We start from the raw sequence: 115,343 nt of genomic DNA, 5'->3' as shown, positions 1-115,343 counted from the left end.
TTGTGCCGGTGATCGGCGCGCTGCTGATGAGCCTGACGGACTTCGATCTGTATGCGCTGAGCGATTGGCGCAATCTGCGATTCATCGGCTTGCACAACTATGCGACGTTGTTGCAGGACCCGCTGTTCTGGAAATCGTTGTGGAATACGTTGTATTTCGTCGTGCTCGGCGTACCGCTGTCGATCGGCGCGTCGCTGGGTGCGGCGTTGTTGGTCAATTCCAAGCTGGGACGATTCCGCAGTTTCTTTCGCACCGTCTACTTCGCACCGGTCGTCACCACGCTGGTGGCCGTGGCGGTCGTGTGGCGCTACATCTTTCACACCCGCTATGGATTCTTGAACTACGGCCTGAGCGGTCTGGGCATCGATCCGATCGACTGGATGGGCGATCCGCACTGGGCCATGCCGGCGATCGTCATCCTGGCGGTGTGGAAGAACTTTGGTTACAACATGATCATCCTGCTGGCGGCGCTGCAGAACATTCCCGAGGATCTTTACGAGGCGGCGCGCATCGACGGGGCGTCTGGCTGGCAAGTGTTTCGTCACATCACGATCCCGGGCATCGCGCCGGTGCTGTTGCTGGTCAGCATCCTCACCATGACTGGGTATTTCCAGCTGTTCGCCGAGCCCTATGTGATGACCGAAGGCGGGCCGTTGCAGAGTACGCTGAGCGTGCTCTACTTCATGTACGAAGAGGGCTTCAAGTGGTGGAGCCTGGGTCGCGCCTCGGCCGTCGCGTTCCTGTTGTTCGTGCTGATGTTCCTGGTGACGGCGTTTCAGTTGCGCCTCGGGCGGCAGCGAGGCGATCGATGAAGCGCAGGGGGCCGGCCGTCGTCGTCAATCTGCTGCTCATCATCGGTGCGGTGCTGACGGCATTTCCGCTGTTGTGGATGCTCTCGGTCTCGTTCATGCCAACGGGCGCCGCGAGCAGCTATCCGCCACCGTTGCTGCCGGCAGAGCCGACGTTGGACAACTATCGACAGCTGTTCGCCAACCACAATGCCGGTCGCTACATGTTGAACAGCGCGATCGTCGCGAGCCTGGCGACGGTGATCGCACTGGTGCTCAACACGATGGCGGGCTACGCGTTCGCCAAGCTCAGATTCAAAGGCCGCGAGCGCATTTTTCAGACGCTGCTCGGCGCGCTGGTGATTCCGGCGCAGGTCACGATGATTCCGCTGTTTGCGTTGGTGAAGGAGATGGGGCTGATCAGCACGTACGGCGGCGTGATCGTGCCGTCGCTTGCCAGCGTGTTCGGCATCTTCCTCATCCGCCAATATGCGTTGTCGCTGCCCGATGAGTTGCTCGAGGCGGCGAGAATCGATGGCGCGAGCGAAGGGAAAATCTTCTGGTCGCTGGTCGTGCCGCTACTGCAGCCGATCCTGGTGACGCTCGCGATTCTCACCTTCCTCGCGACGTGGAATGACTTCATGTGGCCGCTGATCGTGCTGACCGATCAGAAGCTGCACACACTGCCGGTCGCGCTGGCCGGGCTGTCTCGCGAACACGTGCAGGACAACGAATTGATGATGGCGGGCGCGGTGATCACGGTCTTGCCGGTGCTCGCGCTGTTCCTGGCGCTGCAGCGGTACTACATCGCCGGCATCCTGGCGGGGAGCGTGAAGGGATGAAGGCGCTGCGCTGGGCGTTGCTGCTGTTGTTGCCGGTGCTCGTACGGGCTGCGGAGCAGGCCCCACAGCTGCAGATCCGTCATCTCGACGAGATGGAAAACGCGGCCGAGTGGAAATCATTGGCGTCCGACGGCGTCGACGCCTCCGTGCACAACGCGAAAGGTGTCCAGGGCAACGCGCTGGTGTTGGAGTTCAATCTCAACAACACCGCCGGCTATGCCGCCGCGACGCGCAAATTGCCGGTCGATCTCCCCGAAGACTATGAGATCTCGTTCTGGATGCGCGGCGAGGCAGGGCGCAACCATTTCGAGATGAAGTTCGTCGATGCGTCGGGCGATAACGTCTGGTGGTTTCGGCGCCCGAACTTTCAAGTGAGCGGCGAGTGGCAGCAGATCCGCATCAAACGACGCCAGATCGAGTTCGCCTGGGGACCCACGAACGATCGCACGCTCAAATCGTTTGCTGGATTGGAGTTCGTCGTCGCCGCCGGCCAGGACGGTGGCCAGGGCAGCTTGTGGTTCGATCGGCTGGCGATCAAGCCTTTGCAGAAACCTTCGCAAGTCGCCAAGCCCACCGTCACCGCCTCATCCCAAGAAGGCAGTAACGGCGCCGCGCGGGTTCTTGACGGGCAGGCGCGTACGGCCTGGCAAAGCGACGCGAGCGGCAACGATCAAACGTTACAGCTCGATCTGCAGGCAGTGCAGGAATTCGGCGGCCTGGAGATCGATTGGTTGACGCAGCTGTACGCGCAGCGGTACACCATTGAGCTGTCGAGCGACGGCAAGGCCTGGCACAAGGTCCGCAGCATCGAAGCTGGTAACGGCGGTCGTGACTCGCACTTGCTGCCCGAATCGGAAGCCAGATTCATTCGCCTGACCATGCCGAAGCCCGGCCGTGCGGTCGGCATCTCCGAGCTGCACGTACGCGATCTGCAATTCGGCGCCTCGCCGAATGCGTTCATCGAGTCCCTGGCGAAGGATGCACGACGCGGCTGCTATCCGCGGGCATATTCGAACGAGCAAACGTATTGGACCATCATCGGTGTCGACGGCGATACCGAAGAGAGCATGCTGTCGGAGGACGGCGCGCTCGAGGTGCGCAAGGGCAGCTTCTCCATCGAGCCGTTTGTCCGCGTGCGCGACAAGTGGCTCACCTGGGCGGACATGTCGATTCGGCATTCACTGGCGGATAACTATCTGCCCATTCCGTCGGTGGAATGGAAACACTCCGATGTCATGGTGACGACGACCGCCTATAGCGTCGGTGAGCCGGGCAAGGGGCGCACCGAGGCGCTGTACACGGTTCGCAATCCGACCAAGAGCCGTCGGCAGTACACGCTGGCATTGGCGGTGCGGCCATTTCAAGTGAATCCTCCGGCGCAGTTCCTAAATACGCCAGGTGGCGTCAGCCCCATCGAAGAGCTGGCGTTCGAAGACGGCGCGGTGAGCGTCGATAACGTCGCAAGTGTGTTCCCACGAACACCGCCTAAATCATTCCGTGCGGTGACGTTGGCGGCGGACACGCCGTGCGAATGGCTTGCGGCTCCCAGTGGTCCGACGAAGATCACCGATGAGAGCGGTTTCGCGTCGGGCGCGTTGCTCTACACGCTCGATCTGGCGGCGGGGGAGAGCCAGCAAATCATTCTGGACCTGCCGCAGCACGCGGGCGCGCCGCGAGGCGAGGGCAGCATCGGCGCTCGGCAGCAGCAGCTTGCGACGAGCTCTCAATCGCCGATGACCAAGACAGAGGTCGAGCAGCAGTGGCGCGACAAGTTGAATCGTGTCGAGCTAGTGCTGCCGGACGCGGATCAGAAACTGTACGACACGCTGCGGACCGCGCTCGCTCACGTGCTCATCAACCGAGATGGTCCGGCCATCCAGCCCGGCTCGCGCTCGTACGAGCGCTCCTGGATCCGCGATGGCGCGATGACGTCCGAAATGCTCCTGCGCATGGGCCATGAGGAGGTCGCGAAGGAATTCCTCGCCTGGTACGCACCTTATCAATTCGCGAACGGCAAGGTGCCGTGCTGCGTCGATCGTCGCGGCGCCGATCCGGTGCCGGAGAACGACAGCGGCGGCGAATTCCTGTTCCTGATCGATGAGATCTACCGCTACACGGGCGACGAGCAACTGCTGCGCTCCATGTGGCCCGCGGTGGTCAAAGCGGTCGAGTACATGGACAAGCTGCGTCTCTCGGAGCGAACGCCAGAGAACCAGAAGGGCGATCGCGCCGCGTTTTACGGGCTGATGCCCGCGTCCATCAGTCACGAGGGTTACTCGGCCAAGCCCATGCACTCGTACTGGGACAACTTCTGGGCCCTGGGCGGCTACGAGGCGTCGATCCGCATTGCCCGGACGCTGAAAGAAAAGAAACAGATGTATGCATTCATCGAGTCGCGCGATCAGTTCCGCTCGGATCTGTATCGCTCGCTCAACATCGCCATGCGCACCCACAAGATCGACTATCTGCCGGGCGCGGCGGAGCTGGGCGATTTCGACGCGACCTCGACGACGATTGCCCTGGCGCCGGTGGGCGAGACCCAGATGCTGCCGCCGAACGAGCTGCACGCCACTTTCGAGCGCTACTGGAAACACTTCGTCGAGCGCAAAACCGATACCACCTGGGACGCCTACACGCCGTACGAATGGCGCAACCTGGGCGCATTCATTCGCCTGCGTTGGCGCGATCGGGGCCAGGATCTGATCGAGTTTTTCATGAACGACCGGCGCCCCAGCGAATGGAATCAGTGGGCCGAAGTCGTCGGCCGTGAGCCCCGCAAGAGCCGCTTCATCGGCGACATGCCGCACGGCTGGGTCGCCTCCGACTACGGGCGCTCGCTGCTGGATATGTTTGCGTACGAGCGCCAGGCGGATGAGACATTGGTGCTGATGGCCGGGATCCCGGAAGCCTGGACCAGGAAGGAAGGTTTCGCGGTGCGTAACCTGCGCACCCCGTTCGGCCCGCTCAGCTACTCGTTGAAGATCGAGGACGGCAAGGGCACGCTGCACATCGAGCCGCTGAAGCAAATGCCGGTCGGCGGCATCGCGGTTTCATGGCCCGGCGAGGCGCCGCCCAAGAATCATTCGATTCAAAAGGGCTTCGGCCGCTGGCTGGGCACCGACCTGCGCGTCAACGAGCTGCCGTTCACCATCGTCTTCCCACGATGAGGAAGCTACTCCGACAGCGCCGCGCCGTTGCTGGCGATCACCTTCGAGTAGAAGTGCGCGCTGCTCTTGAGCGTGCGTTTCAACGTCTCGTAATTCATGTGCACGATGCCGAAGCGCTTGGAGAAGCCAAAGGCCCATTCGAAGTTGTCGAACAGCGACCAGGCAAAATAGCCGCGGATGTCCGCCCCGCGCTGCATCGCTGTGTGGACGGCGGTGATGTGCTTGCGCAAGTAGTCGACACGCAAGGGATCTTCCAGCACCGGCCCTTCAACTTGCGGCGGATCGAAGAAACAAGCGCCGTTCTCGGTGATGTAGACCGGCGGATTGCCGTACTTGTCCTTGATCCACAGCAACGTGTCGACGAGGCCTTGGGGATACACTTCCCAGCCGGTCTCCATGTGCGTGTGCTGTTTTTGTTTCACCGTCGTGGACTTCAACGGCCACGCAGTGGGATCGGAGCGCACCACGGCGCGGGTGTAGTAGTTCACGCCGATGTAATCGAGCGGCTGCTTGATCAATCTGAGATCGGCGGCGGGCCATTGGGGCCAGGCGTCGCCGAACACTTCGTGCAACTCTTCGGGATACGAGCCGAGCAGGGCAGGCTCGAGATAGTGCCGGTTCATATACGCTTCAGCGCGCCGCGTCGCTGCGCAGTCCGCGTCGGATTGCGACGCTGGATATTTGGGCTCGATGTTCACGACCAAGCCGATCTTGTTGCGCCCCGTCGCACGGTAAGCCTGTACCGCTGCGCCATGCGCCATCATGAGATGATGCGCGGCCCGCGGCGCTTCGAAGATGTTGCGATGACCCGGCGCCAACACCCCGTGCATGTAGCCGCCATCAGCCACCACCCACGGCTCGTTCAACGTGGTCCAGTAGTTGACCCGATCGTCGAGCCGTCGAAACATCACGTCGGCGTACTCGGCGAACCAGTGCGGAATATCGCGATTCAGCCAGCCTCCGCGATCGTCCAGTGCCGCCGGCAGGTCCCAATGAAACAATGTCACCATGGGTTGAATGCCGCGCGACAGGAGTCTGTCGACCAGGCGCTCGTAGAAATCCAGGCCGGCGGCGTTGATGCGACCGACGCCGTCGGGCAGGACGCGGCCCCAGGCGATGCTGAAGCGATACGAGTTCAAGCCCAGCGAGTGCATCAGATCGACGTCGCTTTCCCAACGGCGATAGTGATCGCAGGTAACATCGCCGGTGTCGCCGTCCTGCACACGCCCGGGCGTGTGCGAGAAGCGGTGCCACACACTCGGTCCCGCGCCGTCGGCGAGCGGCGAGCCTTCGATCTGGTACGCCGAGGTGGCGCAGCCCCAAAGAAAGTCCTTGGGAAAGAGAATGGGAGCGGGTTTGATCATCGCACTAGCTTAAAGGAGCGCGGGCGAGCGTGGCAGCGGTAAAACTAAAAGCCGTACGTAAGGTTTACAGCAACGGCCATGTCGGCGTCGACAGCGCCTCGTTCGATATCGCCGATGGCGAGCTGCTCGTGCTGGTCGGCCCCTCCGGCTGCGGCAAAAGCACGCTGCTGCGGCTGATTGCCGGGCTGGAAGAGGCGACCGCCGGCAGCATCCATATCGGCGATGTCGATGTGACGAATCTCGAGCCGCGCGATCGGGACATCGCCATGGTCTTTCAGAGCTATGCCCTTTATCCGCACATGACCGTGCGCGAGAACCTCGGATTCGGCTTGAAGCTGCGCGGCCATTCGGATGCCGAGGTCGCGGAGCGGGTCAAGGATGCGGCCGACCGGCTCGAGCTGGAAACCATGCTCGATCGCTTGCCCAAACAGTTGTCCGGCGGCCAGCGGCAGCGCGTTGCGCTCGGGCGTGCGTTGGTGCGCCATCCAAAAGTATTTCTCTTGGACGAGCCGCTGTCGAATCTGGATGCGAAGTTGCGCTCGGCGATGCGGACTGAAATTGCGCGGTTGCACCGCTCGTTGCAGACGACGATGGTCTATGTGACGCACGATCAGGTCGAAGCCATGACGCTCGGCCAACGCATCGTGGTGCTGGATCGAGGCATCGTGCAGCAGATCGACACGCCGATGAATATTTACGAGCGGCCAGTGAATCTGTTCGTCGCCGGCTTCCTCGGCAATCCCGCGATGAATTTCTTTCGTGGGTCGCTAAATAGCGCCGGAAACGTATTGAATGGTGAGGGCGCGGAGCTCGCCGTTCCTCCCGGGCTGCCGGCGGGGAAGACCATCGTCGTTGGCATTCGGCCCGAGGATTTGCAACGAATCGACGGCGCGAGCCCGCCAGGGAATATTCGCTTGGCCGTGTTGGTGGATCTAATCGAGACCGTGGGCAACGAAGCGTTCATTCACGCGAGCGTCGGCGCGTGGCGAATCATCGTTAGATCGTCGCCATATCACCTGCCACCGCTCGGCTCGACGATCACCTTGCAGGTGATGCCGGAACGCCTGCATTTCTTCGACGCCGAAAGCGGTCAGAGGATTGCGCCAACCAGTTGAGCTCGAATTGCGCCAATCAGCTGGCTCGAGCACGTTCAGCCGCCGCCGGCGCCCGGAGGCATCGAGTCGCGCATCTTCGAGCTGGGGAAAGGTGGGGGTCTCGGGAAGTTCGCAACCACGGTGACTGTACCGCCGCCGCCATTCGAGCAAGCCGTTGCACGTTCGCAGTACCGATGACGACACGCGTTGCAGCTCGCAGCGCGTTAGCGCGCAGCGAGCGACACCGCAAGTGCCGCAACCACTGACCAAATCGTGCGGCAACCATCGAGGACTCTACAGCGACAGTGAAGACGCTCGCGAGTTTCCCGAGACCCCCACCTACGCCCCAGCTCTGCCGACGGGCTGCGCGCAACGCGAAGCGAATGCGCGAAGCTCCGCCGTTAGGCAGCCAACGAGATAGCGCTATAACCCGGGAACCGGAAACCCCTTGCACAGCTCCCGCACTTCTTCGTGAATGGCGCGAAGCGCTGCTTCATCCCGCGGAGAACGAAGCGCCTTCACCATCCACGCCGCGACTTGTTTCATCTGCGGCTCCTTCATCCCTCGCGTCGTCAGCGCCGGCGTCCCCAACCGAATGCCACTAGGCTTCAGCGGCGGACGCGGGTCGTCCGGTATCACTTGTTTGTTCACCGTGAGCCCCGCGAGATCGAGCGCTGTTTCCGCGACGCGGCCATCGATGTCGAAAGACTGCAGCGTGTTGATGACGATCAGATGATTCTCCGTGCCCCCGGTGATGAGCGTGCAGCCGTGACTGACCAGCTCTTCGGCCAACACGCGAGCGTTCCTCACCACCTGCGCCGCATAAGCCTTGAACGCGGGCTCAGCAGCGAGCTTCAACGTCACAGCGATGCCCGCAACGGCATTCATGTGCGGGCCACCCTGCATGCCAGGGAACACCGCCGAGTCGATCTTCTGCGCAAGCGATGCGTTGCTCAGAATCATTCCTCCCCGTGGGCCTCGTAGCGACTTGTGCGTCGTCGTCGTGACGATATCGAAACCAGCGTCGAGCGGATTCGCCAGAGCGCCGCCGGCAATCAAGCCGCCGACGTGCGATACGTCCGCCATACACAACGCACCCACGGCATCCCCAATCGCCCGGAAGCGCGAGTAGTCGATCTCACGCGGATAAGATGAGTGACCGCAGAGCACGATCTTCGGCTTCACCTGGCGTGCCGTCTCGAGCACGGCGTCGTAGTCGATGTGGCCATCGGCCCCAACCGTTTTATAACGAACGAAATTGAAAATGCGCCCCATGCAGGACACGGGAGCACCGTGTGTGAGGTGGCCGCCGTGCGAAAGATCCATCGCCAGCACAGTGTCTCCTGGCGTGAGGCAGGCAAAATAAACCGCTTGGTTCATCGGTGAGCCGCTGAGCGGCTGCACATTCGCATGCTCGGCGCGAAACAAACGTTTGGCGCGCTCGATGGCGAGCGACTCGATGCGGTCGGTGAATTGCTGCCCGCCGTAATAGCGGCGCCCCGGATAGCCTTCGGCGTATTTATTGGCGAATACCGAGCCGTTGGTGGCGTAAACCTCGGGGAAGGCGTAGTTCTCGGACGGAATCAGTTCGAGCCCTTCGCGCTGGCGGCGTTCTTCGCCGAGCACGGCATCAAAAACATCGGGATCGGACGATCGCAGCAAGTCGAATGAGATCTGCATAGCGGCGCTCCAGTGATGGGTGGACTTGTTGCCCAGGCGAGCGGCCGCGGCAGGGAGGGCCCCTGCACGCATGCTTCCCGATGGTTGTTCCATCTACGCCAGTCACATGCGCGGAGCCGATGCTACGCCAACGTTTCAGATTTCTGCAAGCTGGCACCAAAAGTTATGTGGAGTCGCAGCGGCAGTCATGGCGCCGCTGGAATGTTTCGGTGACAATCCCGACGAACAGCGAACCTTGCGTTACGGAGCGACCATGCCGATCGACTATGCCAAGCTGAAGAGCATGCAGTTCGAGCCCCTGCGCCACACCTACACCCGGCGCGACACGATGCTGTATGCGCTCGGGCTGGGCGTGGGCGCGGAGGATCCGACTGACGCGAGCGATCTCAAATACGTCTACGAGAAATCGTTGGTCGCTCTGCCGATGCAGGCGGTGACACTGGCGACCGCGCCGATGCTGCTGGCCGATCCGGCGTTCGGCATCAACTACAAAATGTTGCTGCACGCCGAACAGACGCTCACCGTGCACAAGCCCTTGCCCACCGAGGGAACGGTGCAGGGCGAATTCACCATCGATGAGATCTACGACAAGGGCCAGGCGAAGGGCGCGATCCTGTACATGACGCGCAAACTCTTCGATAGCGCCACCGGCGATCTGTTGGCCACCATGGGCAACGTGGCGTTCCTGCGCGGCGACGGCGGCTTTGGCGGCAAGAGCGAAGGCGCACCGAAGCCTAGGGCAGTTCCGGCCGACCGTGCTGCGGATCACTCCATCACGATCAAGAGCCCGCGCAATCAGGCGCTGATCTATCGATTATCGGGCGACTACAACCCTTTGCACAGCGATCCGGAGATCGCAGCGATTGCCGGCTTCAACCGGCCCATCCTGCACGGGCTGTGTCACTACGGCATGGCGGGGCGCGTCTTGATCAAGACGCTGTGCGGCGACGATCCGTCGCGGCTGTTACAACTCGCCACACGCTTCACCAGTCCCGTCTATCCCGGTGAGACATTGCGAGTGGACGTCTGGAACATCGGTGCCGGTGACGCGTCATTCCGGGTGGTCGCCAGCGAACGGGACGTCATCGTGCAAGACTTCGGTCGCTGCGAATATCGCAACTGAACTCAAACGCTTTCATCGAAACCATGTTCTCAGCCTGCGGCGTCATCACGCTCACCACCGACTTCGGTCCGCAAGGGCCCTTCGTCGCGACCATGAAGGGTCGCATCCTGGCCCGATTACCGGAGGCGCGGATCGTCGATGTGACCCACGATGTGCCGGTGTACTGGCCGGCCGAAGCGGGTTTCTGGCTGGCGCGGGCCTACAGCTACTTCCCCGAGGGCTCGGTGCACGTGGCGGTGGTCGACCCCGGCGTGGGCACCAAGCGCGACATCGTTGCGGTGGTCGCCAATGGCCATGCCTTCCTGGCGCCGGACAATGGGCTGCTCGCGCCGATCCTGACCCAGGTGCCCAGCGCCAAGATCTACCGGTTCGATGCCACCAATGCGGGCAGCAAGTTCAGGCTGCCGCCGGCCAGCGCCACCTTCCACGGCCGGGACATTTTTGCGCCCCTGGCGGCGGAAATCGCCGGGCGGCGGGCGGCCCCGGCCGACCTGGGGCCGGAAACCCACGACATCGTGCCTTCCTGGGTGGACGAGCCGACAGTGGCCGCCGACCAGGTGGCCGGGGTGGTCATTACCACCGACCATTTCGGCAACCTGATCACCAATATCGACGGCGCGCTGATCGAGTCCTTCCGTCGACCCATGGTCAAAACCGGGGGCCACAGCTTTGCCCTCAGGCGCACCTATGGGGACGTGAGCCCGGGGGAGTTCCTGGCCCTCGTCAACTCCTTCGGCGTCGTCGAAATCGCCCGGGCGGAGCAGAGCGCGGCCGAGGCGCTGGGTCTGGGGCGGGGGGCCCCGGTCGTGGTCAGCAACGGCGCTTAACCTGAGTCCAGCCAGGGCACGCCCCTACCAGAGCGGGCGAACTATTTGAAGGGCCTGTCCTCCAAGCCATTGAAAACCGCCGCGAGTCGTATATAGTCCGCAGGCTTCCGGCCTTGCCGGTTACCGATGTAGTTGATTTGGCTGGATTTTCCAGGAAAGGCCGTGATGGAGAGAGACGACGATCACTTCGATATCGATGATGACTTCGTCGCCGAAAGCGACGAGGACTCGAATTACGAGAAGTTCATCGATTCGGGCGCCCGACGCGCCCGACCCAACGCCAATGCCGCGGCGAAAAAAGGCAAAGCAGCCTGGAGCAAACTCGAGGATGTCTTGGCCGACCGGCGCCTGAAGAAAGAACTGAACGATTTCGAAGAAGAATAGTAAGGTGCCGCGCGAGCCAGACTTGGCTACCGCGCCCCCTGCAGCTGACCGCTAACTCCGGCAAAGCTCTCGAGGCCGGAGCCAGGATGGTGCGCGCTGGCCCGCGACCCCGATCCTTTTACTCACACTAGAAGAGCTCCCAAAATGACGATGGCTGATTCCACGCCCGCGGCGTCGCCGTGGGTGGTGCTCAAGTTCGGCGGTACCAGCGTTTCCTCGGTAGCGAATTGGAAAAATATCGCGGCAGTGGTTCGCGACCGGCTCGCCGAAGGGCTGCGCCCGGTCATTGTCCACTCGGCGCTCTCGGGCATTACCGACCGGCTCGAGCAGCTGCTCGCCGTCTCGCTGGACAGCCACAACACGCTTGGCAATGAAGCGCAGGCGGTGATGAATCAGATCGAACAGCGCCATCGCGATCTGGCGCGCGATCTCGGGGTCACGCCCAGCCAGGATCTCGAGGAACAGTTCAAACGGCTGCGGCAGATCGCGGCCGGCATCGCGCTGGTTGGCGAAGTGAGCGAGCGCCTGCGTGCTCGCGTGATGGCCCAGGGCGAATTGATGGCAACGCGACTCGGTGCTGCATTCCTCGCGGCTCAAGGATTGGATGTGCAGTGGGTCGATGCTCGCACGGTGCTCAAGGCCGAGCAGCGTCGCAACGCGAACCTGCGCTCGAGCTATCTCTCCGCCACTTGCAACTACGAGCCCGATCTCGAGTTGCAGCGTCGCTGGTCGACGCAGGGCACAGTGTTCATCTCGCAGGGCTTCATCGCGAGTGACGAGCACGGCGACACCGTGCTGCTGGGGCGCGGCGGTTCCGACACGTCGGGCAGTTACTTCGCGGCGAAGTTGGGCGCGCGTCGCCTGGAAATCTGGACCGACGTTCCCGGCATGTTCAGCGCGAATCCGCGCTCGGTGCCGACAGCTCGACTGCTTCGTGCGCTCGAGTACGATGAAGCGCAGGAAATCGCTAGCAGCGGCGCCAAGGTTCTGCATCCCCGCTGCATCATGCCGGTGAAGCAGTACGGCATTCCGCTGTATGTCTACGCGACGCAGACGCCGAAGCTCGAAGGCACCGTCATCACCACGCACGGTGGCAACGTCGCCGCGCAGGTGAAAGCAGTCACGATCAAGAAGAACATCACGCTGGTGTCGATGGAAACGGTCGGCATGTGGCATTCGGTGGGCTTCCTCGCCGATGCCTTCCAGGTGTTCAAGGATCACGGCCTGTCGATCGATCTGGTGTCGACGTCCGAGACCAGTGTCACCGTGTCGCTCGATCCGGCCGCGAATACGCTGGACAAGGCGACGCTCGATGCGCTGGTCGTGGACCTGGGCAAGCTGTGCCGCGTCGAAGTCATCGGTCCGTGCGCGGCCGTGAGCCTGGTCGGAAGAAACATTCGCGCCATCCTGCACCGGCTCGGTGATGCGCTCGAGCTGTTCGAAGAGCAGAAGATCTATCTGGTGACGCAGGCGGCCAACGACCTCAATATCACTTTCGTGATCGACGAGGGGCAGGGCGATCGCCTGGTCTCGCGACTGCACGACATTGCGATCCAGAAGATGACCGCGGATCGGGTGCTCGGCCCGACCTGGGAAGAGCTGTACGGCCCGAAGGACAAGGCGGCGATCGATCTGAAGCAGTGGTGGCACGACCGTCGCAACGATCTGATCTCGCTGGGTCGCGAGCACAGCGCGGCGTTCGTCTACGACCGTGCGACGCTCACCGCCAAGGCCAAGGCATTGCGCGCACTGCCGGGCATCGAAGGCGTGTTCTATGCGCTGAAGGCCAACTGGCATCCGGAGATCCTCAAGTTGTTTGCCGAGCAGGGCCTGGGCTTCGAGTGCGTATCGCGTTTCGAAGTCGAGCACGTCATGAAGACGCTGCCGAAGCTCGACAAGCAGAAGATCCTGTTCACGCCGAACTTCGCGCCGCGCGCGGAGTACGAGTGGGGCGTGCAGCAGGGCATCTGGGTGACGCTCGATAACTTGCATCCGCTCAAGGCGTGGCCGGAAGTCTTCAAGGGCCGCGACGTGTTCATTCGCATCGACACGGGCTATGGCCGGGGTCATCACGACAAGGTGCGCACGGCGGGCGTGCACTCCAAGTTCGGCGTGCCGTTGTTCGAAATGGATGAGCTCGAGCGCCTGGTGAAGGCGGCGGGGGCGCGGGTTGTCGGTCTGCACGCACACACTGGCAGCGGTGTGTTCACGGTCGACAATTGGAAGTCGGTGGGCGACACGCTCACCGCGCTGACACAACGCTTCAAGGACGTGCGCATCGTCGATCTGGGCGGTGGCCTCGGCGTGCCGGAGCGTCTGGGGCAACAGGGTGTGCAGCTCTCCGAGTTTGGCGAGACGCTGGCCGCACTGAAGACGGCGCATCCGAAGCTGACGCTGTGGATCGAGCCGGGCCGCTATCTGGTTGCTGAAGCTGGCGTATTGCTGGCCCAGGTGACGCAGCTGAAGGGCAAGGGCGAAGTGAACTATGTTGGCGTCGCCACGGGCATGAATTCACTCATTCGCCCGGCGCTGTACGGCGCGCACCACGAGATCGTGAATCTCTCTCGCCTGGACGATCTCGCGACCGAGGTGTTCAATGTCGTCGGTCCGATCTGCGAGTCGGGCGATCAGCTGGGCAACGACCGCCTGCTGCCGCCGACGCAGGAAGGTGACGTGCTGTTGATCGCCACGGCCGGTGCGTACGGACGGGCGATGAGCTCGACCTACAACCTGCGTGAGCCCGCGATCGAAGTGCTGATCTGATCAGCTCGCGGATTGAAGCAGCTGCCTCGCTTCCTCGGTGAGGCGCTGCGCATCCTTGCCGACGACCGGATCGGCGGTCAGGGGCTCCAGCCGCGTGAGGCTGGCTGCCAGAAAGGTTGCAGCTTCGCGCTGATGCTTCAGCAGCGCGTGCGCCTTGCCGAGACGGAAGTTCGTCATGCCGGGAAGCATGCGGACCTCGGCGATGTCAGTGGGCTTCGGCGGCGGCGCTTCAGTGACCAGCCGCAAGGCCCGATTCAAATGCGTCAGGGCCGTTGCGGGCTCGCCTTTCAACAGATAACTGTCGCCGAGCTGATTCAACACGTAAGCCACGGCGACGGATGCCTGCTCGTTTACGGGATCGATCCGCAGCAGATGCTCGACGCGTTCCAGCGCGAGTTGCAATCGGCTGAGCGCCTGATCGGGTTGGCCCAGGGCGTTATACACTTCGCCGATGTTGTTGAGCGCAAACGCCCCGCCTCGTAAAGCCGCAGCATCCGCCGGGAACTCCGCCACCAATCGTTCGGCGTAGTCGGACGCGGGCAGGTAATGCTCCAGGGCCTGTTCGTATTGCCAGGCGCGCGCATAAGCAAAGCCCAGGCGGCTGTGAATCAGCGCCATGTCGCGACGCGCGCCTGGATTCTTGGGTTGCTCAGCGAACAGGCGTTCGAAAGTCGCTCGTGCGGATTGCAGGGCTTCGAGGGCTCGCGGCAGATCGACGGTGCTCAAGTTCGTTCCGAGCAGCATGCGAGCCGCAGCCGCCATCCGATGCTCGGGGGCAGTGGCGCCCGGCATGGCCGCGAGCTTTTGGCCGATGTCGTCGGCGTCTTCCGCAAGCTCGATGGCCTCATCGAGCTTGCTTTGCGCCGCCAGCAGCTCGCTCACAGAAACGTAGCTGCGTAGCAGTTCGGACACGTCGGCGAGGGTCGGGCTCTGCTGTGCGACCTGCTCACGCAGGCGCAGCGCGCGACGATAACTTTGCACCGCGCCCTCCGTGTCGCCGAGGTTGGCGCCCAGATAGTCTCCCTGCACATCGCCAAAGCGCTGATAAGCCTGTGCAAGCTCGCGCTTGAACTCGAGCGAGTCCTGCGATTCGCTCTCCAGCGCGGCGATGTGTTTCAGCGAGTTCTCCACCAGCAGCTTGCGCACTTCAGTGGCGCCCGGCAGGTTGACTGCCGCGTCGTAGACATCGCGCAGGTAGGTGTTCGTGAGTTTCCGAATCTCTGCCAGGTGGCGCTCGGCGCGTGCGCGCTCGTTGCTCGCCACATGAGCTTGCCACGCAGTGGCGACGATGCCGGAGACAATTGCGACAGCAAACAACCCCGACGCAACCGTCGCCGCCTTGTGACGCATCACCAGCTTTCGTGTGCGATACAGGGCCCGCGGGGGATGCGCGTGCACCGGGAAGCCGCGCTGATAGCGATGCATATCCTCGGCGAGGTGTTCGGCGGAGCCGTAGCGATCCTCGGGCTCCCTGGCTAGCGCCTTCATCGCGATGACATCGAGATCGCCGCGCAACTGCCGGGCAATGCGACGATATGAAGCGATTTTTCCTTGCTCGGCAGCGATGCTGGGCAGACGAGGCTGACGATCGCCTGAGGCCGCCGCTGCATCCCGACCGAACAATTCGGCCGGCACCTCGAAAGGCAACGTGCCCGCGAGCAACTTGTAGAGCAGGACGCCTAGCGAGTAGACATCGCTCGCCGTAGTAATGGGCTCGCCACGGATTTGTTCGGGACTCGCGTAGGCCGGCGTCAGCGCCACGAACTGATTGTTCAGGGCCTGCGAGGCTTCGCTCGACGCGTTGAGCAGCTTGGCGATGCCAAAATCCAGCAGCTTCAGCACGCCGCCCTGGGTGACCAGGATGTTGCCGCCCTTCAGGTCGCCATGAACCATCAGATGTTGGTGCACGTAATGGACCGCGCCACACAACGTTCGCATCAGATCGAGTCGCGCGGGGATGCTCAGCCCGCGCTCTTCGCAATACTCATCGATCGGTTGGCCTTCGACGTACTCCATGACCAGGTAGGGCGCGCCGGTCTCGGTGACGCCGCCATCGAGCAATTGAGCGATGTTCGGATGACTCAGCTCGGCGAGCATCTGGCGCTCGTCACGCAACCGTTGCAACAGACCCTGCGTATCGAGGCCAGGGCGCAGCAGCTTGATGGCCACTTCCTTGTAGTACTGATCGTCGTCGCGAACCGCCTTGTAGACATGGCTCATGCCGCCGCGGCCGAGCTCGCTGACGATGCGGTAGTTGCCCAGACGCCGGCCCTGCCAATCCCACGGCTCGAAGGGTGGAGCGAGGCCGGCTCGCTCTATGGCGGGACGCTCGATGAAGCCCAGGCTGCTTTCGTGAGCATCGAGCAGCGAATGCACCTGGGCCAGCAGCTCGATATCGTTGCCGCAGGTCCGGTCGAGAAAGGCGGCACGATCGGCAGTGGGGTGTTCCAAAGCCGCGGAAAAGAGATCTTTGATCTGGTGCCAGCGTTCGAGTTGCAAGAGCGAGCCCGGAAGACGATTCCGTGTTGTTCAGAGCAGGGGCCAGGACGAATCGTTATCGCCGGATTGTAACAATCCTGGCCCGCGTGGACACGGGCAAGCTCACAGATCAGGGCGCGCGGCGTCCTCAGACGCGTCGCAATCGGGCCGGACCGGGCGCTCGGCGCCCGGCGGCCCGACGTTAGATAATTCCTACAGCGAGCTATTCGTCGCTCGCCGTCATTTCCTTACGTTCACCGTCGCGCATCTCTTGCGCCGTCAACGCTCCGTCACCGTCCGCATCCATCTTGCCGAACATCTGCTTGGCGCCGGAGGCGTGCTCGGCCGCGCTCAGCTTGCCGTCGTTATTGGTGTCCATCTTCGCGATTTTTTGCTCGGAGGACATCTGCTTCGGCATGCTCTTGCCGGTGCCGGTTTCGTCATAGGCCTTCTTATCGGCCATCTTTTGCTCGTTCGGGCCACCCTCGGTACGAGCCGTTGCATGACTCTTGTCCTTCATCGAGTCGTGCATCGCGTCCATTTCGGCGGCGGTCACCTGGCCGTCCTTGTCGGCGTCCATCTTGGTGAACATCGTCTTGGCGCCTGCGGTGTGCTCGGCAGCCGTGATCTTGCCGTCGCCGTCCTTGTCCATCATCTTCATGTGATCGTCTTTACCGCCGCCGGCGACCGCTACCCCACATAGGATGCTGGCGATCGCGACGGGAATGAGTCGTGAAGAGAAAGATTTCATGTTGAAGCTCCCAAGCCTCGGGTACTCACTCAACGTGGTGCAGAAAGGCAAGTTCCAGCGCGGTCACGGTGCGCAAGCGATCGCGAGGCTGTTTTTCAGGCACTTCCGACCCCTTGTCAGGAGAGGCCCTCGCTGCATGACCGGGAGTTAATGTCCGCGTCGTTGCGCGCTGCCGCGATGGCCTGTACTCTCGCGCCGTGAAATTCTGCTGGCAACGCTGGACGCTGATCTTCTTGCTGATGGCCCGTCTGGTCGTCGGCGAGCTGGGTCATGCGATGCCGGTGGCGGCGGAGGCGACGCTTCAGCCGGCGACGTCCGAAGTGGCTGGCGAGCCGGCCTGTGCCGAGCATGAAGCGCCTAAGACCCACCATTCCGATGACTCCGGTGGCGAGCACGACTGCTGCAAATCTGGCGACTGCGAGTGCCCGTGCCTGCACCTGCCTTGCGCAGCGCTCGGTGCAGTCATCATGAATCCTGTCTCGGTGGCGTTGCTGCGCGTTCCCTCTGGCGCACAAACCATTCCTGCCGCGCGTCCCACTGGGTTGTTCAGACCTCCCGCCTGACTCTCTTCGGCCGATGTTTGCTGAGCGCTCGCTGATGGCAATGGCCGTCGCTGTGCGCACGTCGACGCTTTAGTTCAAGAGAGTTTCATGTCATCGATGATGCAGTTACCGCGAGCGCGCATGCCGCAGCTCTCGCGCAGGAGTTTTTTGCAGGCGGCCGGCGCCGGGCTGTTCGTGTTGGGCGCCCATCGAGCAAGCGACGTCTGGGCCCAAAGCCAGACGCAGACGGTGCTGACCGGCAGTCATTTCGATCTGCAGATCGGCGAGGCGTCGTTCAATTTCACGGGGCACAAACGAATCGGCACCGTGGTGAACGGGCAGATTCCGGGGCCGCTGCTTCGCTGGCGCGAGGGCGACACCGTCACCTTACGCGTGTCCAATCGGCTCGCCGCGCGCAGCTCCATTCATTGGCACGGCATGATTCTGCCGGCGGACATGGATGGTGTGCCGGGCCTGAGTTTTGCCGGTATTCCCAGCGGCGGCGAGTATTTGTACCGCTTCAAGGTGAACCAGCACGGCACTTACTGGTATCACGCGCATTCGCGCTTTCAGGAACAGACCGGGCTCTACGGGCCGATCGTGATCGAGCGTCGCGGCGGCGAGCGCTTCCCGACCGAGCGCGATTACGTGGTGATGCTGTCCGACTGGACCGATCTCGATCCGGAGCGGATTTTTTCCGTGCTCAAGAAGCACAGCGACTACTACAACTTCGGCCGTCGCACCGCGGGCGATTTCTTCGCCGACGTGCGCAAGAACGGGTTGGGCCAGACGCTCGCCGATCGACGCATGTGGGGCGAGATGCGCATGAATCCCACCGACACGCTCGACGTGTCAGGCTACGCGTACACGTACTTGATGAACGGCGTGACGCCGACCGGCAACTGGACCGGTCTGTTCTCGCGCGGTGAAAAAGTACGGCTGCGCTTCATCAACGGCTCGTCGATGTCGTTCTTCGATGTGCGCATTCCGGGGTTGAAGCTCAGCGTCGTTGCAACCGATGGCGTGGATGTCGAGCCCGTGTCGGTGGATGAGTTCCGCATCGGCGCGGCGGAGACCTACGATGTCATCGTCGAGCCGAAGGACGATCGCGCCTACACGATCTTTGCGCAGGCGATGGATCGGTCGGGTTACGCGCGTGGCACGCTGGCGCCGAGTCTTGGATTGGAAGCGGAAATTCCGCCGCTCGATCCACGGCCATTGCTGACGATGGGTGACATGGGGCATGGCGGTCATGGCGCGTCGAGTAGCGCGCCAATGGATCACAGTCAGATGAATCATGCTCCGGCAAATCCGCACGCTGGGCATGGAGCAGCGGCTCCATCGACAACGATCGAGCATCCGCCGACCGAGCAAACACCATTGCTCGATATGCAGGTCGATCGGCCGAACCTCGAGCTCGACGATCCGGGCATTGGCTTGAGAAACAACGGGCGTCGCGTGCTGACCTACGCGGACTTGCGCACCATCGGCGGTTCGATCGATCGCCGTCCGCCCGGGCGCGAGATCCAGCTGCACCTCACCGGCCATATGGAAAGATTTGTCTGGTCGTTCAACGGCCAGAAGTTCTCCGAGGCCAAGCCACTGAAGTTTCAGCTCGGCGAGCGGCTGCGCATCACGCTGGTCAACGATTCCATGATGACGCATCCCATCCACCTGCACGGCATGTGGAGTGAGCTCGAAGATGCGTCGGGCAACTTCCAGGTGCGCAAGCACACGGTCAATGTGCAGCCGGCGCAGAAGCTGAGTTATGCAGTCACGGCGGATGCGCTGGGACGTTGGGCGTATCACTGCCATCTGCTGTATCACATGGAGGCCGGCATGTTCCGCGAGGTGCACGTCGAGCCCGCAGATGGCATGGCGCATCACGGCGGCCATGGAGATCACTCATGAGCGCGCTGATCAAACTGCCTCTCGCGCTGGCCTTGTTTGGCTCGGTTGTGACGACTGCTGCTGCTCAGGAAGAGCATCAGCACCACGAGCATCATTCCGAGGAACGCACGCAGAGCGAGCGTGCACACGTTCCGCCGGAGCCGCCGCAACACCCGATGGGCGACATGTCCGAAGAGGAAATGGCGGAGATGATGGACATGGACGACACCGCGCCGTTCGGGATGGTGGCATTCGATCAACTGGAGTGGCGCGACACTGACGCTGGCGATGTGCTCTTCTGGGACGGTCGAGCCTGGTTCGGCAACGACTACAACAAGGCGCTGCTCAAGACTGAAGGCGAGCGCTCGGACGCTGATTATGAAGGGTCGGCCGAATTGCTCTGGGACCGTGTGATCTCACGTTGGTGGAGCCTGCAAGGCGGCGTGGCGCACGATTTTGGCGAAGGTCCATCGCGAACCTGGGCGACGTTCGGCGTGCAAGGACTCGCACCGTACTGGTTCGAAGTCGAGGCATTGGCGTACGTGGGCGAGGAGGGCCGGACCGCGGCCAACTTCTCCGCCGAGTACGAAATGTTTCTAACTCAACGCTGGATATTGCAGCCGAAGGTGGAAGTAAAAATTTACGGCAGGGACGATCCGGCCAACGGTATCGGTTCAGGGTTCAGCGACGCGGAACTCGGACTGCGGCTGCGATATGAGATCCGTCGTGAGTTCGCGCCGTATTTCGGGGCGGTGTGGTCACGGAAATTTGGTGGCACAGCCGACCTCGCGCGCGAGCACGGTGACGATACAGACGAGCTGCAATTCGTCGCAGGCTTGCGTGTCTGGTTCTGACGAGGCACTTGCCAACAAGTTGAGAATCGTTAGCATCTCTGGCGCTCGCTGGGTTCTCCGGCGAGCCGCCAGCTCTCGGGCCAGCCCACACCAGTCCGCAACGGACGGCTGAGCTTCGACTGATCTGGCACCGCTCCCGACGTTGTGGACTCGATCCGTAGCGGAGCCCATGGCGCCGAGACCGCGGAAGTTGGCAAAGCTATGCCCACCGGCGGCCACACGGGCAACGCATTCATCGGCACGTGGGATGACGATGGCGACGGCAAGGTCACGCGCAGGCGCTCGCTGCGCGCAACACGGGGTTGGAGTATCGAGCGCTGTCCCATCCGAACTCCACTTTCGTCGGGTCGGACGTGAAGTTCGAGGTGCTATTCGATGGCAAGCCGCTCGTCGGCCATGCCGTGTCCATCTTCGGCGGCAAGGCGCTTTCCGCGGATCAGAAGCCGTTCGTCGAAGTGACGACGGATAAAGAAGGTCGATTCAGCTTCAAGCCGAGCGGGCCGGGCGTTGTATCTGGCAATGTCGCGTCATCGGCCGACGCCTGCGAAGGATAGCCGGCAGGGCGTGAGCTACACGTATTCGGTGGTTCTGGAGGCAACTTAATAGAGGCGTCAGCTCTCAGAAGCGCGTCGTAATCCGGAAATAGATGAACCGGCCTGTCAGGTCCGCTTGGGAGATGTCATATCCAAGCGACGCTCCGGCGTTTGCAAAGTCTGGAGTTTCGTCGCACACATTCAGAGCGCCGAGCGTGACTCTCGTTCCATCGAGCAAAGTGGTTCCGGCGATGTCCAGATCCACCCAGGCTTGCAGGTCCACGAGGGTCCGAGAGGCGATGTGTCTATCGAGCGGCCCGTACCACACATCGGCATCCTGATAGGACGGCGTGAACGTCGCGGTGGTCGAGGCGCCAAACGACCGAAACTCCCAAACCAGCGAGCCGACGACGCGCCACGCCGGGATGGTGCCTTGTATATTCGCGATTCCTACTCGATCCGGGGGCAACGCCTGATTCGTGTCGCGCACAAGGTATTCGTGGACCCAGGTCGCCGACAGCTTCGCGTGTAAGCTTCCGTGGTTGCCCTCGACAGTCGCCGATGCGTCCAGGTCAACGCCGCTGGTCTGCAAGTCACCATAGTTGATGAGACGAAGGTCGAGTGAGCGCAACGGCCCCGCCCAGCCCGCCCGCACATCCTCATCGCTCGGTGGGTCGCGCACCGAGCGATAATGGCCCAAGTCACTCTTCGGATTCAGCAGTTCGGCGTAGCGCGGCACCACGATCCGATTGTCCATCGCAACACGCCAGTAACTGCCACCCAAGCTCAAACCGGGCAGCTCGGAAAATCGATAAGTGAGACCCGAGGTGAAGGAGTGCGCGGTTACGGCATCGAGATCACGATTGCCACCCGCGATGAGTGCGACGGCCGACACGGAGCCGCCCCTGAAGGGGTCTGCTATTGGGAAGGAGAATCGATACATCGGCGTATTCAACGCGAGCATCGACGGTGGCCGGAAGCTCGTTCCATAAGCGGCGCGAACCAGCCACTGCGATGACGGGCGCCAGACAAGCCCGTATTGGGGAGTCACCATGTCCTTCGCGGAGCCATAGCTATCACCGCGGAGAGCCAGCTTCAATGACAGATGGTCGAGCAATGGCAGCCTGATCTCCGAGAACATCGAGGCGACATCTCGGTACTCGTCGATGCGCGTGCCCGATTCGAAGAACTCAGCCGCATCACGACGCCACTCCGCGCCAACCACTGCCTCTACTCGCCCGCCGGGCATTTGGAACAGCGGCCCTCTGAGGAACGCAGACCATTGGGAGCTGGAGAACGACGTGTCTAGACGCCGCGGAGGATCCATCAGGGATTGCAGCAGCGTAGTAGTGCCCGCTGGGCCATCGGAGAAAAGATTGAGCGCATTTTGCGCATCGGCGGAATGGACCGCTTCCCTGGCTCGGGCCAGGTTGATCTCTCCCAGCACCGTACTCGATCCATTTTCATGATTGCGTTGACCGGAAAACTCCCAATCCCACCGACCGAGCTCGCCCCGAGCGCCAAGGACCATGCGCACTTGCTCGGTGTCGTAAGTGTGTGAGATCGAATCCAGATCGGCGAAGGAATAATCGACAAGGACTGCCTCACCAAACGGATTGAAAGGATTGTCAGCAGGAACGAGTTGCTGAGTCAGGGACGGCGGTGCGCTCAGGGAAGTCACCGTGCCGTTGACCGCCAGCAGCTCTCCGAAGAAGTTGAGCTGATCGGAGAGGTCAAATTCTATTGAACCAAAGGCGCTCAGGCGGACCGATTGCGGCTTGATGGACCGGTCACTGGAAGAGCTGCCCCGATTGACTGTGCCTGCCGTTGCGAGGAAATCGGCCGGGCTGAGTCCTCCCGTCCTTCCGGAGGGAACGGCGGCAGCCGATGTGGGCAGCCCCGGCAGAGGCTCCCCGGTCAGGGAATAGACGTTACCGGCTTGCGTCGTGGTGACACGATAGTCATATCCACCGAAGCGACGGTAATCCTGATTTCGCCATAGATCCCGAGCCTCTCCCATGAGCGCGGCTCTGTCGAAGTAGTCCAGTACCAGCGAGGACTTCAGGCGCTCGGTGGTGGCGCCAAGCGAGCCTGCGACGCGCTGCTCGGCGCCGCCGCCAGCGGCTTGACCGTAGTGTAGAAAGATCTCGGGCGAGCGGATCCTGTCTCTCAGGATGATGTTGACCACGCCGCCGATCGCATCGGCGCCATAGATGGCGGACGCCGAATCGGACATCACTTCGATTCGTTCCACTGCCGTCAGCGGTATGCTGTTCAAATCGAATGCGTTTAGCGAGACACTACTTGTGCTGGGGGGCGCTCGTCGTCCGTTGATGAGCACGAGCGTCGTGTCGACGCCCAAGCCGCGCATCTGAATGTGTTGCGCTCCGCTCTGCTGAGCCCATTCGCTGAACGAAAAGGGCTGCTGCGTGAAGTAGCTCGACACAGCAGGCAGACTCGAGGCGCCGAGTCGGTCGATGCTTTGCCGGTCATACACTCTGACAGGTACGGGTCCTTCCGCGCCAAAGCCGAGGCGACTGCCGGTGACCAGCACTTCTCTGACGCCGTCTTCCGCTCGCGGCGGTTCGACGACCTTGAGATATGTTTTTATCGTGTCCTCATCCTGCCATGTGTAGGACAGGTCGGTGTCCAGTAGCAGCGCCTGCAGGGCCTCGTCGACTGTAACGTACCCGATGTACGGACCGAGCTCCCTGGTTTGGCTGCCCTTTACATTGATGATCTGCAGACCGGTTCGTCGAGAAAACTGTTTCAGGACGGCGGCGCGTGAGCCCCTCTTGAGATCGAAATTGAATTGCGTGGTGCGGTCTGGTTGCGCGGAGTAAGTGGACGCGCACGCCAGGAGCAGCAGTGCCGCGAACATCCATGACAATCTGCAGCCGAGAAGGGGCACGGGGAATTTATTCCGAGAGCCGGATCACGCCGTTTTCCTCATCGATCGTCATTCGGACGCCCAGTTCGTCGGCGACTGCCTTGGCGTACCGCTTCGGCGAGTCGACCTTCACTAGCGCGACATCGACGACCTGCTCGCTGATGGTGGGACTGTCCGCCTGGATCTGCATCCGATTGCGAAGGTTGAGCTGCTCGATGCCCTGAGCCACCGTCAAACCACTGAGATCCAGCCAGCCCGTCGCCCATTGCAGCTTGCGTTCCGCGTTCGCAGGCTCAACCCGTAATGAAGTGGATGGGTTTGCCGGCACACGCAGTTCCTCGCCCGCCTTCAGCAACCTGACAAGGCCACTAGCGCTTCCACGGCGCGTTACTGTCACGGATCCTTCGGCCACTGTGGTGGTCACCCCGGAGTCGACAGAGACCCCGAACCTCGTGCCTACCGCCGTGATGTCGACCAAATCCGTTCGCGCGATGAACGGACGCTGCCGATCCTTCGCCACATCGAACACCACATCGCCTTTGTGCACATACACGATGCGCGCCGCATCGACGTAGTCGACCTTGATTTGTGTCAGAGCACCGAGATGCACGACGGTGCCGTCACGCAGCGTGCTGTGATCCAGCTGTCTCTCGTCCGTTGCGATCACCCGATTGGATTTCAGGTAATCCTGCACCACGAAGGCCAACCCGAAGGCCAGCAGGGCAACGCACGCTGCCAGCGCCATGCGGAGATTCCGTTTGCGCGTCTGGGGGTGTGGAAATGTCAGAAGCCCGGTCGATTTGTCATGACGGCTGTTTTCAAAGGCGGTTTTGAGAGCATCCTCGTCTGACCAGTCCGACACGCCCGGTGACCCCACGCAGATGCAGTCTTCGAACTCCATCCCGTAGAGCGCAGGTTCTCCGACACTCACGCTGGCAAAGCTTTTCAACGGCACGAACTCTTCGCCGAGATCCAGTTCCACGAAGCGTACGATGCGACCGTTCTCTACGATCTGGGCGACAGGCTCCCCGGCGCGATCGCGGAAAACGGGCGTGACAAAGCCGAGGACGTCGGGCAGGGGCCGACAGACGCCGATCAGGACGCCGCTTTGATCCTTCATAGCATCCTCCACTCTTTTTGCAGTTGCAGAGCGAGGTGTTCGAGCAGCCCTTGATATTCGAGGGCAACTTTGTTTGGCGAACAATGAAAATAGCGAACCTTCACCCCGCGGCCCGGGCCCTTCAGGAACGTTGAGACGAAGGATGTCGCCCGAAGCTGTTGTGGCAGGATCAGGCCGCGCACGAACGGCCATTCGAATGGAATGGGCTGCTCGACTTGCAGCTCGACGATGAAGCGGCGGTCGTCGGCCTTGGATGCGTCGGTATCGGTCAGCATCGCGACCAACGCCTCGACTTGATAGAAGTCGGCATAGGGAATGGTCGGGCGGCGGGGTTGCAGCGTCAGATAATCGAGATGGGTGGCGTAGAAGGAGGGCACGAACCGCCGGGCGCAGTCGGGCAACCGGGTGATGTCGAACTCGTGAAGCTCCATCGACCTGTGCAGCCATGCGCTGTATCGTCCTTGAACGAACCCTCCGCTATCGAAAGGAAACACCCGCTTGCGCCATTTCAGGAGTTCGGATGACATCAGGATTGCCACCGGGGCACACCCCGTCGTTCGTATCGACGTTGAGGAAGCCTTCTTGTAGGCGGGTCTGCCGTAGCAAAAATAAGAGAGTGGCTCCCCAAACACTTTGCAGGGAGTTGGCGAGCGTAGCTCGCCGCGACGAATGATCTTCTGAAGCCGGTAGGCATCGGTGGAATGACACCACGCGAGCTCCCCGGCGCACGGAGTGATTTGTTCCATCCAGATCGATAGGGGCGAGGGCTCCGGCCGGGCCGTGTACGAAAGCATGCGATTGTTGTTCTCCGCCCGCGTCCTCGAGTGCCTGACGGCACGCCATGAGAACGGTTATGTGCCACACGGTTCCACGCCCCTGGTAGACCGGGCACATATGCTTCCCGCGCCCCACGGGAGAAGTGCTAGCCGATGGTGCGCCGCGACCGGAGGCAGGCCGGCGCACATATATTTGAGAATGGCGAGCGACGGGGCGCAGTGCTGACTTTCGCAGCTCTCAAGTCGTTGTTGAACTTACTTCTTGGCGGTGTGGCGCCGTTCCAGTTCTGTGACCACGTGGCCCAAGGACAGTTGACGACTCTTCAACAGCAGCGTCAGGTGAAACAGTAGATCGGCGGCTTCTCCGACGAGCTTGTCGTCGCTCTGGGTCACTGCCGCGAGCGCAACCTCGACACCTTCTTCGCCGACCTTCTGAGCCATGCGAGTTGGACCATCGGCCCACAGGCGCGCGGTGTAGCTGCCCTCAGGCCGCTCGCTCACGCGTTTCTCGATCACCGACTCGAGCCGGGAGAGGAAGGCGAGCCGAGTTGCCGTCGTGCCGATGTCATCTCCAAAACAACTATCCATGCCGTTGTGGCACGTCGGGCCATCGGGCCGGGCCGTGATCAATAGCGTATCGTTGTCGCAGTCGATGGCGGCATCGACCAGGTGCAGAAAGTTGCTGGAGGTCTCGCCCTTGGTCCACAGCCGCTGCTTGCTCCGGCTGTAAAACGTCACGCGCTTTTCGCCGAGCGTCTTGCGCAGCGCCTCGCGGTTCATGTAACCGAGCATGAGCACTTTGCCATTGGTGGCGTCCTGCACGACGGCAGGCAGCAGGCCGTCGCCTTTGCTCCAGTCGAACGATTCGATCTGGTCGAGCCTCATGGCCGCACCTCGATGTCGGTATCGCGCAAGTAGCTCTTCAGGTCCGGAATCGGTAACGCACCGGTGTGGAACACGCTCGCCGCCAACGCGCCATCAACTCGCGCTTCATTGAACACCGTGGCGAAATGTTCCTTCGAGCCCGCACCACCTGATGCGATCAATGGCACGCGACACTGAGCGCGCACGGCACTGAGCTGAGCGATGTCATAGCCCTTGCGCACGCCGTCGCTTGCCATGCAGTTGAGCACGATCTCACCCGCGCCGCGTTCTTGCACCTCGCGCACCCAATCCAACGTCTTGCGTGCGGTATTGCGCGTGCGTTCCGGATCGCCGGTGAATTGATAGACCTGATAGACGCCGTCGACCGTCTGGCTATCGATGCCGACGACCACACACTGCGCGCCAAAGCGCGCGCTGAGCCGGCTGATCAATTCAGGGTCGGCCAGGGCAGGGGAGTTGATCGACACCTTCTCCGCACCTTCGCCTAGAACCTCTTCGGCGTCGGCGACGCTGCGAATGCCGCCCGCCACGCAAAAAGGAATATCCAGAATGCGCGCGATGCGGCGGATCCAGCTGCGATCCACCGTGCGTCCGTCCGGGCTCGCGGTGATGTCGTAGAACACCAGCTCATCGGCACCTTCGTCACGATAACGCTGCGCCAGCTCGAGGATGTCGCCCACGACCACGTGATCGCGGAAGCGCACCCCCTTGACGACCTGCCCGTCTCTTACATCGAGACAGGGGATGATGCGTTTGGCAAGAATGGCCGCAACTCCTCAGGTGAAATCTTGTTTTCCAGCAGCGCTTTGCCGCTGATCACGGCAGCGACGCCGCATTCGCGCAGGGCGATCAAGTCACGCGCGGTGGCGACACCGCCGGATGCTTGCCACTGCAGCTCGGGAAATCTTCGTACCGCGTCCGCGTACAGCTCGAAGTTCGGGCCGGTGAGCGCGCCGTCTCGCGCGACATCGGTGCACAGTACGTGAGCGATGCCGGAGCGCACGAAACGTTCGACCAGGCTCCACAAATTCACGCTGCTCGTTTGCTGCCAGCCGTGTGTGGTGAGCATCGGCATGCCGGACTCATCCAATCGCACATCCAATGCGAGCACGATACGCGTCGGGTCGACTTCCGACAGCCAGGAAATCACGACATCGGGTGAATTGATGGCAACACTGCCGATGACGGCGCGTTCCACGCCGGCATCCAACAGCGCTTTGACGCGCTCCAGCGAGCGCAGGCCGCCGCCGACTTGCAGCTTGAGCGAACGGTCGCCGGCAAACTTCACGATGACATCGCGATTCGCTTGCGTGCCGTCCTTCGCGCCGTCGAGATCGACGACGTGGATGCGTCGCGCGCCGAAGGCGCGATAGCGGGCCAGAATTTCGGCCGGATCATTCGAATACACCGTCTCGGCGGCAAAGTCGCCCTTGAACAGGCGGACACAACGGCCGTCCTTGAGATCGATGGCGGGAATCAGCTCCATGGGTGTTTATTGAGTCTGTTGCAATTGCAGGAAATTACGCAGCAGCAACGAGCCGATGCGCGCCGAGCGTTCCGGGTGGAACTGGGCGCCGAACACGTTGCCGCTTTGGACCAGTGCAGAGAACTGCTCGCCGTAGGTGGCGGATGCGACCGTCAGCGGGCTGACCGGCGCCGAATAGCTGTGCACGAAATAAACATGGTCGCCCGGCTGGATGTCCTTCAGCAGCGGCGACCCCGGCTCGAACTCCAGCTGATTCCAGCCCATGTGCGGGACGGGCAGATCGTCACGATCGGCGAAGCGACGCACGCGTCCGGGCAGCAAGCCGAGGCAGGGCACTTCGCCTTCTTCCGAGGATTCGAACAACAGCTGCATGCCGACGCAGATGCCGAGCATGGGCTGTCGCAGTTTGCGAATGGTTTCGACCAGGCCGGGCGTTTTCTGCAGGCGGCTCATGCAATCGGCCGCGGCGCCGACGCCCGGCAGAATCACGTGCGAGGCGGCGCGCACCTTGTCCGGATCGGTCGTGAGCTCCGAGGCCATGCCGAGTCGATCGATGGCGTAGCGGAGGGAGGCGATGTTGGCGCCGCCACTGTCGATGATCGCGAGCTGCATTACAACGTGCCCTTGGTGCTCGGCAGTTCCGTGTCCGTGATACGAAACGCCTGGCGCAATGTACGACCGACGCCCTTGAAACAGGCTTCGATCATGTGATGAGTGTTCTCGCCCTGAACCTTCAGATTGATCGCCGCGCCCAAGGTTTCCGCCAGCGAGCGGAAGAAGTGCGGCACGAGCTCGGTGGGCAGCTGGCCGACGGTGTCGCGACCGAACTGACCTTCGAACACGAAGTAGGGACGACCCGAAAGATCGATGGCGACCTGGGCGAGGGCTTCGTCCATGGGTAGCAGGAAGCCATAGCGATGAATGCCGCGCTTGTCGCCGAGCGCTTGTTTCAACGCCTGGCCAAGAGCGAGCGCACAGTCTTCGACCGTGTGGTGCTCATCGATGTGCAGGTCGCCCTTGCAGATGAGCTGCAGCGAGAAGCCGCCGTGCTTCGCAATCTGTTCGAGCATGTGATCGAAGAAGCCGAGGCCCGTCTCGATATGGATGGGCGACTCGCGGTCCAGATTTACTTCGACCTTGATGTCCGTTTCTTTCGTCTTGCGCACCACGTTCGCGACACGCGCCCGCGCAGTCAGGCGAGCAGCGATCTGCGGCCAGGTATCGCCGGGTGTTTCTTCCGTGCGCACACGGATGCCTTGGATGCCCAGATTCTGCGCCAGCTGCAGATCGGTTTCCCGGTCGCCGATGACATAGCTGTGCTCACGATCGATGGGATGGCTCTTCAAGTAATCATCGAGCAACCCGGTCTTTGGCTTGCGGCAATGGCAGTTGTCCGCCGGCTTGTGCGGGCAAATGAATTCCTCGGCAAACGTGATGCCCTGTGACTGCAGCAACTCGCGAAGGAACTCGTGCGGCTCGCGGAAGGTGGGCTCGGGGAAGCTCTCGGTACCGAGGCCGTCTTGATTGCTCACCATCACCAGCGTGTAGCCGGCATCGCGCAGACGCTGCAGCCCCGCGATCACGTCCGGCACCAGCCGGAACTTCTGCAGGCTGTCGATCTGTTTGTCCGCCGGCTCGGTGATAATCGTGCCGTCGCGGTCGATGAACAAGACGCGCTGGCCGCTCATGCGAGACCTCCCGAAGCCTGCTTGACCCCGCGAATGAGCCGGTCATTCTGATCGGGTGTGCCGATGGAAATACGCAGGCTGCTGCCGAGGCCGGGTTGCGAGCGTGGATCGCGAATGATCAACCCTGCCGAGACCGCTGCACGCAGAACGGCATCTGCATCGTTGCAGTCGACCAGGATGAAATTCGAATCGCTGGGCCACACCTCGCGAACCAATGGCAACGAGGCAAGCGCCTCAGAGACGCGCGCTCGCTCGGTCAAGATGAGCTCGATGCGCTGCTTCGACTCGGCGACATGCTCCTCGTCAGTCAAGTGCAGCACGGAGTCGATGGTGTGCGTCGGCAGCGCGTAGGGGGTAATCACGCGAGCGAGCAGGCTGATGATGTCTTCGTGCGCGATCAGGGCGCCACAGCGAGCGCCGGCCAATGCGTAAGCCTTCGACAGCGTGCGAAGGATCACGAGGTTCGGGAAGCGCTCCAGCTCCCGCACCATGCTGGGGGCATTGGCGAACTCGATGTAGGCCTCGTCAACAACCACCAGTGCCTTGTCACTCAGGTGCGCGCACAGGACTTCGACCGAGGCGCGGTCGAGCAGATTGCCGGTCGGATTGTTCGGCGTGCAAATGAAGACGAGCTTGACGTTCTCACGCCACGCGGCGAGCACAGCTTGCACGTCCAACTCGAAGCCGCGCTCTTTGACGAGCGGCACTTCGATGACGCCCGCGCCCTGAATGCGCGCCGATACTTTGTACATGCCGAAAGTCGGCGGGCAGATCAGCACGCTGTCTTCGCCTGCGCGACAGAAAGCGCGAACGAGCAGGTCGATGCCTTCGTCGCTGCCGCGTCCGGCGATCACATTCTTCGGCGCTGTGCCGTACAGCCTGGCGAGATGTTCGATCAGTTCGTCGGGCTGCGGTTCGGGATAACGGTTGAGGCCGGCATGCGACGCATCGCCTTGCGCACGCCACGGCATTTCGTTGGCGTGCATGCGCTCGAGCGTGGGCTCCCACGCCGCGTGTTGATAGGGCTGTAGCGACAGGATGTCGGGCCGAGCGAGATTCAGGATCGGGTTCATGAGAGATTCGCGAGTTGGCGCAGGCGCACTTGGACTGCGTTGGCGTGTGCGTCGAGGCCTTCGAGGCCGGCGATGGTGACGGCGGTCGGACCGAGATCGCGCAAGCCGTCGGCGCTCAGTTCCTGCACCGTCATGCGCTTCTGGAAATCGACCAGCGACAGTCCGCTGTAGGCGCGGGCAAAACCATAGGTGGGCAACACGTGGTTGGTGCCGCTGCAGTAGTCGCCCATGGTTTCGGGCGTCCACGCGCCGAGGAACACGGAGCCTGCATTTCGAATGCTCGGCAGCCAGTCGCGAGCTTTCGCAACCTGCACGATCAAGTGCTCGGGCGCGTAAGCGTTGCTCAGATCAAATGCAGACTGCAACGAGTCGACGATGAACAGGCGCGCGTGATTGATGGATTCGCGCAGCGTGCTCTCGCGGCCGAGCCGGCGCATCTGCGCTTCCAGCTGTTCGATGGTCGCTTCGGCCAGCGCTCTGGATGTCGTGACCAGAATGGCTTGAGCGTCGGCGCTGTGCTCGGCTTGAGCGAGCAGGTCGGCGGCGACGAAATCGGCGTTGGCCTCCTGGTCCGCAATCACCAGCACTTCGGAAGGGCCGGCCGGCAGGTCCAGGGCGGCGCCATCCGGATCGTTCGCCGCGATGATCTTTGCAGCGGTGACCCAGGAGTTGCCAGGGCCGAAGACTTTGTCGACCTTGGGGACGCTCCGGGTGCCATAGGCCATGGCGGCGACGGCCTGCGCGCCACCAATCTTGAACACACGGCTGATACCGCACAATTTGGCGACGAACAACACAGCAGGATCGGCGCTGCCGTCTTTGCGAGGCGGCGTGCAGATGATGCGAGTGGTACAGCCTGCAATGCTTGCCGGTACGGCCAGCATGACGGCGGTCGAGGGCAGGGGAGCGACGCCCGCGGGTACATACAAACCCACGGCATCGATGGCCCGGAAGTGACGTTCGCAGATCACGCCCGGCGACGTTTCGATTCGCAGCGGATTGCTGAGCTGTGCTTCATGAAAGCGGCGCACGTTACTGATTGCGCGCTCGAGCGCCGCGCGTTGATCGGCGGTCAACGCTTGTTCGGCGGCGTCGAATTCGGCGGCGTCGACTTCAAGCGATCGCAACTTCACGCCGTCGAATCGTTCGGTGAAGTCGAGCAGTGCTTGATCGCCGCGAGCGCGGACTTCGTCGATGATTTCGCGAACGCGTCGGTGCAAGCCGTCGGTGTCCGCCTGCGCCGGGCGCCGCAAGGCAGCCCGCCGTTCATCCGCGGAAAGACTCGACCACTCCAACATCGACAAGCTCACGGTCAACCTCTCTGGCTAAGTCAGTCGGCCCTGCGGCCGACAAGCAAACATCAACGGTGAGCGGGCATCGGCCGCCCCGCCGGCATCACGCCAGCATCTTCTCGACCGGCAACACCAGGATCGCGCTCGCGCCGGCACCTTTCAGGCTCTCGAGCGTCTCCCAGAACACGTTCTCCCGACACACCGCGTGCACGGCGACTTTGTCGCCATTGCCGTCGAGCGGCACGATGGTCGGCGATTCGCTGCCGGGCAGGAGCTTGCGAATGTCGGCAAGCTTCGAGCGCGGCGCGTGCAGCATGATGTATTTGCTTTCCTTCACCTGCTGCACGCCGTCGATGCGCATCGTCAGGCGATGGATCCAGTCCTGCTTTTCAGCCGACACCGGCACCGGCGTCGTGATGATGGCGGCCTGGCTTTCGAGAATGGTCTCGGCCTCCCACAAATGGTTGGCGAGCAAGGTCGAGCCCGTCGACACCAGGTCACAAATGAAATCGGCGCGGCCGAGACGCGGCGCAATTTCCACGGCGCCGGACAGTGTGACGATCTCAGCCTGCACATCGCGCTGACGCAGGTAGCGGGCGAGAATGTTTGGATAAGTCGTGGCGATGCGCTTGCCGTGCAGGGAGCGCGCGTCTTTGTATTCGACGCCATCCGGCACGGCGATCGACAGGCGGCACTTGCCGTAGTCGAGCGTCATCAGCTGTTCGAACAACGGCTGCACGCCTTTCGCCTGGAAGGCGAGACGCTTCTCTTCGATCACGTTGAGGCCGACGATGCCCAGGTCGCAGACGTCCTGCTGCACCAGATCGGGAATGTCGTCGTCGCGCACGAACAGCAGATCGAGCGGCATGTTCTCGCCGTAGCACATCAGCTGGTCTTTGCCGCGGCTGTACTTCAAGCCGCAGCGGACCATCAGGTCCAGCGAGTTTTCGGTGAGTCGCCCGGATTTCTGCAGGGCTACTTTGAGACGGGTTGCTTTGTCCATCATGGTCGGACGCGCCCTGAGTCGGGTGAACGGGAGTCGGTGGAATCTTTCATGCGCTCGGCGGCCAAGGTGTATCCGCCATTGCCGTTGAGCAGGTAGCGCGCGACGCGACCGATGGTGGTCACGCTGACGCCGGTCTGCTTGTGAATTTCCCGGTACGGCACTCCCTGCTGGAGCAGGGCCACCACGGCCCAGCGATCGGCAAGGGCTTGCAGCTCCGCGGGCGTACACAGGTCGCGAAAGAACGCGCGGCATTCTTCAACGCTGCGTAACGTCAGGATGGCGCCAAACAGCGCCCGTTCCGCCAGCGCCTCCTGGCGCGGCGTCAATGCCCGATGCTCTTTCATGGTGCCCCGAAGCTGATGGAGGGCCGGTAACCGAGATACTGTACTAGTGTATTAGCACGTTAATACATTGGAGCAGCTTGGGGCAAGGCCGACATTGACGCCCGACCGCTAAGGCGAAGAAATCGTGGTAGTTTTTTCGTGACGCGGGTTGGTTGTTGCCGCGGGTTTTCTTGACCGAATCCGCCCCTTGACCCTAGACTCGCGCTACTCATCGAGACCGGCTGAGGGTCAGGCCCTTTGAAGCCGGGGCAACCGTCGAGACTAACCATCTCGAAAAGGTGCCAACTCCTGCGGGGAGACTCCATTTGGAGCCCCGACAGATGAGGTGCTGTTGCAGCTGCCGGGCATCGTCGCCGGGCGGTGGGGCACGGCGACCTACCTCTACGGACCTCCGTGGGGTTTCTGCGATGAGCGAAACCTGTTCAGCCCGGGCCTTCAGCCACGGTGCTGGAGCCGATACGGAGTGTTCGATTCATGAATGCTGTGCCCGAGCCCGCCGCCGTGGCTGTCCACGAGGGCGTGCTAGAGCTTCAAGAGCCGTTGCCGCTGCACTTTGGCGGCGAGCTGCGTGACGTCCGGGTCGCCTGGCGATTGGTCGGCGATCCCGTAGCACCTGTCATTGCCGCCCTCGGCGGGATCTCCGCCGGTCGATCCGTCATCGACACCGCCCACGAAAAGGGCTGGTGGAGCGACATCATCGGCCCCGGTCGAGCGCTCGATAGCAGCAACTACCGCATCCTTGGCATCGACTTCCTCGGCGGCAGCGGCGCGAGCACCGGTCCGCGTGCCGGTCAAAACGATTTCCCGTCGATCGCCTCGCAAGACCAGGCCGAGATCCTGCGCCGAGTCGCCGAGCATCTGAAGCTCGAGCGATTGGAAGCGATCGTCGGCGCTTCCTATGGCGGCATGGTGGCGCTCGCGTTCGCGGAGCGCTGGCCCGAGCTGGTGAAGCGCATCATCGTCATCAGCGCCGCGCATCGGCCTCATCCCATGGCAACCGCGTGGCGTAGCGTGCAGCGTTCAATCGTTCGTTACGCTGCTCAAAACGGGCAGGGCGCTGAAGGTCTGCGACTGGCGCGTGCGCTTGCGATGGCGACGTATCGCAGTCCCAATGAATTCGAGCAGCGCTTTGCCGGGCCGGCGACGCGTGTCGATGGACGTTTCCAATTTCCGGTCGAGTCTTATTTGCTGTCGCGGGGCGATGCTTATGCCGCCGCCTATATTCCCGAAGCGTTCGTGTGCCTGTCCGAGTCCATCGACCTGCACCAGGTCGATCCGGTGAAGATTCGCATGGCCACCTGGTTGGTCGCCGTGGTCGAGGATCAGTTGGTACCGCTGTCTGACATGCGAATGCTCAGGCAGTCGGTGAGCGGCCCCGTGCAGCTCGCCGAACTCTCGTCGCTGTATGGCCACGATGCCTTCCTGAAAGAGACGCAGGCACTGCGTGAGGTGTTCACCCGCGCGCTGTCGACTAACGGAGATGTGAAATGACCTGGGCTCCCTCGGCCGCGACTCGCGCAGTCCGCGCCGCTCTCGACTCCGATCCTCAGCACGGCGCCGTGGTGCCGCCGCTGCATCTCACATCGACGTTCTCGTTCAAGTGCTTTGGCGAGAAGCGCACGTACGACTATTCGCGCTCGGGCAATCCGACGCGCGATGCATTGGGCGAAGCCATCGCATCTCTCGAGGGTGGCGCCGGTGCGGTGGTGACTGCTTCAGGTATGGCGGCCGTACATCTTGCCTGTCAGCTGCTGTCGCACGACGACCTGTTGATCGCTCCGCATGATTGTTATGGCGGCACGCATCGACTGTTCAGCAACCTCGCGCGTCGCGGACAGCTGCGGGTGGAGTTTGTCGATCAGACGGACGAAGCGGCAGTGGCTGCGGCGCTGGCCCGCAAGCCGAAGCTCGTTTGGGTGGAAACGCCGAGCAATCCGCTGCTGCGTATCGTCGACATTCGCAAGCTCGCCGATAGAGCACGCGCGATCGGTGCATGGCTGCTCGTTGACAACACATTCCTCTCGCCGGTGTGGCAGCAGCCGCTCTCGCTGGGCGCGGACTTCGTGCTGCACTCGACGACGAAGTATCTGAACGGCCACAGCGATGTGGTCGGTGGCGCAGTTGTTTCCTCGACGCCTGAGTTGCACGAGCGCATGGTGTGGTGGGCGAACTGTATCGGCGTCACCGGCGCGCCGTTCGACAGCTTCATGACGTTGCGAGGCATTCGCACGCTGCACGCTCGTTTGAAAGTGCACGGTGACAACGCACTCAAGATTGCGAATGTCCTGAACGATCATCCGGCCGTGAAGAAGGTGTATTACCCGGGCTTGCCGTCGCACCCTCAGCACGAGCTGGCCAAGCGTCAGCAGACCGGCTTCGGTGCGATGGTGAGCTTTGAACTGCGTGGCGGGACTGCGAATGTGTGTGCCTTCCTCGAAGGATTGCAAACGTTCTCGCTGGCGGAGTCGTTGGGTGGCGTGGAAAGTCTGGTCGCGCACCCTTCGTCGATGACTCACGCGGCCATGGATGCTGACGCTCAGCGCGCAGCGGGCATCGGCGAGACTCTGCTGCGACTCTCAGTGGGCATCGAAGCGGTGGAAGATTTGGTGCAGGATCTGCGGGCCGGATTGGATCGCGCGGCCGCGGTCAAATAGACAAACATCCGCCGCACAACCTCGGTACTCTTGGCCCTCTCGCCAGACAGGGCCAAGTTTCGCATGAGAACCAGAGTCACCGAGCTGCTCGGTACGCGCTATCCCATCATTCAAGGCGGCATGCAGTGGGTCGGCACTGCGGAACTGGCCTCGGCCGTTTCGAACGCCGGCGCGCTTGGCATCCTCACCGCGCTCACCCAGCCGACGCCGGACGATCTGCGTAAGGAAATCGAGCGCTGCCGGACGATGACGGATCAGCCGTTCGGTGTGAATCTCACGATTCTGCCGGCGATCACGCCGCCGCCGTACGCGGAATATCTGCAGGTCATCATGGACAGCGGCGTCAAGATCGTCGAGACCGCTGGCAACAATCCCAAAGATTTCATCGGCAAGCTCAAAGAGCGCGGCATCAAGGTCGTGCACAAGTGCACGTCGGTGCGTCACGCGTTGTCCGCAGAGCGGGCCGGCGTCGATGCGGTCAGTATCGACGGTTTCGAATGCGCCGGCCACCCCGGTGAAGACGACATTCCCAATTTGATCCTGATTCCTGCCGCCGTGCGTGCACTGAAGATTCCAGTGATTGCATCTGGCGGAATTGGCGATGGGCGCGGCATGGCTGCGGCGTTCGCGCTCGGCGCTCATGGCATCAACATGGGGACGCGCTTCATGGTGACGAAGGAAGCACCGATTCACGACAACATCAAACAAGCTCTGGCCAAGGCCGGCGAGCGCGACACGAACCTGATCTTCCGCACGATGCACAACACGGCACGCGTGTTCAAGAACGCGATCTCGAACGAAGTGGTTTCGATGGAGAAGAAGGGCGCGAAGTTCGAAGAGGTACGGCCGCTGGTGGCGGGCGTGCGCGGCAAGCAGGCGCTCAAGGAAGGAAACATCGACGGCGGCGTTATCAGCGCCGGCATGGTCATCGGGCTGATCGACGACGTTCCGAGCTGTGCCGATCTCGTCGAACGCATCGTCGCCGACTGTCGCGAGCATCTGCGTTCCGCCGCGGCGCTCGTGGCTGTCTGAGGTTGACGTGAACTACCAAACGATCCGTTACGAGGTGAGCGAAGGTATCCTCACGCTCACATTGCACCGTCCAGAGCAGATGAATGCTTTCACGCCGGAGATGGCGGATGAATTGATCGATGCGTTCCAGCGCGCGAGTAATGACGATGCTGTCCGCGCCATTATTGTCACCGGCGCGGGCAAGGCGTTCTGCGCTGGCATGGACTTGTCGGCGGTAGGCAATGTGTTTGGACTGAACGAGTCGCTGCGGCCGACGCTCGAGGACATGCACGAGCGCTTCGACGATCCGGCCATCGTGCAGTCCGTTCGCGACACAGGCGGCCGGGTCACCCTGGCGATTTACGAGTGCACCAAGCCGGTGATCTGCGCGATCAACGGTGCTGCGGTCGGTATTGGCGCGACCATGACCCTGGCCATGGATATCCGGCTGGCGTCCGACAGGGCGCGGATCGGGTTCGTGTTCGGAAAGATCGGCATCGTTCCGGAAGCCTGTTCCTCTTGGTTCCTGCCCCGGATCGTCGGAATTCAGCAGGCGCTGGAATGGGTTTATACCGCGGACATCTTCGATGCCCAGGAGGCCCTGCGCGGCCGACTCGTCAGGTCGATCCATCCAGCGGAACAGCTCCTGCACGAGGCGCGCAAGTTGGCCCACAAGATTGTCGACAATCGGTCGCCGGTAGCGCTGGCGCTGGCTCGGCAGATGCTTTACCGGAATGCTGCCCAGGCCCATCCGGTCGAGGCGCACCGGATCGACTCACTGAGTATGTTTTACACGAGTATCGCCGACGGCAAGGAAGGAGTGCGGTCGTTCCTGGAAAAGCGGACGCCCGAGTTTAGGACCCGGGTGAGTGCCGACCTGCCACCCTTTTATAAGGAGTGGGTCTCGGGCGGCAGACCATGAAAGCTGTAGATAAAAACAGGCCGGCGCTAGGCCGGCCTGGGATGTGGCAACTTAAGACTTACGTCGTGGCGGCATCGGTTTGAGCCGATACCGACCTTGGGGACTAACCCGACACGAGTCCCGTTTCCACCAAAGACACCTCGACCGTAGTGGCCGAGACATGGAGATTTGCCCGAAGGCGGAAGCGGCGGAAGAGATCGAATCCGTCGCTTGGGACAGATCATAACCGGTTCGCCCGGATTGTGGTCAAGATTATTCTGCGACCGGCTGAAAACTTTTTCGTTCGAAGGAAATCAACGACTTAGCGTTCTACTTCAGGAGTTTGGCCAGCACCGCGTCACCCGCCTGAACGGTGCTCGCCGGCTGCGAGCCGGCGGCAATATCGGCCGTCCGGACGCCCTCCGAAATGACCTCTGCGACTGCCGTTTCGACCGCCGCGGCCTCCCTCGGCAGGTCGAGCGAATGGCGCAGGAGCATCGCAACGCTGAGGATGGTGCCGTACGGATTCGCGATGCCCTTGCCCGCGATGTCGGGCGCCGAACCATGGATGGGTTCATACAAACCCAGCTTGCCGGCGCCGAGCGAAGCGGATGGCAACAGGCCGAGCGAGCCGGCGAGCATCGACGCTTCGTCGGTGAGGATGTCGCCAAACATATTTTCGGTGAGCACGACGTCGAAGTGAGCGGGCTTGCGGATCAACAGCATCGCCGCGGAGTCGACCAACTGATGCTCGTACTTCACGTCCGGGAATTCCTCATTGAGCACTTTCTCGACCGTGCTACGCCACAGCCGCGATGTTTCCAACACGTTCGCTTTGTCGACCGACGTGATGAATTTGCGTCGGCCACGCGCGAGATTGCCGGCAACGCGGGTGACGCGAGTGATCTCTTCGACCGAGTAGGTGCACAGGTCGCTTGCCGAATTCTCTGTGCGGGTCTTCTCACCGAAGTAGATGCCGCCGGTCAGCTCACGCACGACCATGATGTCGGTGCCCTTGAGTACTTCAGGCTTGAGCGGCGAGGCGTCGAGCAACTCGGCGTGCAGCGAGACCGGGCGCAAGTTTGCAAACAAGCCCAGCGCCTTGCGTAGCGCGAGCAAGCCTTGCTCGGGACGGATCTTCGCATTCGGGTCGGACCACTTCGGACCGCCCACCGCGCCCAGCAGTACGGCGTCAGCAGTGCCGCACGCGGATGTCGTTTGCGAGGGCAGAGCGCTTTGTGTTGCATCGATCGCGGCGCCGCCGATCAAGTGGTGCTCGAACTTGAAATCGTGTCCGTAGCGGCTGGCAATCGCCTCCAGCACGCGTACGCCCTGTTGAGTGACTTCAGGGCCGATGCCGTCGCCGCCCAAAACCACGATGCTTGCTTTGGTCATAGAAACTATCTTGCGCTGATCAGTAGGTGCGTGCGGCTTCGTAACGCTCGATCGCCGGCGCTTGTTGCAGCAGGAAGCCGAGCTCGTCGACGCCGTTCATCAGGCACACGCGCGCGAAGCCTTCGATGGGGAATTTTGCGGTGGCGCCGGTCGGCAACGCGAGTGTGGTCGTTTCCAGGTCGATCTTTACGTTCGCACCTGGATGGTTCATCAGCCACTGATGCGTCTGGTCATCGACGACGATGGGCAGCAGGCCGTTCTTCAGCGAGTTGCTGCGGAAGATGTCGGCGATCTCGGTGCTGATGACGGCGCGGAAACCGAAGTCCAGCAAGGCCCAGGGCGCGTGCTCGCGCGATGAGCCGCAGCCGAAGTTGCGGCCTGCGACCAGGACCCCACAGCCGGCGACCTCCGGCTTGTTCAGGATGAAGTCGCTCTTCACGGCGCCGTTTGCGTCGTAACGCCAATCGGCGAAGGCCTGTTTGCCCAGGCCTTCACGCGTCGTCGTGGTGAGGAAACGTGCGGGAATGATCTGGTCGGTGTCGATGTTCGTCACCGGAATGACGACGGTGCGAGACTCGATCGTGCGAATGGGTTGCATGGTCGGGCGCTCAGTTAGGGAGGTAGGCGCGAGGATCGGCGATCTTGCCGGCGATCGCTGCGGCAGCCGCTGTCGCGGGACTCGCGAGCAACGTGCGTGCGCCCGCGCCTTGACGACCTTCGAAGTTGCGATTGCTCGTGCTCACGGCGTATTCACCGCGAGCGGCGGTGTCGCCGTTCATGCCGATGCACATCGAGCAACCTGACTCACGCCATTGCGCGCCAGCTTCGGTGAAGATCTTGTCGAGGCCGAGACGCTCGGCTTCGCGCTTCACCTGCTGCGAGCCTGGCACCACGAGCATGCGAACGCCGCTCGCAACCTTGCGGCCCTTCAGCACGCCCGCTGCGAGCTCCAGATCGGACAAGCGTCCGTTCGTGCAACTGCCGATGAACACGACCTGGATGGGTTTGCCGACCATCGGCTCGCCGCCATTCAAGCCCATGTAGTTCAGCGCTTTCGCGTGCACGGGATCGTTCGCGACTTCGGGCACTTTGCCGCTGATGGGCACGACCATGCCCGGGTGCGTGCCGTAGCTGATCATGGGCTCGAGCTTGCTGGCGTCGATGCTGACGACGCGATCGAACTGCGCGCCCGGATCGGTTTTCAATTCACGCCAGCGCGCGACGGCTTCGTCCCAGGCTTTGCCCTGGGGCGCGAAGCGACGGCCTTTGAGATACGCGAACGTCGTTTCGTCCGGCGCGATCATGCCGGCGCGCGCACCGGCTTCGATGGACATGTTGCAAACGGTCATGCGCTCTTCCATCGACAGCGCTTCGATGGCCGAGCCGCGATATTCGATGACGTAGCCGGTGCCGCCGGATACGCCGATCTCGCCGATGATGGCGAGGATGAGATCTTTCGCCGTCACGCCGGGACGCAGCTTGCCAGTGACTTCGATGGCGAGCGTCTTCGGGCGGCGCTGTAACAAACATTGCGTCGCGAGCACGTGGCCCACTTCGGTGGTGCCGATGCCGAAGGCGAGGGCGCCAAACGCACCGTGCGTCGCTGTGTGGCTGTCGCCGCACACGATGGTCTTGCCGGGCTGAGTCGCGCCGAGCTCCGGGCCGATCACGTGCACGATGCCGCGGGTGTCTCGATCGAGGCCGTGCAGCTCGATGCCAAACTCACGGCAGTTCTTCTCGAGCTCTTTCACCTGACGCGCGGCCGATTCGACCTTGATCGGCACGCGACCGAACACCTCATCGGGATCGGTGGGCGTGGAGTGGTCCATGGTCGCCAGCACGCGATCGGGCCGACGGACTTTCAGATTCTGGGCACGCAGCACCGAGAACGCCTGAGGCGAAGTGACTTCGTGAACGAGGTGCAGGTCGATGTACAGCACCGCCGGGGTGTCGGCGGACTCGGGCACGACCTGGTGCTGTTCCCAGACTTTTTCGAACAGGGTCTTGGCGGACATGGAGCTAGACCGATACAGGGTGAAGCGCCAAGCATGCCAGGGGCCAGGATCGGCAGGGCTGACCATTCCCGAACGGGCCATCGCCAGCAGAGATGGAGCGCCGCCATTGCAGCGGCGCCCGTACGAATCAAACGCTTAGGCGCCTACCGCCTGCTTCGAACCGTCCTCGCATCGCTCCAGCCAGCCCCACTTGTCCGCGGTCTTGCCCGTGAACAAACCAAAAAACGCTGTCTGGATGGCCTCGGTGATCGGGCCGCGCTTGCCGGCGCCGACGTTGATCTTGTCCACCGAGCGCACCGGTGTGATCTCGGCTGCCGTGCCGGTCATGAAGATCTCATCCGCGAGGTAGAGGAACTCACGAGGCAACGGTTGCTCGCGGACTTCGAAACCATGGGAGCGCGCCAGCGTGATGATGCTGTCGCGCGTGATGCCTTGGAGAATCGAGTTCGCGAGACCCGGCGTGTAGATCACGCCGTCGCGGATCACGAACAGATTTTCGCCTGCACCTTCGCTCACCGTGCCATCGACGCCGAGGCCAATGCCTTCGGCAAAGCCAAGCCGCTTCGCTTCCATGCTGATCAGCTGGCTCGACAGGTAGTTGCCGGCGGCCTTGCCCAGCGCCGGAATCGTGTTCGGCGCAAGGCGCTGCCACGACGACACCATCACATCGACGCCATTCTCCAAACCTTCAGAGCCGAGATACGAGCCCCATTCGAAGGCCGCGACCACGGTGTCGATCGGTGGCGCGATCTTGGGCGCGACGCCGATTTCGCCGTAGCTGCGAAACGCGAACGGCCGCAGGTAAGCGCCGTTGGTGAGGCCGTTGACGTTGATGATCTCCTTGCACGCCGCGCTGATCTGCTCGGGCGTATAGGGGATCTCGATGGAATAAATTTTCGCCGAGTCGAACAGCCGGCGGGTGTGATCCTTCAAACGAAAAATCACCGGCCCGTTCGGCGTCGGATAAGCGCGCTCGCCTTCGAATACCGTCGAGCCGTAGTGCAGCGCGTGGGCCAGTACGTGTACCGTGGCTTTTTCCCAGGGCACGAGCTTGCCGTTGTACCAGATGTGTTTCGCTGCACTGATGGGCATCGTCAGGTTCTCCTTTAGCGAGGTCCGTAGCCGAAAACGGCGCCCGAAGGCGCCGTTTCCAGATACTGAGGTTTTAAAAATTAAGCTTTCTCTTCCTGCAGCCAAGGCATGCGCTCACGCAGCTTGGCGCCGACCTTCTCGATCTTGTGCGTGTAGTCCGCCTTCATGAGCTTGTTGTACTTCTTGCGGCCGCTCTTGTTCTCGGCGATCCACTGACGGGCGAACTTGCCGTCCTGAATCTCCTTGAGCACCTTCTTCATTTCCTTCTTCGTGCTGCGGTTCACGATGCGTGGGCCGCGGGTGAGGTCGCCGTACTTGGCGGTCTCGGAAATGAACTGGTGCATCTTGGTCAGGCCGCCTTCGTGCAGCAGGTCGACGATCAGCTTCAGCTCGTGCAAGCACTCGTAGTAGGCGACTTCAGGCTGATAGCCGGCTTCCACCAGCGTCTCGAACCCCTTCACCACCAGCTCGGTCGCGCCGCCGCACAGCACAGCCTGTTCGCCGAACAGATCGGTCTCGGTTTCTTCGGCGAAGGTCGTGGTCAGCACGCCGCCGCGAGTGCCGCCGATGCCATCGGCGTAGGCGAGGGCAATGGCTTTCGCCTGCTTGTTCACGTCCTGATACACAGCGAGCAGCGACGGCACGCCGCGACCCTGCTGATACTGACGGCGCACCAGGCCGCCCGGACCCTTCGGCGCGATCAGCACCACGTTCAGATCCTTGCGCGGCTTGATCTGCTTGAAGTGGATGTTGAAACCGTGGGCGAACAGGATGGTGGCGCCCTGTTTGATGTTGCCGATCACGTCCTTGTACAGATCTTTCTGGGTGAGATCCGGGGTGAGGAAGGCGATCAGGTCGGCGTTCTTCACGGCCTCGGTCGGCTCGGCGACTTCCAGGCCGTCCTTCTTCGCCTTGGCGAAGCTGTCACCGGACTTGCGCACGCCGACGATCACGTCATAGCCGCTGTCCTTCAGGTTGAGCGCATGCGCACGACCCTGGCTGCCATAGCCGAGGATGGCGATACGGGCCTTGGCCAAGGCCTTTTTGTTAACGTCCTTCTGCGAGTAGATCTGCGGCATTGTCGCTCTCCGAATAAAACAAGCTAAAAAGCGTGTGTGTGTTGAAAGAAATCTGTATCTCAAAAACGAGCGAACCCCGCCTCGGGCTGGCCGGTGCGGGGTTCGTGTGGCGAATCTCTATCCTGTGGTGATCAGACGCCGGTCCCGCACTCGACCCGCCGCAGCAGGCCGGAGACGACTACACGCTCTACTACAACGATCGCGGCGATCGTTGCGAGGCCGACAATCTCGGCGGAGGCGTGTGTGACAGCGGGCATGGCCTAACTTGTAACGACGGTAAAAACGGTGCGTGCGTCTGAATTGATGCGTTAAAGCCTGTAAATGGCACCATACGGCTGCGTAACTTGTCAAGCTGCGCTACTCTTGTGAGCGCTGCGTCACGCTGTGACCAGCATGTGAACAAGCAGCCCACCGCTATCGATCGGCACCGTCGTGACCACCATTTCCATTCCTTTGCACCTGCTCCACGAAGATGAGTTCGAGCAGTGGCGGACGGCTCAAGAAGAGCCGGTGCGCAACTGGGCCGCGACTCACAGCTTCAAGGCCGAACGAAACAAAACGCTGTTGCTGCCGGGCCCGCAGGGCCGGCCGGTGGCGGTGATCGTCGGCGTCGGCAAGCAAAATCCCCGTGAAGAGCAGAGCTACTGGATCGGTGCGGGTCTCGCCGACCGGCTGCCCGATGGCCAGTACCATCTTGCGACCTCATTGCCGGCTCGCGCCGCGACTCGGTTCGCCGCCGGCTGGGCGTACGGACAATATCGTTTCGAACGTTACAAGCGCGGTGGTCCGCAACGCTCGGTGCAGTTACGACTGCCCGAGGGCGCAGATGCCTCGGAGGTGGAAAGATTGAAGTCCGCGAGCTCGCTCGCGCGCGACCTGATCAATACGCCTGCCAACGACATGTCGCCCGAAGCGCTGGCGCAGGCGGCGGTGGAAGTCGCTCGACGCCATGGAGCGCGCCATCGAGTCATCATCGGCGATGACCTGTTGAAAGAACGGTTGCCCGCCGTGCACGCGGTCGGCCGGGCCGCCGCGGTCGCGCCGAGGCTGGTCGATATCGAATGGGGCGATGCCTCGAAGCCGAAAGTGACTTTGGTGGGCAAGGGCGTCTGTTTCGACACCGGCGGCCTGGACATCAAGCCTGGCGCTTCGATGTTGCTGATGAAAAAAGACATGGGCGGCGCCGCGGTCGCGCTGGCGCTGGCGCAGACCATCATGGATGCGAAGCTGCCGGTGCGATTGCGTGTGATCCTGCCGATGGTCGAGAACTCGATCGCGGGCAACGCCTTCCGTCCCGGGGACGTGCTCGGCACGCGCAAAGGTTTGACGGTGGAAGTCGGCAACACGGACGCGGAAGGACGTTTGATCCTTTGTGACGCGTTGACGCTGGCCGATGAAGAGCAACCGGACGTGCTGATCGACACGGCGACGTTGACCGGCGCGGCGCGAGTGGCTCTGGGCCCGGAGTTGCCGGCGTTGTACAGCAACGATGACTCGGCGGCCGAAGAACTGTTACGCGCCGGCGCCGCCGAGTCCGATCCCTTGTGGCGACTGCCCTTGTGGGCGGGTTACGACGATGAGCTGTCGAGCAAAATCGCCGACATGAACAACGTATCCACTTCGGGCTTCTCGGGCTCCATCATCGCGGGCCTGTTCCTGCGTCGCTTCGTGAGCAATGCGCGCACCTGGCTGCACCTCGATCTGTATGCATGGAATGGCAAAGAACGCCCGGGCCGACCGGTCGGCGCGGAACCGCAGACGGTTCGTGCGTTATATGCATTCCTCAAACAGCGATATGTGCGTTGATTGATGGTTGCAAGCTCTACCAGCGGCGTCGTTGACACGTCGATCGCGCCCCGGCATCTGGTCCTGCTGGTTCTGATGAACCTCGTGTGGGGTTTGAATCTGATCGCGTCCAAGATTGGCGTCGCGCAATTTCCACCCATTCTGTTCACAGCGATGCGCTTCGGCTCGCTGGCGCTGTTTCTGTTGCCGTTGTTGAGGATTCATCGCGGCCAGATGGGTAATTTGTTCCTGGCTGCCATGCTGACCGGGCCGGCTGCGTTTTCGCTGTTGTTCCTCGGCGTGTATTACGCGGAAGATGCGGCGACGGTTGCGATCGCCAGTCAAATGAGCGTGCCGATTTCGACGTTGCTGTCGATCTGGCTGCTCGGCGAGACCATTCGGTGGCGTCGTACGCTGGGTATCTCGCTCGCGTTCGGCGGTATGGTGATCATCAGCTTCGATCCGCGCGTGTTTGCATATTGGGAAGGCCTGGCGCTGGTCGTCGCATCGACGTTTTTCGGCGCGCTCGGGTTGATCTTTGTAAAGCGCCTACACAACATCAAAGCGCTGGAATTGCAGTCCTGGATCGCGGTGGCCGGCGGTTCGACGCTGATGCTGCTGAGCCTGCTGTTCGAGCAAGGTCAGTGGGAGGCCATTCAGGCAGCGGACTGGAGGGCGTGGACGGCGCTGGCGTTCACGACCTTGATGTCGAGCCTGCTCGCTCATACGGCGTGGTACTACCTCGTCAGTAAATATCCGGTGACGAGTCTGTCGCCAGTTACGCTGCTCTCGCCGCTGTTCGGCATTTTCTTCGGTGTGACCCTGCTAAACGATCAACTGACGGCGCGTATGTTGCTCGGTGGCGCCGTGACGCTGATCGGCGTGTTCATCGTCGTGATGCGCGAGAAGAGGCTGGTCGATACAGGGACTTGAGGAAGCTCTGGATCTCGGCCGGCTCGACGGCCCGAGATTCGCCGGGCGCGAGTCCTGCCAGCGTCCACGGGCCCACGGACCAGCGGATCAATCGCAGCGTCGGCAGGTTCACGGCCGCCGTCATGCGTCGTACCTGACGATTGCGACCTTCGCGAATCGTGAGTTTCAACCAGTTCGTTGGAATGGCTTTGCGAAACCGGATCGGTGGCTCGCGCGACCAGAGCCATTCGGGCTCATCCATGCGTTCGGCGCCTGCCGGCAACGTCATTCCATCATTCAGCTTCACGCCTCGGCGCAGCTGGGCGAGGGCGTCCTCGTCGATGTCGCCTTCGACCTGCGCGAAGTAGGTCTTCTCTTGTTTCCAGCGCGGATCGGCGAGCTTTGTTTGTAACGGCCCGGAGTCGGTCAGCAGGACCAAACCTTCGCTGTCGTAGTCGAGTCGCCCGGCCGGTCGCATCCCGGGTGCGTGTACGAAATCGCGCAACGTGGCCTTGCCGTCCTCACTGGTGAACTGAGTGAGCACGCGGAATGGCTTGTTGAGCAACAGCAGGGCGGGCGAATCCATCGGCAGAATCAAATGCTTTCGGCGCTGGTGCGCACCAGATCGATGAAGCGTTGCACGGCGGCGGCATTTTCGCCATGACGACAAGCGAGAATCAGCGGCGCGGTGAGCTGCGGCATGTCTTCGAGCTTGCGATAGACGATGCCGTCCATCTGCAGTCGCTGCAACGAGGCGGGCACGATCGACACGCCGATGCCGGCGGCCACGAGATTCAACGTCGAAATGATGCGCGGCGCTTCCTGCCCGACGCGTGGACTGAAGCCGGCGCTCTTGCACGTGGCGATGATGGTGTCATACAGGCCCGGGCCGCCGGGCCGCTTGTACAGCACGAATGTTTCTTTAGCGAGCTCGGCCAGCGGCAGCAGCACGCTACGACTGAAACTGCTGCGACGAGCGAAGATATGACCGGTCGGCAGAGCCACGAGCATTTTCTCTTCCAACAACGGTCGCACGGTGAGCCCGACGACATCCGCGACCGGCGAACGGATGAACGCCGCATCGATGTCTTCGTTGTGCAGGCCCTGCACCAGCTCGCTGCTGCCGCTTTCCTCGAGCACCAGAGAAACCAGCGGGGCGGCTTCACGAAACGCTCGTAACACCCGGGGCACGAACGGATGAAAGGGGGCCGAACTGGTGAAGCCTACGACCACTCGGCCTTCCTCGCCGCGGGCCGTGCGCCGAGTGGTCGCGACTGCCCGGTCCACCTCGTCCAGGATGCCGCGGGCCCGATCGAGGAAGGCCAGGCCGGCATCGGTCAATTCGACCCCGCGCGGCTGGCGGCGGAATAGCTGGACGTCCAGCTCCCGTTCCAGCGCCCGGATCTGCATGGAGAGCGGGGGCTGCTGAATGCCCAGCCTCTCGGCCGCCCGGGTCATGTGCTTTTCTTCAGCTACAGCAATGAAGTAGCGCAAATGTCTCAGTTCCATCCTGAGATATGTATCAGATATCGGTTTCTAACTCACCATATATTTTACCCACAGGGAGGAAATCGCTAAGGTGCTCCCACTTTCGCAAATGGGGAGAGTCAATGGCGACCAATCCGGCGGTGAGCTCGACTGTGGGCACCGAGATCCGCGGGGCACTGCAGCCCGGCTATGACTCGATTTTGACCCCCGCCGCCCTGGAGTTCGTCGCCGACCTGACGCGTCGCTTTGGCGATCGCGTGACCACTCTTCTTGATGCGCGCGCGGCCCGCCAACGCCAATTGGACGGCGGCGCCTTGCCGGACTTCCTGCCCGAGACCCGCAGTGTTCGCGAAGGCAATTGGCGCGTGACTTCGATTCCCGCCGATCTGCAGGACCGTCGCGTGGAGATCACGGGTCCGACCGATCGCAAGATGATCATCAATGCGCTCAACTCGGGCGCGAAAGTCTTCATGGCCGACTGCGAAGACTCGATGACGCCGACCTGGGACAACGTCGTGCAGGGCCAGATCAATCTGCGCGATGCGGTGAACCGCTCGATCTCCTTTACCAATCCCGACGGCAAGCAGTACCGGCTCAATCCGCAGATCGCGACGCTGATCGTCCGGCCCCGCGGCTGGCACCTGTTCGAGAAACATATATATGTGGACGGTCGTCGCGCGCCGGGTGCGTTCGTCGACTTCGGTCTGTATCTGTTCCATAACCACGCCGCGCTGCAGGCGCGCGGCACCGGTCCGTATTTCTATTTGCCGAAACTCGAAAGTCATCTCGAAGCACGTCTGTGGGCGGATGTGTTCCGCTATGCCGAAGACAAGCTCGGCCTCGCGTCGCAGACCATCAAAGTCACCGTGTTGATCGAGACTATTCTCGCGGCGTTCGAGATGGACGAGATCCTGTTCGAGCTCAAAGATTTCATCGTCGCGCTCAACTGCGGTCGCTGGGACTACATTTTCAGCTTCATCAAGAAGTTCGCGCATCGGCCGGACTTCGTGTTGCCCGACCGGCAGCAGGTGACGATGACCACGCACTTCCTGCGCTCGTATTCGAAGCTCGCAATCCGCACTTGCCATCGCCGGGGCGCGTTCGCGATGGGCGGCATGGCGGCGCAGATCCCGATCAAGAACGATCCGAAAGCCAACGACGAAGCGATTGCCAAGGTGCGCGCGGACAAAGAGCGCGAGGCGGGCGATGGGCACGATGGCACGTGGGTCGCGCATCCCGGCCTGGTGCCGGTGGCGATGGAAGTGTTCGATCGGTTGATGCCGGGGCCGAATCAGCTCACCAAGATCCCGGACGTCGCCGTCACCGCGAAAGATCTGTTACAGATTCCGCAGGGCACGATCACCGAAGCCGGGTTACGCGGCAACGTGAGCGTGTCGATTCAATATCTCGCTGCATGGCTCGGGGGGTTGGGTTGCGTACCCATCAACAACTTGATGGAAGACGCAGCGACTGCGGAAATTTCTCGCGCACAGATCTGGCAATGGATCAAACATCCGGCCGGCGTGCTCGAGGATGGTCGCAAGGTTACGGCCGAGTTGTTTCGTGCGATCACGCGGGAAGAGCTGGGCAAGTTGCGCGCCGCAGTCGGAGAAAAAGCTTTCGCCGCTGGCAACTTCGAGCGCGCCGCGGCGTTGCTCGATGAGATCACCACGGCGCCGGAATTCGAAACGTTCATCACTTTGCCGGCTTACCGGGTCATTCACTGAGCCGTTCCGACCAGTTATTAGTCACTATTCACTTCGAGGTTTTTATGACACTCCCTTCCGCTGAACAACTTCGCAAAGACTGGGAAACCAACCCGCGCTGGAAGGGCGTCGAGCGCCCCTACAAGGCCGAGGATGTGGTGCGTCTGCGTGGCTCCGTGCACATCGAGCACTCGCTGGCTCGCTTGGGCGCCGAGAAGCTGTGGAAGTACGTCAACGAAAAGCCGTTCGTCAATGCGCTCGGCGCGCTGACGGGCAATCAGGCCATGCAGCAGGTGAAGGCGGGCCTGGACGCCATTTATCTGTCCGGCTGGCAGGTTGCCGGTGACGCGAACCTCGCGGGTGAAATGTATCCAGACCAGTCGCTGTATCCGGCGAACTCGGTGCCGCAGGTCGTCAAGCGCATCAACAACACGCTGGTGCGAGCCGATCAGATCACCACCGCGGAAGGCGATAAATCGGTCGACTGGCTGAAGCCCATCGTCGCCGACGCCGAAGCGGGTTTCGGTGGCGTGCTGAATGCGTTCGAGCTGATGAAAGCCATGATCGAAGCGGGCGCCGCCGGCGTGCACTTCGAAGATCAGCTGTCGTCGGCGAAGAAGTGCGGCCACATGGGCGGCAAGGTGCTGGTGCCGACGGCTGAAGCGATCAGCAAGCTCGCCTCTGCGCGTCTTGCGGCCGATACGGCCGGCGTGCCAACCGTGCTTGTCGCTCGTACCGATGCCGAATCGGCGAACCTGCTGACGGCGGATGTGGATGAGCGCGATCGTCCTTTCATCAAGTCGAAGGATCGCACCAGCGAAGGTTTCTTCTACGTGAACGCCGGCCTCGAGCAGGCGATCGCCCGCGGCCTCGCGTATGCGCCTTACTGCGACATGATCTGGTGCGAGACCGGCAAGCCCGATCTGCACGAAGCGAAGCTGTTCGCCGAGGGCATCCACAAGCAATTCCCCGGCAAGCTGCTGGCGTATAACTGCTCGCCGTCGTTCAACTGGAAGAAGAAGCTCGACGACGCCACGATCGCGAAGTTCCAGCGCGAGCTGGGTGCGATGGGCTACAAGTTCCAGTTCATCACGCTGGCCGGCTTCCATGCGCTGAACTACTCGATGTTCCAACTCGCCAAGGGCTACAAGGCGACGCAGATGGCGGCGTACGTGCAGCTGCAGGAGCAGGAGTTCGCGTCGGAGAAGGATGGCTACACCGCCACCAAGCACCAGCGCGAAGTGGGCGCTGGCTACTTCGACGACGTGACCCAGACCGTGACGGCCGGCCAGTCGTCGGTGACGGCGATGAAGGGCTCGACCGAAGAAGAGCAGTTCCACAAAGCGTCTTGATGATTTGATCCACTGCGGCTTCCCTCCCGCTCTATGCCACAGAGAGAGCAGGAAGTGGAGGGAAGCCTGCAGACCTGATTGAACGAGGGATCGGCATCCTGCCACGACCCTCGTGCGAGCTAGCAAAAAGGCGTGACTTTCTGCTGCTCGCCGCCGCCTGAGGCGGCGGGGTACATCCATGTACCCGAAGGTGGCCGGTGCCTGGTCCGGGGCTAGGTCGTTACAATGGGCGGATGAGCAAGCCATCCGCCCGCAAGTCTGCCGCGAAAACCTCGGCAAAACGCGCCGAGCCCATCTCGATTCCCCGCACCCACAAGAGCGCTCCGCTCAAGCAGCTCGCTTTGACCGATGACAACCCTGCGAACGGCTTGTGGCCCTCGGACGGGGAAGTTTTCGACCGCACCTGTACCGACTGCCCACGGTTGGCGGCTTTCCTGGAGGAGGGGCGCAAGCAATATCCCGACTACTATTGCGCGCCGGTCGCGCCGTTCGGCGATCGCAAGGCCCACTTGATCATCATCGGTCTCGCGCCCGGGTTTCACGGCGCCAATGCGACGGGACGGCCGTTCACGGGTGACTATGCGGGTGTGCTGCTGTATCAGACGCTGCACAAGTTCGGCTTTGCGAACAAGCCGGAGTCGGTTCATCGCAACGACGGCTTGAAACTGATCGACGCTCGCATCAGCAACGCAGTGAAGTGCGTCCCGCCGGACAACAAGCCGCTGCCGATCGAGATCACGACCTGCAATCACTATCTCCAAGCGGAACTCGCGACAGCGCCAAAGGGCGTCGTTTTGCTCGCATTGGGCTCGATCGGTCACAACGCCGTCCTTCGCACGCTCGGCCTGAAGGCGAGCAACTATAAGTTCGGTCACGGCGCGGAGTTCAAGCTGCCGGGCGGGCAGTGGTTGATCGACTCGTATCATTGCAGCCGGTACAACACGAATACGCGCAGGCTGACTGAAGAGATGTTCGAGGCGGTGTTTGAGCGGGCCAAGGCGCTCATTGAATCCGTGCCCGGCAATGCCTGACCAGCGTTGACCGGGTACATCCACTAAAATGGCGCCATGACCGGTCCAACGAGCGCCACCTTCGACTCCAAGCTGTTCCTGGCCAATGTGAGCCAGCGCCCCGGCGTCTATCGCATGATAGGCGCCGATGGCGAGGTGCTGTACGTCGGCAAGGCGCGCAATCTCAAGAATCGGCTCACGACCTACTTCGTGGGCAAGGCGCAGGCCGCGAAGACCATGGCGATGGTCTCGCAAGTCGCCAATGTCGAAGTGACGGTGACGGCGTCGGAAACCGAGGCGCTGCTGCTCGAGTACAACTTGATCAAGCGCCATCGGCCGCGCTTCAACGTCACTCTGCGCGACGACAAGAGCTTCCCGTATCTGTACGTCACGACCGAGGACGAATACCCGCGCATCAGCTTCTATCGAGGCAGTCGCAAGCTGCCGGGCCGCTTCTTCGGCCCGTATCCCAACGCTCGAGCGACGCGCGAGACCATCCTGCTCTTGCAGAAGTTGTTCCTGCTGCGCCCCTGCAGCGATTCCTTCTTCGCCAATCGCTCGCGGCCCTGCTTGCAGCACCAGATCAAGCGCTGCTCGGGGCCGTGCGTGCGGCTGATCTCGCCGGAGGAGTATGGCCAGGACGTGAACGATGCAATCAAGGTGCTGGAAGGCAAGGGCGCCGAGCTGATCGACGACCTGGCCCAGCGCATGGAGCAGGCCTCGCAGGAGCTGGAGTTCGAGAAGGCGGCGCGATTGCGCGATCAAATCAATGGCATCAAGGCCATTCACTCCACTCAATCGGTCACACGCAATGCCACCGAGGACATCGACGCCGTCGCGCTCGTGTCTCATGGCAGCGATCACTGCGTCTCCATCGTGTTCGTGCGCGGCGGGCGCAATCTCGGCAGCAGCAACTTTTTCCCGAAGCCAGGCATTGCTGAAGCGGGGGAGTTGCTCTCGGGCTTCCTGGCGCAGTACTACCTGGGGCGCGAGGCGCCGGGCGAGATTCTGATCAACGAACAGATCGAAGACGCGGACACGCTCGAGCAGGCGTTGAGCGAGCGGATGGAGCGGTCGGTGCGCATCCGCCCGAACGTCCGTGGCGTTCGCGCGCGCTGGCTCGAAATGGCGCGCACCAATGCCGAGTTGGGCGTGAAGATGCGCCGGGCCACCGAGGCGACGAGTGTCGAACAGCTGCAAGCGATGCAGGAAGTGTTCAATCTGCCGAATCCACCGGCGCGTATAGAGTGCTTCGACATCAGTCACACGATGGGTGAGCGCACCGTCGCGTCGTGCGTCGTGTTCGGCCCGGAAGGTCCGATCAAGAGCGACTATCGGCGCTTCAACATCGAAGGCATCGCTGGCGGCGACGACTATGGCGCCATGCGCCAGGCGTTGTCGCGACGCTATGCCCGCATCAAGAAGGGCGAAGCGCCGACGCCCGATGTGCTACTGATCGACGGCGGCCCGGGGCAGCTTGCCCAGGCTACGGAAGTGTTGACGCAGTTGGAGATCGATAATGTGTTGATCGCGGGCGTCGCGAAGGGTGCGGACCGCAGGCCGGGACAGGAGCGGTTGTTCCTGCCAGGGCACGAGCTGCCGACCCTGCTGCCTCCGGATTCGCCAGCGCTACACTTGATCCAGCGCGTCCGGGATGAAGCGCATCGATTCGCCATCACTGGCCACCGGGCGCGGCGGGCGAAGGCGCGCACCCAATCCGTGCTCGAGACCGTGCCGGGGTTGGGGCCGCGCAAACGACGGGAACTGCTGCGGCAATTCGGCGGTCTGCAGGGGGTGAGCCGTGCGGGAATCGACGATTTGGCCAAAGTCCACGGCATCAGTCGTAAACTGGCGCAAACGATCTATGACACTTTGCACGCGAACGGCTGAAAAGTCCTTACAATTCGCCCCAGTGACTTTTCCCATCGCGAACATCCTGACCGTAGCGCGGATCATCATGATTCCGCTGGTGGTCGTCCTCTTCTATATGGACCAACATTGGGCCAAGGCGGCCACAGGTTGGATCTTCATCCTTGCGGCCGTCACTGATTCGCTCGACGGCTACCTGGCGCGCAAGCTCGGCCAGATGTCCGCGCTCGGCGCGTTCCTCGATCCGGTGGCAGACAAGCTGATGGTCGCGGTCGCGCTGATCCTGCTGGTCAGCTACGACCCGCCGATGCTGGAGTTCATCAAGTTCGATCCGCACACCCTGATCACCCTGACCGCAGCGGTGATCGTCGGCCGCGAAATCACCATTTCCGCGCTCCGAGAATGGATGGCGGAGGTGGGCGCGCGGGGCAAGGTCGCGGTATCGTCGATGGGCAAGGTCAAGACCATCTTCCAGATGACCGGCTTATCGATGATGCTGTTTCGCGAGGATGTGTGGTTCATCCCCGCATTCGAGCTGGGCTTTTACTGCCTGGTGGCCGCCGCCGCGCTGACGCTCTGGTCGATGGTGGTTTACCTACGGGCGGCGTGGCCGGACCTGATGCGGTCGAGCTCGAAATAGCGGCTTCGGCCGGGCTTTCGCTCGGCATACATCGCTTTGCTTTGGATTGACTGGAGGCTCGGGCCGGAATCGAACCGGCGTAGACGGCTTTGCAGGCCGCTGCATAACCACTTTGCTACCGAGCCGTAGGAGTGGGTAGGAGTGGTGAAACCCCAGCTCCCGCCGATGCCGCCCTCGACCTTATCGACGTTCTAACTTATTGGCGGCACTAAAGAAATTGGAGCGGGAAACGAGGCTCGAACTCGCGACCTTAACCTTGGCAAGGTTACGCTCTACCAACTGAGCTATTCCCGCGTCGCGCCCGGAAGCCGTGGCTCCCGGAAGAGGCCGCTATTCTATGTTTGAGCCGGCAACTGTCAAGGCGATCCGTGCACTTAGCACAACTTTCTTTCAATGCACGGTGCGAATGACGGCTCCTCAGGTCGGCGAGCCCAGGATCCTCTTCAGCCACTCCAGCATCACGCTGACCGCCGGCTCGGCATTTACCTGGCCTTCCTTTTCCGCGAACGCGGCGGTCGCATTCGGATACTGCGCGAAGTGATGGTTCATACGCGGGATCTCTACGAAGGTGCCGCGTCCAGGCGACTTTGCGTTGGCGATGCGCGCGATGAGAGAGGTGGCGTCGCGAGATTCGAACCAATCGTATTCGCCGTAGAGAGCGAGCACGGGGGCATTTACCTTTGTCCACGCGGCGGCCCAGTCCGCTCTCTGAGCCTGTTGATGGAAGGCGAAGGGGCGACCGTAGTGGCTATCTGCGGTTGTGCCGACGATGCGAGGCCAGACAGCGCCGACCGTCGCGTCGGCGGCGGCGATCTGAGCGGGCGTCTGGGCCTGAATCAAGTATCGCTCGAAGAACTGCAAACGCAGCGTCATCTCACGCGCGAGCTGATCCGGCGCTGTGCCTTTTAGCTCCAGCGCATTGCGCTCGAACTTCAGCATGCGCTCGGCCCAGGTCGTCGCGCCGGCACCCCAGATCATGACGCCCGCGACGGGTTGATCGGCAGCGATGAGCGGCGCGTACGTTCCGCCGATGCTGCCACCGAAGATCACTATGCGTTTGGGATCGACGTCATCCCGAAGCCGCAGATGTTCCAAAGCCTGGCGGTGATCCGCAAGCTCCGTGTCGTAGTCCATCGTGGCGCAATTTCCTTCGCTTGCACCGACGCCGCGCTTTTGCGTTCTCCACACCAGCGCATTCGAGCGCCGCACGACTTCTCTGAGCATGGCGGACCAGCCGTCGCGTGGGTTGTCCGAGATCGCAACGGTGTCGCACGATAGCCATTGCACGAACAGAATCGCGGGCAGGCGACCCGTCACGGACGCGGGCTTCGTCACGATTGTTTGAAGCTTCACGCCATCGCGGAGCGCAAGCGTTCCATACGTGGTCGTTATGTTGGGATGCGTTTCCCGGTTCTCGGCGGCGCCTGCCATTGCGTGGATGAGAAGGCTCGATGCGGTCGCGAGCGCCATAATCACGTTGGACAGGTGCGTCATTGCCGTCTCCAGTGGACTGTTAGATGGACACCACCGGCGCCTGCAGTTCGGTGACAAAATCCGTGCTGCTTTTCGCCAGCACCGCAGCCGGCAACGAATAGCCGATCTGGTCCGCGCCATAGCGGTGATAAATCTCGCGCAGTGGTCCAGCCAGGCGCATGCCACTGAGGTTCATCCATACCAGCAGTTGAGAATAGGCCAGCGGCGTTTGCTCATAAGGACCGTGATAGGTCACCGATGCGCTGGCTTCACATCGAGGCAGGACATGCGTGCCGAGCTTCGCAACGCTGTGCTTTACCGGGATACAGATCTCGACGTCCACATCCTGTTCACGGTAGTCCGCATCGTGAAATATCGTGAACGGACTGGCGGGACTGCGCGCGTGCTCAGCTGCCACAGCGGACTCGGCTGCTTCGAATAGTCGCTGCATCGGGACGCCAAAATGAGGCACGCGCTCGCGCACAGAGTAGACTTCGATCGCCGGTGCGTCTCTCAACAACACGGGCGGTTGATTCGCCGGACTGCGTTGATCGAGCGCCATCCGCAACGCTTCCAGGCGACGCAAGCGCGCCTGATCGGCAGCAATGCTTTCGGCAAGTTCGTGCTGGCGTGTGGCTAGTGTCGCCGCCAATGATTCGGCGTCTGCGTGCAGCAGCTCATGGATCTGCTCTAGGGAAAAGCCGAGATCCCTCAGCAGCAGGATGCGGTGCAGTGTCTGCAGCTGGGAAGCATCGTAGTAGCGATAGCCGCTCTGCCGGTCCACATGGCTCGGCTGCAACAGCCCGGCATCGTCATAGTGATGCAGGGTCTTTATCGTGACACGCGCCAGCCGCGAGAAATCGCCGATCCGGAACATGGCCGCCTCGAAAGTGCCGAGGCGGCTAGCTTGCACCCTGACGTAGCAGGAGAGTCAACGGTTTTCTAAAGCGTAGCTGCCGCATCAGGCTGCTGCGCATCGCCTTTGCGCGGACGGCCCCAGAGTTCCTCGTACCGCCAGCCGGTGAGGTCTTCGACGATCCGTCGGCTCTCCGCGTCGGGCACGGGATCGGGCTGCTGCTTGAACCGGACGATCTCCCGCATCAGCACCGCGTGCGTATCGCGATCGAGCTTGAAGCGTAGCGACACGATCCAGCCGAACGCGAGCAGCGTCAGCGTGCCCAATGCGAGCATCAGCACGATGGTTTGCACAGCCTCAGGCGATTGGCTCGTATTCCCCGAAATGAACCCGCCGGCCTGCAGCACGAAGCCGACGCCCATGACCGCAGCGGCCTGCGAAGTCTTGCGAATGAAGGTCATGACACCTGCGAACGCACCTTCGCGGCGGCGGCCGGTGACGATCTCATCGACATCGGCCATGTAGTTATAGGTGTTCCACGGAATGTAGTTGAGTCCGCCGCGGCCCAGGCCAGCGACCAGCACCGGAGCGTAGACCCACCATGTCGGCACGGGGTGCATTTGATAGAGCGCGACGAACCCCAGCACAGCGGCGGCGTACAAACTGACAGCGATCCGATACGACGGCGCCGGATGCAGCCGCAGGCACATTGGAATGAAGACCGCGACGGAGAGCAATTGCGCAAAGGCCATCGTGCCCATCATGTTCGATGCAACGACGACACTCCCGCCAATCGCGAACACGATGAAGTAGGTGAACACGGCATTGAAGATGTCCTGGCTGATGTAGCCGCCCAGGTACATGCCGAGGTGCAGTCGAAACGCTCGAATCCTGAGCGTGGCGATCAGATCGGAGTAAAGCTGCGTCAGCCGCCGCAACGGCGACTGGTCGCCATGATCGACCGCAATGCTCTCGATTTCCTCGCGGGGCCGCTCCCAAGTGAACGTGAACACGACCAGCGCAACCAGCATGAAGATCACCGAGAAGATCATGCCGAGATAGAAGAATGTCTCAGCCGAGCTCTTGCCGAACGCCTCGATGATGCGGCCGGGCAGGACGCCGGCCAGGATCGCGGCAACCTGCCCGCACAGAATGCGAGCGCCGGCGAATTTCGCCTTGACCTTGTAGTCAGGCGACATCTCCGCGGCCAGTGTTTCGTATGGAATCAGCTCCATCGCGTACACGACCTCGAAGAACACGTACGTGACGAGGTAGTACCAGAAGCTCATGCCGTCGATCCACATCAGCGCGAAGCTCGGCAGCAGCGGCACGGCCAGCAAGACAAAGAACCGCCGACGGCCGAAGCGTCGGCCGAGAGCGGTGCGATGGAAATGATCGGAGATGTAGCCGATCAGTGGACTGGCCACGGCATCGAACAGCCGCGCGATCGCGAAGATCGCGGCGGCTTGCACGGCGGTGAGACCGCAGAAGGTCGTGTAGAAGAACAGGATCCAGCCACTGATGACCGACATCGCCCCGGCGCCGAGGAAGTCATTGCTGCCGTAGGCGAGGTAGTGGCCGAAGCGGACCGTGCGTGTGGCCATGGCGATCAGATACGCGTGCGCAGGTATTCACCCAGGCACAGCATGGCCATGGCCTGGCCATAGGGCATGGGCGTCAGCGGGATCTTGCGATAGAAGTCCAGGTCCGAGCCCATGGCGGTGCCAAAAGAAACATTGCGCAGCTCGCCGGTATCGCTGATGTTCTCGAGCACGCCCGCGACGGCGCGCAGGGCAGTGTCCAGATATTTCTCCGGCAGGTAGCGCCGGCGGACGGCCTTGAGAATGCCGTAAGCGAAGCCGGCTGTAGCGGAGGCTTCCAGGTACGACGAAGGATCGTCGATCAGCGTGTGCCACAGCCCGCTCGCGTCCTGATGTTTCTGCAGCGTGCGGACTTGCGCTTTTAAGGTGTCGATCAGGAACTCGCGCAGCGCGTCGCCAGGCTGCAGGTTCAACATCTCGATGAATTCGGGAATCGCGATGGTGACCCAGCAATTGCCGCGTGCCCACAGCGCCTCGGCGAAATTGTGGCGCCCATCGAACGTCCAGCCGTGGAACCACAACCCGGTGCGGCGGTCGTGAAGATACTTGATGTGGATCAGGAACTGCCGACGCGCTTCTTCCAGATATTGCGGCCGTCCCAACACCTGGCCGATGCGCGCCAGCGGCAGCACGCACATCATCAGGGTGTCGTCCCACAGCTGCTGTGGATTCTCGGAATTGAAGACGATGTGTTGCAGGCCGTCCTCTTCGGTGCGCGGCATGTCGTGCATGACCCACTCGGCCCAGGTGTCCAGATAGGGCACATAGGTCGGATCGCGGTACTGCTCGTAGAGGTTTGCCAGCGTCAGGAACGGCGCCATGGTGTTGACGTTCTTGGTCGGTGTGCCGGCGGCGAAGCGATCGCGGAACCAATCCTTGATGACTTGCAGGCAGCGTGGATCGCCGGTGAGCTGGAAATACTGCTGAATGCCGTACAGCCCGATGCCGTGCGTCCACTCCCAGTCGTTCCAGCCCTTGGTGTCGATGACGCGGCCGTCCTCGAGCCGCAACAGGAATTCGCCGGAGGAGTCTTTCAGGTCAACCAGATTGGAAATCAGCAGCTGGACGGTGCGATGCAGGCGTGACGTGTCGTAATCACGAAGCTGAACGGGCATGAAACGTTACCTTCAATCCAAATGAAACATGGGCACGAGCGGCCACTCGCGCGGTCGCAGATCGGGCTCGGTCTCCATCAGCTCCGCCATGTACAGCCACCAGCGCTTCATCACGGGATGGTCGGGCAGCTCTTCACGGCGATGTCCCGGGCGCAACTTCAGCACCGCGAACAGCTGCAGCGTTTTCGGGTCGAGGAAGATCGAGTAGTCGTAGATCCCCGCCTCGCGCAGTGTTTCAGCCAGTTCTGGCCACAACTCATCGTGGCGCCGCCGGTATTCGTCGACTCTGCCGGGCTTCAGCTGCATGCGGAAGGCGATGGTATTGGATTTGCCCATGAGTTACCTCTGACTCAATACGAGCAGCGCTTTGGCGGGCAGCTCGATCTGCAGCCGATCGCCGCGCGCCGGAGGAACCTTGAACGGAGCGGGGCGCACGGCATCGGGTGCGTCGAAGGTATTGATCGCATCAGTGCTGGCAGCGGTCAAGATCTGCCCTTGTAGCGCCTTGCTCGCCTGGCCCGGCAGGCGCAGCTCGACCGTGGCGGCCCGATGAGGGTCCAGATTCGTGAGCGCGATATGCAGGGCACCGGCTTGATCTCGCGCGGCTGTGCCATGCACGGCCGGAACACTCTCAGCGTCAAGCTTGTACTCGGCCGTCGATATCTCCACCGGAACATGAGTGGCACCTCGGAATGGCTTGTACAGGGCGAAGGCGTGATAGGTCGGCGTCTTCAGCATCTTCGGTCCGTCGGTGAGGATCATGGCCTGCAGCACGTTCACCATCTGCGCGATGTTCGTCATGCGCACGCGCGCCGCGTGACGATGGAAAATGTTGAAGTTGACCGCCGCGACCAGCGCATCGCGCAGGCTGTTCTGCTGATACAGGAAGCCCTCGTTGGTGCCCGGCTCGACGTCGTACCAGGTGCCCCATTCGTCGACCAGGAGCGCGACGCGTCGCTCCGGGTCGTAGCGATCCATGATCTGACTGTGGTTGGTCAGGATTTCGTCCATGCGCAGCGTGCGTTTGAAGGTCGACATCCATTCGGACTCGGGAAAACGGGTCGCAGCCCCTTTGTCCTTCCATTCGCCGCGCGGCAAGGTGTAGTAGTGCACGCTGATCGCATCCATGTGCTTGCCAGCCTCGCGCATCAACACTTCGGTCCATCCGGTGTTGCTGCCGTTCGCGCCACTGGCGATGCGCTGCGGCTTGTTGTCACGCGGAGTTTTGATGAAGGTCGCGTATTGTCGATACAAATCTGCGTAGAACTCGGGCCGCATGTTGCCGCCGCAGCCCCAGGTCTCATTGCCGACCGCGAAGTAGTGCAAGCGCCAGGGCTTGTCGCGACCGTTCGAACGACGCAGCTGTGCCAGCGTCGAATTGTTGTCGGCGGTCATGTATTCGACCCACTCGGCCATTTCCTGCACGGAGCCGGTGCCGACGTTGCCATTCACATAGACCTCGGCGCCGATCATTTCGGCGAAGTCCATGAACTCGTGCGTGCCGAACGAGTTGTCATCGACGACTCCGCCCCAGGTCGTGTTGATGCGCGTCGGTCGACGGTCGCGAGGACCGATGCCGTCGCGCCAGTGATATTCATCGGCGAAGCAGCCGCCGGGCCAGCGCAACACCGGCACTCCCAGCTCCTTCAGCGCAGCGAGCACATCGTTGCGCAAGCCGCGAGTGTTGGGAATCGGCGAGCTCTCGCCCACCCAGACGCCTTCGTAGACGCCGCGGCCCAGATGCTCGGCAAACTGGCCGTAGATTCCTGGATCGATCACGCTGCCGGGCTGGTCGGTTTGCACCGTCACACTGGCTTTGAACGACTCCGCTCGGGCGGCGGAAAAAGAAACGACGGACAACAGCAACAGGGCCAACAAACGAATGGTCATGTCTCTTGCTTTTCCTTGATGCCTTCAGATCGGTTGCGAGACGGCGCGCAGCCATGAAAGGGGGCTGTCACACTGCGCGCCGCCTCGAACCGCACTCACAATCGCGCCCGCACTCCGAGAAAGTAGCGCGATCCGTAAGTCTCGTTCGCGATCCGTCGTAGCGCAGTGTTGTGCTCGATGCGCTGGTCGCCGAGCAGGTTGATCGCCTCCAGGAACACCGTGAACTGCGGCAGGATGTTGTAGCTCACGGAGGCGTCCAGCGAACCGAAGTCTTCGTTGAACTCGGGGAGTGCACCACGGCCCGACGCGCTGACCAGCCACTTCTCGCGCCAGTTGTACGACGCGCGAGCGCCGAAGCGTTCGTTCTCGAAGTACAGGGAGTAGTTGTAACTGAGTCGCGACAGGCCGGGGAACGGCAGGATTTCATTCGTGATGAGGCTCTTACCCTTGAAGCCTTCGTCCTTCTGATAGGTCACGTTGGCGAGCGCACCGAAGCCGTTGAAGGGTTGCGGCAGGAAATCGAATGCGTATTGAGCGCCGGCCTCGATGCCGTTGATCGTGACATCCTCGCCGCCGTTGACCGGGAAGGCTACGGTATAAAGAGTGCCGGTGCCGTCGTCGCTCTCCTCCTGGCGCGACGTGTTGATGACGAACTCTGAAATCTCCTTGCGGAACGCGGTCGCGGAGAGGAAGCCGTCTTGCGTGAAGTACCACTCGAGACCGAGGTCGTACTGGAGCGCCTCATACGGTTTGAGCGCTGGATTGCCGCGCGAACCGGTAAGACCGACGCTGTCCAGCGAGCGGCGGAATGCCAGCTGGCTCGGGTTGGGCCGCGCGAGCACCTTGCCTGCCGTCATGCGCCCGACAAGGTCATCTCGCAGGTCGAAGCGAAGATTTAACGAGGGCAGCCATTTCTTGTAGCCACCTTCACGCGAGGCGCGCGGGAATTCCACATTACCGGGGCCATGTTTGATGCGGTTGTATCCCAAGGACAGCGTGTCCGTGTCGACATAGCGCACACCCAGCGTGCCGCTGATGGGAATGGCGAGGCCGTCGAACTTGAACGAGCCTTGCACATACGCCGCGTTGGTTTTTTCCTCGACCTCCCAGGTATCCAGGTAATTCTGGAAGCTGTTGTTGGTTTCGGCGTTGGGATTGAATGCGTATGGATCGATGTTGCCCAGGCCGCTCGCGGCGATGGTCGCGTCGTACGTGGGGTCGCCATTGTCATTCCAATATCGGATCCCGCCGAAGCCGAGACCGCCAGTCTCGAAGAAGCGCACGTCGTTGACGCCCGAATTGGAGTTGATGATGTCCTGGATCACCGACTGCGGAACGTCGACGCTGATGGTCGAGCCGCTGCTGCGGATGCCTGTCCGGCTGGTCAGCTGAATCGTGCGCTGGAACAGGATGCTGTCCATGGTCAGCTCGCGCACTTCGACGCCGGTTTTGATCGAGGTCAACCAGTTGCTGTCCGGCAGATATTCCACGTTGAACTGCGCGCTGGTCTCTTCTTGAGAGTTGGTTCTGGGATTGAACACGGCCGTGAGATTGTTGACCGCATCGGCCGTCGTGGTGTCGATGCCAGGGAACGTGAAGTTCGGCGCGCCTTCGCTGTTGTTGTAGTCGACGATCGCCCGTGGCACGCCGAAGATGGTGGCCACCGAGTTCTTTTCGTCGTTCTGCACTTCGGCCGACGCGTAGGTCACGCGGCCGTCGAGCTTGAACGAACCCACGTTCCACTCGCCACCGAACGCAGTCGTGTACTGCTCGCGCTCGAGCGAGCCGCCGATGTTGCGATAGGCGAGATCGGTTTGAAACAGCGGATGCGGGATCACTTCCAGGTGCGTCACCGTGTTGTCCGGTCCGACGACACTATTGGCGTAATCGATCAGACCGCTCGCGGCGCTGAGCTGCATCAACATGCTGCTCACCTGTTCCTCGGCCTTGGCGTAGGTGCCTTCGGCAAACACTTTCAACGCATCGGACGGCGCCCATTCGACGATGCCAAGGAAGGCGGGGCGTTTGGTCTCGCGACGGTCGAGCGCGTAACGCGGGATCTCCGGAATCCAGTCGAGCGTGCCATCGCCATTCACATCGGTGCCGCGGCCTGGCGTGGACCCGGAGCCCGTGGCCGTGGGTGCCCGACGCAGCCAGCCGGTGGTGCGGGCGTTGTGACTGTCGAGATGTCGCTCTTCGTAAGTCACTGCACCGAGGACGCCGAACGTATTATTCAGGAACGTACGACTGCCGATGAGCGCGAGCTTGGGGTCGTACTCTTTCGCGAGATCGCTATAGACCATCTGGGTCGAGCCGGCGAGATACGGCTCGGTGCTGTCCAGCGGACGACGCGTGATCACCCGTACCGTGCCGCCGACGCCGCCTTCGGTCATCTCCGGCGTTGAGGACTTGTACACTTCCAAGCGGGTGACGAACTCGACCGGCAGATCGCGAAAGTCGACATCGCGTCCGCCGCCGACAGTGAGCGAGAGGGCAGTGACGCCATTGATCTCGACGCGATTCAGTCCAGGCTCGGCGCCGCGGATGCTGACGCCACGGCCTTCGCCATCCTGTCGACTGATCTGCACACCGGTGATGCGTTGGAGCGCTTCACCGAGGTTCTTGTCCGGGAAGTCGCCGATGTCCTCGGCAGAGATCGCATCGACCACCTGGATCGCCTCGCGCTTGACCTCGAGCGAGGAGCGCAAGCCTGCGCGGATGCCGGTGACGACGACTTCTTCAAGCTCGGTCGGCTCGGCGCCGATTGCTGCTGTCGACCATCCATGTAACACCAACACGGAAGTGGCCAATGCCCACGGCGCGCGCGTTGCAGAGCGCTGGCCGCGATATCGCAAGATATTCGCCATGGAGTCCCCCAATCACGTTCATTTCTGGTCGCCGAGTGCTGCCTGCGAGCGCGCTCAGCGGTGCTTTGAGCATCCGGCAGCCCGGCCGTGACACCGGCAACAATCCGGCACGACATCCGATCGCCGTTGCTAATATTTGCGCTAGTTTGATCGAATTTGCAATCATTTGTCAGAGAAATCGTCTTTGCACCGCAAAAGATCGCCGGTATTGATCAATTTCAATCGCGACTGAGCGCGGATCGAGCTCAAGATCGCGCACTCGTCGGAACGGGGGATGGAATGACGAAAGGAATTTCGCGACGGCACTTCATAGCCGGCAGCGCGCTTGCACCAGCCGCGTTCAGCGGCGCTTCGAACTCACAAGTTACGGCGTCCGCTGCGACGAGCGTGCTCACCGAGCAAACATACGCGAAGGGTGCGTGGTGTCATTGGCTCGACGATCGCGTGCCGGATGTCGCGACCGGTGCGACCTGGGGCATGCCCTGGCCGCGGAGTAAACATTCGCCGCGAACTCAGTTTTCCTTGCGTGACCGCGATGGCAATCGCGTGCCGCTGCAGAGCTGGCCGCTCGCCTATTGGCCTGACGGCTCGCTGAAATGGACGGCTCATGCTGTGGCGGCAAATGTGACTTCCAAAAGCACGGCGTTTCAGATCGAACCGGGTCAGAAGGGACCGGCGCCTTCGACTTCGCTCGCCGTCAAGCAGGACGCGGGCGCAATCGAGATCGACACGGGAGTCATCACTTGCGGTGTTCCGCGTTCCGGACGGTTCTGCATCGATTCGATCCGTCGCGGCGACCAGGAGCTGCTCAAGAACGGTCGCTTGATCGCCATTCGCCAGAACATGTTGCCGGAGGAGGAGCCCGATGGCACCTTTAGGCAGGAAACGTTCGAGTCGCTGATCGAGTCGGCAGAGATCGAACACCAGGGGCCAGTACGCGCGGTGATCAAAATCACCGGCCGGCATGGACGGCTGAATGGGCGCCTCTGGCTGCCGTTCACACTCCGGCTGTATTTCTATGCCGGCGGCGAGGATGTACGCGTGATTCACACGTTCGTCTACGACGGCGTCGAACGGCGGGATTTCATTCGAGGCATCGGCCTGCGATTCGATGTGCCTCTGGTCGATGCTCTTCACAATCGACACGTTCGCTTCGTCGGCGAGGACGATGGTGTGTTCGGCGAAGCGGTCCGTGGCTTGACCGGTCTGCGTCGCGACCCCGGTGTCGATGCGCGCGAGGCGCAGACCGCCGGCCGGGAAGTAACGTCGATCGAAACGAGAGTGGCAGAAGGGCTCGAGTTGATTCCCGCTTTCGGCGACTGGACCTTGGTGCAACCGACGGCGGATTCGTTCCAGGTCCGCAAGCGCACGGCTGCACGGCATGCGTGGCTCGATTCGAGTCGCGGTCGTCGTGCGTCCGGACTGGGATATATCGGCGGGCCCAGCGGCGGCGTCGCCTTCGGCATTCGCAACTTCTGGGAGAGTCATCCCGCCCAGTTGGACATTCGAAACGCACGCACCAAGCAAGCCCAGGTCACGATGTGGCTGTGGGCGCCGGACGCGCCGCCGATGGATCTGCGCTTCTATCACGACGGTCTGGGCCAGGACACGCACGAGAAGCAGCTCGAAGGTCTCAATATCACTTACGAAGATTATGAGCCCGGCTTCGGGACACCGGTCGGCGTTGCGCGCACCAGCGAAATGCGGTTGTGGATGCTCGAAGCGACGCCTGCTCGCGAGCGTTTCGCGCGGCTTGCAGAAGCGGTGCGCACGCCGGCCGTGATGGTCGCCGTGCCACAAACGCTGCACCAGGCCGGTGTCTTCGGCCGCACGTTCTCGCTGCCTGATCGAGCGGCGGCGAAGCAAGCACGCATCGAGGAGCAGTTGGACTGGTTGTTCGATTTCTACGAGAAACAGCGCGATCAACACAGCTGGTACGGCTTCTGGAATTTCGGCGACGTGATGCACACCTACGACTCGGACCGCCACACCTGGCGCTACGACGTCGGCGGGTACGCCTGGGACAACTCGGAGTTGTCGACGGATATCTGGCTCTGGTTGTACTTCCTGCGCACCGGCCGCCCTGATGTGTATCGATTCGCAGAGGCGATGACCCGACACACGGGCGAGGTGGACGTTCATCACTTGGGCAAGTTCGCGCCGCTCGGCTCGCGACACAATGTGATGCACTGGGGCTGCAGCGCCAAGCAACTGCGCATCAGCACGGCCTTGAATCGTCGCTACTATTACTTCCTGACGGCCGATGAGCGTGTCGGCGATCTGTTGCGCGAGCAGTTGGAGGCCGCGCGCACGCTGCGCACTGTGGTCCCCGAGCGGAAGCTACCGGAGGCGCAGGACCGACAACGCGAAACCGCCGATGGTGACTATGCGCGACTCGGGTTCGGAACTGACTGGGGCTCGATTGCTGGCGCGTGGCTGACGGAGTGGGAGAGAACGGGCTCGCGCCAGATGCGCGATCGTCTGGTCGCGAGCATGCGATCGATCGGCCGCCAACCGCAGGGGTTCTTCACGGGCGGCGGACGCATGAATCTGAACAGCGGCGCGTTCGATATCGCCAAGGACAAAGCGCTCAATGTTTCTCACCTGAGCGCCGCCTTCGGGTTGCCCGAGGTGTGTGCGGAATTGATCGAGTTGTTGAAGATTCCGGAGTTCGAGCGCGCCTGGGTACAGTACTGCACGCTGTACAACGCGCCTTCAGAGCAGCAGAAGACAGAGCTGGGCGAGAGCTTTGGCGAGTTGAACTTGGGGCAGGGGCACTCGCGACTGACGGCTTATGCAGCGAGCGTGAAGCGAGATCCGGCACTGGCACGGCGCGCGTGGCAGGAGTTTTACGCAGGACGGGCCGGGTTCAAACCGGAGCAACGCTTTGAGACAAAGCCAATCAGCGGACCGGCGGTGATGAATCCGGTGGATGAGGCGGTGTGGGTGTCGACCAACGAAGCGGCGCAGTGGGGCCTGGCCGCGATCGAGTGTTTGGCGTTCGCCCCGGACGGGCTTCACATCTAACCCAAGGGATCGCGTGCCCCGCAGTCGAGGCACGCGATCTCACTTCCGATCAGCTCTTTCGCGCAATCCTCAGCAGCTCGCCATCGGCGGCTTCCGTGACGACGTAAACCGCGCCATCCGGTCCTTGCTTCACGTCGCGGATGCGGCGGCCGCGATCTTGCAGCAGCCACTCTTCGCCGACGACCTTGCCGTCCTGCAGTTGCAGGCGGACGAGCTTGGTGCTGGCCATGCCGCCGACGAAGAGGTTGCCTTGCCATTCGGGGAACATGCTGCCGTCGTAGAACATCATGCCGGACGGCGCGATGACCGGATCCCAGTAGTACACCGGCTGCTCCATGCCTTCCTTCGCGGTGATGCCGTCACCGATCTTCGGGCCCGCATACTCGATGCCGTAGGTGATGACCGGCCAGCCATAGTTCAGCCCCGCTTGCGGCTGGTTCAACTCATCGCCGCCGCGCGGGCCGTGTTCGATGGTCCACAGCTTGCCTTGTGCATCCAGCGAGGCGGCCTGGATGTTGCGATGGCCGTACGACCAGATCTCCGGCTTGGCGTCGCTGCGGCCGACGAAGGGGTTGTCGCTGGGGACGCTGCCATCGGGATTGAGGCGCACGACCTTGCCGAAGTGGCCGTTCAAATCCTGCGACTGCACGCGTGTTTCGGGCAACGAGCGCTCGCCGAGCGCCAGGAACAATTTGCCGTCGGGCGCGAACACGATGCGCGAGCCGAAGTGCAGCTTCGAGTCCCACGTCGGCATCTGGCGGAAGATCACTTGCACGTTCTCGACGCTGCTGTCGTCGGCCGACAGCACGCCCTTGGCGAGTGCGGTGCCGTTGCCGCCGTCACGCGGCTCGGCATAGCTCCAGTAGATGGTGCGATTGGTCGCGAACTGCGGGTCGAGCGCCACGTCGAGCAGGCCGCCCTGGCCTTCGAAATAGACCTTGGGCAGTCCTTTCAAAGGCGCGGAGATCTTGCCGTCCTTGCCGACGATGCGCAGGTTGCCCTGGCGCTCGGTGACCAGGATGCGCTGATCCGGCAAGAATTCGAACGCCCAGGCGCCGTTCAGGCCCTTCGCGACTTCCGAGATGTCCAGAGCAAATTCGCTCTTCAGGCCAGGAGCGCGAGTCTGGCCGGCGAAGGCAGGCTTGAAGTCCTCGCCATTCGGCGGACGTGTTTCGAGCGCTGCGCCCGCGCCTGCGGTCGAGGCAGAGGCTGCGGGGGTACTCGCGTCCGCTGCCGTCGGCGTCGCTTCGCGCGAACAGGCGGCACACAAGGTCAACAGCGACAGAGTGGCCGCCTTCAGCAGCGATGAATGCTGGTACGTCGGATGCATACGATGTCTCGCAATGTCTCGTTGGGAAGGATGAGTCATGCTGCGGAGTATATGCGTTATCCTCGGAAGTTATGAGCGCCCAGTCATCCGCAGAATTGATGCCCGACACACGGGCACGCTGGACACCTCTATACGCCGTTACTGTGATCGTCGGCGCGTGTCTGTTGTTCCTGGTTCAACCGCTGATCGCGAAAATTATTCTGCCCTGGTTCGGCGGCAGCTCCGCCGTGTGGAGCGCCGCGCTGGTGTTCTTCCAGGCGTGTGTGCTGGGCGGATATAGCTACGCACACTGGCTCAGCAGTCCTGCTTCAAATAATCGCGGGCCACGTCGGCAAAGTCTGATTCATGCCGCGCTGCTGATCGTCAGCTGCCTGATGATGCCCATCCTGCCCTCGGAAGCGTTGCGGCCCGACGGGACGGGCGATCCCGCGCTCCAGATCTTGTTGCTGTTGACGGTGACGGTCGGTCTGCCATCGCTGATGCTGAGTGCGACCAGCCCGCTGCTACAGGTCTGGTACATGCGCCGGACCGGGAGCGAGCCGCCGTATTGGCTGTTCGCGTGGTCCAACGCGGGGTCGCTGCTGGCGCTGCTCAGTTTCCCGCTGGTGCTGGAGCCGGCATTTACCTCTCGCACACTGGCGCTGGGATGGAGCGCACTGTTCGTCGTGTTCTGCGTGCTCTGCACCGGCATCGCGTTCTTGAACAGCAAACAACCGCTCTCCGAAGCAGCGGTGGCCAGCGACGCTGTCGACAAGGCCCGTGCCCCCGCGCCGACGATGGGGCGAATGGTCCTGTGGGTGCTGCTATCCGCTTGCGCCTCCGGGCTGCTCGTCACCGTCTCGGCGAATCTCAGCGCGAACGTGGCGCCAATTCCGTTGTTGTGGGTGGTGCCGCTGGCGCTGTATCTGCTCACGTTCATTCTGGCCTTCAGTCATCACCGCATCTATCACCCGACCTGGTATTTTCCTCTGGTGGCGCTATCGCTCGGCGGCCTGGCGTATCTGTACACACAGCGCCTGGAAAACTGGCCGATTCAATACGTCGTGCCAGCGTATCTGGCGAGCTTGTTCGTCATCTGCATGGCCTGTCACGGCGAGCTGGTGATGCGGCGGCCCGCCGGAGCGTATCTCACGCGCTTCTACTTGTTGGTTTCACTCGGCGGCGTGCTGGGCGGTGGGTTCGTGGGATTGATCGCGCCGAATATATTCGACACCTACATCGAGTTCCCGCTGCTGCTGGTGCTGATCGCCGAGTTGTACGTGATGCTGCAATGGTATCGGCGCGGATCGCGACGAACGCTATTGCTGATACGAGTAGCAATGGTCCTTGGCGTCCTCACGTTGATGGGGGAACTGCTGCGTTCGGAGCTGCAGGATCGCAGGCTGAGCGTGCTGGTGCAGAGAAACTTCTATGGCGTGTTGAGCGTGCAGGACGATCCCATCTCCTACGAGCTGGCGCGTCGATATTTGATTCACGGCACGATCAGCCACGGTTATCAATATCTGCACGAAGAGTTGCATCGGGTGCCGTCTTCCTATTTCTCGAAACATTCCGGCGTCGGGCTCGCATTGACGGCGTTGCAGTCAGAAGGGCCGGTGCGAATGGGCGTGGTCGGATTGGGAGTAGGGGTGCTGTCGGGCTACGTGCGAAAAGGCGACTACGCGCGGCTGTATGAAATCAATCCGCAGGTGCTCGAGATCGCGGACTCGCACTTCACGTTTCTGCCCGCGGCAAAGAAGGCCGGTGACGTGGAGGTGCTGCTCGGCGACGCGCGCTTGACGCTCGAACGTCAGGCGCCGCAGGCGTTTGACCTGCTCGCCATCGACGCATTCTCGAGCGACGCCATCCCGACGCACCTGCTGACGCGCGAAGCATTCGAGCTGTACTTCAAACACCTGAAGCCGGAGGGCGTGCTCGCCGTGCACATCTCGAATCGATACATCGATCTGGTGCCGGTGTGTGCAAGGTCCGCGCAGTACGTGAATCGAACGGCCCGAGTCGTGCGCAGTATCAACGATGGCACCTATGACACCAGCATCTGGGTCATCGTCACATCGAACCAGGAGCTGCTGGCGCGACCCGAGTTCCAAAGCTCGGACACGTACGAGGCAACCGCACCTGAGTCATTCGCCGGGTGGTCGGATCAATACAGCAGCGTCTGGCCGCTGATGCACCTCCGAGGGACTGCGCACGCCACGGCGGCTAAGTAGGCTCGCGTACCGTTGTAGGCGTGGGACGACTGTCGAGGCGCACGGCATTACGCAGCGAGTCGAGCAGTCGTTGCCAGGATGTGCGGCGACGGACACTGGTCGGCAACCCGAGCCGATCGCGCATGGCGCTGAAGATCGCGTCGGGCACGCTGATGCGACAGGCCTTCTCCAATCCTTGAAAGCCGGGCGAGGAGTTGGCCTCGCAAATCCGATAGCCATCGGCGTCGAGCAGAATGTCGACGCCGGCCACATCGAGACCCAGCGTGTTCGCGACACGCACGGCGAGCTCTGCCATGGCCGGCGGCGGCTCGAAGGCCGTACCCACGCCGCCCAATGAGATGTTCGATTTGAAGCTGCCGTCGGTGGAGCGTCGTTCCATCGCGGCGACGGCGCGCCCATTGATCACCAGTACGCGCACGTCACGACCGTGACTTGCTTTTACATACTCCTGGAAGATGAAGTCCGCGCTCGATTGCGCACCATCGAGCAGAGTGGCCAGGTCGTTGAACTGTTCGCGATTCACGCACAACAACACGCCGTTGCCCCGCGTGCCACGCAAAGTTTTCACGACGACCGGAAAGCCGAGCTCGCGCTCGATCACGCCCACGTCGACCGGAAATTTACCCAGGATGGTTTTGGGAATCGGCAGCCCCGCGCCGGACAGGATTTGCAAAGTTTGCAACTTGTCCGCAACGGCTTCCACCGCAGCCGGGCCGTTGACCATCGCGATGCCCTGGCGCTCGAAATGGCGCAGCACGGCCAGCGTGAAATAACTGGTCTCGCTGCCGGTGCGAGGAATGATCAGGTCGGGCTTGGTGAGCTTGCGGCCTTGATACACCGCCGACCACCCTTCGGTGGAATCGACGATGAGCTCGAAATCACGAGGATTGAGCACATCGAGGCGGATGCCCGCTTGCGCGGCGGACTGCTGGAAGCGGAACACTTCGGCTGCTTCCGGAACGTCGCGACGGAGTTCCCGATGAAAGAGAAGCCAACAATGCATGCGACGGTCCTCGTCGTTGAGGTCAACAAACCCGCATGCTGCCCGCGCCACCGTGGCATGTCCATTTCAGAGCGGTTACAAACTGCCTGACCGCGGCACACGTTCCTTGCGTGCCGCTGTGACGACAGGCTCAGCGAATCTGGCCACCCAGCCGAGTAGATTGATATTCCGTAGATTGTGTTCCAGTGGCCTGCGTTCCTTGCGTGCCCTGTGTCTCGCTGACAACGCGGATGTTGTTGATCACATCGCGCACGCCGGACAAGCGCTCGATCAAGTCTTCCGCATGACGCTTCTGCATGCGCGAAGTAACGGTTCCGGTGAGCGTCACTTCGCGTTCGTTCACGGTGACTTCGATGTCGCTGGCATCGATGTGATCGTCGTCAGTGAGGCACTGACACACGTCGTCTCGGATCCGGTCGTCGGAGCGACGATAGCCGCGCGGTCCTCGACCGCTGAACTGACCGCGAATCCGATCGGGTGCGTACGGGTCGAACGAGCGGCCCCCGTACACCAGATCGTCGAACTCCTGGCTATCGGTATCGCGGCGCCACTGCGTCGTAGGCAGGCCGGCCTTGGAGCCGAAATAATCATAGTCATATTGGGAGCCGGCGCGCGTCAGCGGATGCTCGCCGTAGAGTGGATTGCGGCTGGAGCCGCCGTATTCGGTATCGCCGGCCTCTCTAAAGCGCCCGTGACCAGCGCCGCTATATGAGTCCTCCCAGCGATCGTTGAAGCGACGACGCTCGTCGTCGTAGTCCCGGTGCTGATCCGCGCCGAAACGGGCCTCGGAGTCTTCGCGCCACGATTCTCGCGACAGCGGATCCATTGGATAGCGGGGACGCTCGTCGCGCTCGTCGCGCTCGCGGCGGCCTCGAAAAAAGTCTCTCAATGCCATAGTCGTGTCCTCGCGCTTCGGTGATTTTCCGACGACTGCGTATCAAGCGCAGCTAGCAAGGAACAAACGGGTCGGCTTACCTGCGGTTCCTTGCGGAATGGCGCAGGAGCACGCTGTCATATATTTCTTTCAGAGCGTCATGTCGCTCTGCGAGCTGCAACGATGCTTACTTCGCGAGGCCCTGTGGCAGCGCCGCGACCAGACGTAACGAGCCTTTGAACTTGCGCAGCCCCGAGCCGGGAAACTGCAGGGCTTCTTTATAAGTGCGCAGACCGGCGCGCACCTGCCCCCGTCTCATTAGTGAGAGCGCCGCGTCGATATGCGCTTTGATGAGGCGTTCCCGGTACGGCGCGACATCGCGATCCCGAGTGACGTGCGGCGCGAGTGATTTCAGGCCGCCGAGCTTGGGAACCGCAAGGTCAGGGGCGCCTTGGCCGGTCGACTGACGCACGATCGCCAGGACCTCATCGGTGAACACGACCATGCCTCGCATGAACGCTTGCAGGGCGAAGCTCGTGTCGGCGCCTTGCCCCAGGGCCGGCTCGAAGCGCAGGTTCTCGATCGCACTCCGGCGGAACATCATCACCTGCAGATACGCCGGAATGTCGCTGCAAGTCACCAGTGCGCCGAACGCTCGTTCCTTCGGAATGCGACCGTGCGCATTCGGCGCGTCTTTCAGCAGCACCGGTCGTTTGATTTCGGGATAGAGCTTGAATTGATCGCCGAGCATCTTGCCGGTCGAGTCATCGAGGTGAACGAAATTGCTGAAGGCGCAGGCGATACCCGGATCTTCGGCGAGAAAGTCGTGCATGCGCTCGGCGAAGGCGGGGCTCCAGCGGTCGCCCGCGAACAGAAAAGTGACGAACTCGCCGCGAGCGGCCTCGAGGCCGGCGTTGCAGGCGCTGGCCGTGCCTTCGTGCGGCCGGCGGATGTACTGGATTCGCGGATTCTTGAAGCCGCCCACCACGGCCGCCGTGTCATCGCTAGAGCCGTCATCGACGACGATGATCTGCTGGATCGGTAAGGTCTGCTCGAGGATGGAATCGAGCGCCTCGGCGATCCGGTGGCCGCAGTTGTAGCTGGGCACGATGACGCTGATGGAGGCTTGGGGTCGGCGGGTCGAGGTGGGTTCGGGCGTTGCCATGAGGCGCATTCTACCTGCACGTGTAAGGCAGGCATCGGCGGCAGCAACAGAGCTGCCGCCGGTTGACAGCATTTAAAGCGACGGCACGGCCGGGGCGAACGCCTTCTGCTCGGTTTCGAGCGTCGGCGTGAACTTCGGCGTGATACGCGCCTTCGCGCGCTGCTCGAACGCGTAACCCGCCGAGAGCAGCACATCTTCGGACCACGGCGCGCCGATGAACGACATTCCCAACGGCAAGCCCTTCAATTCACCCATGGGCACGGTGAGGTGCGGGTAGCCGGCCACGGCGGGCAGGGAAGTGAACGAGCCCGGCGAGCGAGTACCGTTGATCGAATCGACACGCGGGGCGACGCCGGTGCTCGGGGCGACAATCAGATCCAGCTTGTTTTCGCCCAGCATTTTCATGATGCCCTGAACGCCGGCCAGACGCTTGCCGTCGGCGCGTGCGGTCATGTACTTCGCATCGGTCAGCGGCGGCATGCCGTTCGCCTTCTCGAAGCCGTCCTGGCCGAACAGCGCCAGTTCCGCCGGCGTCTTCTTGTTGAATTCGATCAGTTGATCGAGGGTACGAACGCCGATCTTGGCTGGGGAACCGGCGAGGTAGGCATTGATGTCCGCTTTGAATTCGGCGTAGAGCACCGTTTCCTCGGCCTCGTCCAGGCCCGGCAGGTCGGGCATCTTGATTTCGATCAGCGTGGCGCCGGCTTCCTTCAGGTGGTTGAGCGCTCGCTCATACACGGGCGTGAGATAGGCGTTTCTACCCGGCTCGAAACGCAGCACACCGATGCGCTTGCCATTCAGCGCCGTCGGCACGAGACCCTTGGTGTAATCGGACTTGGCGCAGCCGGCGGAGGGCGGATCGCAAGCGGGCGCGTCACCGACCAGCGCGGCGAGCAGCAACGCGGCGTCCCTCACGTTCGTCGTCATCGGACCTGCGGTGTCCTGGCTGTGCGCGATCGGAATGATGTGCTTGCCGGAGAGCAGCCCCAGGGTCGGCTTCAATCCCACGACGCCGTTCATTGCCGATGGACAGATGATGGAGCCGTCGGTCTCTGTGCCGACGGCCACTGGCGCCAGACCAGCGGCGACGGCAGCGCCACTGCCTGCGCTCGAGCCGCAAGGCGTGCGATCGAGGACGTGCGGATTCTTGGTCAGACCGCCGACGGCGCTCCAGCCGCTGGTGGAGCTGCGGGAGCGGAAGTTTGCCCATTCGCTCAAGTTGGTTTTGCCGAGGATGATGGCGCCGGCCGCGCGCAGGTTGGCGGCAATCGGGGCATCGCGCTTGGTCAGGTTATCGATCAATGCCAGGGAGCCCGCGGTCGTCGGCATGGGATCGGCGGACTCGATGTTGTCCTTCAAGAGCACGGGGATGCCGTGCAGGGGACCGCGTGGACCTTTGGTCTGCAGCTCTTTATCGAGCGCACGGGCTTGTTCGAGCGCGTCGGGATTGACTGCGATGACGGAGCGCAGCTGCGGACCATTCCGATCGATGGCCTCGATCCGTCGCGTGAATGCCTCGACCAGCTCGACCGAGGTAGTTTTGCGCGCGTCCAGATCGGCGCGCAGTTCGCTCAACGTGCGAGTGTCAGGCTCGTCAGCCGCGTGCACGGCGCCGGCTGCCGCCGACAACGTTGCTACCACCGCCCAGAAGCTCCCCTTCATCGACAGCATTGTTGGTTTCCATCGGCGCCAGATTGGCTTTGGCGGGAACGTATATCCAACCTGCGGCTCAGCGACAAGGAGCATCGAGCCGGCCGGGAGGCTGCGCTCCCTGTATACAGATCAACTGCCCAACTTGTCCGGATCGCGCCAGACGCGCTCGAACGGCAATCGCCAGGCGCGGGGCGCGATCAGTTGATGGATGGCATTCGGCCCCCAGGAGCCTTGCGGATAGGGGCGGATGGGCGGCGGATGCTCCAACAGCCCGGTCGAGAGCGCCCACAGTCGCTCGATGCCTTCGGCGGTCGTGAACAACGTGCGATCGCCGCGCATCGCATCCAGGATCAAACGTTCGTAAGCCTCCAACACATCGCCGATCAGGCCGGTGTCACGCATGGCGAATTGCAAACTGAGCTTGTCGAGCCGCATGCCCGGGCCGGGACGCTTGCCATAGAACGACAATGACATCTTCGACTGGTCGGCCAGGTCGAAGGTGAGATGGTCCGGGCCGCGCTCGCCTATACCCGAGCCGGCTGGAAACATGCTTTTTGGCGGCTCGCGAAACGCAATCGAGATGATGCGCTGGCCTTCGGCCATGCGCTTGCCGGTGCGCAGATAGAACGGCACGCCGGCCCAGCGCCAGTTGTCGATCACACACTTCAAGGCGATGAAGGTTTCCGTGTCCGACTGCGGATTCACGCCTTCCTCGGAGCGATAGCCGGCGTACTGCCCGCGCACCACGTCGCCAGGCTGAATCGGGCACAGGCTGCGAAAGACTTTGTATTTCTCCTCGCTGATCGGGATAGGCTCGAGCGAGGTCGGCGGTTCCATGGCGACGAAGGCAAGGATCTGAAACAAGTGAGTGACTACCATGTCGCGGAACGCGCCAGTCGCCTCATAGAAGGCGGCGCGCGTTGCAAGGCCGATGCTCTCCGGCACGTCGATCTGAATATGATCGATGAAGTTGCGATTCCAGATCGGCTCGAACAAGCCGTTGGCGAAGCGGAACGCGAGAATGTTCTGCGCCGGCTCCTTGCCGAGGAAATGATCGATTCGAAAGATCTGATCTTCCTTGAACACCTCGTGCAGCTGGCTGTTCAGGTGCACGGCGCTCGCGAGATCCACACCGAACGGCTTCTCCATCACGATGCGAGATCGCTCCACCAGCCTGGCCTCGCCGAGCATGCGCACGGCCGACAACGCGGCATTCGGCGGTACGCTGAGATAGTGCAGGCGGCGGATTTCGCCGGTGAAGGCGGTCTCGGCCTTGTCGACTGCGGCCTTGAGCGCTGCGGCGCCGGCGCTCAGCGGCACGTAGTCCAGGCTGTTGGCAAAGTCCTGCCATTCCGAATCGGCCACCGGCCGTGCCGAAAATTCGGTCAGCGCCTCACGTGCCAGTTCGCGAAAGCCATCGGGGCTCAACTCATCGAGCGAGACGCCGACGATGCGGCAGCCCGGAATGAAACCGACGCTGGTCAGATGAAACAGGCCGGGCAGCAGCTTGCGCCGCGCCAGGTCGCCGGTTGCGCCAAACAACACCACGACTTGAGGAAAACGCGGGCCGACGCCAGGGGGAATCTTCGCCATCGAGCGCATCCGATATTCACTTCAGCGCGCAGCATAGCCCAGAGGCCGGCCGGTGCTGATCGCCACATGCCGTAGCTCGCAGCGCGCCGGCAGACATTTGTCGCCCGATTCGCTAGATTGCTCGCATAACGGCGAGAACAAGCGGCCGACGCGCCGTAGACACGAGGGGGCAGAACCATGACGCGCAATCGCGCTGTTTACGCCATTTTGTGGGGCGGCCTGGTCGCCGGCGCCATCGATATCACCTACGCGATTGGCTTTTCGGCCGCGCGCGGTGTGCCGCCGATGCGCATTCTACAGTCGGTCGCGAGCGGCCTGTTAGGCTCGCCGGCGTATCAAGGCGGCGCGGCCACCGCGACTCTTGGCTTCGTGTTGCACTTCGCTCTCATGCTGATGATCGCCGCGATCTACTACTTCGCCAGCACCCGGTTGCGGTTCCTGGTGACGCACCCGATCGGGTGGGGCGCGTTGTACGGATTTCTCGTTTACTGGGTCATGAACCTGGTGGTGCTGCCATTGTCGGCGTTCCCGAGCCAGGTAAAATTCGTGCCCATCCTGCTCATCACCAGTCTGATCGTGCACGCCTTCGGCATCGGCGTGCCGATCGCGGTCGCGAGCAGCAAGGCCCAGGCGGCAACGGGCGCCGGCCCCGGCTCAGGGTTGAATCAAAACCAGCCTGCGATGTGATTCATCGCACACACCGCTTGCCCGGAGCTTTGGATAATTTGCGAGTCGAGTGGTTGGAGCTGCGGGTTTCATGATCGTCTGGCGCGAAAAGTTTCGTGCGTTGCTGCTGCACTTCCTGATCACGGCGGCGGTGTCTGCCGTGGCTGCGGCGGTAATCTTCTTCGTATGGTTTCCGGATCCCTTCCAGGCCATGATGGGCGGCACCAAGCTGTTCCTGCTGATCAGCGCCTGCGACCTGGTGCTCGGCCCGCTGGTTTCGCTGGTCATCTACAACAGCAAGAAATCGCGACGCGCGCTGATCACCGACTACAGCATCGTGGGCGTCCTGCAGATCGCGGCGCTCGTATACGGCGTGCTGTCCATTGCCGAGGCGCGTCCTGTCTACATAGCCTTCGTGGGCGATCGTTTCGAAGTCGTGGTCGCTGGCGACCTCGCGGATGAAAATCTGCAGGCGGGCAAGGCTCCGTACCGGACTCGCCCCAAGTGGGGGCCGAAGCTGATCGCCACTCAGAAGCCGACGGATGTCGAGGAACAGAACGCGCTGCTGTTCTCGGCTCTCGCCGGGACTGACATCCAGGTGCTGCCGCGCTACTACGTGCCATACGAGGCGGCGAAGGAGCAGATCAAACAGCGCGCGAAGCCCATGGAGGCGCTCTACAAACATCACCCCGAGGCCAGACAACTGGTCGAGGATGCCAAAACCGGCGTGCCCGAATCTGAGCTACGATGGCTGCCGATCCGCGGCCAATCGTTCTGGACCGTGCTGCTGGATGCGAACGGCGGCCCGCCGCTGGCGTATCTGCCGCTCGATCCTTACGAGTCCTAACCCCGATCGATTCGTTATCTATTAATACGATGTTACCGCTGTAACGGGGCCGCCGACGGTATATTCCGCCGGGGTCGGTCACCACGCGTGCTCTGCCGGTGACTCAGTCACAACCGCTCCGTGACTGACCCGTTGACCGTCCCGATCTTAGATTGCAGCCGCCCTCAGGGAGGGGCGCGATGCGGTCTCATCACATGAAACATTGGCTCGGGTTGGTCACGGCGCTGAGCGGCGGCGTGGCTTTGAATGTTCCTTCGTTCGCTCAGGATGCGAGCGGCGCAGATCAAGTTCAACAAGGGGGCTCAACCGATCGCGGGCTGGAAGAGGTGGTCGTCACCGCGCGCAATCGCTCCGAGCGGGTGCAGGAAGTGCCCATTCCCATCTCGGTCGTGAGCGGCGCCACGCTGGGTCGTGACCGCACCTTCACCGTTGCCGAACTGAGCCAGCGAGCGCCCGGGCTGACTGCAACCACGCCGAACGCGCGCCGCTCCGGCATCTCGATTCGCGGCATCGGCAAGACCAGCGGCAACGACAACATGGAACCTGCGGTCGGCGTGATCGTCGACGATGTGTTCCTCGGTCACGTCGGCATGACCTACCAGGACTTCACCGATCTGGAACGCGTCGAGATCCTGCGCGGTCCGCAAGGCACTTTGCTCGGCAAGAATACGTCGCTGGGTGCGATCAAATACACCAGCCGGGGGCCATCCTTTTCGCCGCAGGCCAGTCTGGAGCTCGAAGGCGGTCTGAGCACGGAGTCTTACAAGGCGCGGGGCTCGTACTCCAATGCACTGGTCGACGATCTACTGGCGTTCCGCGCATCTGCCTTTGTCGACCGGCAGGAAGGCGACATCGAGAACATCGCCAACGGCGGGCATTGGCACGAGCGCAATCGCTATGGCGGCCGCGTGCAGTTCTTGCTCCAGCCGAGCAATTCGCTGTCGGTGAAGCTGAATCTCGACGGCGCTTTCACGCATGAGAACAGCAACACCAAGCCGTTCATGATCGATCCGACGACGCTGAACGACGGCTCGGTGCGCACGACGACGTACACGACGCGCCTGGCTCGCGATTACTTCGGCGGCTACACGCCCATCATCGGCTCGTGGGACGAAATCGAGCTGGACATGGCGCGACCGCTGATCACAGACAACTACGGCGCGTCAGCCGTTGTCACTTGGGGTGCAGGCCCGGTCGAGCTCACATCCATCACCGCGGCGCGCTGGTTCCACTTCGACGCGAAGAACGATCAGGAGCAGACCCGGTTTTCCGTCGCACGTAGCGGTACGTTGGTGGACACGCGTCAGCTTTCGCAGGAATTTCGCCTCACGGGAGACATCACCGAGCGCATCGACTATCAAACTGGCATCTATCTGTTCACCATCGACACGGACACCACCAGTCGCAATACGTATGGTGCGGATGCAGGCGCTTTCTATGCCAGCGACTCGCAGTATCGCGCGCTGACTACGACGTCGGGCAGGACTCTGCTGCAGGCATCGTTGCGCGATGTCTTCGCTGTTACCAATCAGAGGCCGGTATCGGACAGCGCCGCCGTGTTCGGTCAGGTGAACTGGCATGTGACCGAGCGCGCCAGCTTGACTGTCGGCTTGCGTCAGACCTGGGAATACAAGACCAACGAGGTCTATCGTCGCACGACGCTGCTCGATGGCTCGCCTCTGTTGTCGACAGGCAATGCGACCGCCGATGCGATCCGCTCGGCGCAGACCGGCGCGAACTATGGAACCATCGAAGGCGAGCGCATCAAGGATGACTCGATCGCCTGGCTGATCAATCCCAGCTTCCAGTTGACCGATGACTTATTGGTGTATGCCTCCGCCAGTGCCGGCGAGAAATCCGGTGCGGTGGCGTTCGACAACAACGGCGGCATTGCGAACGTCGAGCCTGAGAAGTCGTTGAATTTCGAGACCGGCGTGAAGAGCCAGTGGTTCGACGATCTGCTGACGCTGAACGTGAACGTTTACTACACGCGCGTGCGTGACTATCAGAACGTCACGAGCGAGCCGGATCCGACGTCGCCCACCGGGTTCAGCTCACGGCTCGGCAACATTCCGGAGATCCGGGCGGTCGGCACGGAATTCGATGCTGCCCTTCGTGTCACGGAGAACCTGCAGATAACCGCAGGCGGTGCGTACAACGAGGCGGAATACACCGACTGGTCGACCGCAACGTGCCCGCGCTCGTTTCCGTCATCGGTCGCGGTGTGCAACAACACCGGCCGGCAGATCGTAGGCGCGCCCCGTTGGACCGGCATCTTCGGTTTCGATTACCAGTTGCCGCTGGCCTCGGGCTTCGGCGCGCATTTCTTCGGCAATCATGTCTATCGCTCCAAGCACAACCTGGAGCAACTACTGTCGCCATACGGCGAGCAGTCCGGCTACTCGCTCACTGACCTGGGCGCCGGCATCACGCACGAGACGGATTCGGCGAAATACGAGCTGAGCGTCGTCGCTAAGAATGCGTTCGACACCAAATACACGACCAGCGTCAACGACTTCAGCAACAGCGCGCCGGTCGGCTTTGATGGCATTGGCCCGCGTCGTTACGTCGGCGTGATTCTGCGCTCCAGCTTCTAATCGTCAGGCGCTTTCGCCGGCGAGGGCAGGACGACGCTATATATCGTGGGTCGGGGCGCGGCTTATAAGATCGCCGTGCTCACACCTGGCTTTGCCGGCCGGGTGAAGTAAGTCGCCACCGGAACGCGCTCGTTGACGGGAGCGCGCCCCGGCCTCGGACCTGGATGGTTCGGCGTTATTCCTTCGCCGGGCGGCACGCTTTGTCATCGCGATCGTGGCCACGGTCGTCCCGATCGTACTTGTCCTTGCCCTTGCGATCGTCACAGTCGAGCAGCGGCGCCGTGTGGATCACGATGAACTCGTTGTTGTCGGGCACGCCGAACGCACGGCCGGCCGAGCCGGGGTAGTTGTTGTCGTTGATCACCAGCAGGCGGTTGTTGTCGAGCACCAGCACGTCCTCGATGGTGGTGAACGGGAAGGTGAACACGTTGTTTGCCTTGCCGTCCGCGGCCACATCGCGAGGATCGTAGATGTTCATCAGGTCGGCCACTTCCTGCTTGATCAGCAAGCCGTCCGCGTCCATCTGCTTCAGGTCGACCTTGTAGATCTTCTTGAAGCGAGCGGGGTTGGTGAAGCGCGAGTCGCTGGCGTCGCCCTGTCCGCTGTCACGCTCGATGATCAGGAACTGCGTATCGGTCAACGCGGTGAAGTCGCCGATGGCGTTGCTGGCGCTTTCCATCGGATACGCGAACGTCTTGCCCGTGTACTTGCGCTCCTTAAGGCAGAACTCATTGATCAGCAGGCGCGTGCGCACCGGATCGCCGGTGACCGCCTTCTCGAGCAACGCATACAGCTTGTTCTTGCTGGCATTCAACGCCATGCCTTCGAAGCCGCCGGAGTCGGCGAGGTTCGCGGCCATGGTGCGCACCGGATTGCTCACCGCCTGGATCAGCGGATTGATCTCTGTGCCGCCAAGGGTGCTCGGTAGCTTGCGGAAGTTCGGCAGCGGAATCGGCGCTTCGAGCACACGACCCCTGGCGTCGGTGTGAATCAGGTACGGGCCGAACTCATCGCCGAACCACAGCGTGCCATCGGGCGCGCGACGGAACGACTCGATGTCGAAGTCCGAGCCGGTCAGCAGGCGATTGGCCTTGATGGAGGCATCGACCGGGATCGCAGCACCGCCACCCACCGGCGTGCTCGGATAGACATCGCCATCGGCCACGATGACGAACGGCACCTTGCGCCACGGGTCGCTCAGCGTGATGTAAGCCTCGGAAGTGAAGCCCTCGAGAGCATCGCCGGAGAAGCGATTCACGGGCGTGACCATGCCTTCCTTGAAGTCCGGCCGCACGGTGTAGACACGCAGCAGCGCGTCGTTGGAGTTGGGCTTGTTACCGAAGCCGTTATCCGACATCACCATATAAGTGCCGTCGTGCTGGCCGGGTAGCACCGCCGAGAAACCTTGCACGGGCTGCTTGTTGATGAAGGGCGTGACGACGCCGTTGCCGCTGGTGGCGAACTGACCCGATGTCGGGCCGGTGGAGAAACTGTCGCTCGGCAGAACGGCGCGCTCGAGCAGCTCAGCGGCTTGCGCGGTGGACGCTGCGACGCCGATGGCAATCAGCGCCATGGCAGACCGCAGTGGATGGTTCGGGCTCTTCATGTTGTATCGACTCCGGCACGCTCACACGCCGACCTCGACGCGTTGAATCAGCGGCGGGCGACATAATCGTGGCGCCGTATTTCTGTTCGATGACCGGAATGCGACGATTTGCCCTCTCAGAAATTGAGCTGCAATTGCAAACGTAGTGCGTCGGCCTCGAAACGTTGATAGTCGATCCGACCGGCACGGTTGCCGGTCACCAGGTTGATGCGGTTCATGCGATGGTAGATGGCCGCCAGTTCCAAGGGCGCCGCGATCTGCCATTCCACCCCGATCTCCAGATCGTTCACTTCGTTGAGCGGCGCGTTGTTCTCGGCCTTGCTGGCGCCGTCGAAGTACTGCCATTTGACGAACGGCAGGAAGGTGCCGAAACGATGTTCGAGCTTGTACATGGCCTGCACGTAGCCGCCCTCGAGATCCTGCTCCACGATGCTGTTGGTCGTGCGGTCGAGTCCCGGGGTGGTGCCCCAGTTCCATTCGGCTTGCACGCCAAACGGCTGCGGATACCAGATTGCGCTCACGCCCACGCGCTCATCGTCGTAACCGAACTCGAAGTCATCGGCAATCGTCGGTGTGAGGCTCACATCCTCGGGCGTCCGATAAGCAGTGGTGCTGGGAACGTATTCACCGCTGTAGGCCTGAACGCCTGCTTCGAAGAACTGGCCGCTGGCGAATTGCCACGGATAGCTCACACGGGCGACGACGTGTTGATTGTCGTTACGATCGCCGCGGTTGGCGCCCTGGCCGTTGTACAGACCCACGCCGAACATGCCGTAGTTGCCGCTGTGCTTGAGGCCGCGCTTGTTGATCTCATCGAAGCGGGCCTGCACGAGCTTCGGTGTGAAGTAATAGAAGATGCCGAGATCGCGTTCGTCGCGGACTGCGCTGTTCAGCGCATCGGCACGATCCAATGCCACACGGTTGGAGCTGGACTGCAGATTCTCCCAACCGAACGGCACTTTGGACTGACCGACACGCAGTCGATGTACGCGATCCGTGGTCAGGTAGACATCTCCATAGGCGTCACGCATCTGCGCGACATTCCCCGTGCTGCCGGCACTGCTGGCGAAATCGGGTTGGACATAGAAGGACAACCGATCGCCGACATCGCCCTGGAAAACCAGGCGTGCGCGTCGAATCAGGTAATTCTTGTCGGCATCGCCCAGGGAATGCTGATCGCCAACGGAGCGGTCCGACCAAAGATTGATGCCTTCCTCGCCCCCGAGCATCTCGGTGTAACGGGTTTGCAGATAGCCGCGAATCTGGAAGCGATCGTTGAACGGGCTGCGTGAAGTGTCCGCGTTGCGTTGCTCGATCGCTGCAACTTTCTGCTCCTGTTGTTCAACCCGCTGCTCCAGTGCGTTCGTGGCGGGTGCCGCTGCTGCAGGCTCTACCTCGTCAGCCGGCTTGAACTTGCCGAGCGGCTTCCGATTCGGACCAGGCTCGGCATAAATCTGCTTCGTTTCGGTATCCATGAAGAGCTCGAGACTCTCGGCGGCCGAGGCGGGCGGAGCGATGGCAGCAGCTGCGATGGCGACAGCGCGAGAGAACGGAGCGGACTTGGGCATCGGAACTGGCTCGGTCGGGTGGCTCGGGAGCCCAGTTTATGAAGGTTTTGTTGCTCGATTGTTACGGTCTGGCACAAAGATGACCGCGCCGTGACGGCGGGTCGCGTGCACCCGGCTTGCGCGCGATACAGCTGGAATTGCATCCGAGCTCGCTGCATCGCCGTTACGGTTACCGATCGCTCGCGTGACATCGCGGTCACAGCATCGACGCAACGTGGGTGGCGGTCACTTTTCGGCGGGGTCGCGGTCGTGGCCAGGTTAGAAATCGATCACATACGGTTCCGTGCAATTCAAATAACGACACGGCATTTCGCCGCATGAGCGCGCGTCGCTAGATTGCGCCGCCCGTAGGTTTTTCGAGGAAGAATTGCCATCATGCGTCGCGTCCCTGCTGCGGCCTTTGTTTCTTTGTTGAGCGTTGGTTCGATGTCGACCTTGCACGCACAGGATGTGGACGCAAATGGCGCAAGCACGGATGCTGGCGTGATCGATAGCATCGTGGTGCTCGGCACCGCCCGCGAGAACACGACGGCGCTGACCAGCACGGCGCCGGTCGATGTCATTACGCCCGAACAGCTGCGCCAGACCGGCGCAGTGACCGTCAATCAGGCGCTCTCGAAGCTGCATCCCTCTTTCAACTTTCCGCAGGGTCAGAACGCGGTGAAGGGGCAGGGCGTGCGCTCGGCGTCATTGCGTGGCGTGGGTCCTGCGTACACGCTGGTCCTCGTCAATGGCAAGCGTCGTCATCTGTCGGCACAGCTATCCGGCACGGACCCGTGGCCAGCGGCGCAGGTCGTCGACATCAACACCATTCCGGTCAATGCCATCGAGCGTGTCGAAGTCCTGCGTGACGGCGCCGCAGCTCAATACGGATCCGACGCGATCGCCGGCGTCATCAACATCGTGCTTCGCAAGGACTCGCAGGGCGCGGAGCTCGGCGGACGCTATGGCGGTTACAGCGATGGCGGCGGCGAGACACATCAGCTGCTCGGCAATATCGCCACAGCGCTCGGTGAAGACGGCTTCATCAATGTCAGTATCGATCGCTTGAAGAACGACAACGTCGATCGCAGCGAGGCGGACTGGCGTCAGCTGTTCCCGAACGGCGATCCTCGCAATGAAACATTCAATAAGAAGTATGGCCAGTGGGGCCAGTCCACCCGGGATAACTGGACCGCGCTGATCAACGCCGAGCTCGGCCTGAGCGAGAGCGTGCGTGCCTACGGCTGGGCCAACTACGCCGACAAGTCGGCCCTGAACTACGTCAATCCGGAGCGCATCGTCAAAGCCAATACGCGCGTCGCCAGCGCGACCGAGCCGACTCGCGTGTCCGAGACCGCGGTCATTCCGGTGTACCCGAATGGTTATCAGCCATTCATGACTTACGACGCTGAGGACATCGCCGCCGTCGCCGGTGTTCGCTACGAGGGCGCAGCGTTCGGCGATCTCGATTTCGCCGTGTCGTTCGGCCAGAACGAGACGGGCCGCACCACCGAGAACACCATCAACCCCAGCTACGGTCCGGACAGCCCGACCACGTTCTATCTGGGCTCGTGGAAGAGTCGCACCACCAGCGTGACATTGGATTACAGCAACGACCTGGCTATTCCGGGGCTGCAGTCTTCGGTGGTGTCTTCGGGCGTGTTGTATCGACACGAGTATTGGGGCGTCGCGGATCTCGGCGATGCGGCCGGTTACACCAGCGGTCCGCTCGCCGGTCGCACGATCGCGTCGTTGTACGGACCCGGCGGGATCTATAACCAGTACGCATCGCTATTTCCGGGCGTGAACTTTGCCACCGATACGTCGGTGGTCGGGGCGACGGGCTCGTCCACCTCCGGCATCAATCCCATTGACGCGGGCTCGGTCACGCGCGATGTCTATGGCGGCTACGCCGGCCTCGACTTCACCGTGTTCGACAAGCTCGATCTCGGATTGACGGCGCGCTTCGAGGATTACTCCGACTTCGGCAGCACGACCAACTATCGACTGACCGGTCGCTACGAGTTCATTCCGGCCGTGGCATTACGTGGCACGCTGAGCAGCGGCTTCCATGCGCCCAGCCTCGCGCAGCTGGGCAATCAGTCCACGGGCTACACGAGCACGTTCACCAACAACGGCACGAGCATTCTCACGCCGGGCCGCACGCGTCTGTTTCGTTCCGATGACGTGAAAGCCGTCGGCTTCGGCGCCAAGCCGCTCGATCCGGAAGAGTCGACGACGATCTCGGTGGGCCTGGTGCTGCGTCCGACGAGCACCACCTCGGTAACCATCGATGCTTATCAGCTCGACGTGGACGACGTCATCACGATCACGGACACCATTCAGGGCGCAACTGTCACGTCCGCGTTCAACGCGATCGGCCTGAATGGCTACACGCAGGCCACGTACTACTTGAACGCATGGGACACGCGCACTCGCGGCGTCGATCTCGTGGGCCGGCAGCAATTCAACTTCTCGGCCGGCACACTCGATCTCACCGCGGCGGCAAGCTTCCTCGACACTGAAGTCGAACGGGTGAATCGTTCGGTGAACGTCGGCGGCGCAGACATCGTGGTGATCGGCAACTCGCGTATCCGCGACGCCGAGACTGGCGTGCCGAAGAGCAAGTATATCCTCAACGGCCGTTACAACCGGGGCCCGTGGTCACTCGAGCTGACGGGTACCTATTACGACAGCTACACGTACAACGTCGGCAACGTGCCCGGCGTGGCGACCCCGAACGGCAACGTCGATCAGGAATTCTCGCCGGAAACCTATGTGGATCTGGGCTGCGACTACGAACTGCTGCAGGGCCTGCGCTTGAACCTGCTGGTGCAGAACGTATTCAACAAGTATCCGGAAAAGTACGTCGACGGCAACCGCTCGAGCGGCATCAATCCGTATTCGTTCATCGCGCCGAACGGCGCCTCCGGCCGCTTCATCCAGGGCGGCGTGACCTACACGTTCTGATCTCCAGTCGCATGAAAAACTTCAAACCGTTTCTATCCGTGCTCACCGCCGGCTACCTGCTGGCGGGATCGAGCCAGGTCTCCGCGCACCACGCCTTCGCCGCGGAGTTCGACGCCGACAAGCCGATCGACCTGAAAGGCAAGGTCACGAAGATCAAGTGGGTCAACCCGCACAGCTGGTTGTACTTCGATGTTATCGATGCGAAGGGCACCGTTACGAACTGGGGCGTGGAGTTCGGTGCGCCGAATCAGCTGGCGAAGATCGGCTTGAAGAAGGCCGATGTCGCCCCCGGCACTGAAGTTCACATTCGTGGTTATCTCGCGAAGAACGGCGGCCCTTACGGCTACTCCGTGATCGTCAGGTTGCCCGATGGGCGTGAATTCCAGACGGGTGGTGCACAAGACGCGCCGACGGCTCGGACCGCGAGCCTGACGCAGTGAGCTCGACAATGCATTCAACGAGGAAAGGCCGCGTCCTGGCGGTATTGATGGGTGGCCTGCTCGCCGCCTCGCTGGCGACGGCCGCGCCGAAGATTCCGCGACTGAAGAGCGGCAAGCCAGACTTTTCCGGCATTTGGGAAACGACCAGTGCCGCCGAGTACGATCTGGAGCCGCACTCCGGCCGGGTCGATGCACCACCGAGCGCGGGCGCGATCGACGGAAAATACATTCCGTATCTGCCCGCGGCCCTGGAGCAGAAGAAGAAAAACTTCGCCGCTCGCGGCACCGACGATCCGCGCTTGAAGTGCTGGACGCTCGGCACGCCGCGCGGCATCTACTATCGCGAGCCGTTCCAGATCTTCCAACGCGATCGCGATCTGACGCTGCTGTTCCAGTTCGGTCACTCGGTGCGGACCATTCATACCAATGGCACGTTGCACCCCGAGGTCACGGACAACGAATTCTATCTCGGCGATTCGCGCGGTCACTGGGAAGGCGACACGCTGGTGGTCGACGTGACTGACTTCAACACCGAGACTTGGCTGGATCGCGCCGGCAACTTCCACGGCCCGAAGTTGCACGTGGTCGAGCGTTGGAAATTTCTGGATGAGAACACGATCGAGTACCAGGCGACGCTCGAAGATCCCGACGTGTTCTCGCGCCCCTGGACGTTGACCGTGTTGCTGAACCGGCACCGCGAGAAGGACTTCCAGTTGATCGAGAACTACTGCTTCACGCTCGGCTACGACAAGTTCTACCCGGTGCCGCAGCAGGGCACGACCGAATGATGACTCACAGCATGAACACGAATTGGTTGGTGAAGGTCGCAACGGCGGCGGCGTTGCTCGCTGGGACGCAGGCTCACGCGCAACAGCCGCCGACGGGTGCGGGAATTCAACGCGAAAAGACCGTGACTCAGATCGAGTCGGGGAAATGGACTGGCAAGCGTCTCGCCGACGGGCAACCGGACGTGCAGGGCCATTGGTCGAACACCATAGCCAATCACAACAACTGGACCGATCCGCAAGGCGGCGTGCCCGGCGATCCGGGACGCAACGGCCCGCCGAAGACGCCACGCTCCGAGCGTGCGCCGAGTCGTGTGAGCGATCCGGCGGACGGCGAGGTGCCATTCCAACCGTGGGCTCGCGCGGTTCAGCAGGATTTCCTGAAGTACTTCCACAACCCGATCAAGGAGCAGTACATCGAGCCGCTCGCGCGTTGCGCGCCGGCGGGTGTGCCGAAGTCGTTTACGTGGCACGGCTACGAGATCCGGCAATTCCCCGGTTATGTGCTGTTCCTATTCAACTCCGGCACGCGCGTCATCCACCTGGATGGCAAGCCGCACCTGCCGGAGAACGTCAAACTGTGGAACGCCGACTCGCGCGGCCGCTGGGAAGGCAACACGTTGGTCGTCGATGTGACGAACAACAACGCCAAGGCGCGCCTGGCTCGCACCGGCGAGTTCTTCAGTGAGAACGTACACATCGAAGAGCGTTACATCTTCAATAGCGACGGCACGCGTTATAACTACGTGGCAACGATCACTGACCCGACCGTGTTCACTCGCCCGTGGACGGCGACGATTCCGGCACGTCGATTTTCGCTGCAGGACGAGCCCGATGGCTGGCACTACGAGGTGGCGCTTGCGAATCAACCGGCCGGCAAGGAGCCGCTGATCGAGCGCTATGAGCGGATCTGCGTCGAGAACAACGGACCGTTCGGCAACATCGCCGTGCTCGGCGCCAAGTGACACCGTCGGGACGTTTTCATGTCAACGTTATATGCATTGGCGGAGCAGATCGAGGCGTCGGCGATCGGCGTGGCCATCGCCGAGTCGCGCTATGCCTATCCGATCATCGAAGGCATTCACCTCATCGGCTTGTCGATCTCGGTGGGGCTGATCTTTCTGACCGATCTGCGCCTGATGAATCTGTTCATGAAGCGAGTGCCCGTGATCGATGTACTGAGACATCTGCGTCCGTACGTCATCGGGGGCTTCATCGCGGTGTTCATCTCCGGGGGGCTGCTGTTCTGGTCGGCGGCGGCCCGCATGCTGGATAGTCCGGCGTTCGTCGCAAAGATGATCTTCATGTTCTTCGCCGGGCTCAACGCGCTGTATTTCGAGTTCGTGACTGCGCAGCGTGCGCCGGTGCAGGAGAGCCATACGATCCTACCTTCGAGTGTCGCCTACGCGGGCGTCGCTTCGTTCGGGCTGTGGACGCTGGTCGTGGTGTGCGGCCGTTTGATTCCTTACCTGCCGACCTGGGGCTGACATGACGACGTTTGAAATCCTTTCCTGGCTGCAGGACAGCGCGCTGGCCCACGCGATCAGCAAGACCGATCACCTGGTCGGCGCCGGCCTGCAGATCGTTCACGTCATGGGGCTGGTGGCGCTGCTGGCATCGCTGGTGCTCATCAGCCTGCACCTGGTCGGCCTGGCGTTCAAACAGCAGCCATTGACGAATATCGCCAGGGAAGCGACCAAGCTGGTGTGGGTGGGCCTCGCGCTCACCGCACTGAGCGGCACATTAATGTTCATCGCCACGCCGAAGCTGTATTTCTACAATCCAGCGTTCCGCTTGAAGATGATGCTGTTCTTCGTGGCGGTGATTGTGCAGCTTGCGTTGTTCCGCAAGGCGGCGGCGCAGACAACCCCGGCGCCGACATTTGCGCGCGCCAGTGTCGGCATCTCGCTCGCCGCGTGGTTCAGCGTCGCGATGGCGGGTCGGATGATCGGGTTTATCTAGAGAATGGGCAGCTCGAAATAGAAGGTCGAGCCGACGCCCACTTCAGTCTCGAAAGCCAGGACACCGCCGTGGTGCTGGATGATCGCGCGGCTGATGTTGAGGCCGAGGCCGGAGCCGCCCTTGCGGTTGGTCGCGGTCCAGTTGGCCTGTGCGAACTTCTCGAAGATATCGCGGCGGAACTCTTCGGGAATACCATCACCGCGGTCGGTGACGTTGACCCGGATGCTTTGATCGGTGCGGGTGACGTGCACGTCGATGGTGCCGCCCGAGGGTGAGTGTTTGACCGCGTTCGAAATCAGATTCGCCAGCACTTGCATCAACCGATCGGCGTCGGCGTGCAGGAAGGCGCGGGGCAGGTCCGAGCGCACGTCGATCTTGACGTGATACTGGTCGGCGTAGGGCCTGAGCTCCACGGCAGCCTGCGTCACCAGCTGATTCAAATCGATGTCGGTGCGGCGATAGCCGAATGCGCCCGACTCGATCTTCTCGACGTCCAGAATGTCGTTCACCAGGCGGTGCAATCGATCGGCATTGCGATCGGCGAGTGCGGTCAGCGCCTGTGCCTTGGGCGGCAAGTCACCGGCAGCGCCCGCCGCCAGAATTCCCAACGCGCCACGCAGCGCCGTCACCGGCGTGCGCAGCTCGTGACTCACCATCGTCAGGAACTCGGCTTTGCCGCGCTCGATGTTCTTGCGTTCGGTGATGTCCTGGATCTGCGAGATGAAATAAAGCGGTCGCTGCTTGTCCCACACGAGCGACACGCTCAACAGCGCCCACACGGCGTGCCCGGTCCGGTGCAGGTAGCGCTTCTCCATTTGATAACTGCGAATCTCTCGGGCCAGCATCCGCCGCACCAGCAGCAGGTCGGACTCCAGATCCTCGGGGTGCGTAATAGCTTGGAAAGTAGTGCGCGTCAGTTCATCGGCCGCGTAACCTAGCATGTCACACAGTGACTGATTCACCCGCAGCCACTCGCCTTCGGGCGACACCAGCGCGATGCCGATGGGCGCGTTCTCATAGGCTTCTCGAAACAACGCTTCGCTGCGAGTCAGGGCTTGCATCGCTCCGCGCAGCGCAGCCGACGTGCGACGTTCCTCCATCAGCGCCATGACCTGGCGTGACAAGGCGAGGAGGGCGTCCCTCTGTTCGGGCGGCAGGTGCCGAGGCTCTCGATCGATGACGCACAAAGTGCCGAGTGCATGCCCCTCTGCGGACAGCAGCGGCGCGCCCGCATAAAAGCGAATATGCGGATCACCGGTGACGAAGGGATTTGCAGAGAAGCGGGTATCGAGCCTGGCATCGGCGACGGTCAGAACTTTGTCCGGCTCCAGGATGGCGTGCGCGCAGAACGCCAGCTCTCTCGGTGTCTCCGTAACCTCCAACCCGACTTTGGATTTGAACCACTGCCGGTCTTCGTTGATCAGCGTGATCAACGCCATGGGCGTGTGACAGATCCGGGAAGCGAGCAGGGCGATGTCGTCGTAGCCCGGCTCCCGGCCGCTGTCCATGATGTCGTAGGACTGCAAAGCCAGCAGGCGTGACGGCTCGTTCAACGGAATCGGGATACGCAGAGCCCCCGCCTCGGCATTGGCCACAACAGCGGATTCCGGGCCAGTCGAGAGGGAACTTTGGGAAGACATGCTAGCTCTTCGGCCGTGGCAGCCGTGCCATGAGGGTCCAGACCTGCGTGCATTGCTGAACTGAGAGGCCGTTCACCTCAAGTGAGGGATTGCCGAAGCGGCCTGAGTGATGCGGTTCACGCCGGCCTGACAGGCTATATTGAGGACCTCATCGAAAGTCGCTCGGGGAGCAGGCGCCTTGTTGTACGGAGCGATCGAAGGCGGCGGAACCAAGTTTGTGTGCGCGCTCGGGGCCTCGTCGCAAGACGTGCTCGACAGTGTCGTCCTGCCGACGGCGAGCGCGGCGTCGACCTTGGCTGCGTGCGTCGAGTTTTTCAGCACAGCGGCACAGAAATTCGGGCCGATCGCGGCGTTCGGCTTCGCTTGTTTCGGGCCCATCGATTTGCGTGTTCATGGGCCAGGGTACGGACAAATGCTGGCAACGCCGAAAGCGGGTTGGTCCGGCGTCGATCTGTTGAAGCCGCTGCGGTCGCGTTTCGCTGCGCCGGTATCGATCGATACGGATGTGTCAGCCGCTGCATTGGCGGAGTGGCAGCTCGGGGCGGGACGCGGCCTGGGCTCGATCGCCTACGTCACCGTCGGCACCGGTATCGGCGGGGGCGTTGCGCCCCACGATTTGAGGATGCGCCGACTGATGCACGCCGAGATGGGGCATATTTTCGTGCGCCGAGACGCGCGAGATCAGGATTTTCCCGGCGTGTGCCCGTTTCATGGCGATTGTCTGGAAGGACTCGCGAGCGGTCGTGCGATCCAGGCGCGCTGGCGCAGCCAGCTCGATGCCCTGCCGCCGCACCACGAAGCGTGGTCCATCATCGGCGGCTATCTCGGTCAACTCGTCGCTACGATTGCCCTCGTGCTCTCCGTGGAGCGCGTAGTTTTCGGAGGCGGCGTGATGGCCAATGGCCTGCTACTTCCTCATATCCGCGCCGCGGCCGCGCAAACGCTCAAAGGCTATCTCGAGCCATTGAGTCAACCCGGCGCCCTCGATTCGTACATCTGCGGTCCCCAGCTGGGAACGCAAGCCGGGATTGCCGGTGCGTTCCTGCTGGCCGAGCGAGCGCTTGCGTCCGTTGATGATCAGCCCTTACCGGGCGGCACATCGAACTGATAAACCGTGCGTTGTGCCGACGGGCGCTCCGCGAAGGATTTCCTGAAGGCTTCGAGATTCGAGTACTGCTCGACCGGCAAGGTCTGGCGAAAGTGGAGATGCTCGATCATGCAGAACAGGGAAGCCTCGAACATGCTCAACTGGCGCGAGGCAGGCAGCGCATTCAGCGCGTCCGACACGTGAGCATCCAGCCACCCGAGCGCGCCCGCATAGCCGAGCCGCGCCTTCTCGAAAAAGAGGTTGTCCGCTGGCAGCTTGGCGATCGCGGTACCGAACACGATCTGCACCTGCGTGCTCATGCAATGCCAGACCAGTTCCTGAGCATTCCGCGAAACATTGCCCCGAAGCTGCTCCGGCCACACGACCGCGACTGATTTTTGCGCGCGACCCGCCAGTGCGCGACAAATATTCTCAGTGCCGAACACTACTTCCTCGCCGCTGCGCAGGATGGGCAGCTTCAGCGCGGGGTTGTTCGCATAGATCGATGAATCCTGCGCCGTCATGTCGTAGATGGGCACGACTTCGTAGGGCAGGCCGAGTTCCTCGGCGAAGATGCGAGCGATGCGAGTGAAATGCGAGCTGCGTCGCCCGACGATTTGCAATGAGGTCATGTGGCTTCCGTGAACGGTTTCAACAACAACCTAACCCTACGACGGCCGCGATAGAAGAATCAATTACCGCGGCGGACGTACAGCACAGTCGCACCCGAGTGGCTCAGGGCGATGTCTCATAAGCACCAGGGTGGCCTGCCCGCAGGACATTCAGGGATTCTCCGCGCTTCATCCATCGCGGTTACCGGCCGATACGTACCGTGGAGCCGAAGGACTAAACGATGGACCTTGATCAGAAACTTTCGATAGGCGAGCTGCGCGTGGATGGCGACATGACCATCTACCGCGCCAATGAAGTTGCGCAGACTCTGCTCGCCTCGGTGCGTACGCACGCTGGCGATGTGAATCTGGATCTGTCGGAGGTGACCGAGTTCGACACCGCCGGCTTGCAGCTCGTGTTGATGGCTCGCCGCATGGTGGAGGCGAATGGTCATCGTCTCGACGTGGTGCGCCCGAGCGAGTGCGTGGCCGAAGTGCTCGATCTCTGCAACGTCGCCCTAACGACCGACCCGACGCAGGCCGCAGCATGACCGACTCGGCATTGCCTACTTTCATCGCGGAAAGCCGCGAGCTGTTGCGCGAGATGGAAGCTGCCTTGCTCGAGTGCGAGCAGGGCGAGACCGGCGCCGAAGCCGTCAACTCCATTTTTCGTGCGGCCCACACCATCAAAGGCTCGTCCGGTCTGTTCGGCCTGGACGGCATCGTCGCCTTCACTCATGTGGTCGAAAGCGTATTGGATCGGGTACGCGCCAACACGCTGCAGATGGACCGGGCGCTTGCTGCAATCCTGCTCGAATGCCGCGACCACATCGAACATCTGGTGAATGCCGTCGCCGACGGCAAATCCGACGACGTCCAACTGGCCACCAGGGGTGAGAGCCTGCTGCAGAAACTGAGCGCACGCGCGGGTGGCCCGGCCGCAGCTCATACGACTGCCTCGACCACTCCCGTTGCGCCGGCCGCAGGCCACGCGCTCTGGCGGATCCACGTGCAGTTTCACGCTGAGGTCCTGCGCAATGGCATGGACCCGCTGTCGTTCATCCGTTACCTCGGCACGCTCGGCGACATCGTAGCGCTGAAGTTGTTGACCGAGCGTCTGCCGGGCGCGGAAGAGTTCGATGCCGAGGCGTGTTATCTGGGCTTCGAAATCGAGCTCGCCAGCAGCGAGAGCCAGCAGCGCATCGAAGCTGCGTTCGAGTTCGTGCGCGATGACTGCACACTGCAAGTTCGTCAGAAAGGGACGGCGGCCAGCGAAGTCGTGGCCGACAGGCGCGAGGCCGATACTAAAGAGAGCAAGGCCAGCAAGAGCAGCGACAGCCGCTCGCTGCGTGTCGACGGCGACAAGCTCGACAAGCTCATCGATCTGATCGGCGAGCTGGTCACGGCCGGCGCCACCACGACGATTACCGCTCGTAAAGCGGGCCTCTCCGAACTCAACGAATCGACGCTGCGCCTGGCGCGCCTCGTCGAAGAAGTGCGCGATCAGGCGCTCAAGCTGCGCATGGTGCAGATCGGGCCGACGTTCTCGCGCTTCCAGCGCATCGTGCGCGACGTGGCCCGTGAGATCGGCAAGGAGATCCGGCTCGAGACCGGCGGCGCCGAAACCGAGCTCGACAAGACCTTGATCGAGAGCATCACCGATCCGTTGACGCACCTGGTGCGCAACGCCATCGATCACGGCATCGAGACCGCCGAGGTGCGCCGTTCGCGCGGCAAGAACGTCGAAGGCGTGGTGCGCCTGGATGCGTATCACGACTCCGGCTCGGTCGTCATTGAAGTCGCCGACGACGGCGGCGGCTTGAAGCGTGAGCGCATCATCGCCAAGGCGATCGAGCGCGGCCTGATCACCGATGGCAGCTCGCTGACCGACAGCGAAGCGTTCGCGTTGATCTTCGAACCCGGCTTCTCGACGGCGGAGCAGGTGACGAACCTGTCCGGGCGCGGCGTCGGCATGGACGTGGTCAAACGCAACGTCAACGCGCTGCGCGGCACGGTGGAACTGGACAGCAAGGAAGGCGAGGGCACGACTGTGCGGATTCGCCTGCCGCTGACGCTCGCCATCATCGACGGCTTCCTGGTCGGCGTGGGCAACTCGTCTTTCGTGATTCCGCTGGAGCTGGTCGAAGAGTGCGTCGAGCTCGGCGATGAGCATCGCTCGGCCGATGGCGACCAGCGTTACATCAATCTGCGCGGCGCGGTGCTGCCGTTCGTGCGCCTGCGTGAAATGTTTTCTCTCCGATCATCTGCCTCGCGCCGCGAAAGCATCGTGGTGATCCGTTGCGCCGGCCAGCGCATCGGCATCGTCGTCGATGACCTGCTCGGCGAGATGCAGGCGGTGATCAAGCCGCTGTCGCGGCTGTTCAGCCGGATCCGGGGCATCGGCGGTTCGACCATCCTCGGGACGGGCCAGCTGGCGTTGATTCTTGACGTGACCAGCCTGCTCGATCTGTGTTTGAACACACGCCAGACCCAAGCCGCGCCTCGCCGCGCACTCATGGACTGATTTCCGGAGAGATTTCATGTTTCGTAATCTGAAGATAGGAATTCGCCTGGGATTGAGCTTCGGGCTCATCCTGGTACTGCTGGGCGCGGTCACCTACATCGGGATCGACAGCTTCAAGCTGATGAAAGCCAGCACCGATGAAATCGTCAACAACCGCACTCCCAAGATGGAGCTGGCGCAGGAGCTGCAGCGTAATGCCGAGACGCTGGGACTGCTGGCGCGCGATCAGTTGCTCGCAAGCGACGCCAGGCAATTCGAGAAGAGCGTGCAGCAGATGCTGGCCGTGCGCGAGCGCAACGACCAGATCATCGAGACGCTGAGATCGAACAGCGTGGGCCAGACCGGCATAGATAAACTGGCCGAGGTGAGCCGCGTGCGCGAGGACTACTCGAAAGCGCAGGACGCGCTGGTCGAGCTGTTGCAGGCGGGCAAGAAAGACGAGGCGCTGCGCTGGCTGCGAACTGAACAGCGCGAAGCTCGCGACGCCACGCAAGCCGTGACCGATGCTTATTTCGACTATCAGAAGGGCTCGGTCGCTGACGCAGGCGAAGAGGCGGAACAGACCTATCTCGAAGCCAGCAAGTTGATGCTGTCCGGCGCCGTGATCGCCGCGGTCCTGGCGCTCATCGCCGGTGTGTGGGTGACGTTGTCGATCACGCGCCCCATCAGCCTGGCCGCGTCGGTTGCGAACCGCATGGCCGAAGGCGACCTGACGGCGCGCGTCACTGCAAATTCACGTGACGAAGCCGGCATGTTGTTACACGCGATCAGCACGATGACCGAGAAGCTGTCGCAAGTGGTCGGCGAAGTGCGCTCGTCGGCGGATACCTTGACCAGCGCCTCGGAAGAAATGTCCGCGACGGCGCAGTCGTTGTCGCAAGCGTCTACCGAGCAGGCGGCCAGTGTCGAGGAGACCTCGGCTTCGGTCGAGCAGATGACGGCGTCGATCAGCCAGAACACCGACAACGCCAAGGTCACCGACCAGATGGCGAGCAAGGCCGCGTCTGAAGCCGCCGAGGGCGGACAGGCGGTGCGTCAAACGGTCGAGGCGATGAAGCAGATCGCGCAGAAGATCTCGATCATCGACGACATCGCTTATCAAACAAACCTGCTGGCGCTGAACGCGGCCATCGAAGCGGCTCGCGCCGGCGAGCATGGCAAGGGCTTCGCGGTCGTTGCCGCTGAAGTGCGCAAGCTCGCGGAACGTTCGCAAGTTGCCGCTCAAGAGATCGGCGAAGTCGCTGGCTCGTCGGTCGAGCTCGCGGAGCGCGCCGGCAAGCTGCTCGATGAAATGGTCCCTGCCATTCGCAAGACCTCCGAGCTGGTGCAGGAAATCACTGCGGCGAGCCAGGAGCAGTCCTCGGGCGTCGGACAGATCAACACCGCGATGACGCAGTTGTCGCAACTGACGCAGCAGAACGCGTCGTCGAGCGAAGAGCTGGCCGCAACCTCCGAGGAGATGAGCACCCAGGCGCAACAGCTGCAGGCGGCGATCTCTTTCTTCAGGGTCGAGGGCTCGAGCTCCGGCAAGCCGAGCGAGCCCGCGGTGAGACCTGCGGTGCGCGCCAACCGCATGCCGTCGAGCTGGGCGACCAAGCAGCCGGTGGAAGTTCCCGCTGCCGCCGCCGTTGCGATGACTGCGCACGCTCATGGCAATGGTAGGGCGAACGGCCACGATCACAGCGTCCCGCTGGATCAGTTCGTGCGCTTCTAGGAGCAGACGATGAGCAAGACTGCTGAGATCGTGGACGACGCCGAGCGCCGGCACGACTTGAATCAATACCTGACCTTTGTGCTGGGGCGCGAGACCTTCGCGCTCGGCATTCTGTCGATCAAGGAAATCCTGGAGTACTCGGCGCCCACCGAAATTCCGATGATGCCGGCGTTCATCCGCGGCGTCGTCAATCTGCGTGGCGCAGCGGTGCCGGTCGTCGATCTGTGCGCGCGCTTCGGTCGGCCGAGCGCGGCTGTGACCAAGAAGACCTGCATCGTGATCGTCGAGACGCGCGTCGAGGACGAAAGTCACGTCATCGGCGTGGTCGTCGATGCCGTGAACGAAGTGCTCGAAATTCCCGGCACCGAGATCGAGCCGGCGCCGAGCTTCGGCGCCTCGATCCGCGCCGACTTCATCGAAGGCATGGGCAAGGTGCGCGGCAAGTTCGTGATCATCCTGGCCGCGAATCGCGTGCTGTGCGTCGAAGAGATGGAGATGCTGACTCACGCGGCCGCCTCGGGCGATGTCGTGCAGCCGGCTGCATAGGACCTCAGATCGTGCAAAACGTCGTGAAATTATTTAGTCGAGCCCGAGTCGCGCCCGCGGCGCAGACCGAGGCCAATGCCGCCGACGCCGTCTGCATTCAGGCGCTGCCGATCTGGAGTAAACAGATCGAGACGGCGCGCGTGCAGACCGAAGAGGCCATCGTTGCGCTCAGTGCCCGCTTTGCCGGCATCGTCAATCGCCTGGATCTGGCGCTCGACGCCTCCCAGCACAATTCCGGCAGTGCCGATCTGGCAGCAGCCTTGGACGAGGGCAAGCGCGAGCTGGCGCAAGTGATGAGCGCATTGAACGAGATCCATCGCAGCCGCTCGACGCTGGCCGAACAGATCCGTTCGCTGGCCGCACACAGCAGCGAGCTGGCGAAGATGGCGAGCGAGGTCGAGCAGATCGCATTTCAGACCAACATGCTGGCGTTGAATGCAGCCATCGAAGCGGCGCACGTGGGCGAGGCCGGTCGCGGCTTCGCAGTCGTGGCTCACGAAGTTCGTAACCTCGCCACGGCCTCTCGCGAGACCGGCAAGGGCATCACGCAGAAGATTGCGCTGGTGAATCAATCGCTCGAGCAGATCATCGAAACCAACGAAACCGTATCGGCGCGCGAGGGCGAAGCCCTGCGTGACTCGGGCAGTCGTATCCAGGGCGTGCTCGGCAACTTCAGTGACATGAGCGAGGGACTGGCTCGTTCCACCGAGGACCTGCGTCGCGAGAGTAGCGCCATCAAGGGCGAGATCGAGGAGTCGATGGTGCAGCTGCAGTTCCAGGACCGCGTGGGCCAGATCATGGCGCAGGTGGTCGGCAGCATGAACGACCTCGACGATCGCGCAGCAGCCGTGACGCGCGGCGAGCAGCAGCAGATCGATACACAGGCCTACATGGCGCAGATGGTCAGTTCATACACCACCGACGAGCAGCGCCGGAATCACCAGGCAACGGCGGGCAGCGCGCCCGCTTCGACCCTCAAGGTGCAGGGCGGGTCGGACATTGAATTCTTTTGAACGGAGTAACGGTAATGGCTAAGCGAATCCTGATCGTCGACGACTCCGCCTCGGTGCGGCAGGTGTCGAACATCGCACTGACCCGCGCGGGCTATGAAGTCATCGAGGCCACCGACGGCCAGGATGGGCTCGCGAAGCTGGCCGGCAAGATCAATCTGATCATCAGCGACGTGAACATGCCGCGTATGGATGGCATCACGTTCCTCAAGGCCGTCAAGGCGCACCCGAACTACAAGTTCACGCCGGTGATCATGCTGACCACCGAAGCCGGCGAGGACAAAAAGAACGAAGGCCGCGCCGCGGGCGCCAAGGCGTGGATCGTGAAGCCGTTCCAGCCGCAGACCATGCTGGACGCGGTCGCCAAGCTGTGCCTGGCGTGACGGCGTAACGACACCAAACGGAGATTTGCGATGCTCGAGAACCTGCGGATCGGCCCCCGCCTGATTGCGGCTTTCATGGTGCTGGTGACGATCAGCATCGTCATCGGCGTGATGGGACTGTACGGCGCCGGCAAGATCGACGGTAAAGCCGAGGACATCTACAACAAGGAGCTGATGGGGCTGTCGCACATCAAGGAGGCGAACATCAAGCTGATCGCCATCGGCCGTGCCCGCTCCAACTTCCTGCTCGCAACCAGCGAGGCCGAGCGCGACAAACATCTGCAATCCATCAAGAACAATTCCACCGGCGCGCTGGAATCGATCGAGAAGGCCGTGCCGTTGTTCATGTCCGAGCGTGCGCAGGTGCTGTTCGCGCAAATCGAAAAGAGCTGGGCCGAATACGATGCCGAAATGCAGCGCGCCCTGACGCTGGCCGCAAAGCAACCGCTGCAAACCCGCACCGAGGAGCTGGTCCGCTCGCTCGAACTGGTGCGCCAGCACGCGGACTCGCTCGATGTGATGATGGGCGAGCTGACCGACCAGAAGGAAGCGCGCGCGAAGCAGGCGCTCGAAGAAACCGGAGCCGTTTACAGAGTCAGCCGCAACTGGATCATCGCGACCCTCGTCGTCGGCGTGATCATCGGCATGTTGCTGGCGGTCGCCATCAGCCGCGGCGTGACCCGACCCCTCGGCGTCGCTGTCGCGGCGGCCAATCGTCTGGCGAAGGGCGACTTCTCGGTCGCCATCGAATCGGACGCCAAAGATGAAGTCGGCGACATGCTCCGCGCCATGCGCAACATGGTGTCCGCCGCCGGCGGCAGCATCGAAGACGTGTCGCGCGTCATGCGTGCAATCTCCGAGGGCGATCTGACCAAGACCATCGATAAACAATATGAAGGCGTCTTCAACGAAATGAAGGAATACGCCAACAGCACCGTGCTGAAACTGTCCATGATCATCGGTGAGATCAACACCGCGACCGATGCAATGTCGAGCGCCTCGCAGCAAGTGAGCACGACCGCGCAGTCGCTGTCGCAAGCCGCGAGCGAACAGGCCGCAGGTGTGGAGGAGACCAGCGCATCCATCGAGCAGATGACCGCGTCAATTGCCCAGAACACCGAGAATGCCAAGGTCACCGACGGCATGGCCCGCAAATCCGCCGCTGAGGCGAGCGAGGGCGGCGAAGCGGTCAAGGCGACGGTCACCGCGATGAAACAGATCGCGCAGAAGATCACGATCATCGACGACATCGCTTATCAAACGAATCTGCTCGCGCTCAACGCGGCGATCGAAGCGGCACGCGCGGGCGAGCACGGCAAGGGCTTCGCGGTCGTCGCTGCCGAAGTGCGCAAGCTCGCCGAGCGCAGCCAGGTTGCCGCCCAGGAGATCGGCACCGTCGCGATCAACAGCGTCGAGCTGGCCGAGCGCGCCGGCAAGTTGCTGGACGAAATCGTTCCGAGCATCACGAAGACCTCGGATCTGGTGCAGGAGATCTCGGCGGCCTCGCAGGAGCAGGCCGCGGGCGTGAATCAGATCAATGCGGCGGTCACGCAGCTGAGCCAGACGACCCAGCAGAACGCCACGTCTTCCGAAGAACTGGCCGCGACCGCTGAAGAAATGAGCGGCCAGGCCGAACAGCTGCAGCACACCGTGGCCTTCTTCAAAGTCGAAGGCGCACGCGCGGTCAGGCCGCGCGTCACCAAGCCTGTGGCCGAGAAGCCTGCACGAAGGGCTGCGGCGACGATTGGCAACGTGGCGCTGGCCCCGAGCGACCCTGACCTGGGCAGCTTCGCGAAATTCTGATCTCGATCCGCACAGCTCACTGTCCAGACGATCGCGCCAATGACGACCGCCATTACTGACAAGGAATTCGCGCTCTTCCAGCGTTTCATCTACGACGCGGCCGGCATCACTCTGTCGCCCGCGAAGAAGGCGCTGGTCATGAGCCGTCTGTCCAAGCGACTCGACCTGCGCAAGCTGTCGAGCTTCGCCGAGTACTTCAAGGTGCTCTCCAGCGGACAGGACGCGCAGGAAGTGCAGACGGCGATCGATCTGCTCACCACCAACGAAACCTACTTCTTCCGTGAGCCGAAGCATTTCGATCTGTTACGCGAACAGGCGGAATTGGCGCGCGGTCGCGGGCAGCCGTTCAAAGTGTGGAGTGCCGCGTGCTCGACGGGCGAGGAGACGTACAGTATCGCGATGGTGCTCGCGGCGACGTTGCAGACCACGCCGTTCGAGATCCTGGGATCGGATATCAGCTCGCGCGTGCTCGATCGGGCGCGCACGGGCCATTATCCAGCCTCTCGCACCACGCACACTCCGCGTGCCTATCTGCAACAGTTCTGCCTGAAAGGCACCGGCCCTCAGGAAGGTACGGTGCTGGTCGACCGTCCACTGCGCGACCGCGTTCGGTTCATGCAAGTGAACCTGAATACCACGTTGCCTAAAATCGGGCCGTTCGACTTCGTGTTCCTGCGCAATGTGATGATCTATTTCAGCGCCGACACCAAGCGACAGGTCGTAGGGCGTGTACTGTCGGTGATCAAGCCCGGCGGCTACCTGTTGATCGGCCACTCGGAGACCTTGAACGAGCTGAACTCATCGGCTGTGCCCGTCGCTCCCTCGATCTATCGCAAGCCCGGATGAACGCGCGTCCGGCCCAGAGCGCCCCCCTGCGGCGCGTGCAGGTGATGATCGTCGATGACTCGGCGGTCGTGCGCCAGGCGCTGACCGAAGTGCTCAATGCCGATCCCGGCATCGAAGTGCTGTGTGCTGTCGCGGACCCGCTGCTCGCGATGGAGCGCATGAAGGCCAAGTGGCCGCAAGTCATCGTGCTCGACGTGGAAATGCCGCGCATGGATGGGCTGACCTTCCTGCGCAAGATCATGAGCGAGCGGCCGACCCCGGTGGTCATTTGCTCGACGCTGACCGAAGCCGGCGCGGCCACGACGCTCGAAGCATTGGCAGCGGGCGCGGTGAGCATCGTCACCAAGCCGAAGCTCGGGCTGCGCCGCTTCATCGAAGATGCTTCGGCGGATCTTGCTTCCGCTGTGAAAGCGGCGTCGCATGCCAACGTGAGCAAGTTGCGAGTAGCGCCGCGTGCGGAGCCGCAACAACAGCTCGGCGCCGTGCCGCCGAAGTTCACGGCCGATGCGATTCTGGCGCCCAGCGGCCCCAAGGCCATGCAACAGACCACCGAGCGCATCATTGCGATCGGCACGTCGACGGGCGGCACGCAGGCTTTGGAACAAGTGCTCACTTGCCTGCCGCGCGTCAGTCCCGGCATCGCCATCGTCCAGCACATGCCCGAAAAGTTCACCGCGGCCTTTGCGAGCCGGCTGAACAGTCTTTGCCAGATCGAAGTGCGCGAGGCGAAGCATGGCGAGCGTCTGTTGCCTGGCCAGGCGCTGATCGCGCCGGGTGGCAAGCACATGATGCTCAAGCGCAGCGGTGCGTATTACTACATGGAAGTCATCGACGGTCCGCTGGTGAACCGGCACCGGCCCTCGGTCGATGTGTTGTTTCGCTCGGCCGCCAAGTGCGCAGGCCCGAATGTCCTCGGCCTCATCATGACCGGCATGGGCGATGACGGCGCGCGCGGGTTGAAGGAAATGCGTGACGCCGGCGCGAGCACGATCGCGCAGGACGAGGCGAGTTGTGTGGTGTTCGGCATGCCCAAAGAAGCAATCCGCATGGGCGGCGCGCAACGCGTCCAGTCGCTCAGCGAGTTGCCGCGCTCCATATTGGATTTCGGCGCCGGCAAGCGCAGCGAAGGCAAATGATATGAGACTTCCACCCGTACCGATCGCCTCCGTGCTGATCGTCGATGACAGCTTCGTGCAGCGTGATCACGCCGTGTCGGTCTGCCGCGAGCTCGGCATCGAGAAGATGCACGAGGCGAGCAACGGCAGAGAGGCGCTGGCTTTATTGACTGCGATCGCGCCTCGCCCCGAGCTGGTCATTGTCGATCTGGAAATGCCGACGATGGACGGCCCGGAGTTCCTGGTCAAACTGCAGGAGCGCGGATTCGATATTCCGGTGATCGTGGCGTCATCGCGTGAGCGCGCCTTGATCGATACCGTTCGTGAGATGGGTGGGGTGCTCGGGCTGCGCATGCTCGCTGCGGTTCAAAAGCCGCTGCAGGCCGATGTTTTGCGTCAGGCCATTCTGAGCGCGGCGGGTAGAGAGCTGCGGCGCACTTCGCATCGACCGGAATTGGCCGTCGATGCAACAGCCTTGGCCGACGCGTTGGAGCGCAGCGACGTTTACGTGCACTACCAGCCGAAGGCAGATATTCGCACCGGCATCGTGCGCGGTGTGGAGGCGCTCGCGCGTTGGACACATCCGACACTCGGGCCCATCCCGCCGGATCTGTTCATCCCGTTGGCGGAACGCAGTCAGTTGATACATCGCCTGACGATCGACGTGATGAATCAGGCGATGCTGCAGAACGCAGCGTGGCGTGCGCGAGGGCTGCACCTGCCGGTGGCGATCAATCTGTCGCCGACGCTGCTCGAGCGTGCTGACCTCGCGCTCGAAATCTCATCGTTACAACAGTGTCACGGACTCACGCCCGATCAGATCGTGGTCGAGATCACCGAGAGCTCGCTGGTCACTCGCGTCGGCACGGCGCTGAGCGTGCTTGCGCAGTTGCGCCTGCGAGGCTTCGGGTTGTCCATCGACGACTACGGCACGGGCTTCTCCTCGATGCAGCAGCTGGCACGCATTCCGTTCACGGAGTTGAAGATCGATCGCAGCTTCGTGCGGGGCGCGCCGGAGCGCGAGAGTCTGCAAGTGATCCTGCGCTCCGCCATCGATATGGCCAATCGCCTTGGGCTCGTGACGGTCGCGGAGGGCGTCGAGACCTTGCAGGAGTGGCGCATGCTCCAGGAATTCGGCTGCACGCTCGGTCAGGGCTGGCTCATCGCCCGTCCCATGCCGGGCGACGATCTGATTGGCTGGATGAAACAATATCGCGTGCAGGCCGCGCAGTTGCGCGCCTAGGGTTGCCCCGGGCGTTCGGCTACACTACGCGCCGAATTTCCCCGGCTCGTAGTGGTAATGCTCAGTCCCTATCAACTCCAGCGTCGACGATTGCTTCAGGCAATGACGGCCGCGGCGCTCCCCGTCGGCCTAGCCGCCTGCTCGAACGACTCGTCGTCGAATGCACTGGTCGTCGGCGGCCTGCCAGTCACCTGCAATTTGACTTTGCCAGTGGCGTGCGTCGCCCAGGCCAAGGCGGCCGGTGCGGCGGGCGCCGCGTTCCAGTACAGCAAGTACAGCGGCTGGCCGGAGATCAAAGAGTCGCTGATGGCCGGGCGCATTCAGGCCGCGTACATGCTGGCGCCGCTGGTCATGGACCTGGCGGACAAGAAAATCCCGGTGAAGATCGTGTCCCTCGGGCATCGCTCCGGCGCGGTCATCATGGTGCGCACCGATTCGCCGTATCAAAAGTTTCGCCAGCTGGCGGGCAAGCGCATCGCCATTCCCAGCCGGTTCGCGGTCGATTTCCTGTTCCTGCGCAAGATGCTGGCGCAGGAAGGCATGACGCCGGCGGACATCGAGATCATGGAAATGCCGCCGCCCGACATGCCGGCAGCGCTCTACGCAAACGCCGTCGATGCTTATTGCACGGGCGAACCGTTTGGCGCAGCCGCTCAGAGCGCTGGATATGCACGACCGCTGCGCATGACGCGCGATGAGTGGCGCAACTACATCTGCTGTGTGCTCACCGTGCGCGAGGAGCTGATCCAGTCGAATCGCCCGCTGGTACAGAGCCTGGTGAACCATGTGCTCGGCGCGGGTCAGTGGCTCGATCTGCAACAGGCCAATCGCGACAAGGCAGTGCAGATTGCGGCCGGCCGCGAGTACTTCAATCAGGACCCGAACATCATTCGCTTCGTCATGGAGAATCCGACGGACCGGGTGACCTACGGCGATCTGCGCATGATCCGCGCCGAGTTCGAAGAGCTCATGCAGCTGTCCATCGAAGCGGGCACGATCAAGCATCCGATCGCGTACGACACTTACATGGACGAGAGTTTTGCAAAGGTCGCGCAGCCCGCGGCCATCAGCCTTTGATGCTCGCCATGAAACATCGCGTAGCAGGTTCGGTGGTCGCATTGCTGTTTGCAATGATCGCGGTCGCCGCGGATCGTCCAACTCTCAAAGCGGGCGTGTTCGAGCCGCCGCGTGCGGCGCCGGAGCTGTCGTTGGATGCATCGAGCGGGGGCAAGCTGTCGCTAGCGAACTATCGGGGCAAAGTGATCCTCATGGGATTTGGCTTTACCTCGTGCCCCGAAGTCTGTCCGACGACCTTGGCGACGCTGGCTCAAGCGCGCAAGCGGCTCGGCGCGCAGGGGGAGCAGCTACAGGTTGTCTATGTCACGGTCGATCCCGAACGCGATACTGCTGATCGGATGAAAGCGTACCTTGGCGGTTTCGATCCGACCTTCGTCGGCGGCACCGGGACGCCTGCACAGCTCGCGGCGGTTCGCAAGAACTACGGCGTGATGGCCGAACGCAAGCCATTGGGTAACAGCTACACCGTCGCACATTCGTCATCGGTGTATCTGATCGACCAGGAAGGTCTGCTTCGCGGGATGATGCCGTATGGCCGACTGCCGGATGATTTCGCGCACGACGTTCGCGCATTGCTGAGCGAGTGAGCTCGCGGGTGAGTGCGTTATGAAGCGGCGAGGCAGGCTATTGATATTGGCTATCGCCTTTGTAGCAGTCGTTAGCTGGGCTGCATTGGCGCCGCTGCCCGCGCGCGAGAGTCGGGAACAACCGTTTGTGATTCCCGAAGGCACCTGGCAACGACGCATGTCGGGAGATCAGGTCGATATTCTTCCGCAGCAGATCCGGCTGACGTTGGGCATCAACGATGTGCTGCTGCTCAAGAACCAGGATACGGTGCCGCAGACTTTCGGCCCCGCATTGCTCATGCCCGGACAAAGCTTTCGCCTGCCATTCGAAGTTGCTTCCGAATATCAATTCGCTTGCACCGCGCACAGCAGCGGACAAATGACTATCATTGTCGACCCGTTGCCAGCCTCACCCTGGGGCAGGCTGCGCTGGCGGGCACTACAACTGGCCGAAGCGTTCGGCAACAAGAGCCATGAACCGACTGGATGATTTCGATTTGAGCCTTTCCGCATGAGCAGACTTCGGCAGTTCCTGCCGGGCATCGCGATCATCGTGCTGTTGATCGCCGCCTGGTGGTTGATCGTGACCACGACTCGCAGCGTCATCTTCCCAACGCCGTGGCGGGTGGTGACCGGCACCGTCGAGCTGATTCGCGATGGCACCCTGTGGATGCACATCGGTGCATCGCTGGGGCGTGTCGGCGCGGGCTTCTTCCTTGCGCTGGCGGTCGCTTTGCCGCTCGGCTTGTGGATGGGATGGCAGCGGGGCGCCTATGACACGTTGAATCCGTTGTTTCAGATCCTGCGTCCGATCTCGCCGATCGCCTGGATCCCGATCGCCATCCTTTGGTTCGGCGTCGGCAATGCGTCGCCGATCTACTTGATCTTCATCTCCTCGGTGTTTCCGATGGTCGTGCAGACGGTCGCCGGTGTGCACACGATCGAGAAACGTTATCTGCGTGCGGCCGAAAACTTCGGCGTGTCGCGCTACAAGTTGTTTACTCAAGTCGTGATTCCGGCAGTGTTGCCGCAGATCATCGTCGGCATGCGCATCGGCCTGGGTGTCGCGTGGCTGGTGGTCGTCGCCGCCGAGATGATTGCGCTGCGCTCGGGCCTCGGCTACCTGATCATCGACTCGCGCAATGCCGGCAATCGTTACGATCTGGTGATCGCCGGCATGATCATCATCGGCTTGATCGGATTGCTGCTCGATGGGCTGATGCGCCTGTTGGAAGGATTGAAGATGGTTCGGTGGCGCTATGCCCATTAAGATCGACCTCGCCGGTCTGCGCAAGAGCTTCAGCACCGACAAAGGCACGCTCGCCGTCGTCGACGATGTGAGCTTCCAGGTGGGCGACGGCGAGTTCATCGCCATCGTCGGCCCGTCGGGCTGCGGCAAGTCCACGCTGATGCGCATGATTGCAGGCTTCATCCCGCCGGACTCCGGCCGCGTCCTCATCGATGGCGCGGTTCGCACGCAACCGGGGCCGCAAGGCATTCTGATCTCACAGCACGGTTCGGTGTTCCCCTGGCTCACCGTGCAAGAGAACCTGATGTTCGGCCTCAACACGGTCGAGTCGACCAGCGAGAAGATCGCCATCGCCAATCACTACGCGAACATCGTCGGTCTGAAAGGCTTCGAAGGCGCCTATCCGCACGAGCTGTCCGGCGGCATGCTCAAACGCGTCGAGATCGCTCGAGCGCTCGCGGTCAAGCCCGCCATTCTTTACATGGATGAGCCGTTCTCGGCGCTCGATGCGTTGATGAGTTTGCGCATGCGCAACGAGTTGCTGAAGATCCTCGGTCAGGAGCGACACACGGTGCTGCTGATTACTCACGACGTGGAAGAGGCGATTCATCTCGCCGATCGCGTCATGGTGCTCTCGCCGCGGCCCACGCGCATTCAAGCGACATTCGACGTGAAGATGCCGCATCCACGCAAGCTCACCAGCCCGGAAGTTCAGCAACTGCGGCAGGCCATTCTCAAAGAGCTGGGCGTCGAAGCCGAAGACTAGGCCTGCTGCCCACCGTTCAGTTGCGGCGCTCGACGAAGGGGTAGACTGCGCCCCCCTCTGAAGCGTCGGAGAGCAACTCGATGGTGCGAATCTACGGTCACCCGTTCGCGGCCTTCTATTGGAAGGCGCTGATCGCAGCCTATGAGCGCAATGTGGCGTTCGAATTCCTGATGGTCGACGCCGATCATCCGGACAACGCCACTGCGATTGGCCGTCTCGCGCCGACAGGTCAGTTTCCAGTGTTGGTCGATGGCGAGCGCACCGTGATCGAATCGGCGGCCATCATCGAGTACCTCGACCTTCATCACGGCAGCGCACCGCCGATGGTTCCGTCGGATCCGCGCGCTGCCATCGAAGCCCGACAGATGGATAGTGTTTTCGATGACTACGTGATGGCGCCGCTGTCGCGAATGGTTCTGAACGCGTTGCGCGACGAAGACAAACGCGATCCCTATGCGAATGTCGAATCGAAGGCGACGCTGAACAAGAGCTACGCGTGGCTGAACCGCTGGATGGAAGGGCGCGAGTGGGCCGCGAACAATGTATTCAGCATCGCAGACTGCGCAGCCGCGCCGGCGCTCTTCTACGCCCACTGGGGCTATCCGATCCCGGAATCGCTCACCGCATTGAGGGATTATCGAGCGCGTTTGCTGGCGCATCCGTCGATCGCGCGAGTCGTCGACGAAGCGAGACCGTGGCGCGAAAATTTTCCGCTGAAGGGACATACGCCGGACTGAGTTGGTCCACGCGACGTAGTCGACTACCTCAAATCCGACGAAGACCTCGCCGCGTATCTCGAAGCCTGCATGGAAGAGGCAGGCGATGACGCTGCGTACATCGCTGCGGCGTTAGGAGACATCGCTCGCGCGCGCGCACAGCTTGCGAAGGATACGGGCATCTCGCGCGAAGGGTTGTACAAGGCGCTCCCAGCGGAGGGCAATCCGAGTCTCTCGACTGTGCTGAAGGTGGTCAAAGCGTTGGGGTTAAAGCTTACAACCAAGGTTGCCTGAGTCTCATAACTCGTCGCTTTCTCGCATCGAGCCGGAGCCTTGCCGCAGCCGGACCACGAAGAGATGGCGCTGGGACCGGCGCCACAATCAAGACCTAAGTTCTTGACGTCTCTCGCTCTCTTCACAGTCAGCTCGACCACCTACCCCGAAGGTCCCGCCGCATCTTTCGGTTGCCAGGAGCTCCGCGCATATCCGCCCGGAAATCAGGGAAGTATAGAAAGCAGCTGCAGTTGCTCGCGTGCATTCAATGCGGGACAGCTGCGGTGCTCGGGGCTGGAACGCGAGATTGGTGGATATGCGAAAAATTGCATAGATATGCGAGATCGAGCTGGCTGCGTAATACGTCCCTTTCTCTCATTGAGGGCGGACCTTGCCGCACCCGGCTCAAGAGGGTTTTTCCAGGAGAGCCGCAATGCGGCCCACGCCGCGGCGGAGTCGACCGCAGCACCTGCGGAAAGTCCGGCGAGCTGAATCGCCAATCGCGTGCCTTGCAGCTCTCTACGGAAATCAGCGGACGCAGAGCGCGCGCACTCACGATGGTGGTTTGCAGATCGATAGGCGTTGGCGCATTCTCGGCACCGACGATTTATTCCCTGACGACGAGGGCATCGTCGTAACCCGCCTGCGTTGCAGGCACCCTAAGCAGCTTCAGACCAGCCAGAGCTGCGCAGCCAACCAGGTTGTGGTCCTGACTCATCACTCGGGCGCTGACGCCTTTCTTCTCCAATCCGCTGTCCAGCGGTCGTCTCCTGCGGCAAGCATTCTTCAAACGACGTAAACATACAAAGCTGCGCCAACAGCAGCATTTCCCGCACACGGCCCACTGCCGCAACCCACTGTCACCGCAACGCATTTCACCGATGCGGAAAAGTGACACCGCGTCTGCAACGGACGCAATCAACCATAGCTTCGCAACGAAGCTCCCTTCGTCAGCCACCGCGAGCGGCCCTCCAAGGGCAGCCTCGATCTCACGCTCATGCGTGAGCAGCAGTACATGCAACGGCACGTGCTGTTGTGAGGCCACGAAACTCAACAGACCGGACTAGCACATCCGGCCGCTCGCGATGGAGAAAGGCAGGAATGTTTCCTGCTGGGAATGTCCGGATGTGTGTGTTTGTGAATTGACGGAATAGCTTTGGAGTAGGGTGATGAGTAGAAAGACTGAACTTCGAGCCGATTTCGATGGGATTGGATGCGAGCTGGCCGGTGTGTGTCACGCACGCTGGGGTGGTTCGGGCATTCAGAGTCACAGCGCCCGTTACGCCTTCGCAGAGGAGCGCATGCGGGTATACCGCGACGTAGGCTCAAGCGAGCGTGAGGCACGCGCGGCGACGTCTTTGGACCTCGGACATGGCGATGGCCGCGGACGCTATGTCGCGAGTATCTACGCGAGCGGTGCTTGAGCAGGATCTCGCGGTGGAACGTAAAACCCCTGCTTTCTAGGGTTTGATGAGGGTAAGGCGGACTCTAGTGGAAGTCCGCGGATCGAGAGATGGTGCCTGGGACCGGCATCTAAAGAAGGGTGGAAATGCCAAGAAAAGCAGTCAAATCCGTGATTGGCTTCAACTTTCTACCCCGATTTCTACCCCTTCGCCTGTGGCCATAGAGTGGCTTCCACCGGGACGACAATCCCTAGAGTGGTCGAGCATAGTCTCGTCGGCAAGCGGAAGGCATAGCTGATCCGCACTTGGAGTCCCGCCCGTGTCGATCATCGGCGGGGCTTTTTCCTGTCTGGCGTCGATCTCGGCTAGCGCCGCATGCAGCTCCCGATCCTCGTACAGGGGCGACACCGTCACCTCGGTACAGCCGTCCTCCCGGTAGTGATCGGCCCATATGTCGGCCATCATACGGTTACTCCACACGTCCAAGTCTGGTGTGCCATCGCGCTCGACATAGGTGATCAGGTGCGCGATCGGGCGTCTGAAGGATCGCCTGATTCCCTGTACGATGCTCCGCAACATTTCGGGCGTTCTCCCTGAAGCGAGGTAAAGACGGCTGCTAAGGATTCCGTAGCGAGTGCTACGAATTTCGATAGTTCCTAGATGCTCCGCTATTCGTAGCGCCCCCTATTGCGGAGCGCGGGAATCTCGGTGGCACAACAGCGGTACTCAAGGAGGCATCGGGCACTAATGGCTGTCGTGATCGAGGCGCGCGAAGCCGCAGGCAAGTCTCAACGGGAAGTGTCGGCCAGCATGAAGCGGCCGGTGAACTTCGCGCACCTTGTCGAATCTGGCGAGCGGATGCTGTCGGCGATCGAGTTGCCTGACTATGCGAAGGCGTTGGGCCTGGAGGCTACTGACCTCGTCAGCCGCATGCTTGAACTGGAACGATCGGGCCGCCCGATTCCGCCGCGCGTCGATGGCCGGAAGCGACGACGCAGCGTGTAGCGTCAGTTGAAAGGCGTGCGCGTGGAGGGAGGGAGGGGGAACGAGGCAAATCAAACAATGAACAGCCCGCAAGCCTGCAAACCCGGAAAGGCCCCGACAGCGCGGAAGGCCGTCATGCTCTCTGGACGCGCGTCCGGTTTGTTCGAAGATGAGATCGACGCGCGAAAACTAAGAACAGGAGTCTCGTAAAATGGTTGAGCCTAGATTTATCCGTGAGTTGTCAGCCGAGACAGTTGACGCTCAGCTTTCTCGAGAGAATCAAACTGCGACCTTCCATTTCCTAGGCGAACAAAGCGAACCCTTGTGGGTGACCATACCGTTAGCACAATTTGCTCGCCTGCACCGAAATATCGCTGAGCGGCTTCTAAAAGAGCCTTCGCTCTTTGACCGAGCGTCAAGGACGACAAAGTAGGTCTCCATAACGACGAAGCCCGCTATTTAGCAGGCTTCTGATTCTTTGCTTGCTTCGCTTTGATCGGTTCGTGAAGCCTCGGGGCGCGCTTAGCATGCCCCAGGTGTCGTCGAATCGCTGCTCATCTTTTTCGGGGAAGTCATGAAAAAAAACGCCGCAATTCAAAAGTACTTAATAGCGGTTGGCAAGCTGGTACAGGATTCAACGGCGTCAGAGATAGTCTTAGCCCTTACGCTTCAGGTCTTTGCTCAGCTCGACAGCAAACTAACACATGCGATCTTTTTCACCATCGATGCACTATCTACTAGAAAGAAACTCATCAACAGAGTGCTCGAAGTCGTGCCGCACGACTCAACTGATAAGCAACTCGTTGAAACAATAATCCGTAACGTTGAGATCGTCCAAAACAAGCGCAATGACTTAGCACACTCGATGGCGCTGATATCAGACGACGCCGACCAGCGCCAGATCGCGCTCAAGCCAAAAGCCCTAACTCAGAGGCACAAGCCCATCACCACTCCGATGATAGATGCCGCCCTGAGGGAATCTAGGATAGCACTTACGAAAGCCATGTCAGCTTACATTCAGCTATGCGAGAAGCGCCAAGTGCAGCCGGCAGTGATTCTCAAATGAGTGCGCGATGCCCCCGATCGTAAGCCATCATCAAGATAATGGCCTGCTTCGAAGACTTTATACTGGGGATTTCCGGTCCAGATACCCCGCCAAGCGCAGCAAGCTTGGCCACAGCAAATTATCCTTGCGCTCCTCGATCGTGGCCCACTTGTCCTTGATGCGCTCGAAAGTCCTTTGACGCATTCCTTTTGGGCGCTTGCCGTCATCCGTGAGCTTCGCCTCCAGCTTTCGCTGAGCGCGCCAACAGCGATCTACAGGGCTCTCCGCCTCGCTCGCATAGGCGAGGCGCTGGCAGGCGCGACATGCGAAATTCCCGCGACGTGAGATCCCAAACAGCACTAGGCACAAACGCCCGCAGTCTGGACATACAAACCAGCGGCGGCAGCCGCCAAGCGCGCACGGCGTCTGCGTCAGCTCGATCCGGCACGCAATCACCTGCGGTCGGCTGCCGCTGGGTGTCCAAGTGTAGTCGAGCAAGAATGCATCCGGGATCGTTCGCACGCTGATGCTGGCAATCCTCTCTTCGTCGCGAAACCAGCACCAGCTATAGCTCTGCCCGGCGGCAACGCGCCCACTCTTCGTGAGCTGTCGAAGGTCGAACCGCAACATATGCTCGCACTTGCGTCGCCAGCCGGGCCGACCAGCGTTGTATCGATATCCGCCTCGCACACCAGACTCCTATGAATCACAAATCACTTGGATATCGCCACCATTTGCATCCTTTGAATCGATATCTAACTTCCTGATTGTTACTCCATTTTAGAGCTGTCTACTTCTGGCCGCCTAGCACACGTATGACGATCAACGGATGGATGTGCAACAAGCTGGAAATGTCGCGAATCTTTAGGCCCTGGGCCGCCAGCATGCGGATGCGATCGGTCAGCGACTGCTCGGTGCGTTTTTGGAAATCGACGTGAGTGATCGGCGCGACAGGGGTAACGCTCATGATGGCCACGCTCACTGAGATTTGGTGTCGCTCCGCTCGCCACTAAGAGCGGAATCGGAACCTGAGAAAACCGGAGGGACGGCCCCGGAAATCCCCGTGGGGGATGGCAGAGTCTTAGACTGATACAGCACCTGTAGCGAGTCGGCAGGGTTTTTTCCCTTGATACGATACAGACGCTGTAGCGAGTCCGAGGTGTTTTGACCCAACTTGCTACTCCCACCGTTAGTTCTTGCTACAGGATCTGTAGCGAGTGTCTTGCTACAACTGTCTGTAGCAAGTTGGTCGGCTGCTTCGACGGCGTTTGCTTTCTCCATCGCGTCATAGTTCAGGGGCATGTGAGTTACGCCGTAAAGTGCGCAGTGGCGCGGTCGGAACTTCCGAGTGCGAACAATCAACTTTGCATCGATCAGCTTTTGAGTCGCATCGCTGACCGTCGTCCATGAGCCGAGATGGAACTCTTTCACCACAGACCGGCAAAGCTTCGCCGTGCCATTGCTCCAGGGCTGGGACTGCGCACAGAGCGCCAACCATACGCGCAGCTCAGAAGCGCTCAGAATGGCTGCAGCGCGCTTCAGATGATCGACGGGGATGGTGGCGAACTTACCGGGCGGCAGCCGATGCCTGCGCTTCCTGGGGCGGCTCATGAGCGCGGCCGCTCCATAGTGACGATCGGGACGACATAGCGACCGATGCGCTTTAGCTCAACGCTCAACCCAACAGCACGGAGCATTTCTACGATCCGTCGTCGGGGTCGGATAGATAGGATGTTGGCGTTCCCGTCGATATGCTTACGGCCGTCAGCCCCGCTAGGCTGGCGCGCGGCGGCGTGGGCACGCATTAGGCCGCCGACTTGCCAGCGATAGGGCGCGACTCAATCCACTTCTGGATCTCATCCTCACGCCAGGCGCTGGCACGCTGGCTGATCTTTCGGGGGCGGGGGAATTGGCCGGCATTGCCCAGCCGATAGATGCTGTCGCGGCCAAGGCCGGTGAGTGCAATCACCTGCGGCAAGCGAAGCATTCGAGGGGTCGTCATTCGCAGTCCTCCGTGATGCTGCGCGCCGCTGGCGGATACGAGCGGTGGGTGTCATCGGTCACGCAAAACTCCCCAGCTACGGTCACTTAAAATTCCTCACCCTCCTGTTCT

At 62.0% G+C, this 115,343-nt stretch carries 99 protein-coding genes, 2 tRNA genes, 2 pseudogenes and 2 riboswitches (1 of these 105 running past the window's edge); of the genes and pseudogenes, 55 read left to right on the top strand and 48 right to left on the bottom strand.

What is annotated here, in order from left to right:
• The 3 genes in view from EK373_RS29750 to EK373_RS29740 are tightly spaced (each overlapping or abutting the next) and all read left to right on the top strand, a layout consistent with a single transcriptional unit that may run on beyond the window.
• A protein-coding gene (locus tag EK373_RS29750) for a carbohydrate ABC transporter permease (protein WP_407676228.1) crosses the window boundary here: on the top strand, positions 1-812 show its 3' portion. It extends 55 nt beyond the left edge of the window; 812 of the gene's 867 nt are visible here — the last part of the coding sequence; its start codon lies beyond the left edge, outside the window; the stop codon is at positions 810-812.
• Positions 809-1,630 (top strand): carbohydrate ABC transporter permease, encoded by an 822-nt coding sequence (locus tag EK373_RS29745; protein ID WP_129648745.1) that lies wholly within the window; start codon positions 809-811, stop codon positions 1,628-1,630. Before EK373_RS29750 ends, EK373_RS29745 begins: the two co-directional genes overlap by 4 nt.
• The gene (locus tag EK373_RS29740; protein WP_129648743.1) at positions 1,627-4,797 is read left to right on the top strand and encodes a discoidin domain-containing protein; all 3,171 of its coding nucleotides are present in this window, start codon (positions 1,627-1,629) and stop codon (positions 4,795-4,797) included. The genes EK373_RS29745 and EK373_RS29740 overlap by 4 nt, the downstream gene beginning before the upstream one ends.
• Before the next feature lie 5 nt (positions 4,798-4,802).
• Here the strand turns inward: EK373_RS29740 and EK373_RS29735 are convergent, their stop codons facing one another.
• Positions 4,803-6,161, bottom strand: coding sequence for a GH1 family beta-glucosidase (locus EK373_RS29735; RefSeq protein WP_129648741.1), 1,359 nt, complete (start codon positions 6,159-6,161; stop codon positions 4,803-4,805).
• A 29-nt stretch (positions 6,162-6,190) separates the two neighbouring features.
• Here EK373_RS29735 and EK373_RS29730 point away from each other — a divergent pair, with 29 nt between their 5' ends.
• Entirely contained in the window at positions 6,191-7,276 is a 1,086-nt protein-coding gene (locus tag EK373_RS29730; protein ID WP_129648739.1) for an ABC transporter ATP-binding protein, read from the top strand.
• A 402-nt stretch (positions 7,277-7,678) separates the two neighbouring features.
• Here EK373_RS29730 and EK373_RS29725 read toward each other — a convergent pair whose 3' ends face one another.
• Positions 7,679-8,935 carry a serine hydroxymethyltransferase gene (locus EK373_RS29725; RefSeq protein WP_129648737.1) on the bottom strand — a complete coding sequence of 419 codons (1,257 nt, stop codon included), beginning with the start codon at positions 8,933-8,935 and terminating at the stop codon, positions 7,679-7,681.
• Positions 8,936-8,958: 23 nt separating this feature from the next.
• A riboswitch (ZMP/ZTP riboswitch) is annotated at positions 8,959-9,051 on the bottom strand.
• Between the two features lie 71 nt (positions 9,052-9,122).
• Here EK373_RS29725 and EK373_RS29720 point away from each other — a divergent pair.
• From EK373_RS29720 to EK373_RS29705, 4 genes are all read left to right on the top strand, one after another.
• The gene (locus EK373_RS29720) at positions 9,123-10,058 is read left to right on the top strand and encodes a MaoC/PaaZ C-terminal domain-containing protein (protein WP_232831386.1); all 936 of its coding nucleotides are present in this window, start codon (positions 9,123-9,125) and stop codon (positions 10,056-10,058) included.
• A 23-nt stretch (positions 10,059-10,081) separates the two neighbouring features.
• A complete protein-coding gene (locus EK373_RS29715; RefSeq protein ID WP_129648735.1) occupies positions 10,082-10,885 on the top strand; it encodes an SAM hydrolase/SAM-dependent halogenase family protein in 804 nt (267 codons plus the stop codon).
• 162 nt (positions 10,886-11,047) lie between these two features.
• Positions 11,048-11,269, top strand: a complete 222-nt coding sequence (locus tag EK373_RS29710) for a hypothetical protein (RefSeq protein WP_129648733.1) — start codon at positions 11,048-11,050, stop codon at positions 11,267-11,269.
• A 144-nt stretch (positions 11,270-11,413) separates the two neighbouring features.
• Positions 11,414-14,032 carry a bifunctional aspartate kinase/diaminopimelate decarboxylase gene (locus EK373_RS29705; RefSeq protein WP_198683750.1) on the top strand — a complete coding sequence of 873 codons (2,619 nt, stop codon included), beginning with the start codon at positions 11,414-11,416 and terminating at the stop codon, positions 14,030-14,032.
• Here EK373_RS29705 and EK373_RS29700 read toward each other — a convergent pair whose 3' ends face one another.
• Both EK373_RS29700 and EK373_RS29695 read right to left on the bottom strand, forming a co-directional pair.
• The gene (locus tag EK373_RS29700; protein ID WP_129648731.1) at positions 14,033-16,531 is read right to left on the bottom strand and encodes a serine/threonine-protein kinase; all 2,499 of its coding nucleotides are present in this window, start codon (positions 16,529-16,531) and stop codon (positions 14,033-14,035) included. It lies immediately after the preceding gene.
• Between the two features lie 202 nt (positions 16,532-16,733).
• Positions 16,734-17,261, bottom strand: coding sequence for an EF-hand domain-containing protein (locus tag EK373_RS29695; protein WP_129648729.1), 528 nt, complete (start codon positions 17,259-17,261; stop codon positions 16,734-16,736).
• Between the two features lie 197 nt (positions 17,262-17,458).
• On the opposite strand from EK373_RS29695, the gene EK373_RS29690 reads away from it, so the two are divergent.
• The 4 genes and pseudogenes from EK373_RS29690 to EK373_RS29675 all read left to right on the top strand — a co-directional run.
• Positions 17,459-17,824 carry a CopL family metal-binding regulatory protein gene (locus EK373_RS29690; protein ID WP_129648727.1) on the top strand — a complete coding sequence of 122 codons (366 nt, stop codon included), beginning with the start codon at positions 17,459-17,461 and terminating at the stop codon, positions 17,822-17,824.
• A gap of 87 nt (positions 17,825-17,911) precedes the next feature.
• The gene (locus EK373_RS29685) at positions 17,912-19,714 is read left to right on the top strand and encodes a copper resistance system multicopper oxidase (protein ID WP_198683749.1); all 1,803 of its coding nucleotides are present in this window, start codon (positions 17,912-17,914) and stop codon (positions 19,712-19,714) included.
• Entirely contained in the window at positions 19,711-20,547 is an 837-nt protein-coding gene (locus tag EK373_RS29680) for a copper resistance protein B (protein WP_129648725.1), read from the top strand. Before EK373_RS29685 ends, EK373_RS29680 begins: the two co-directional genes overlap by 4 nt.
• Positions 20,548-20,843: 296 nt before the next feature.
• Positions 20,844-21,101: pseudogene (locus tag EK373_RS29675) on the top strand (DUF4198 domain-containing protein); the annotation flags it as partial.
• Positions 21,102-21,165: 64 nt separating this feature from the next.
• Here EK373_RS29675 and EK373_RS29670 read toward each other — a convergent pair.
• From EK373_RS29670 to EK373_RS29620, 12 genes are all read right to left on the bottom strand, one after another.
• Positions 21,166-23,961 carry a TonB-dependent receptor plug domain-containing protein gene (locus EK373_RS29670; RefSeq protein ID WP_129648721.1) on the bottom strand — a complete coding sequence of 932 codons (2,796 nt, stop codon included), beginning with the start codon at positions 23,959-23,961 and terminating at the stop codon, positions 21,166-21,168.
• 37 nt (positions 23,962-23,998) lie between these two features.
• Positions 23,999-25,090, bottom strand: a complete 1,092-nt coding sequence (locus tag EK373_RS29665; RefSeq protein ID WP_157994600.1) for a FecR family protein — start codon at positions 25,088-25,090, stop codon at positions 23,999-24,001.
• Complete coding sequence (locus tag EK373_RS33250) at positions 25,087-25,617, bottom strand: hypothetical protein (protein WP_157994599.1); 531 nt, start codon at positions 25,615-25,617, stop codon at positions 25,087-25,089. Before EK373_RS33250 ends, EK373_RS29665 begins: the two co-directional genes overlap by 4 nt.
• Before the next feature lie 504 nt (positions 25,618-26,121).
• Entirely contained in the window at positions 26,122-26,751 is a 630-nt protein-coding gene (hisIE, locus tag EK373_RS29660; protein WP_129648717.1) for a bifunctional phosphoribosyl-AMP cyclohydrolase/phosphoribosyl-ATP diphosphatase HisIE, read from the bottom strand.
• Entirely contained in the window at positions 26,748-27,515 is a 768-nt protein-coding gene (hisF, locus tag EK373_RS29655) for an imidazole glycerol phosphate synthase subunit HisF (RefSeq protein ID WP_129648715.1), read from the bottom strand. The genes hisIE and hisF overlap by 4 nt, the downstream gene beginning before the upstream one ends.
• Positions 27,479-28,237, bottom strand: a complete 759-nt coding sequence (gene hisA / locus EK373_RS29650) for a 1-(5-phosphoribosyl)-5-[(5-phosphoribosylamino)methylideneamino]imidazole-4-carboxamide isomerase (protein WP_129648713.1) — start codon at positions 28,235-28,237, stop codon at positions 27,479-27,481. Before hisA ends, hisF begins: the two co-directional genes overlap by 37 nt.
• 6 nt (positions 28,238-28,243) lie before the next feature.
• Positions 28,244-28,849, bottom strand: coding sequence for an imidazole glycerol phosphate synthase subunit HisH (gene hisH / locus EK373_RS29645; protein ID WP_129648711.1), 606 nt, complete (start codon positions 28,847-28,849; stop codon positions 28,244-28,246).
• Complete coding sequence (hisB, locus tag EK373_RS29640) at positions 28,849-29,925, bottom strand: bifunctional histidinol-phosphatase/imidazoleglycerol-phosphate dehydratase HisB (protein ID WP_129648709.1); 1,077 nt, start codon at positions 29,923-29,925, stop codon at positions 28,849-28,851. Before hisB ends, hisH begins: the two co-directional genes overlap by 1 nt.
• A complete protein-coding gene (gene hisC / locus EK373_RS29635; protein ID WP_129648707.1) occupies positions 29,922-30,998 on the bottom strand; it encodes a histidinol-phosphate transaminase in 1,077 nt (358 codons plus the stop codon). The genes hisB and hisC overlap by 4 nt, the downstream gene beginning before the upstream one ends.
• Positions 30,995-32,296: a histidinol dehydrogenase gene (hisD, locus tag EK373_RS29630; RefSeq protein ID WP_407676227.1), complete on the bottom strand. Its 1,302-nt coding sequence runs from the start codon at positions 32,294-32,296 to the stop codon at positions 30,995-30,997. Before hisD ends, hisC begins: the two co-directional genes overlap by 4 nt.
• A gap of 97 nt (positions 32,297-32,393) precedes the next feature.
• A complete protein-coding gene (gene hisG, locus EK373_RS29625; protein WP_157994616.1) occupies positions 32,394-33,293 on the bottom strand; it encodes an ATP phosphoribosyltransferase in 900 nt (299 codons plus the stop codon).
• Positions 33,293-33,640 carry a YerC/YecD family TrpR-related protein gene (locus tag EK373_RS29620; protein ID WP_129648703.1) on the bottom strand — a complete coding sequence of 116 codons (348 nt, stop codon included), beginning with the start codon at positions 33,638-33,640 and terminating at the stop codon, positions 33,293-33,295. Before EK373_RS29620 ends, hisG begins: the two co-directional genes overlap by 1 nt.
• A gap of 205 nt (positions 33,641-33,845) precedes the next feature.
• Positions 33,846-33,967, top strand: a riboswitch (SAM riboswitch).
• Between the two features lie 147 nt (positions 33,968-34,114).
• Here EK373_RS29620 and metX point away from each other — a divergent pair.
• The 4 genes from metX to EK373_RS29600 all read left to right on the top strand — a co-directional run bounded on the left by metX (position 34,115) and on the right by EK373_RS29600 (position 38,227).
• Complete coding sequence (gene metX / locus EK373_RS29615) at positions 34,115-35,131, top strand: homoserine O-succinyltransferase MetX (RefSeq protein ID WP_129648701.1); 1,017 nt, start codon at positions 34,115-34,117, stop codon at positions 35,129-35,131.
• Positions 35,128-36,294 (top strand): cystathionine gamma-synthase, encoded by a 1,167-nt coding sequence (gene metB / locus EK373_RS29610; protein WP_129648699.1) that lies wholly within the window; start codon positions 35,128-35,130, stop codon positions 36,292-36,294. Before metX ends, metB begins: the two co-directional genes overlap by 4 nt.
• A 63-nt stretch (positions 36,295-36,357) precedes the next feature.
• Positions 36,358-37,326, top strand: a complete 969-nt coding sequence (locus tag EK373_RS29605) for an NAD(P)H-dependent flavin oxidoreductase (RefSeq protein ID WP_129648697.1) — start codon at positions 36,358-36,360, stop codon at positions 37,324-37,326.
• Positions 37,327-37,333: 7 nt separating this feature from the next.
• Entirely contained in the window at positions 37,334-38,227 is an 894-nt protein-coding gene (locus EK373_RS29600) for a crotonase/enoyl-CoA hydratase family protein (RefSeq protein ID WP_129648695.1), read from the top strand.
• A 309-nt stretch (positions 38,228-38,536) separates the two neighbouring features.
• Here the strand turns inward: EK373_RS29600 and leuB are convergent, their stop codons facing one another.
• From leuB to EK373_RS34090, 6 genes are all read right to left on the bottom strand, one after another.
• Positions 38,537-39,601, bottom strand: coding sequence for a 3-isopropylmalate dehydrogenase (gene leuB, locus EK373_RS29595; RefSeq protein ID WP_129648693.1), 1,065 nt, complete (start codon positions 39,599-39,601; stop codon positions 38,537-38,539).
• A gap of 19 nt (positions 39,602-39,620) precedes the next feature.
• The gene (gene leuD / locus EK373_RS29590; RefSeq protein ID WP_129648691.1) at positions 39,621-40,199 is read right to left on the bottom strand and encodes a 3-isopropylmalate dehydratase small subunit; all 579 of its coding nucleotides are present in this window, start codon (positions 40,197-40,199) and stop codon (positions 39,621-39,623) included.
• 10 nt (positions 40,200-40,209) lie between these two features.
• Positions 40,210-41,616, bottom strand: a complete 1,407-nt coding sequence (gene leuC, locus EK373_RS29585) for a 3-isopropylmalate dehydratase large subunit (RefSeq protein ID WP_129648689.1) — start codon at positions 41,614-41,616, stop codon at positions 40,210-40,212.
• Between the two features lie 135 nt (positions 41,617-41,751).
• Positions 41,752-42,714, bottom strand: a complete 963-nt coding sequence (locus EK373_RS29580; RefSeq protein ID WP_407676226.1) for a branched-chain amino acid transaminase — start codon at positions 42,712-42,714, stop codon at positions 41,752-41,754.
• 74 nt (positions 42,715-42,788) lie between these two features.
• The gene (ilvC, locus tag EK373_RS29575) at positions 42,789-43,787 is read right to left on the bottom strand and encodes a ketol-acid reductoisomerase (protein ID WP_129648684.1); all 999 of its coding nucleotides are present in this window, start codon (positions 43,785-43,787) and stop codon (positions 42,789-42,791) included.
• Between the two features lie 131 nt (positions 43,788-43,918).
• Entirely contained in the window at positions 43,919-44,044 is a 126-nt protein-coding gene (locus EK373_RS34090; RefSeq protein WP_269813760.1) for a hypothetical protein, read from the bottom strand.
• Positions 44,045-44,219: 175 nt separating this feature from the next.
• On the opposite strand from EK373_RS34090, the gene EK373_RS29570 reads away from it, so the two are divergent.
• The gene (locus EK373_RS29570) at positions 44,220-45,593 is read left to right on the top strand and encodes a leucyl aminopeptidase family protein (protein ID WP_198683747.1); all 1,374 of its coding nucleotides are present in this window, start codon (positions 44,220-44,222) and stop codon (positions 45,591-45,593) included.
• Positions 45,594-45,596: 3 nt separating this feature from the next.
• Positions 45,597-46,505 carry a DMT family transporter gene (locus EK373_RS29565; RefSeq protein WP_129648682.1) on the top strand — a complete coding sequence of 303 codons (909 nt, stop codon included), beginning with the start codon at positions 45,597-45,599 and terminating at the stop codon, positions 46,503-46,505.
• Here EK373_RS29565 and EK373_RS29560 read toward each other — a convergent pair.
• Positions 46,459-47,070, bottom strand: a complete 612-nt coding sequence (locus EK373_RS29560; protein WP_129648680.1) for a pseudouridine synthase — start codon at positions 47,068-47,070, stop codon at positions 46,459-46,461. The genes EK373_RS29565 and EK373_RS29560 overlap by 47 nt on opposite strands.
• Before the next feature lie 8 nt (positions 47,071-47,078).
• On the bottom strand, positions 47,079-47,993 hold the full coding sequence (locus EK373_RS29555; RefSeq protein ID WP_129648678.1) for a LysR family transcriptional regulator: 915 nt from the start codon (positions 47,991-47,993) through the stop codon (positions 47,079-47,081).
• 101 nt (positions 47,994-48,094) lie between these two features.
• On the opposite strand from EK373_RS29555, the gene aceB reads away from it, so the two are divergent.
• From aceB to pgsA, 5 genes are all read left to right on the top strand, one after another.
• Positions 48,095-49,699 carry a malate synthase A gene (aceB, locus tag EK373_RS29550; protein WP_129648676.1) on the top strand — a complete coding sequence of 535 codons (1,605 nt, stop codon included), beginning with the start codon at positions 48,095-48,097 and terminating at the stop codon, positions 49,697-49,699.
• A 44-nt stretch (positions 49,700-49,743) separates the two neighbouring features.
• Complete coding sequence (gene aceA / locus EK373_RS29545; protein WP_129648674.1) at positions 49,744-51,030, top strand: isocitrate lyase; 1,287 nt, start codon at positions 49,744-49,746, stop codon at positions 51,028-51,030.
• 233 nt (positions 51,031-51,263) lie between these two features.
• The gene (locus EK373_RS29540; protein WP_129648672.1) at positions 51,264-52,061 is read left to right on the top strand and encodes a uracil-DNA glycosylase; all 798 of its coding nucleotides are present in this window, start codon (positions 51,264-51,266) and stop codon (positions 52,059-52,061) included.
• A 36-nt stretch (positions 52,062-52,097) separates the two neighbouring features.
• Positions 52,098-53,930, top strand: a complete 1,833-nt coding sequence (uvrC, locus tag EK373_RS29535) for an excinuclease ABC subunit UvrC (RefSeq protein WP_129648670.1) — start codon at positions 52,098-52,100, stop codon at positions 53,928-53,930.
• Between the two features lie 22 nt (positions 53,931-53,952).
• Positions 53,953-54,549, top strand: coding sequence for a CDP-diacylglycerol--glycerol-3-phosphate 3-phosphatidyltransferase (pgsA, locus tag EK373_RS29530; RefSeq protein WP_269813759.1), 597 nt, complete (start codon positions 53,953-53,955; stop codon positions 54,547-54,549).
• A gap of 51 nt (positions 54,550-54,600) precedes the next feature.
• On the opposite strand, the gene EK373_RS29525 is transcribed toward pgsA, so the two are convergent.
• The 9 genes from EK373_RS29525 to EK373_RS29485 form a co-directional block, all read right to left on the bottom strand.
• Positions 54,601-54,674 (bottom strand) — tRNA-Cys (locus EK373_RS29525).
• 93 nt (positions 54,675-54,767) lie between these two features.
• Positions 54,768-54,843: transfer RNA gene (locus EK373_RS29520), tRNA-Gly, on the bottom strand.
• A 123-nt stretch (positions 54,844-54,966) separates the two neighbouring features.
• Entirely contained in the window at positions 54,967-56,043 is a 1,077-nt protein-coding gene (locus EK373_RS29515) for an alpha/beta hydrolase (RefSeq protein ID WP_157994598.1), read from the bottom strand.
• A 19-nt stretch (positions 56,044-56,062) separates the two neighbouring features.
• A complete protein-coding gene (locus EK373_RS29510; protein WP_129648663.1) occupies positions 56,063-56,899 on the bottom strand; it encodes a MerR family transcriptional regulator in 837 nt (278 codons plus the stop codon).
• 65 nt (positions 56,900-56,964) lie between these two features.
• Complete coding sequence (locus EK373_RS29505) at positions 56,965-58,482, bottom strand: MFS transporter (RefSeq protein ID WP_129648661.1); 1,518 nt, start codon at positions 58,480-58,482, stop codon at positions 56,965-56,967.
• A 5-nt stretch (positions 58,483-58,487) separates the two neighbouring features.
• On the bottom strand, positions 58,488-59,594 hold the full coding sequence (gene bglB / locus EK373_RS29500) for a beta-galactosidase BglB (protein WP_129648659.1): 1,107 nt from the start codon (positions 59,592-59,594) through the stop codon (positions 58,488-58,490).
• 12 nt (positions 59,595-59,606) lie between these two features.
• A complete protein-coding gene (locus EK373_RS29495) occupies positions 59,607-59,930 on the bottom strand; it encodes an L-rhamnose mutarotase (RefSeq protein WP_198683746.1) in 324 nt (107 codons plus the stop codon).
• Positions 59,931-59,933: 3 nt separating this feature from the next.
• On the bottom strand, positions 59,934-61,484 hold the full coding sequence (locus EK373_RS29490; protein ID WP_129648657.1) for an alpha-N-arabinofuranosidase: 1,551 nt from the start codon (positions 61,482-61,484) through the stop codon (positions 59,934-59,936).
• Positions 61,485-61,579: 95 nt separating this feature from the next.
• Positions 61,580-64,351 (bottom strand): TonB-dependent receptor, encoded by a 2,772-nt coding sequence (locus tag EK373_RS29485; RefSeq protein ID WP_129648655.1) that lies wholly within the window; start codon positions 64,349-64,351, stop codon positions 61,580-61,582.
• A gap of 279 nt (positions 64,352-64,630) precedes the next feature.
• Here EK373_RS29485 and EK373_RS29480 point away from each other — a divergent pair, with 279 nt between their 5' ends.
• Positions 64,631-67,378 carry an exo-rhamnogalacturonan lyase family protein gene (locus tag EK373_RS29480; protein ID WP_129648653.1) on the top strand — a complete coding sequence of 916 codons (2,748 nt, stop codon included), beginning with the start codon at positions 64,631-64,633 and terminating at the stop codon, positions 67,376-67,378.
• Between the two features lie 49 nt (positions 67,379-67,427).
• Here the strand turns inward: EK373_RS29480 and EK373_RS29475 are convergent, their stop codons facing one another.
• The gene (locus EK373_RS29475; protein WP_129648651.1) at positions 67,428-68,708 is read right to left on the bottom strand and encodes a PQQ-dependent sugar dehydrogenase; all 1,281 of its coding nucleotides are present in this window, start codon (positions 68,706-68,708) and stop codon (positions 67,428-67,430) included.
• 98 nt (positions 68,709-68,806) lie between these two features.
• Between EK373_RS29475 and EK373_RS29470 the strand changes: the two genes are divergently transcribed.
• Entirely contained in the window at positions 68,807-70,918 is a 2,112-nt protein-coding gene (locus EK373_RS29470; RefSeq protein ID WP_129648649.1) for a spermidine synthase, read from the top strand.
• Here the strand turns inward: EK373_RS29470 and EK373_RS29465 are convergent.
• The 5 genes from EK373_RS29465 to zwf form a co-directional block, all read right to left on the bottom strand.
• Positions 70,911-71,921: an ATP-grasp domain-containing protein gene (locus EK373_RS29465; RefSeq protein ID WP_129648647.1), complete on the bottom strand. Its 1,011-nt coding sequence runs from the start codon at positions 71,919-71,921 to the stop codon at positions 70,911-70,913. The two genes, EK373_RS29470 and EK373_RS29465, sit on opposite strands and share 8 nt — an antisense overlap.
• Before the next feature lie 130 nt (positions 71,922-72,051).
• Positions 72,052-72,816, bottom strand: a complete 765-nt coding sequence (locus EK373_RS29460; RefSeq protein WP_198683745.1) for a BON domain-containing protein — start codon at positions 72,814-72,816, stop codon at positions 72,052-72,054.
• A gap of 166 nt (positions 72,817-72,982) precedes the next feature.
• The gene (locus tag EK373_RS29455; protein ID WP_157994597.1) at positions 72,983-73,960 is read right to left on the bottom strand and encodes a glycosyltransferase family 2 protein; all 978 of its coding nucleotides are present in this window, start codon (positions 73,958-73,960) and stop codon (positions 72,983-72,985) included.
• Positions 73,961-74,032: 72 nt separating this feature from the next.
• Positions 74,033-75,631 (bottom strand): amidase, encoded by a 1,599-nt coding sequence (locus tag EK373_RS29450; protein ID WP_198683744.1) that lies wholly within the window; start codon positions 75,629-75,631, stop codon positions 74,033-74,035.
• Positions 75,632-75,742: 111 nt separating this feature from the next.
• Positions 75,743-77,206, bottom strand: coding sequence for a glucose-6-phosphate dehydrogenase (gene zwf, locus EK373_RS29445; RefSeq protein ID WP_129648641.1), 1,464 nt, complete (start codon positions 77,204-77,206; stop codon positions 75,743-75,745).
• A gap of 177 nt (positions 77,207-77,383) precedes the next feature.
• On the opposite strand from zwf, the gene EK373_RS29440 reads away from it, so the two are divergent.
• The 3 genes from EK373_RS29440 (at position 77,384) to EK373_RS29430 (ending at position 81,316) form a co-directional block, all read left to right on the top strand.
• Positions 77,384-77,893: a hypothetical protein gene (locus tag EK373_RS29440; RefSeq protein WP_129648639.1), complete on the top strand. Its 510-nt coding sequence runs from the start codon at positions 77,384-77,386 to the stop codon at positions 77,891-77,893.
• A 70-nt stretch (positions 77,894-77,963) separates the two neighbouring features.
• Positions 77,964-78,719: a TfpX/TfpZ family type IV pilin accessory protein gene (gene tfpZ, locus EK373_RS29435; protein WP_129648637.1), complete on the top strand. Its 756-nt coding sequence runs from the start codon at positions 77,964-77,966 to the stop codon at positions 78,717-78,719.
• A gap of 179 nt (positions 78,720-78,898) precedes the next feature.
• A complete protein-coding gene (locus EK373_RS29430; protein WP_129648635.1) occupies positions 78,899-81,316 on the top strand; it encodes a TonB-dependent receptor in 2,418 nt (805 codons plus the stop codon).
• 175 nt (positions 81,317-81,491) lie between these two features.
• Here EK373_RS29430 and EK373_RS29425 read toward each other — a convergent pair whose 3' ends face one another.
• Both EK373_RS29425 and EK373_RS29420 read right to left on the bottom strand, forming a co-directional pair.
• A complete protein-coding gene (locus EK373_RS29425) occupies positions 81,492-82,922 on the bottom strand; it encodes an esterase-like activity of phytase family protein (RefSeq protein ID WP_129648633.1) in 1,431 nt (476 codons plus the stop codon).
• 116 nt (positions 82,923-83,038) lie between these two features.
• Positions 83,039-84,490, bottom strand: coding sequence for a porin (locus tag EK373_RS29420; protein ID WP_198683743.1), 1,452 nt, complete (start codon positions 84,488-84,490; stop codon positions 83,039-83,041).
• A gap of 375 nt (positions 84,491-84,865) precedes the next feature.
• Here EK373_RS29420 and EK373_RS29415 point away from each other — a divergent pair, with 375 nt between their 5' ends.
• The 6 genes from EK373_RS29415 to EK373_RS29390 are packed head-to-tail and all read left to right on the top strand — an operon-like array spanning position 84,866 to position 90,629.
• Entirely contained in the window at positions 84,866-87,442 is a 2,577-nt protein-coding gene (locus EK373_RS29415; RefSeq protein ID WP_129648631.1) for a TonB-dependent receptor plug domain-containing protein, read from the top strand.
• Between the two features lie 11 nt (positions 87,443-87,453).
• On the top strand, positions 87,454-87,882 hold the full coding sequence (locus tag EK373_RS29410; protein ID WP_129648629.1) for a DUF6152 family protein: 429 nt from the start codon (positions 87,454-87,456) through the stop codon (positions 87,880-87,882).
• Positions 87,883-87,890: 8 nt separating this feature from the next.
• Complete coding sequence (locus EK373_RS29405) at positions 87,891-88,670, top strand: hypothetical protein (protein ID WP_198683742.1); 780 nt, start codon at positions 87,891-87,893, stop codon at positions 88,668-88,670.
• 11 nt (positions 88,671-88,681) lie between these two features.
• Positions 88,682-89,632, top strand: a complete 951-nt coding sequence (locus EK373_RS29400; protein ID WP_198683741.1) for a hypothetical protein — start codon at positions 88,682-88,684, stop codon at positions 89,630-89,632.
• Between the two features lie 18 nt (positions 89,633-89,650).
• Positions 89,651-90,154: a DUF6644 family protein gene (locus tag EK373_RS29395; RefSeq protein WP_129648627.1), complete on the top strand. Its 504-nt coding sequence runs from the start codon at positions 89,651-89,653 to the stop codon at positions 90,152-90,154.
• Position 90,155: 1 nt separating this feature from the next.
• Positions 90,156-90,629, top strand: coding sequence for a DUF6644 family protein (locus EK373_RS29390; RefSeq protein ID WP_129648625.1), 474 nt, complete (start codon positions 90,156-90,158; stop codon positions 90,627-90,629).
• Here the strand turns inward: EK373_RS29390 and EK373_RS29385 are convergent.
• Complete coding sequence (locus EK373_RS29385; protein WP_129648623.1) at positions 90,626-92,269, bottom strand: GAF domain-containing sensor histidine kinase; 1,644 nt, start codon at positions 92,267-92,269, stop codon at positions 90,626-90,628. The genes EK373_RS29390 and EK373_RS29385 overlap by 4 nt on opposite strands.
• A 178-nt stretch (positions 92,270-92,447) precedes the next feature.
• On the opposite strand from EK373_RS29385, the gene EK373_RS29380 reads away from it, so the two are divergent.
• A complete protein-coding gene (locus EK373_RS29380) occupies positions 92,448-93,377 on the top strand; it encodes an ROK family protein (protein ID WP_157994596.1) in 930 nt (309 codons plus the stop codon).
• Here the strand turns inward: EK373_RS29380 and EK373_RS29375 are convergent.
• On the bottom strand, positions 93,347-93,988 hold the full coding sequence (locus EK373_RS29375; protein ID WP_129648619.1) for a glutathione S-transferase family protein: 642 nt from the start codon (positions 93,986-93,988) through the stop codon (positions 93,347-93,349). The two genes, EK373_RS29380 and EK373_RS29375, sit on opposite strands and share 31 nt — an antisense overlap.
• A 221-nt stretch (positions 93,989-94,209) precedes the next feature.
• On the opposite strand from EK373_RS29375, the gene EK373_RS29370 reads away from it, so the two are divergent.
• From EK373_RS29370 to EK373_RS29285, 18 genes and pseudogenes are all read left to right on the top strand, one after another.
• A complete protein-coding gene (locus EK373_RS29370; protein WP_129648617.1) occupies positions 94,210-94,518 on the top strand; it encodes an STAS domain-containing protein in 309 nt (102 codons plus the stop codon).
• Positions 94,515-96,491, top strand: a complete 1,977-nt coding sequence (locus tag EK373_RS29365; protein WP_129648614.1) for a chemotaxis protein CheA — start codon at positions 94,515-94,517, stop codon at positions 96,489-96,491. Before EK373_RS29370 ends, EK373_RS29365 begins: the two co-directional genes overlap by 4 nt.
• 16 nt (positions 96,492-96,507) lie before the next feature.
• Positions 96,508-98,205, top strand: a complete 1,698-nt coding sequence (locus EK373_RS29360) for a methyl-accepting chemotaxis protein (RefSeq protein WP_129648612.1) — start codon at positions 96,508-96,510, stop codon at positions 98,203-98,205.
• Positions 98,206-98,214: 9 nt separating this feature from the next.
• Positions 98,215-98,751 carry a chemotaxis protein CheW gene (locus tag EK373_RS29355; protein WP_129648610.1) on the top strand — a complete coding sequence of 179 codons (537 nt, stop codon included), beginning with the start codon at positions 98,215-98,217 and terminating at the stop codon, positions 98,749-98,751.
• A gap of 23 nt (positions 98,752-98,774) precedes the next feature.
• Positions 98,775-99,764 carry a methyl-accepting chemotaxis protein gene (locus EK373_RS29350; RefSeq protein WP_129648608.1) on the top strand — a complete coding sequence of 330 codons (990 nt, stop codon included), beginning with the start codon at positions 98,775-98,777 and terminating at the stop codon, positions 99,762-99,764.
• A gap of 14 nt (positions 99,765-99,778) precedes the next feature.
• Positions 99,779-100,144 (top strand): response regulator, encoded by a 366-nt coding sequence (locus tag EK373_RS29345; RefSeq protein ID WP_116811906.1) that lies wholly within the window; start codon positions 99,779-99,781, stop codon positions 100,142-100,144.
• A gap of 30 nt (positions 100,145-100,174) precedes the next feature.
• Positions 100,175-101,947 (top strand): methyl-accepting chemotaxis protein, encoded by a 1,773-nt coding sequence (locus EK373_RS29340; protein ID WP_198683740.1) that lies wholly within the window; start codon positions 100,175-100,177, stop codon positions 101,945-101,947.
• Between the two features lie 39 nt (positions 101,948-101,986).
• Positions 101,987-102,793, top strand: coding sequence for a CheR family methyltransferase (locus tag EK373_RS29335; RefSeq protein ID WP_129648606.1), 807 nt, complete (start codon positions 101,987-101,989; stop codon positions 102,791-102,793).
• A gap of 26 nt (positions 102,794-102,819) precedes the next feature.
• Positions 102,820-103,929, top strand: a complete 1,110-nt coding sequence (locus EK373_RS29330) for a protein-glutamate methylesterase/protein-glutamine glutaminase (protein ID WP_129649052.1) — start codon at positions 102,820-102,822, stop codon at positions 103,927-103,929.
• A 1-nt stretch (position 103,930) separates the two neighbouring features.
• Entirely contained in the window at positions 103,931-105,151 is a 1,221-nt protein-coding gene (locus EK373_RS29325) for an EAL domain-containing response regulator (RefSeq protein WP_129648604.1), read from the top strand.
• Positions 105,152-105,253: 102 nt separating this feature from the next.
• Positions 105,254-106,228: an ABC transporter substrate-binding protein gene (locus tag EK373_RS29320; protein WP_198683739.1), complete on the top strand. Its 975-nt coding sequence runs from the start codon at positions 105,254-105,256 to the stop codon at positions 106,226-106,228.
• An 8-nt stretch (positions 106,229-106,236) separates the two neighbouring features.
• The gene (locus EK373_RS29315) at positions 106,237-106,815 is read left to right on the top strand and encodes an SCO family protein (RefSeq protein ID WP_129648600.1); all 579 of its coding nucleotides are present in this window, start codon (positions 106,237-106,239) and stop codon (positions 106,813-106,815) included.
• Between the two features lie 19 nt (positions 106,816-106,834).
• On the top strand, positions 106,835-107,284 hold the full coding sequence (locus EK373_RS29310) for a cupredoxin domain-containing protein (RefSeq protein WP_129648598.1): 450 nt from the start codon (positions 106,835-106,837) through the stop codon (positions 107,282-107,284).
• Between the two features lie 21 nt (positions 107,285-107,305).
• Entirely contained in the window at positions 107,306-108,064 is a 759-nt protein-coding gene (locus EK373_RS29305) for an ABC transporter permease (protein WP_129648596.1), read from the top strand.
• Entirely contained in the window at positions 108,054-108,809 is a 756-nt protein-coding gene (locus EK373_RS29300) for an ABC transporter ATP-binding protein (RefSeq protein ID WP_129648594.1), read from the top strand. Before EK373_RS29305 ends, EK373_RS29300 begins: the two co-directional genes overlap by 11 nt.
• 80 nt (positions 108,810-108,889) lie before the next feature.
• The gene (locus tag EK373_RS29295; RefSeq protein ID WP_129648592.1) at positions 108,890-109,546 is read left to right on the top strand and encodes a glutathione S-transferase family protein; all 657 of its coding nucleotides are present in this window, start codon (positions 108,890-108,892) and stop codon (positions 109,544-109,546) included.
• Between the two features lie 12 nt (positions 109,547-109,558).
• A pseudogene (locus tag EK373_RS29290) lies at positions 109,559-109,819 on the top strand (addiction module antidote protein); the annotation flags it as partial.
• A gap of 1,148 nt (positions 109,820-110,967) precedes the next feature.
• Entirely contained in the window at positions 110,968-111,222 is a 255-nt protein-coding gene (locus tag EK373_RS29285) for a hypothetical protein (protein WP_129648590.1), read from the top strand.
• A 159-nt stretch (positions 111,223-111,381) separates the two neighbouring features.
• Here EK373_RS29285 and EK373_RS29280 read toward each other — a convergent pair whose 3' ends face one another.
• Positions 111,382-111,780 carry a hypothetical protein gene (locus tag EK373_RS29280; protein WP_129648588.1) on the bottom strand — a complete coding sequence of 133 codons (399 nt, stop codon included), beginning with the start codon at positions 111,778-111,780 and terminating at the stop codon, positions 111,382-111,384.
• Positions 111,781-111,948: 168 nt separating this feature from the next.
• Here EK373_RS29280 and EK373_RS29275 point away from each other — a divergent pair, with 168 nt between their 5' ends.
• Together EK373_RS29275 and EK373_RS29270 are read left to right on the top strand one after the other, a co-directional pair.
• A complete protein-coding gene (locus tag EK373_RS29275) occupies positions 111,949-112,206 on the top strand; it encodes a helix-turn-helix domain-containing protein (RefSeq protein ID WP_129648586.1) in 258 nt (85 codons plus the stop codon).
• Positions 112,207-112,759: 553 nt separating this feature from the next.
• Positions 112,760-113,251, top strand: coding sequence for a hypothetical protein (locus EK373_RS29270; RefSeq protein ID WP_129648584.1), 492 nt, complete (start codon positions 112,760-112,762; stop codon positions 113,249-113,251).
• Between the two features lie 57 nt (positions 113,252-113,308).
• Here EK373_RS29270 and EK373_RS29265 read toward each other — a convergent pair whose 3' ends face one another.
• The 4 genes from EK373_RS29265 to EK373_RS29255 form a co-directional block, all read right to left on the bottom strand.
• Positions 113,309-113,860, bottom strand: a complete 552-nt coding sequence (locus tag EK373_RS29265; RefSeq protein WP_129648582.1) for a hypothetical protein — start codon at positions 113,858-113,860, stop codon at positions 113,309-113,311.
• A 160-nt stretch (positions 113,861-114,020) separates the two neighbouring features.
• On the bottom strand, positions 114,021-114,197 hold the full coding sequence (locus EK373_RS33245) for a hypothetical protein (RefSeq protein WP_157994595.1): 177 nt from the start codon (positions 114,195-114,197) through the stop codon (positions 114,021-114,023).
• Between the two features lie 11 nt (positions 114,198-114,208).
• Positions 114,209-114,841 (bottom strand): hypothetical protein, encoded by a 633-nt coding sequence (locus EK373_RS29260; protein WP_129648580.1) that lies wholly within the window; start codon positions 114,839-114,841, stop codon positions 114,209-114,211.
• Positions 114,842-115,034: 193 nt separating this feature from the next.
• Positions 115,035-115,232, bottom strand: a complete 198-nt coding sequence (locus EK373_RS29255) for a helix-turn-helix transcriptional regulator (RefSeq protein ID WP_129648578.1) — start codon at positions 115,230-115,232, stop codon at positions 115,035-115,037.
• Positions 115,233-115,343 lie beyond the last annotated feature (111 nt).

It is taken from the genome of Peristeroidobacter agariperforans, from assembly GCF_004138335.1.
Lineage (GTDB): Bacteria > Pseudomonadota > Gammaproteobacteria > Steroidobacterales > Steroidobacteraceae > Steroidobacter > Steroidobacter agariperforans.
The sequence above is the reverse complement of the archived record's forward strand: the minus strand, read 5'-3'. Positions and strand labels throughout refer to the sequence as shown.

Excerpts from the sequence above, each read along its gene's own strand:
- EK373_RS29355 (WP_129648610.1), top strand. The coding sequence starts at position 98,215 with ATGAGCAAGACTGCTGAGATCGTGGACGACGCCGAGCGCCGGCACGAC.
- hisD (WP_407676227.1), bottom strand. The coding sequence starts at position 32,296 with ATGTTGGAGTGGTCGAGTCTTTCCGCGGATGAACGGCGGGCTGCCTTG.
- EK373_RS29265 (WP_129648582.1), bottom strand. The coding sequence starts at position 113,860 with ATGTTGCGGTTCGACCTTCGACAGCTCACGAAGAGTGGGCGCGTTGCC.
- EK373_RS29665 (WP_157994600.1), bottom strand. The coding sequence starts at position 25,090 with ATGAAGGATCAAAGCGGCGTCCTGATCGGCGTCTGTCGGCCCCTGCCC.
- EK373_RS29420 (WP_198683743.1), bottom strand. The coding sequence starts at position 84,490 with ATGCCCAAGTCCGCTCCGTTCTCTCGCGCTGTCGCCATCGCAGCTGCT.
- EK373_RS29450 (WP_198683744.1), bottom strand. The coding sequence starts at position 75,631 with ATGCTGTCGATGAAGGGGAGCTTCTGGGCGGTGGTAGCAACGTTGTCG.
- EK373_RS29720 (WP_232831386.1), top strand. The coding sequence starts at position 9,123 with ATGGCGCCGCTGGAATGTTTCGGTGACAATCCCGACGAACAGCGAACC.
- EK373_RS29455 (WP_157994597.1), bottom strand. The coding sequence starts at position 73,960 with ATGGCAACGCCCGAACCCACCTCGACCCGCCGACCCCAAGCCTCCATC.
- EK373_RS29670 (WP_129648721.1), bottom strand. The coding sequence starts at position 23,961 with ATGTTCGCGGCACTGCTGCTCCTGGCGTGCGCGTCCACTTACTCCGCG.
- EK373_RS29395 (WP_129648627.1), top strand. The coding sequence starts at position 89,651 with ATGTCAACGTTATATGCATTGGCGGAGCAGATCGAGGCGTCGGCGATC.
- zwf (WP_129648641.1), bottom strand. The coding sequence starts at position 77,206 with ATGGCGAAGATTCCCCCTGGCGTCGGCCCGCGTTTTCCTCAAGTCGTG.
- metB (WP_129648699.1), top strand. The coding sequence starts at position 35,128 with ATGACCTGGGCTCCCTCGGCCGCGACTCGCGCAGTCCGCGCCGCTCTC.
- EK373_RS29280 (WP_129648588.1), bottom strand. The coding sequence starts at position 111,780 with ATGTTGCGGAGCATCGTACAGGGAATCAGGCGATCCTTCAGACGCCCG.
- EK373_RS33250 (WP_157994599.1), bottom strand. The coding sequence starts at position 25,617 with ATGTCATCCGAACTCCTGAAATGGCGCAAGCGGGTGTTTCCTTTCGAT.
- EK373_RS29515 (WP_157994598.1), bottom strand. The coding sequence starts at position 56,043 with ATGACGCACCTGTCCAACGTGATTATGGCGCTCGCGACCGCATCGAGC.
- EK373_RS29270 (WP_129648584.1), top strand. The coding sequence starts at position 112,760 with ATGAAAAAAAACGCCGCAATTCAAAAGTACTTAATAGCGGTTGGCAAG.
- hisG (WP_157994616.1), bottom strand. The coding sequence starts at position 33,293 with ATGGACAAAGCAACCCGTCTCAAAGTAGCCCTGCAGAAATCCGGGCGA.
- EK373_RS29365 (WP_129648614.1), top strand. The coding sequence starts at position 94,515 with ATGACCGACTCGGCATTGCCTACTTTCATCGCGGAAAGCCGCGAGCTG.
- EK373_RS29510 (WP_129648663.1), bottom strand. The coding sequence starts at position 56,899 with ATGTTCCGGATCGGCGATTTCTCGCGGCTGGCGCGTGTCACGATAAAG.
- bglB (WP_129648659.1), bottom strand. The coding sequence starts at position 59,594 with ATGCCCGTTCAGCTTCGTGATTACGACACGTCACGCCTGCATCGCACC.
- hisB (WP_129648709.1), bottom strand. The coding sequence starts at position 29,925 with ATGAGCGGCCAGCGCGTCTTGTTCATCGACCGCGACGGCACGATTATC.
- EK373_RS29325 (WP_129648604.1), top strand. The coding sequence starts at position 103,931 with ATGAGACTTCCACCCGTACCGATCGCCTCCGTGCTGATCGTCGATGAC.
- EK373_RS29605 (WP_129648697.1), top strand. The coding sequence starts at position 36,358 with ATGAGAACCAGAGTCACCGAGCTGCTCGGTACGCGCTATCCCATCATT.
- EK373_RS29735 (WP_129648741.1), bottom strand. The coding sequence starts at position 6,161 with ATGATCAAACCCGCTCCCATTCTCTTTCCCAAGGACTTTCTTTGGGGC.
- EK373_RS29565 (WP_129648682.1), top strand. The coding sequence starts at position 45,597 with ATGGTTGCAAGCTCTACCAGCGGCGTCGTTGACACGTCGATCGCGCCC.
- EK373_RS29310 (WP_129648598.1), top strand. The coding sequence starts at position 106,835 with ATGAAGCGGCGAGGCAGGCTATTGATATTGGCTATCGCCTTTGTAGCA.
- EK373_RS29555 (WP_129648678.1), bottom strand. The coding sequence starts at position 47,993 with ATGGAACTGAGACATTTGCGCTACTTCATTGCTGTAGCTGAAGAAAAG.
- EK373_RS29320 (WP_198683739.1), top strand. The coding sequence starts at position 105,254 with ATGACGGCCGCGGCGCTCCCCGTCGGCCTAGCCGCCTGCTCGAACGAC.
- EK373_RS29715 (WP_129648735.1), top strand. The coding sequence starts at position 10,082 with ATGTTCTCAGCCTGCGGCGTCATCACGCTCACCACCGACTTCGGTCCG.
- EK373_RS29295 (WP_129648592.1), top strand. The coding sequence starts at position 108,890 with ATGGTGCGAATCTACGGTCACCCGTTCGCGGCCTTCTATTGGAAGGCG.
- EK373_RS29740 (WP_129648743.1), top strand. The coding sequence starts at position 1,627 with ATGAAGGCGCTGCGCTGGGCGTTGCTGCTGTTGTTGCCGGTGCTCGTA.
- metX (WP_129648701.1), top strand. The coding sequence starts at position 34,115 with ATGAATGCTGTGCCCGAGCCCGCCGCCGTGGCTGTCCACGAGGGCGTG.
- EK373_RS29405 (WP_198683742.1), top strand. The coding sequence starts at position 87,891 with ATGCATTCAACGAGGAAAGGCCGCGTCCTGGCGGTATTGATGGGTGGC.
- EK373_RS29460 (WP_198683745.1), bottom strand. The coding sequence starts at position 72,816 with ATGGCATTGAGAGACTTTTTTCGAGGCCGCCGCGAGCGCGACGAGCGC.
- EK373_RS29725 (WP_129648737.1), bottom strand. The coding sequence starts at position 8,935 with ATGCAGATCTCATTCGACTTGCTGCGATCGTCCGATCCCGATGTTTTT.
- EK373_RS29475 (WP_129648651.1), bottom strand. The coding sequence starts at position 68,708 with ATGCATCCGACGTACCAGCATTCATCGCTGCTGAAGGCGGCCACTCTG.
- EK373_RS29360 (WP_129648612.1), top strand. The coding sequence starts at position 96,508 with ATGTTTCGTAATCTGAAGATAGGAATTCGCCTGGGATTGAGCTTCGGG.
- uvrC (WP_129648670.1), top strand. The coding sequence starts at position 52,098 with ATGACCGGTCCAACGAGCGCCACCTTCGACTCCAAGCTGTTCCTGGCC.
- EK373_RS29370 (WP_129648617.1), top strand. The coding sequence starts at position 94,210 with ATGGACCTTGATCAGAAACTTTCGATAGGCGAGCTGCGCGTGGATGGC.
- EK373_RS29335 (WP_129648606.1), top strand. The coding sequence starts at position 101,987 with ATGACGACCGCCATTACTGACAAGGAATTCGCGCTCTTCCAGCGTTTC.
- leuD (WP_129648691.1), bottom strand. The coding sequence starts at position 40,199 with ATGCAACCCATTCGCACGATCGAGTCTCGCACCGTCGTCATTCCGGTG.
- EK373_RS29300 (WP_129648594.1), top strand. The coding sequence starts at position 108,054 with ATGCCCATTAAGATCGACCTCGCCGGTCTGCGCAAGAGCTTCAGCACC.
- EK373_RS29495 (WP_198683746.1), bottom strand. The coding sequence starts at position 59,930 with ATGGGCAAATCCAATACCATCGCCTTCCGCATGCAGCTGAAGCCCGGC.
- EK373_RS29440 (WP_129648639.1), top strand. The coding sequence starts at position 77,384 with ATGACGCGCAATCGCGCTGTTTACGCCATTTTGTGGGGCGGCCTGGTC.
- hisA (WP_129648713.1), bottom strand. The coding sequence starts at position 28,237 with ATGGAGCTGATTCCCGCCATCGATCTCAAGGACGGCCGTTGTGTCCGC.
- EK373_RS29385 (WP_129648623.1), bottom strand. The coding sequence starts at position 92,269 with ATGTCTTCCCAAAGTTCCCTCTCGACTGGCCCGGAATCCGCTGTTGTG.
- EK373_RS29480 (WP_129648653.1), top strand. The coding sequence starts at position 64,631 with ATGACGAAAGGAATTTCGCGACGGCACTTCATAGCCGGCAGCGCGCTT.
- EK373_RS29340 (WP_198683740.1), top strand. The coding sequence starts at position 100,175 with ATGCTCGAGAACCTGCGGATCGGCCCCCGCCTGATTGCGGCTTTCATG.
- EK373_RS29620 (WP_129648703.1), bottom strand. The coding sequence starts at position 33,640 with ATGAAAGAGCATCGGGCATTGACGCCGCGCCAGGAGGCGCTGGCGGAA.
- EK373_RS29540 (WP_129648672.1), top strand. The coding sequence starts at position 51,264 with ATGAGCAAGCCATCCGCCCGCAAGTCTGCCGCGAAAACCTCGGCAAAA.
- EK373_RS33245 (WP_157994595.1), bottom strand. The coding sequence starts at position 114,197 with ATGAGCGTTACCCCTGTCGCGCCGATCACTCACGTCGATTTCCAAAAA.
- EK373_RS29390 (WP_129648625.1), top strand. The coding sequence starts at position 90,156 with ATGACGACGTTTGAAATCCTTTCCTGGCTGCAGGACAGCGCGCTGGCC.
- hisIE (WP_129648717.1), bottom strand. The coding sequence starts at position 26,751 with ATGAGGCTCGACCAGATCGAATCGTTCGACTGGAGCAAAGGCGACGGC.
- EK373_RS29490 (WP_129648657.1), bottom strand. The coding sequence starts at position 61,484 with ATGACCATTCGTTTGTTGGCCCTGTTGCTGTTGTCCGTCGTTTCTTTT.
- EK373_RS29680 (WP_129648725.1), top strand. The coding sequence starts at position 19,711 with ATGAGCGCGCTGATCAAACTGCCTCTCGCGCTGGCCTTGTTTGGCTCG.
- EK373_RS29275 (WP_129648586.1), top strand. The coding sequence starts at position 111,949 with ATGGCTGTCGTGATCGAGGCGCGCGAAGCCGCAGGCAAGTCTCAACGG.
- leuC (WP_129648689.1), bottom strand. The coding sequence starts at position 41,616 with ATGTCCGCCAAGACCCTGTTCGAAAAAGTCTGGGAACAGCACCAGGTC.
- EK373_RS29465 (WP_129648647.1), bottom strand. The coding sequence starts at position 71,921 with ATGCATTGTTGGCTTCTCTTTCATCGGGAACTCCGTCGCGACGTTCCG.
- ilvC (WP_129648684.1), bottom strand. The coding sequence starts at position 43,787 with ATGCCGCAGATCTACTCGCAGAAGGACGTTAACAAAAAGGCCTTGGCC.
- EK373_RS29415 (WP_129648631.1), top strand. The coding sequence starts at position 84,866 with ATGCGTCGCGTCCCTGCTGCGGCCTTTGTTTCTTTGTTGAGCGTTGGT.
- EK373_RS29425 (WP_129648633.1), bottom strand. The coding sequence starts at position 82,922 with ATGAAGAGCCCGAACCATCCACTGCGGTCTGCCATGGCGCTGATTGCC.
- hisC (WP_129648707.1), bottom strand. The coding sequence starts at position 30,998 with ATGAACCCGATCCTGAATCTCGCTCGGCCCGACATCCTGTCGCTACAG.
- EK373_RS29705 (WP_198683750.1), top strand. The coding sequence starts at position 11,414 with ATGACGATGGCTGATTCCACGCCCGCGGCGTCGCCGTGGGTGGTGCTC.
- EK373_RS29470 (WP_129648649.1), top strand. The coding sequence starts at position 68,807 with ATGCCCGACACACGGGCACGCTGGACACCTCTATACGCCGTTACTGTG.
- EK373_RS29560 (WP_129648680.1), bottom strand. The coding sequence starts at position 47,070 with ATGGATTCGCCCGCCCTGCTGTTGCTCAACAAGCCATTCCGCGTGCTC.
- EK373_RS29745 (WP_129648745.1), top strand. The coding sequence starts at position 809 with ATGAAGCGCAGGGGGCCGGCCGTCGTCGTCAATCTGCTGCTCATCATC.
- tfpZ (WP_129648637.1), top strand. The coding sequence starts at position 77,964 with ATGATCGTCTGGCGCGAAAAGTTTCGTGCGTTGCTGCTGCACTTCCTG.
- EK373_RS29375 (WP_129648619.1), bottom strand. The coding sequence starts at position 93,988 with ATGACCTCATTGCAAATCGTCGGGCGACGCAGCTCGCATTTCACTCGC.
- EK373_RS29485 (WP_129648655.1), bottom strand. The coding sequence starts at position 64,351 with ATGGCGAATATCTTGCGATATCGCGGCCAGCGCTCTGCAACGCGCGCG.
- aceA (WP_129648674.1), top strand. The coding sequence starts at position 49,744 with ATGACACTCCCTTCCGCTGAACAACTTCGCAAAGACTGGGAAACCAAC.
- EK373_RS29315 (WP_129648600.1), top strand. The coding sequence starts at position 106,237 with ATGAAACATCGCGTAGCAGGTTCGGTGGTCGCATTGCTGTTTGCAATG.
- EK373_RS29305 (WP_129648596.1), top strand. The coding sequence starts at position 107,306 with ATGAGCAGACTTCGGCAGTTCCTGCCGGGCATCGCGATCATCGTGCTG.
- EK373_RS29400 (WP_198683741.1), top strand. The coding sequence starts at position 88,682 with ATGAACACGAATTGGTTGGTGAAGGTCGCAACGGCGGCGGCGTTGCTC.
- hisH (WP_129648711.1), bottom strand. The coding sequence starts at position 28,849 with ATGCAGCTCGCGATCATCGACAGTGGCGGCGCCAACATCGCCTCCCTC.
- EK373_RS29285 (WP_129648590.1), top strand. The coding sequence starts at position 110,968 with ATGAGTAGAAAGACTGAACTTCGAGCCGATTTCGATGGGATTGGATGC.
- EK373_RS29410 (WP_129648629.1), top strand. The coding sequence starts at position 87,454 with ATGAAAAACTTCAAACCGTTTCTATCCGTGCTCACCGCCGGCTACCTG.
- EK373_RS29255 (WP_129648578.1), bottom strand. The coding sequence starts at position 115,232 with ATGACGACCCCTCGAATGCTTCGCTTGCCGCAGGTGATTGCACTCACC.
- EK373_RS29505 (WP_129648661.1), bottom strand. The coding sequence starts at position 58,482 with ATGGCCACACGCACGGTCCGCTTCGGCCACTACCTCGCCTACGGCAGC.
- EK373_RS29260 (WP_129648580.1), bottom strand. The coding sequence starts at position 114,841 with ATGAGCCGCCCCAGGAAGCGCAGGCATCGGCTGCCGCCCGGTAAGTTC.
- leuB (WP_129648693.1), bottom strand. The coding sequence starts at position 39,601 with ATGACCAAAGCAAGCATCGTGGTTTTGGGCGGCGACGGCATCGGCCCT.
- EK373_RS29430 (WP_129648635.1), top strand. The coding sequence starts at position 78,899 with ATGCGGTCTCATCACATGAAACATTGGCTCGGGTTGGTCACGGCGCTG.
- EK373_RS29685 (WP_198683749.1), top strand. The coding sequence starts at position 17,912 with ATGTCATCGATGATGCAGTTACCGCGAGCGCGCATGCCGCAGCTCTCG.
- EK373_RS34090 (WP_269813760.1), bottom strand. The coding sequence starts at position 44,044 with ATGCCCGCTGTCACACACGCCTCCGCCGAGATTGTCGGCCTCGCAACG.
- aceB (WP_129648676.1), top strand. The coding sequence starts at position 48,095 with ATGGCGACCAATCCGGCGGTGAGCTCGACTGTGGGCACCGAGATCCGC.
- EK373_RS29345 (WP_116811906.1), top strand. The coding sequence starts at position 99,779 with ATGGCTAAGCGAATCCTGATCGTCGACGACTCCGCCTCGGTGCGGCAG.
- EK373_RS29695 (WP_129648729.1), bottom strand. The coding sequence starts at position 17,261 with ATGAAATCTTTCTCTTCACGACTCATTCCCGTCGCGATCGCCAGCATC.